This is a genomic window from Pseudodesulfovibrio thermohalotolerans (assembly GCF_021353295.2).
Taxonomy (GTDB): Bacteria; Desulfobacterota; Desulfovibrionia; order Desulfovibrionales; family Desulfovibrionaceae; genus Pseudodesulfovibrio; species Pseudodesulfovibrio thermohalotolerans.
The window spans coordinates 910001-1025343 of record NZ_CP120635.1; the positions used below are offsets into that span (position 1 = coordinate 910001).

Sequence of the window (115343 nt, forward strand, 5' to 3'; positions counted from 1 at the left end):
GGGAGGACCATCTCCCAAGCCTAAATACTCCCTAGTGACCGATAGCGAACCAGTACCGTGAGGGAAAGGTGAAAAGAACCCCTGTTAGGGGAGTGAAATAGAACCTGAAACCATGTGCCTACAAGCTGTGGGAGCGGACTTGATCCGTGACCGCGTGCTTTTTGCATAACGGGCCAGCGAGTTAATCTGTAATGCGAGGTTAAGTCTTGAGACGTAGCCGTAGCGAAAGCGAGTCTGAATAGGGCGACAAGTATTGCGGATTAGACCCGAAGCCGGGTGATCTATCCATGAGCAGGCTGAAACTTGAGTAAAATCAAGTGGAGGGCCGAACCAGTATCGGTTGAAAACGATTTGGATGACTTGTGGATAGGGGTGAAAGGCCAATCAAACCCGGTGATAGCTGGTTCTCTCCGAAATATATTGAGGTATAGCGTCACATTAGTTTGCCGGAGGTAGAGCACTGACAGGGCTAGGGGCCCCACCAGGTTACCAACCCCTTTCAAACTCCGAATGCCGGTAAATGATGTGTGGCAGTCAGGCTATGGGTGCGAAGGCCCGTGGCCGAAAGGGAAACAGCCCAGACCAACAGCTAAGGTCTCCAAATCAATGCTAAGTGGGAAAGGTGGTGGAGTTGCTGATACATCCAGGAGGTTGGCTTAGAAGCAGCCATCCTTTAAAGAAAGCGTAATAGCTCACTGGCCTAGCGATTCTGCGCCGAAAATGTAACGGGGCTAAGCATTGTACCGAAGCTTTGGGTTCACAGCTTGCTGTGAGCGGTAGGAGAGCGTTCTCAGATGGGATGAAGGTATACCGTGAGGTGTGCTGGACTAATGAGAAGTGAATATGCTGGCATGAGTAACGATAAAATAAGTGAGAAACTTATTCGCCGTAAACCTAAGGTTTCCTGGGTAAAGCTAATCTTCCCAGGGTAAGTCGGCCCCTAAGGCGAGGCAGAAATGCGTAGTCGATGGGAAACAGGTTAATATTCCTGTACATGTATACGTGTGCGAAGGAGGGACGCAGGAGGATAGACGGTCCGGGTGTTGGATATCCCGGTGCAAGCGTGTAGGGTTGAGTTGCAGGCAAATCCGCAGCTCTGTGAGCCTGAGACGTGATGCCGTGTCATTAAACTGACTGAAGCCGTTAATTCCATGCTGCCAAGAAAATCTTCTAAGTTTAGCGTATGCATACCGTACCGCAAACCAACACAGGTAGGTGGGTCGAGCAGACCAAGGCGCTTGAGAGAACTCTGGTTAAGGAACTCGGCAAAATGACCCCGTAAGTTCGCGATAAGGGGTGCTCGATTCCGTGACCATTTAGCTATGTGAGCGGATTTGAGACGCAGGAATCGGGGGGGGCGACTGTTTACTAAAAACATAGGTCTCTGCTAAGTCGTAAGACGATGTATAGGGACTGACGCCTGCCCGGTGCTGGAAGGTTAAGAGGTGGGGTTAGCGTAAGCGAAGCTCTAAATCGAAGCCCCAGTAAACGGCGGCCGTAACTATAACGGTCCTAAGGTAGCGAAATTCCTTGTCGGGTAAGTTCCGACCTGCACGAATGGCGTAACGATCTCCCCGCTGTCTCAACCAGAGACTCAGTGAAATTGAATTACCGGTGAAAATGCCGGTTACCCGCGGAAGGACGGAAAGACCCTGTGCACCTTTACTGCAGCTTGACATTGGTATTTGATTAATAACGTGTAGGATAGGTGGGAGACTTTGAAGCGTGTACGCCAGTATGCGTGGAGTCGCCCTTGAAATACCACCCTTTATTACTTAGGTATCTAATCCATGACCGTGATCCGGTGTGGAGACAGTGTCTGGTGGGTAGTTTGACTGGGGCGGTCGCCTCCCAAATAGTAACGGAGGCTTGCAAAGGTTCCCTCAGGCTGATTGGAAACCAGCCGTTGAGTGCAAAGGCATAAGGGAGCTTGACTGTGAGAGAGACATCTCGAGCAGGAACGAAAGTTGGTCTTAGTGATCCGGTGGTTCCGAATGGAAGGGCCATCGCTCATAGGATAAAAGGTACGCCGGGGATAACAGGCTGATCGCGTCCAAGAGTTCACATCGACGACGCGGTTTGGCACCTCGATGTCGGCTCATCACATCCTGGGGCTGAAGCAGGTCCCAAGGGTACGGCTGTTCGCCGTTTAAAGTGGTACGCGAGCTGGGTTTAAAACGTCGTGAGACAGTTTGGTCCCTATCCTCCGTGGGCGTAGGAGAATTGAAAAGGGTCTGCCCCTAGTACGAGAGGACCGGGGTGGACGAACCTATGGTGTTCCTGTTGTCGCGCCAGCGGCATTGCAGGGTAGCTAAGTTCGGAAAGGATAACCGCTGAAAGCATCTAAGCGGGAAGCCCGCCTTAAGATAAGTTCTCCCTGGACGCAAGTCCCTAAAGATCCCTTGAAGACTACAAGGTAGATAGGCCGGAGGTGTAAGCAACGCGAGTTGTTCAGCTGACCGGTACTAATAGATCGTGCGGCTTATTTAACAAAATTAGGAATTCTCTCTTCCCCTATTGACTATATATTTGAACACCAAGTTCGCCAAATTTTCTTGGTGGCCAAGGAGGAGGGGGTACACCCGGTCCCATTCCGAACCCGGAAGTTAAGCCCTCCATCGCCGATGATACTGCATGGTAGCGTGTGGGAAAGTAGGTCGCCGCCAAGGAATATTTCAGCCCCCGGTCTTTTTGACCGGGGGCTTTTCTTATGCGGCCCCATGTCAAGGACTCCCTATTTACTCGATTTCCCTATTTCTTAGGCCAGACTCCACCCTCACCATAACGGCTATTAGTTTGTATTCCTTTTCTTATTCGTGCTCTACGGCACCAAGTACCTATTCGGTACGTAAATCAGTTTAAGATCGCCATTTCTATTTTCGTGGTCTACGCCACCAAAGCCCCGCCGCGATCTTTGTTCACGACTGCGTTACAGGTAAGCTGAGCTTCCACAAAAGCGCGGCCAATTTACGAGCAAGCGCAGCTATTGCTTTTTGTGCCACACCATGTCGGCTATAAATTCGGTTGTAGAACTCCCTGGCCCACTCATCTCGCTGCTTCCACACCCAAGCTGCTTCAATCAGTAAACTTCGTAATCGCTTTTGACCGACCGGGCGAAGTGTTGCCTTACCCTTGCTGCCTCCACTTTGCCGCATCACTGGCGCAAGGCCCAGGTAAGCTGTCACCTCTTCGCTGCGATTGAAACGTTCCGGGCGGTAAACCTCTGCCGCAAAAGTCGTGGCCACGACTTCGCCAACGCCGGGAACGGACCTCATGGCGGCAATACGTCTTGCCTCGTCTTGTTCCCGGATGCTTATTCGCAAACGCTGATCCACTTTGCGTTGTGCACAAGCGAAGTACTCCAGTTCATCGAGCAAGCTTTCAAGAGTCTCTTTTGCCCCCGAAGGAAGTTCCACCTGATGAAGTGTGAGTATGGCAGCCTTGCTCCAATGGTCCAGATCGGCAGGCTCCTGCGCTCCAAGATAAAGAAGAAGTGAACGAATCCGTTGTTTAGCTCGACGAAGAGAGTCGGTGAGCTGATGCCTTCGACGCTCAAGAGCACGGAAGGCTTCAGCTTCAACGGAAGGAATGGCGATTGGTCTGATCAGGCCGGAGGCTGCCAGCTCTGCCAGTTTGCGGCAGTCCAGGCTGTCGGTCTTGTTGGTAGCGGTAATGGGGCGCGGGATTCGGCTTGGCGCAGCAACGACAACCGTAACACCTTCTGCTTCGAGGCTCCTGGCCAACTCAAAGCCAGTCGGTCCAGATTCATAGCAAACCGCGCCAACCTCAACAGGTAATGACATGACAAGCCGGGTGAGTGCTGTTGCATCAGCCGGACAAGTCCAGTCCTTCACGGCACCATCAGGTCTGAGCAAAGCCACGCTGAAACTCAGCTTATGGACGTCCACTCCTATCCATACCTTCTCGCCGGAAAACGCTTCAACAAACCGATGAACAGATGATACTTTGAGCTTTGCCATGTCGGCCTCCCTTGGTTTTGGGGTTCACTGGTACTGTTACCAGCAAAACTTGGGAGTGCCGACATGGTATTTTTTATGGTTCATCCAGTTCAAGCGTACTTTTGACAAAATGAAAGGACATGGCGTCCAACCGTTGGAAGCATCACCAACCAGCGGAGGGAGTAATCGCCATGTCCACGAGTTTCATCTACCACGCGTTCGGCCTGCGAGGCTACGACTACGTTCGGCAGGATTTCATCGCAGGCAACATCATCCTGAAAGTGCAGCCCCAGGATGAGTTGATTCGTTGCCCTTGCTGCCATTCCAGAAACATCATTCGCCACGGCTTTGCCGAAAGATGGGTTCAGACTGTGCCCATCGGTTTCAAGCCCGTCTGGCTGGTCATTCCCGTCCAACGGGTAGGATGTCGCAATTGCGGCGTCATTCGCTTGATCGACATTCAGATCGCCGAGCCCAGGCGCTGGTATACGAAAGCGTTTGAACGATATGCTCTCGCCCTGGCAAAAAAGATGACGATTCAGGATGTTGCCGACCTGCTGGGCGTTGGTTGGGACACCATCAAATCGATCTTCAAGCGTTATCTGTTTCGCCGTTTTTCAAGACCCAGCCTGAGAAAGATCAAGTATATCGCCATCGACGAAATCAGCGTCCGCAAAGGGCAAAAGTACCTCACGCTGGTCATGGACCTCGAAAGTGGCGCTGTCGTCTTTGTTGGCGAAGGACGAAGCCGAGAAACGCTGATCCCGTTTTGGGGACGTCTTAAGAAGACAAAAGCCAAGATTGCGGCTGTGGCGACGGACATGAATGCCGGCTACATCCGCGCTGTCATGGAGAACCTGCCGAATGCGGCTATCGTGTTTGACCGGTTTCATGTGGTCAAGCTGATGAATGAAAAGATCACACAGATACGCCGCCAGATCTTTCGGGAACTCACCTCTCCACTTGAAAGAAAGGCGGTCAAAGGGACTCGGTGGATTCTGCTGAAAAACTCGGAAAATTTGGATGAAAGCCGCGATGAAAAGGAGCGCTTGGGTGAAGCGTTGCGGCTGAACAAACCTTTGGCGACAGCCTACTATCTGAAAGAGGATTTGCGACAACTCTGGTCCCAGCCGAACAAGGCGACGGCAGAGAAGGTCGCCAACGACTGGATCGCCAGGGCCGAAGCCTCGGAGATACGCCCTTTGCGGGTCATGGCGAGGACGCTTGCCACAAACCGAATCCCCAATTGCGCTGGTTGTGCGTCAAACGCAACAGCCAATCAGCGATCCGCTCATTCTCAGCCGAGAGCTTCGGTTCATAGCGATAACAGGTCTGGCTGATGCTGAATGCTTCGCAGGCTTGCCGGATAGTTGCGGCTGTTTCCTGCACGGCTCTTTTGGCCATCTCGCGGCGACGAGACGGCCTTACCAATTTTTTGCAAGAGCTTCGGCAACGATTTCGGCTTTGATTTTTTCGTCGGCATACATGCGTTTGACCATTTGGTTTTCTTTCTCCAGCTCTTTCATGCGTGCCATTAGCGAGGCATCCATGCCGCCGTATTTGGAGCACCATTTGTAAACGTGGCACTACTCATGCCGTGCTCACGGCAGAGTTGGGCTACGGGCACACCATTCGCGGCTTGCTTCAAAATATTCAGAATCTGACTGTCAGAATAACGGGACTTCTTCATGTAAAATCTCCTGCGTTGTCTTTACGAGAAAATTCTACTTTTCAGAACCACTAATTTTCGGGGGATTACCTCCGCTGCGGCGAATGCCGAACCGTCTGCCCCGTTTTCGACGATACCCCTTCGGAGCGGTATACGGCACGAGGCAAGATCGCCATTGCCGAAAGTCTGGCGCGCGGCGATCTGGAGTTCAACGGGCATACCCGCGAACTTTTCGATAACTGTCTGCTCTGCACCGGCTGCGCCAGCCAGTGTTCCAGCGGCGCGCGGGCGGATAAAGTGGTTATCGCCGTGCGCGAGGCGTTTGCCAACGAGATGGGCGTCCCGCCTCTCAAGAAGGCCGTGGCCGAGACTCTGTCCCTGCCCCGTTCGGTCCTCGATGCGGGTGCCAGGATCGGCTCCATGGCACAGCGGCTGGCCTTCAAGGGGGTTCCCGGCACGAGCGGCCTCTACCGCCGTTTTGCCATGCCCGGCGTGGACAAGGAGCAGTACGTTCCCCAATTGGCCGCCAAGTCCTTTCGGAACGAAGTGCGGTTCTCCGGCAAGCCCGGGCAGCCCCGCGTCGTCTTTTTCACCGGCTGCATGACCAACTACAGCATGACCGAAATCGGTCATAGCCTGGTCAAGGTCCTCAACGGGCTCGGCGTTTCGGTGGAAGTCCCGTCGGAGCAGGCGTGCTGCGGTATGCCCATGCTGGCCTCGGGAGAGGCCGACGTGGTCCGCAAGCAGGCCGGGCGGAATATGAAGGCCCTGGCGAACGACGACGTGCCCATCGTGACGGCCTGCGCGTCGTGCGGCCACATGCTCAAGCACGGCTACCTGGACCGTTTCGGAGACGATGAAGAACTCGCGGCCGGTCTGCGGAACATCGCCGAACGTACCCTGGACATCTCGGAATATCTGATGACCCGCGTGGATCGGGAGCGGCTTGAAGGGTTGCTGGAAAAGACGGCTCCAGTCAGCGCCACCTATCATGATCCGTGTCATCTGCGCAAAGCGCAGAAGATCGTCGAGGAACCTCGCGCGGTGCTGGAAATGGCCACCGGCGGCCCGGTCAACGAGATGCGTCGTCCGGAAGCCTGCTGCGGCCTCGGCGGCACATACTGCCTGGCCAACATGGAGCGGTCCAAGCGGATTCAGGCCAAAAAGATAGACGACGCGGCGGCAACCCATGCCGACGTCATGGCCACTGCGTGTCCCGGCTGCATCCTTCAGTTGCGCGACGGGATTCGCCGGAACGCGGCCACAGACATGCCTGTCAAGCACGTCATCCAACTGCTTGCCGAAGCCATGAAGAAATAGATAGAGACCTCGTCCGGGCCGCTGGGTGACAGGGGACGCCCCATCCTTCCGTCATCCACGGCCCGGGCCGAGAAGAAAAGCCCGCGGCGGCGAAGCCGGACCTATTGTGTCCCGGACTTCGCCGCCGCGTCTTTTGGGGGAAAGGAAGGGATCAGTTGTTCATCGCTCGGAGTTTGTGCGAGCAAATCGCACAGTAGCCGTTTTCGTCCAGGGCGGTGGTTTGGGCACGGCATCGTTTGCAGGTGCCGATCTCGCCCTGAAAAAGCGTCTGTGGGGAAAGGGTGAAGGATTCGAGATTCGTGGGAGAGGGATGGAGAAAGCGCGGCAGGCAGACGTTGACGCAGGCCCCGCAGTCAACGCACAGGGCGGGGATGAATTCCAGTGTGCGGCGTGAACCTTCCTTGGTCAATCGCAGCGCGCCGGTGGTGCAGACGTTGGCGCATGCCCCGCAGGCGGTGCAATGGCCGTCGCCCCGGATCATCCCGAAAGCCAGACCCTCGGGGGTGGCCCCTTTGGCGTTCAGCGCCTTGAGGTGTTCCGCCAATTGGACCCGTCTGTCGGTTTTGCCGGGTTTTGTGGATGAGCCGTTGTCGATGGAAGGCGTCACACTGTGTGCGAGAAATCCAAGAAAGCCCCTCCTGGAGAGGGAAACGTCGCTTTCCCGGCGTGATGGGGAATCCTTTTTCGACCATGTCCGCACGACGAACGGGTTCGCCGGGGCATCGGCCGAGCGGGCCAGGATGGCTCGGGCCTGCTTGAGGACGGTCTCGAAATTTTTTCCGCCGTCGCCGGATCGGCAGGCGGCGCAATTTCCGGTGAAGAAGGTGACGGTGCCCTTTTGCCTGCGCCAGAGGGCGAGCAGGGTTTCAAGGCCGAGGCTGGAAAGGCAGCCGGAGACCGGGAGTTCGTCATGGGCGCATCGTCCTGCCTTGGGGCAGCGCAGGGCGTGTGGCGCAACGTCGCGCTCCGCAAGGGTGCGGAGCAGGGAGGCGGGAGCGTCGTGAACCAGCGCGCCCGTGGGGCACACGGAGGCGCAGGCTCCGCAATTTTTGCACGATTCGATTTGGATGGCCGGTCCGTCGCGCAGGTCCATGGCGTTCGATGGGCACACCGCCATGCACCTCGCACACCGGCCGCCCAGGCGCAGTGGACAGAGCGAGGTGTTGACGGCGGGGGCGTTGAGCATGGCGGCTGCCCGTTGGTAATCAGGCTTGCTCAGGTTGCAGGAGGTCGGCAGCCTGGGCAAGGGTGTCGGTGGAAATGGTGGAAACGGCTCTGTAGAAAGAGGAGGACTCGTGCCCGGCGACTGCTTCCAGAAAACGGTCCGACCAGCGGGCGAGGTGGGCGTTCAGGAATTTGCCCGCCATGGCAAGATGCCGGTCCGCCGCCTTCATGTCGCCATTGTCGACGGCTTCGGCCGCGCATCCCATCACGCCGCCGAGAAACGACATCTCCAGACCTATGTGGTCGTCGGGTTCGTTTTCGGGGTTGGGCGACACGAGGCCGTATTGGGCATAGGCTTCGCGCACGTCGAACATGGGACCGTCGAACAGCAGGTGGTCCTTGGTGGTCCACACGGATTCCCAAAGGGGAATGGAGCCGTCGGGGCCGATGAAGAGGACGGTGTACTCCGCCATGAGAGCCGCCTGGGCGAGTTCGTCATGGGTTTCGACGCCTGTTTTCAGGAATCGCAGCGCCTCGCGCGTCTCCTCGGAGAGAGGTGCAAGGGGCCACTCCCCGAATACGTTGTTTTCCTTTACTTGGGAGAGGAAAGCCGTATCAGGCGGTTCGATGAAGAGCCGGGCGATAAAATTCAGGCTGAGGGCGCAGGCGCCAAGTTGTTCTGAGTTCATAATTTTATGACGGCCCGGAGGCGAACCTCCGGGCCATTGTTGACGTTATATGCCGATACGCATGTAGGTGCCGTAGAACATGAGCCGGTCGATGATCTCTCCGGCCATGACCAGGACCAGGGCGCAGAGGGCGGGGTTCACGGCGAGGCGGAACTGTTTGGCGCCGATGGCCTTGAAACCGAACCAGGTGAATATGCCGACACCGGCGCAGATCATGGCGATGCGGACCACCAGCACCGAGACGCCTTCACCGGCGACGAGGTCGAGACCGCTGGTCCCGAGGCTGCCGACGTTGCTCAGGGCGATCATGCCCAGGGCCACGGCGATGAACTTGAGGGCGAGACCGACTTGCGCGGAGGCGCAGAGCAGGCCGGTGACGGCCGTGCAGTCCTCGTCGCAATCCTTGCCGCTGTTTTCGATGCTGCCGATCACGCCGCTCGCGACCGCTCCGGCCAGGAGCGTGGTGCCGTAGAAGCTGAACGCCGTGGAAACGGTGTTCCAGCCGGGCACGGTCTCAAGCAGGTAAACCTTGGTCATGACGAACACCGCGAGGAGCCCGAGAGCCATGGAAAGCGCGGACAGGGCCGTGGCCTTGGCTTCGTCGTTGCGAATTCTCACGAAGGAAAGCACGCAGATTGCGGCGAAGAAGGCGGATACGGACAGAATCTCGCGGCTGAGCCACGAGTCGCCCAGGTTCATGATGGTGAAGACGCTGTGCAGCGGGGTGCCCAGGTGGGTCAGGGACAAGACCAGACCCAGGGCGGTCATGACGCACGCAACCGGGGTCTGCCAGCGCAGGGTCGAACCGGACGCTCCGGAAAAGAGCCGGGCGGCTTCGGTAATAACCACGATTCCCACTGCGCTCTGAACGAGGATGGTGAACAGGACGAGGCTCCAATCACTGGAAAACATGGCTACACCTCCTCGGGGTTGCTGATTTTACCCATTTTCGAACCGCCGGGCTTGGCGTTCATGGCGGGCGTGACGATCAGGTTGGGCTGGGTGATGTTCGGATCGGGCAGGGGCGCCACGATGTTGAGTTTGCCGTACTTGGCGACAAGCTCGTCATACTCCCCGAAGTCCAGGGCGCGACAGGGGCAGGCGGCGACGCAGGCGGGCTCCTTGCCCTCCTTGAGGTAGTCGCGGCAGAAGTCGCACTTGGTCATCTTGCCCAGTTCCGGGTTGTATTGCGGGGCGGAGTAAGGACAGCCCCATTCGCAATAGCGGCAGCCGACGCACTTGTCGGGATCGACGGTGACGATGCCGTCCTCGTTCTTGTGCATGGCCGTGGTGGGACACGAGCGGACGCAGATCGGGTTTTCGCAGTGGTTGCAGGAAACGGACAGATAGTAGCTGAACACGTTTTGCGTGTAGGTGCCATCCGGGCGTTCAACCCATTCTCCGCCGACGTATTCCGTTACCCGCCTCCACAGGACGCCAAGAGGCAGATCGTGCTTGTCGATGCAGGCGATCATGCATGTCTTGCACCCCGTGCAGCGGGAGTTGTCTATATGGAAAGCTGGACGCTTCAACATGAATTTCTCCTTAAGCCTTGACGACTTCGACGAGGTTGGTGTGCTGGGGGTTGCCTTTCGACAGCGGGCTGGGGCGTTGCGACGTCAGAACGTTAACGCAGCCGCCGTGGTCCGCTCCATCCTTGTCGGGGGTGAACCAGGCTCCCTGGGGCAGGCTGAGGACGCCGGGCATGATGCGCTTCGTCACTTTCGCCGTGGTGAAGACCGTTCCCCGGTCGTTGAACACCTTGACCTTGTCGCCGTGCTTGATGCCGCGCTTCTCGGCGTCCAGCGAGTTGATCCACAGTTCCTGCGGAGCGACCTGCTTGAGCCAGTCGACGTTGCCGTAGGTGGAGTGGGTGCGTTGCTTGTAATGGTGGCCGATCATCTGCAGGGGGTAATCCTTGCGCTTGGGATCGGTCGGGCCTTCCCACGCGGCCTGGTATTCCGGCAACGCCGAAATGCGGTCGCCCTGGTGCAGTTCCCAGGTGTGGCCGATGTCCCACAACCGCTTGCTGAAGATCTCGATCTTGCCGGACGGAGTGGACAGGGGATTCGCGGCGGGGTCTTCGCGAAATTCCTTGTAGGGAACGGGCGTGGGACCCTCGATTTTCTCCTTGTACACACCCATCTCGAACGCTTCCTCCAGGGTCGGGGGCAGGCTCGGCAGGTAGGTCCTGGATTCCTCGTAGATCTTGCGTACCCACTGTTCGCGGGTTCTGCCTTCGGTGAAGGCCTGGCCCGCGCCCATGCGCTCGGCCACTCCGGCACAGATGTCGTATATGGAACGCGATTCGAAGAAGGGCTCCACGGCCTTTTGGGCGAAGATGACATACTTGAGGAGCGCGCTTTTCCCGTTGTTGGCGAAGTCGTCTTCCTCAAGGTTGAAGGTGCCGGGAAGCAGGATGTCCGCGAACTTGGCGCTGGCGGTCATGAAGTTGTCGATGACCACGATGGTTTCACACTTGCTGTCGTCTTTCAGGATACGCGAGGTCTTGGTGGCGTCGGAATGTTGGTTGACTATGCAGTTGCCCGCGAAGTTCCAGATGAACTTGATGGGCACTTCAAGCTTGTCGCGTCCCTGGACACCGTCGGCGAGAGCCGTCATCTCGGGGCCGCGCTCGATGGCGTCAGTCCACATGAAAACCGAGATGGACGTGGATACGGGGTTCTTCAACGTGGGGAACACGCCGAACTTCAGGCCCATGTCGCCTTCGCGGGCGCCGGTGTTGCCGCCCTGGATGCCCACGTTGCCGGTGATGACGGCCAGCGCGCAGACGGCCAGGGAATTGTGCTCGCCGTTCGCCTGACGCTGCACACCCCATCCCTGGGCGATGTAGCACGGCTTGGCTCCGGCGATTTCGCGGGCAAGCCTTACGATGCGTTCCTTGGGGATGCCGGTGATGCCGGCCGCCCACTCGGGGGTCTTGGGCGTGCCGTCGGGGCCTGCGCCCATGATGTAGGATTTGTACGAGTTCCCGGCGGGGATGCCTTCCGGCATGGATTCCTCGGTGAATCCCACGGTGCAGCGGGAAAGGAACTCATGGTCCACCAGGTCTTCGCTAATCATGACGTAGGCGAGGCCGCTGATAAGGGCGGCGTCGGTGCCGGGGCGAATGGGAATCCATTCGTCGGCCACGGCGGCCGCAGTGTCGGTGTGCCTGGGGTCGATGACGATGATGCGGGTGTTCCCTTTCTTCTTGGCCTCGATCAGATCATAGGAAGTGCCGCCGCCGCTCATGCGGGTGCCTGCCGGGTTGTTGCCGAACAGAACGGTCAGCTCGGCGTTGGCCACGTCGCTGATGTGGTTGCCCCGCACCCACGAGCTTCCGAACATGTAGGGCAGGGACGCGGATATCTGGGACGTGCTGTAGTCGCCGTAGTGGTTGAGGTATCCGCCCAGACAGTTCATGAGCCGCGCGACCGGAGTGGCGCGCGGGGGCCAGGACTTGGACAGCACCGCGCCCAGGTTGCCGGTGGCGTAGTTCAGGTACACCGCCTCGTTGCCGTATTCGTCGAGGGTCTTTTTCAGCCGATTGGAGATTTCGTCCAGGGCTTCGTCCCACGAGATGCGTTCAAATTTGCCTTCCCCGCGTTCGCCGACGCGCCGCATGGGGTATTTCAGACGTTCGGGGGCGTACATGCGCCGCCGCATGGACCGTCCGCGCAGGCAGGCGCGGATTTCGTGCAGGCCGTATGTCTCGTCGCCGCCGTTGTCCGTTTCGATGCGGGTAACGACGCCGTCCGTGACATGGGCGCGCAGCAGGCAGCGGCCGCCGCAGTTCACGTTACAGGATGTCCAGACGACTTTTTCGTCCGTGGTCGACTTGCCGTCGGCCTTTTTCAGTCCGTAGAAAAGGCCGCCGCCGGATACGGCGGCCACACTGCCCAGCATGGCGCTCCATTTGAGAACGCTCCGTCTTTTGACGTTGCCGAAGGCAGGGGAGTCGGTTGTCTTCTTTTGGGTCATACGCACTCTCTACTTCGTTCAGGGTAACAACAATTACAAACTGCCCGGCATGTAACAACTATCATGCCAATAACGTTACCTTGAAAAAACAGTTGGTTATGCGTCCGGCTCGCAGAGTCCCACCGCTTATTACACTTGCCGCGGAAGGATTCCGTGCACTTGCAGTGGAATTTCCAGAAAATCTGGAATCGATCAGTCCTTTTCCAGGCCGTATTTCTTCAGTTGCGAATACAGGCGGCTTTTGCCCAGGCCGGAGACCTGCGAGGCGCGCTTGATGTCCCCGTCGCAGACCTCGAACAGCCTGGCGAAATACCGTTGCTCCGCCTTGGCGATGACTTCCTGCCTGAACGATTTGTAGGGGAGCATCTCCCCGTCGGTCTGGATGGCGGCGTCGATTTCGGCGGCACTGGGCTCGTCCCGGCAACATGCATGGGCGTTGCCGTCCTTGGATATGGACTTCTTGAGCATACGGATACGCAATTGTTCCGGCAGGCTGTGGACATAGAGTTCGGGCATTTCGTAAGCGGCCGCTATGGAGCTTTCCAATACGTTGCCCAGTTCACGGACGTTGCCCGGCCATTCGTATGCGCGGAAGGCGTCGATAACTTCACAGTTGAGCTTTTTCGGGGGGATGCCGTATTTCTTGCAGATGCGGCTGGTGATGCTTTCGGCCAGTTTCGCGATGTCTTCCTGCCGGTCGCGCAGGGGCGGCAGTTCGATAACCATTGCGCCCAAGCGGTAGAGGAGGTCCTGACGGAAGTTCCCCTCGTCGACCATCTTGCCGAGATTCCGGTGGGTGGCGGCCACCAGACGGAAGTCGCTCTGTTCCTCATACCCCGCGCCGACGGGTCGGTAGCGGCGTTCCTGGAGAACCCGCAAAAGCCGTTTTTGCAGGTCGAGCGACATTTCGCCTATCTCGTCCAGGAAGAGCGTTCCCTTGTTGGCCTTGAGGACCAGGCCCTCGCTGGCCCTGTCCGCGCCCGTGAACGCGCCCTTGACGTGGCCGAACAGGGTGCTTTCCAGCAGGGTGGCCGGGATGGCCGCGCAATCGACCACGATGAACGGCCCGGATGAGCGGTGGCTGTTGTTGTGCAGCGCCTTGGCGAACAGCTCCTTGCCTGTGCCGGTTTCGCCGGAGATGAGGACGCCCGCATCGCTTCTCGCGGCCGAGGCGACTTTCTCCAGAGCCTTGGTTATGACCGCGCTGGTCCCGGCGATGCCGCACCTGTCGAAGGTGTCGGGCAGCTTGGCGTGGTGGCGCAGGGTGTCCCTGTACTTCAGGACCCGTTGCAGCGGGAGCAGGATTTCCTTTGGAGAAAGGGGTTTCTGGAGATAGTCCCAGGCGCCGTTGCGGATGGCGAGTTCCGCCCCGTCGGGATCGCCCAACCCGGTCAGGATGATGACTTCGGGTGGGAGTTGACGCTGTCGCAGGGTGGGGAGAATGCTCAGTCCGTTGGCGTCGGGAAGGCGCACGTCCAGGAAAACCACATCGAAGTCGCCGTGTTCGGCCTTGGTGACGCCATCCCCGGCGGTCAGCGCGAAATCGGCAGTGTGGCCTATGTTCCTGACGAGTTCCATCAGGGCGTCGCAGGTCGGTTGGTCGTCGTCTATTATCAATACGTTTGCCATATGCGCCTCTATTGGTTCCGGTTGCTGTTGAACAGGCCGTCGCCCGGCCCGAGGAACTTGCTGACGGCCGTGGCCAGGCTACGCAGCTCGACCGGCTTGTTCAGGAACGTTTCGATGCCTATGCTCTTCGCGTCCGGCTCGCCGAAGCTGTGGCTGTAGCCGGTGCAAAGAATGATCGGGATGTCGGGCCGGATCGCGAGAATGCTCTTTGCGAGCTTGTCCCCCCGCAGGCCGGGCATGTTGTAGTCGGTGATGATGAGATCAAAGGCGTCCGGGGACGCTTCGAACATGGAGAGCGCCCTTTTGCTGTCGGTGGCGGTGTGGACGTTGTACCCGAGGCTCGCGAGCAGTTCGCTGTAGGATTCGGCCAGCTCCTTCTCGTCGTCGACGAAGAGGATGGTTCCGGTTCCGCCGGGAAGCTTGCGCCGCGATACCGGGCTGGGCTGGTCGAACTGTTCGTCGGTGCACGAGGGGATGTAGATGCGGAATGTGGTGCCGATGTTTTCCGTCGATTCCACCCTGACGAAACCGCCCCATCCCTTGACGATGCCCTGCACCACGGCCAATCCCAGGCCCGTCCCCTTTCCCAGGGTTTTGGTGGTGAAGAACGGGTCGAAAATCCGCTCCTGAAGGTCTTGGGGGATGCCCTTGCCAGTGTCGCTCACCGAGAGGCAAAGGTAGTCGCAGGCACGGACTGTTGTGGCGGCGTCGGCCTGGATGGGGCGCGCGGCCATGCGCAGGCTGATGGAGAGGGTGCCGCCGTTTCCTTCCATGGCGTGCGCGGAGTTGGTGCACAGGTTCATGATGACCTGGTGAACCTGGGTCGGGTCCGCCAGTATGGACGGTTCCGGTTTGCCTATTTCATATTTGATGCTGATAAGGGCCGGGAGGGAAGCCTTCAGGAATTTCACCGCTTCCTTGATGATCGGGCTGATGTTGATGAGCCGCGCTTCCTCATTGCCTTTGCTGGTGAAGCTCAGAATTTGGCTGACCAGATCCCGGCCTCTGTATGCGGCGGCCAGGATGGCCCGCGTCTTGGACTCCAGCGCCTGGCTTCCGTCGATATGGAACAGCTCGATCATCTCGCCGTTGGCGACGATGACGCCGAGCAGGTTGTTGAAGTCGTGCGCGATGCCGCCCGCGAGCGTGCCGAGGGCTTCCATCCGCTGGACCCGTTGGAGCTGGCGTTCCTTGTCATGCAGCGATATCTCGGTGCGCTTTCGTTGCAGGGCCTCGTTAAAGACGAAAAGCACCTCGGTCAGCAGGGATATTTCATCGTCCGTGTAATTTCTGTCCGAGCGAAGGACGCTGATGACGGGTTGGGCGGTGCCGGACCCGGTCTTGATGGGGACGGCCACGATATGCCGGCCCTCGTCAGCGATGGACAGCCGGATGTGGCGTCCGGCTTCCAGCTCGACGATCTGCTCCTGCATCAGGCAGGGGGATTCCATTTTCTTCATCCCGGCGTCTTCGATGAAATCGTCACCCGACACGGACAGAACGCGCGTCATGCCGCCGCCCCTGGCGACAAGGCACAGGGCCGCGCGTTCGCTCCCGGACATGGTCTTGGCCTCGGCAAGGCAGCGGAACATGACCTCCTGCTCAGTTCGGCAGTCCAGCGATCCGAGCAGGACCTTGTTGATGGAACTCAATGTCCGGGTCCGCTGGTTGACCTGTCGTTTAAGGCTCCGGTTCCAGAACAGGATCAACACGATGCTTCCCATGATTACGCCGAAGACCGCGAAGACCGAGAACCAGAAGGTCCGGCTGACCCAGAAGGGGCGGTATTGGAGCGACAGCCATTCTTCCTCGGTGCTCTGGCGCTCATGGGGCAGGATGAGGCTCAGCCCTTTGCGCAGGACGTTGCCGAGCATGGGCGTTTCCTTGCGCGACGCGATCCGCAATTCGATGGAATAGTTGGTGATGCCCGCAATGCGGAGGTTGCTGATGCGGGCGTTGGCAATGTAGCGCGACGCAAGGGCCATGTCGCAGATCAGGGCGTCCACATCGCCGACAGCCAGCGATCTGAGGCCGCCGATGTAGCCGCCCGCCATGGGAACGATGGTGTAGCCGCCGTCCGGATACCGTTCGTGCAGGTATTTGGTGAAGTGGTCGGAAACGGTGACGCCGATGCGCATCCCGGAGAGTTTGTCGAGGGTCAGGTCTTCCGTGTATTCCTTGCGGCAGATGATGGCGGCGGGCACGCTGATGTATGGCTGGGTGAAATCCAGGTCCTCGCGGAGCTGGGGCGTCATCTCCAGCGCCGCCATCATTTGGACTTCGCCCGTCAGGAGGGCCTTGAGCGTCTCCTGGCGGTTGCGGAACCGGACCGGCAAAATCTTGAGCCCCGTCTTTTCGCTGATGAGCCGGATGAAGTCGGCGCTCAATCCCTGGTATTCGCCATTGAGGTCGAAAGTCTCATAGGGCGGATAATGCAGCCCGACGCCGACCTTTACCCCGTCCGGGTGGTCCTCGATCCATTGCCGCTCATCGGGCGTGAGAGGGCTTTCGCCTTCAAGGTAATGACATCCGGCTATGACCGCGAATGCCAGAAAAATGAGAAGGATGATGGTAGGGCGTCGCACGTGTTCTCCGCAGGGTGCCGTTTATTCGCAGAAGGGGATTGATGGGAGGGGGGCGTCGGCGCGCTCCGAGCCCATGCCGGTTTTCCACATGGTTGTAGGCAGACCTCGGCCGACCGACCGAGCATCCTTGCCCGACGCAAGCCACGGCCTAGCCGATCGCCATGGGGTGGCGCAAAGCGGGCTTTCAACCAGGCAGTCGGTCTCGATCCGGCACTCGTCGATAAACGTCCGGGCAGCGTTATTGCATCCCATGACAGTTCCGGCAGGTGCGGACATATGTGATTGTGTCGAATGCATTATGCTCAGAGATATACAATAATCGTACCATGCTGTAATTTTAAAACATAAGCTATTCCGATGTGTTGCAAAGCATTGCAACAGAATGGGAAACGACATTCCAAATTTTTTGGAAAAAACGGTGCGGCAAGAAGCAGCTATTCCACTTATTTTGGAAAAAGACAAGGCCGTGAATAGCCTAATGATTAGAAGGGGTCGGACGCTAGAAAAAGCCAATGCCCAGACGGAAAGGACTAAAGGAGCGCCGCCCAAAATATTCCGATCCCGATACCGCCGCCCCTAGCCAGGTGCAAATTGGATGGGGCAGGAGACAACGGCAAGGTGTAGCGGCGTAGCCCCTTTGCTTTCGGTCGTTCGCGTCCGCCATGTGTCCGTTGTAGCCTCGACGTCATGCAAAATGATCGACATTCCGCCCCCTCCGCACATCATGCCGCAGCGTGTTTCGAACAAGCCTGGCGGCTTTTCACTCCAGGCTATCCTCTCGCCAGTATATGTGACAGGGCGTATGCCATGACATAAAAAAGCGCTTATGGGGTGCATAAGCGCTTGGTGGCACGTGAGCCGGGGGCGGGTTTTATTCCGGCCAGTCGAAAGGGACAACCCCGACATGGGGGGCTCTGCCCGCAGCGCGCGGAAAGCGGCGTCGTGGTCATTCCCCGCGAAAGGGTTAGACGGCTTCGTCGCGGTGGCAGTCCTTGGAATAGATGTATTCCATGCGTTCCAGGCCGGTTCCGTAGCAGGCCTGTTTGCAGAAGGGGGCTATCCATATGAAGTCCCCGGACTCGACCGGCAGCCACTTTTCATCCAGCAGGTAAAGCCCCTGGCCCTGATATATGTACATGCCGTGTTCCTGTACGTGAGTCTCCACGAAGGGGTGGCATCCGCCGGGAAGGAAGGCGAGCGTGTGGAAGTTCATGTCAAAGGCCTCGTCCACCGGCAGCAGGTCGCGGACAAAGACGTTTTCCATCTGGTCGTAGAGACTTTCCCTGATGTCGCGAATGGACCCGCTGACCATCCAGGGACGTCTCATTTCGGGGTCGGGGTGGGGGATGAAGCGTTGCTTGTAGAGAAGGATAGTGACCGGGGCGTCGCCCTTGGACGTGAAACCGATTCCCTTGCCGGGCGGGGAGTAGGTGTAGCCCCCGGCGGCCAAGGTTTCCGTGTGACCGTCCACAGTGACGTCCAGGGAGCCTTCGCCGTCCATCACGAAGAGGAACGTTTCGATGTTTTCGGCCTGCCCGTATGGGACGGTTGTTTTCCCTTCGGTGGAGACGGTGCCGACCATCTGTACGAAATTGGCTCCGAGTTTGGGCGAGGCCAGGATGGACAGCGCACAGCCCGATATGCCCGGGACCACGTTGATGACCCGGCCCTCGGTGGTGATGACCGCATATTTGCCGGGTTCGTAGGAAGACCGGTTCTTCAGGAATCCTTCCGGATAAGGCATGATGAATCTCGTTTTTTCGGCCTGCTTTGAGAGGATCGGGGGCAGGGGGGAGGTCGTTTCCCCCTGCCCGCCGGAGTGTTGCTACTTGCCGAACTTTTCGCGCCAGATTTTTCCGGTGCGTTCCATGTCGGAGTCGGCCCAGGTGCGGCGCATACGATTCAGGGTAGGCATACCGAGGGAAAACTCCTGGAGCCAGTTCCGGGCGAACATGCCGCGCTCGGTTTCCTCGAAGATTTCTTCCATGGCTTCTTCGTTGATGACGCGGGGGCCGCTGTGGCGCACCGCGAATTCGCAGGTGCGGCTGGCCCGGGAGGTCAGGTATTCCTCGATGCCCACGGCGTCGATGTCGTCGATGATGGAGCGGATGGAGCGGATCGCCTTGGCATAGGCAAAGGACCGGGGATATCCGTTTTTGACCATGATGTTGTACATGGTCCGCATCAGGTGGATGGTTCCGCCGTAGAGCACCTGCTCTTCGTAGTTGTCGCCTTCGGTTTCATGCTGGAAGGTCATGTCCACCACGCCGACGCGCGTGGAACCCACGGCCTTGGAGATGGCCAGGGCGGTTTCCCGGGCGTGGCCGCTGACGTCCTGGTCCACGCTGACGCAGCCCCAGATGCCTGAACCGTCCTTGAATTTCTGGCGGGTGACCGGGCCGGGACCGTTGGGTACGAACAGGACCACGTCCACGTCCTTGGGCGGCTTGATGGTGCCGTAGAGCACGGCGAATCCGTGGGCGAAGCTCAGGGTCTGCCCGGCCCTGAGGTGGGCGTGGATGGAATCGTAATAGACCGAGGGCTGGGCCGGGTCCTGGAGCAGGATATGGACGATGTCCGCCTTTTCCACGGCTTCCTCGATGGAGAAGACCTCGAATCCGTCGGCCTCGGCCTTGTTCCAACTGGAGTGGCGGGTGCGATCGCCCGCTCCGACGATGATCTTCATGCCGCTCTCGCGCATGTTCATGGATTGGGCGTGGCCCTGGCTGCCGTATCCGATGACGGCGATGGTCTTGTCTTCCAGAACGCTCAGGTCAACGTCTTCATCCCGGTAGATTTTTTCGAATGCGATCTCGTTCATTTTGGTTTCCTTGTTGGTGTTTGTGCGGATCAGTCCGCCATGGCGTAGGTCACGCCCTCGGGGTCGTTGCACGTTTTGAGTATGCAATGGAGGAGAACATCGGTTCCGGCGGAGCAGTCGGGCCAGGAAGTTTCCTCGACTTCGGCATGGCTGCGGCCGCCGATGCTGGGCACGAAAATCATGGCGCTGGGCGCAAACTGGTTGATGTACACGGTGTCGTGGGAAGCTCCGGAGACCATATCCAGGGCGGGCAGCTCCAGTTTCCCGGCGGTTTCATGAATCAGGGCCACAAGCTCCGGATGGAACGGGGCGCGTTCCACGGCCCATGTCTGCCGGATGTTCACGGTGCAGCCTGTGGCCTCGGCATTTTCCCTGATGGCCGTTTCGATATCGGCGCACACGCGGTCGGTCTCGGTTTCGTCCCAACCGCGAATGTCGATGGTGAAGTGGACATGCCCCGCGATGACGTTGCGCGAGTTGGGGGAGGGGTGCACCTCGCCAACAGTGGCGACCACGCCGTCGGAAGCCAGGCCGATGTCGAAGATGCGGCCCGCCATGCGGGAAAAGGCGTAGATGGCGTCTTGTCTCTCGTCCATGGGCGTTGGGCCGGCGTGGTTCGGAACTCCCTGGATTTCCACGTCATACCAGCGCAGGCAGACGATGCCCTTGGGGACGCCGATGGTCTTGTCCTGGCGTTCCAGCACCGGTCCCTGCTCGATGTGGTATTCGAAATTGGCATGTAGCGGTCTCGGGTCGAAGTCGGATTCGCCCTTGTAGCCGATACGCTCCAACTCACCTTCGAAGGTCAAGCCTTTGCGGTCGGTCAGTCCGTACATGGCCTCGCGGTCGAGTTTGCCCGCGAACACGCCCGAACCCGTGGTGCCGGGAGTAAACCGGCTGCCTTCCTCGTTGGTCCAGTTGACCACGATGAAGTCGCGCTCAAGGGCGATGTCCGCATCATTGAGGGCGCAGATCACTTCCAGCCCGGCCACGATGCCGAGGATGCCGTCGAAACGTCCGCCCTGAGGCTGGGAGTCGCAGTGGGAGCCGGTCAGCACCGGCGGCAGCGCACGATTCTTGCCCGGCCGGACAAAGAACATGTTGCCCATGCGGTCCACGTGCGTTTCGCACCCCGCTTCCTCGAACCAGGACTTGAGCTGATCGCGCGCGTCGCGGTCTTCGTCGCTCAGGGCCAGGCGGGTGACGCCGCCATTCTCCGTGGCCCCGAACACGGCTATTTCCGTGAGAAAACGGCGCAGCCGCTCCGGATTGGTTTTCAATATGCTCATCTTGCCTTTCCTTTGTTGTTTACAGGGGTGACGAGTTCTCCGGCGCCCGCCCGGCCCGTCAACCGAAATCTCTTTTTATCGAAGTCGTAAATGCAGACGGGTTCGCCTCGAAGCCAGGTCTGTTCGATGCGGCCTGTGCAGCGCATACCGTCATAGGGCGTCTGGCAATGCTTGGTGAGTTGCCTGTCCGCCCGGATGGTCCATTCCGCGCCGGGATCGAAGAGGACGAAGGAGGCCTCGCTTCCCGGTTCCAGGGTCCCCCGCTCAGGATAGTGTCCGATGAATCGGGCGGGTTGGGCGCTGTAGAGCCGGACCAATTGCCGGATGTCCATTCCGCGTCTGACCACCCCTTCGGTATGCAGCAGGGAGAACAGGTATTGGACGCCATTGATGCCGCCCCAGCACGCATCGAAGGAGGCGTTGGTCTTTTCTCCCGTCTCAGCGGGGGAGTGGTCGGTGCCCAGAAAGTCCAACGCGCCGTCGAATACCCTTTGCCACATGCCGTCCACCGCATCCCGATTGCGCACGGGCGGGGTGCATTTGAGGGGGCCGCGTATCCTGCGCAGGTCCTCGTCAGTGCAAAGCAGGTATTGGGGGCAGGTCTCCACAGTGGCGGTCACGCCGCGCTTCCGGGCTTCGGTCACCATGTCCACGCTTTCCGGCAGGCTTGCGTGGCAGATGTGGACGTGTGCGCCGGTGCGCTCGGCCAGTTCGAGCACGGTTCGGACGGCGGACAATTCAGTGTCGGGCGAGTGGATGGTCAGGAAACGGTCGATCTCTTCCATGCCGGAGGGGCAGCCCTGTGCGTTGCGGTCCATGGCCGCCTGATCCTCACCGTGTACGCCGATGAACGCGCCCAGCCTGCGGGCTTCGGCAAAGCCGCGTTCCATGGTATTCCGGCGGGGTTTGGGAAATCCGTCTCCGGCTCCGCAGGTGAACATCTTGAATCCGTAGGCCCCGGCTTCGGCCATGGGCTCCATTTGCGCCGTGTTGTCCTCGACGAAACCGGCCCATATGGCGAAATCCACCACCGACTTCCGCGACGCGCGGTCGATCTTGTCCCGCACGTCCGAGGCCGTGAGCGTATACGGGGCGTTGGTCAGGGGCATGTCCGCGAACAGGGTGACTCCGCCCGCCGCCGCGGCGGATGAGCCGGTGAAGTAATCCTCGCGCCGCGTCATGCCCGGCTCGTTGAAGTGAACGTGCAGGTCGATCAGGCCCGGCAGGACGAGTTTTCCCGAACAGTCCAAGGTGCGCGTCCCTTCCAGCGGCGCTCCCGGCGCGGCGATTTCGGCGATGCGGCCCGCGGTGACGCCCACGGTGGTGTCGCGGACGGCATCTTCGGTCACCAGCCGGGCGTTTTTCAATACGAGGTCAAACATGCTCTTTTCCGGTTTGCGGGGGCGTTTTCGAAAGGGGAAAGGCGTATCCGCCCGTCTTGCCGGTCTTGAGGCCCAGGCCGACCAGGGCTTCCACGAATTTGACGGCGGTGGACACGCCGTCCACGACCGGAATGCCGAGCGTATCGCCGAGCCGCCTTGCGAAATGGGTCATGCCGCCGCAGCCGAGGACCAGGGCGTCGCTGCCGTCTTTTTCGAGGACGGCGGCAGCGGCTTCGCGGATCACTGAGAATGCATGGTCGTCGTTCTCGTTTTCCAACGCCAGGACCGGGATATTCGCTGCATGGACCCCTTTGCACCGCGCGCCCAGACCATAACGGGACGCGTTGTCTTCTATGATGGGAATGGATCGTTTCAGCGTGGTCAGGATGGAAAAGCGGCAGGCGAGCATGGTGGCCGCGTGCATAGCCGCCTCGCCGATGCCGAGCACCGGCCCGGACACCCGCTCCCGCAGTCCGTCAACGCCCGTGTCGTCGAAGCAGGCGACCACAAAGCCGTCGGCGGGACCGCTTTCTTCAACGAGTTTGAGCATGTGGTGCGCGGCCAGAACGCCGTCCGAATGCCCTTCTATGGAGAGGGGGCTTCCGGGAGGGCAACAGGCTTCTATGACGGTCCCGTCGGCGCAGATTTCGCGTGCGGTGGCCTCGATGGCGCGGGTCATGGGCAGGCTGGAGTTGGGATTGATGACTCGAATGCGCATTCTACTTCTCCATGGCCGTCCGTGCGCGGTGGCGTTTGAGGAGGTGAAGGATGGCCAGGGTGCCGACAATGGCCGCGAAGGAGATGAACGTGGTCAGGGTCCCCAGGGCGTAGAGCACCGGGGTGGTCACGTTCGTCGTCATTCCGAAGATTTCCAGCGGCAGGGTGTTTTTGGAACCCGCGGTCATGATGGTCCTGGCGAATTCGTCATAGGACAGGGTGAACCCGAACAGCCCCACGCCCACGAGGCTGGGCAGGATGAGCGGCACCACCACGTATCGCAGGGTCTGAAACGGGGTGGCGCACATGTCCCTGGCCGCCGCTTCGTAGGATTTGTCGAATCGGTTGAAGACCGCGAACATGATCAGCAGCCCGAAGGGAAGGGTCCAGGTTAAGTGGGAGCCGAGGGCCGAGCCGTACCAGGTGGGTTCGATCCCGACCTGGTTGAAAAGCAGCCCGATGCCGAGGCTGATGAGGATGGAAGGTATGATCAGGCTGACGATGGTCAGGTAGAACAGGACGCCGCTGCCCTTGAATTTTTTTCGGAAAGCCATGCCCGCCGACAGGGATATGACCACGGTGACGACCATGACCGCCAGGGCGAGGAGGAGCGACCGGGTCAGCGATCCGCCGAAGTCGCCCACCGCCTGCTGTTCAAACAGTTGGAAATACCAGTGCAGCGACCATCCGTTCATGGGGAAGGTCAGGCCGCCGGACGGCCCCTGAAACGAGAGGATGCCGATGGTCAGCGTCGGCCCGTATAAAAAAAGTATGAACAGGGCGAAAAAAGCGGTCAGAAAGTAAAAGCTCTTGGGTCGGCTGGTGGATATCGGCATGGCGGCTCCCTAAAGGTCCTTGCGGATGTTGGCGAATCTGAAGAGGATGGCAAGCATGATCAGGACAGTACCCAGCAGGGTGACTGCGCCAGCGGCAGCCGCAGGATACTGCAACAAGCTGATCTCGTTGTAGATGAGCAGGCCGACGGAAGCGCTGAGGCCGCCGCTCATCAGGCGAACCGTGATGAAGTCCCCCATGACCAGGGTGAAGACGAAGATGGTTCCGATGGTGATGCCGGACTTGGAAAGAGGGATGATTACCTGCGTGATGACCTGCCAGGGGCTTGCTCCCGCGTCGATGGCCGCCTCCACCAGCTTGCGGTCGATGCGCATCATGGAATTGAAGATGGGGACGACCATGAACAGGGTGTAGAGATGGACAAAGGCCAGTATCACGGAAAAGTCGCTGTAAAGCAGGAACTCCAGGGGATGGCTTGTAATGCCGAGGGTCTGGAGCGTCTGGTTGACCAGCCCGTTGCGGCCCAGCAGGGGAATCCACGAAATCATGCGGATGATGTTCGACGTCAGGAAGGGGACGGTGGCCAGCAGGAAGCAGATGGTCTGGGATTTGGTGGTCCTCAGGTGGAAGGCCATGTAGTAGGCTGCCGTGAATCCTATGAGCAGGGTTATCGCCCAGGAGGTGACGGCATAGAACAGGGTGTTGGCGTAGGCCTGCCATGTCACGGACGAGGTCAGCAGAAAATTGTAGTTGTCCCAGATGAAGTCGGGAATGATGGAAAAGGCGTTGTAGTCCCAGAAGCTGACGATCACGATCATGATGGTCGGGATGACCAGGAAGATCACCATGATCGTGAAAAGCGGCAGGGCCTGGAGATATGCGCTTCGTTCGTTCGACATGCGGCTGTTCCTTTTTGGGGGGAGAGGCTCCGGCAACCCGGAAAGCCTCTCCCCGCTATATTAGGAGGCTATGAATTCATTCCACTTGCGGATCATGTACTTGTTCTCGTCCATGACCGAGTTCCAGCAGGCCACGTGGCCCATGCGTTCATTGTAGGAGCCGCCGTCGCGGATCGCGCCGGCCTTTTCCATGATGACGCCCTCGGGGCTGAGGATGTCGGACTGGGCGGGTTTACCTTCGATCCAGTATCCCCACTCGTCGTCGGTCATGTGCTGCTTCGAGGTGGCCGGGGCCGCGCTGTAGTAGCCCTGGCGGTTCAGGTACGCGCCTGCCCAGCCGGAGATGTACCAGTTGAAGTACTCGTAGGCCGCGTCGAGTTCGAGGCCGGACAGGTGGCGGGCGATGCCGAGACCGCCGCCCCATGCGCGATAGCCCTCTTCCAGCGGCTGGTACTTGCAGGGGATGCCCTTGGAGCGGACAGCGGCGACGGCCGGGGACCACATGGACTGGATAACGACTTCGCCGGAAGCCATAAGGTTCACTGATTCGTCGAAGGACTTCCAGAAAGCCCGGAACTGGCCTTCTTTCTTTGCCTTCTTGAGGATCTCAATGGTCTTGTCGATCTCGTCGCGGGTCATGTTGCCCTTGTCGCCGTACTTGATGACGCCCATGGATTCGCAAATCATGGCCGCGTCCATGATGCCGATGGCCGGAATGTTCAGGATGGAGGTCTTGCCCTTGAACGCGGGGTCCATGATGTCGCGCCAGTTCTTGATTTCCCGGCCGACGAGGTCGGGACGAATGCCGAGGGTGTCGGCGTTGTAGATGGTCGGGATGAGGGTCATCCACTTGGTTTCGCGTTTGGCGAACTGGCGGTCGTCCTTGTTTTCGACGAAACCCACGGTGTGCGGCGCGGTGCCTTGTGCGATCTTGGTGTCGGGAGTGAGCTTGCCGTTTTTGAAAAGGGACGAAATCTTGTCGTAGAATTTGATCCGCGAGGTGTCCATGGGCTGGATCACTCCGCTGGGGTACACCTTCTTGCAGACCCAGTACTCGATGTCGGCTATATCGTAGGACTTGGGCTGCGTCACCGCGCGCTGAACAACGGCGTCGGAGTCCAGCGCGGTCATCTCGACGGTGAAGCCCAGGTCCTGTTTGACCTTGTCGGCAATGGCATTGACGCTGGCCGTGCCGGTGCCGAACTGGCGCAGTTTGATGTTTTTGATGTTCTGCGCCCAAACGGTGGGAAATCCGGTGATGACCGGCGCGGCCGCGACAGCGGCGGTGGCCGCGGCTGCGGCGCCCAGGAACTTCCTCCGGCTCATCTTGCCAGTCTTTGTTTCCTTCTCTTTGACCATGACTCTCTCCTCTCAATTAGTAGTTGTCTTGGCGTTATCCCTTGTAAGGGGGGAAAATATTCATATCCCGGCACGACCAGCCCAAAACGACTTCCTGCCCCGGTTCGGGACCGAGTTCGTTGTACCGGTCGTCGGGAATGTGTGCCTGGATGTCTTCGCCCGTCGCGGAAACGCAATGCACCACTATGTGGGCACCCTGATATTCCACCAGCGTCACGGTGGCTTCGACGGCTATGTCCATGTCCTGGTCAGCTTCCTTGCCTAGGCGAATGCGGTCGGCCCGGACGGAGAACCCATACGTCCCGGAACCTTTCAGGTTGGAGTTTGCACCGCATCCCTTGGCGCAAGCGCCTTCCATGACCACTTCGAAGCCGTTGTCCGGCCGGAGCTCGAAGTGGGCGCTGAAGATATTGTGCCCGCCGATGAAGCCCGCGACGAAAGGCGTGTTGGGCGTTTCAAAGACCTGGCGGGGCGTGGCTATCTGCTGGATGGTTCCCTTGGACATGACGACCACCTTGTCGGCCAGGGCAAAGGCCTCCTCCTGGGAGTGGGTGACATGGATGAAGGTCATGTTCAGTTCCTTCTGGATCTTGCGAAGTTCCTTGCGCATTTGGACCCGGAGGAAAGGGTCCAGAGCGGAAAGCGGCTCGTCGAGAAGAATGACCGAAGGTTTGGTGATGAGCGCGCGCGCCAATGCCACCCGCTGCTGCTGCCCTCCCGACAGTTGGTCGGGTAACGCGGCCGCGTATTCGCTCATGTGCACCAGCTCCAGAAACTCCATGGCCTGGCTGGTGCGGTCTTTTTTGGGAACGCCCGCAATCTTGAGGCTGAAAGCCACGTTGTTTACGCAGGACAGGTGAGGGAAGAGCGCGTAATTCTGAAACATCAGCGCGGTCTTCCGTTTGGCCGGAGGCGCGTCGGTGATGTTGCGGCCATCCAACAGGATGTCGCCGTGCGTGACGTCCTCATGTCCGGAAATCATCCGCACCGCCGTGCTTTTGCCGCACCCGCTCGGGCCGAGCAGGCAGCAGTATTCGCCCGCCTCGACGGTCAGCTCCATGTCCCGCAATGCTTCGACCGGGCCGTAATATTTGCCTACTGCCGACAATTCCACTTTTCCGATGCTGTTCATGTCTGTCCGCCGCTCGTAGCTGGTTTGCGTCTTGTCCGTTGGGGGGGGGGATGGAACAATCGGTTCCTTTGCACGCCGTTTGATGTGGCCTTTGCCTGCTTGCGTTTCCAATCTGGCTCGGCTCTCATCGGATTCCCCAATCGTTTTCGGCCCGCCGGAGATGACCGGTATGGCTGTCCGGTATGACCAGTTTCTGAATGTCGTCTTTTGCTCTAATTGTCAATTGCAAAAAAAATGTTTTTAAAAAAAAGATCAAAAATAACAAATTTAGTAAAAAATGAAAAATAACCTACAAAAATGTTGATTAAATTTTCTTCTGGCAAACATGGAAAAGATGTGCATATATGTTCTATCTACCTGGTAAGACCAGTTGTGGCTGCGCTAACCCCTAACATAACGAGTGGAAACCCATGCCTTTTAAGAACCGTGAGGAGTATGGCGGGACGTCCGGACACAGACAGTCCAGAACCGAAACAGCGGTCCATAAGATTGAGTCGTTGATTCTGCAAAACGAATGGGGCGATGGCGAAAGGCTGCCGTCCCAACGGGCTTTGGCCGAGGAGTTGGGAGTCAGTCGCCCGACCATCCGGGAGGCGTTGGTCTCTATGGAGGCGAGAGGGCGTCTTGTCATTCAGCCCGCCAAGGGAGTCTTTCTGTCCGGTCCCGGAACGGCTTCCGGGAAGGAGTCGGCAACGGGGGTGAAGGTGCAGGCTTCGGCGAATCTCTCGGGGCGCGAGTCTCAGATGTACCAGTTCCGCTATGCGATCGAGCCCGCTATAGCCGGGCTGGTGGCGGTAAATGCGACCGCTGCCCAGGTTGAAGACATGCGCGTGGTGGTGGCGTCCATGCGCCGGGCGCTTGAGAGCCGGGACATTGTCGAGTTTTCCCGGCTGGATTTCACATTTCATTCACAGATGATAGAGGCTGCGAACAATAGGTTCTTCACAGAAGCCATTACCCCTTTTCTCGGGTTGTTTTTCGAGAGCCAAACCCTTCCGCTTACTTTCGACGAAAGCGTACAGGAGACCGTGCGAGAGCATGAGGAGATCATGGAGCACATCCGGGAAGGGCGTTCCGCCGAGGCTCGTAAGTCCATGGAATGGCATGTGCGCTGCGTGGCCAGGCGAGCCGGGGTCAATCTGATCGAATAAAATCGACCATTGATTGCATCCTTCGACGAGTTTCAAGGGACGAACCGGATAACTCCCGGGCCTTTTCGATACAAAAAATATGAAAAGGTCGTTTGGGCTTGGACAGGCAATTTGGCTTGATGGGATTTCGCCGAACGAAAGCGGCCCCCGCACTCAGGTGCGGGGGCCGCTTTCGTGATTCCATCTTTGACAAGATTCTCTGCGGGGCGAACATCTCATGCGCCGCCCCGGAGGCTACCTTCGTCATTTTTCTGGTGCAGCTTCTTGATGCCGCGAGCAGCGGGGCGCTGAACTGGGACGGACTTTCGTAGGCCACTTGCCGGGCGGCGGTTGTGGCGTCCCGGTTTTCGTCGGCACAAGCCGACGGCTTCGTGCAACCGGAGTCATTTCTGGAACTGGAGCGGGTTCATGACCGTCGTGGCTTGGGAATGGTGATGAAAGGTTGAAACGGTCATGCCGGTTTCCTGCCAGTCCCTCCGCCTTGGGTTGCTTGACGTAGTTCCCCTTGAGCCGGTCAACGGCCCGGGCGACCTGTTGCCCGTGTGTGGACGCTCACACGAGATGAGAAAACGGGAAGATTCGGGAGCACCCGAGATGCTCGGGAATACTGTGGGTTGCGTGAAGATACTTAGTTTGAGATGAAATGAGAAAAACACGGCCCCGTGGAGGCCGTGTTTCATTTGGAAGGAGAAAATTTCTGATGCACTAGGGTAACTCTCGCCCGCCCCATACTACGTGACCGATGATACGAACTCCATCGGCCTGGCCTCCCTTCACACCTACCTCTATTGGGGGGGATGCTGGGTTGTAGCTTTTCAGAAGCATCTTGAGGTAAACCATATCTTCCACACCAACGGCGTAGACTTGCCCTGGGCGCGGTTCTCTTTGGCTCTGGTCAATCAGCACCGTGTCGTCGTTCTCGATTTTGGGCTCCATACTGTCGCCGGCGACTCGCATCAAAACCATCCGTGCAGGATTTCCCTGCCTGCTCAGGAACTCAGGGCGAAATGCATAGCGTCCATTGACCTCACCGCTAGTCTCGAATGAGCCGGACCCCGCGGCCAGACGGGCCTGGACCAATGGGACTATGATCAGTTCGGTTTCATCTACGCAGACGCGAGTATAATCGGTTGGGGCTCCCCGTTTCATTGGGCCTTCCCCAACCAATAACCACGACTATGAAATCCCATATTTGGTGCGCAACGCCGCAATGAATTCAGAATCGGGCTTATTGGCGTTGCGTTCGTAACGGCTCAACGAATTTTTATGCACACCGATTCGCTCAGCAAATTCCGCCTGCGTTAATTCCCCACGCGCAACCTTGATTCTTTCACCCAGAGAGGTGTCCAAGTTCAACCTCCGAAGAAGGACAAGAAGTTCGACAGCTCAATCGACCAGATATCTATTTGTATTTCCAAATAAAAATACAAATTGCGTTTTTCAACTTGGACACCAAAAATGGTTAACCAATCATCAAAAACGAGACTAGGACAGAAGCCGTGGGCAGTCATAAAAAAGACCATTTAGCAAATGCACTTTAAATGACGCCGCCCACGGGGCAACATCCGGCCCCGCATTCGTATCGGACAGAAACTTGAACCTCAGCGGACAAGATCAACATGCGGCAGTTATCCCTTTTCGACCCAGACCCGAGCGCCGAGCTGGCTATGCTCATGGCCAGCCTGAAAAGCTCCATGAACCGCGCCGCCTCGTGGTGCGGCCTATCGCGGGAGGAGATTGCGGACCGCATGAACGAGATTGCCAGGAGCGCCGGAGTGAACGTGAGCCGCGGGATGCCCGGCGCACGCTCTGGCCCTGCCCAAAGATTTGCAGGAATCGAAGACATGCGCATCGAACTGACGCCCGGGGAAAACACAGCCACCTTGGCGACTGGCCCACGTCCAGCTCACCCCGCACATCAACGCCGCCAAGCTGCGCAACCTGCTGAAAGCGAAATTCGGTCAGGGCGTTCCGTCCACGGTCACGGTCTGGCGCTGGCTGACCAAATGGAAAGACGAGCATGAGGAGCTGTTCGCCATGATGGGGAATCCCAAGCGGTGAAAAAATAGCTACATACCCGCCTTCGACAGTGCCAATGTCTCCTGATATTACGGACACGTGTGGGAAATGGACTCCACCCCCTCGGACGAGTATGTCAAGAGCGTGGAGGTCGGCCTCAAGCTGGCTGCCAAGCAATCGGTCACCACGGCGATTCGCACACTGGCGCAGACGCCGGAGAACGTGACCTCCGGGGAGGGAGGCATCGGGGCTCAGGCGGCTTCCGCAGCGAGCGGCGCACTTCAGGCGGTTTCCGCAGCCCAGCAGATCAGCAACCCGAGCGCCTCGGTGTCGGCGACGGTCGGACTGTCCATGTCCGAGAGCAGCTTCTCCAGCGACTCGGCCACCTCGGTCCCGTCGACCATAACCGCCGGGCGGGACGTCGCGCTCGATGCCGGGCAGGACCTGACCGTCGAGGGTGGCCGGGTTCAGGCCGCAGAGGACGTTTCCCTGACCGCCGGTGAGGATGTCACCGTGGCCTCTGCCGCCAACAGCAGGCAGACCTTGTCGAGCTCCAGCTCCGTGTCCGCCGGTGTAGGCATCGGGGCCACGGTCAGCGCGGTTAACGGTACGGCGGCGGGCTTGCAGGTGTCCGGGTCGGCGTCCGGCAGCGATGCCGACTACCGCGCGGATTCCAACACCAACGCGCAGGTCGCGGCCGGGCAGGACCTGACTGTGCAATCCGGCCAGGACACCACCGTCGCCGGGGCGAACCTTGAGGGCAATACGGTTAACATGGATGTCGGCGGCGACCTGGTCGTGGCCAGCAGGCAGGACACCAGCGAGTCCAAGAGCTCCAACTGGAACGTCGGCGGCAGCGCCACCCTCGGCATGGGGGCGTCCATGGCCGCGGACGCCGCGGACACGGTGGGCCTGAACCCGACCGACTCGACCGGCGATTCCGCCAGTGTCGGCATGGGCAAGGGCACCGGTTCCTCGGCCTGGGTGCACAACCAGACCTCGATCATCGGCAAGGAGCAGGTGGACATCCGCGTGGAGGACAACACCCACGTGGAGGGCGCGGTCATCGCCGCTGAAAACGGCAACCTGAAGCTCGACACCGACACGCTCACCTACAACGATATCTACGACCACGACAAGGCCTCGAACTACCAGGCCAGCCTGTCCGTCTCCAAGAGCGCGGAGAACGCCAAGAACAGCGCAAACCGCCAGGGCTCGGATGACGCGCAGGCCTCCGCCGACTCGTCCCAAGAAGGCGCTTCCAACGACGCCAACCAGGAGGGCAACCCCTATTCCGGCACCCTGGAAGGTGATTATTCCTCCCATGACCGCCGCCAGATCAACCGCGCCACCATCGGCGAAGGCGAAATCATCATCCGCTCCGACCCCGACGCCGGGCTGGAGGGCTTGAACCGGGATTTGGCGAAGGCGCAGGAGATCACCAAGGACGAGAAGACCTCGGTTACGGTGTATATTGATAGTGCCGCGATTGAGGAGATTATGAGCGGTGGTGAAGGAATCAAAAACAACTTCAATAAAGTTGCAGAGAAGATCAAAGAGCTATTGCCTGAAGATGCGGAGAGCATGCGTGAAGTCATTCAATCTCAACAAGACTTTCGGGATCAATTGGAAAAAGAGGGAATAGATCCGAATGAAGCAGACAAAATTCTTGGCGAGAATGCTGTGGCTGCTGTTTTGAAAGAAAAGCTGGATAAATATCTAACAGAAAGCGGGGAATTGAATCTAACTGAGGAGCAAGCGGAAGATTTATTGCAGGAACTTCAAATGGATCCAACAGTAGTGCTTCAGGTGGCAAGCACCTGGGACTACGATTTGCAAACTGAGCGAGCCAGATTGCAACGTCAGTTATTTTCTATTGTGGGAATTGCTAAGAGTGCTGGCGCAACGGCTAAAGGCGCTTTGATGTTTCTCAATGAATATTCTGGTGAGATATTTTATTCCGCGACAGGAGGTGCTTTATTCAAAGCCGAACATGAAAGCTTCCATGAAACCGTCAATGAAGTTGTTGCCGCTATTGGAAAGCTGGCTACTACTGATCCCGGTGAGAGCCTGAAGGCTCTCTGCCAAGTATACAACGGCCGACTCGATCAGTATTATAAATTAGTTGAGGAAGGAAAGCATGATGAGGCGGGCTTAGTCATGGGCTCACTCATGTATGATGTTGCAGAGGCTTTGGCTTTTGCTGGCAAAGGTATCTTGAAGGGAACGACGAAACTTGCTGGGTTGATGAAAAGGTTTGGCAAGGGAGCAGGTGCGATAAAAGTCGTTGACTCGTTAGTTAAAGATATAAAAATTACCAATGCCAGCGTGATAACTAAGCTGGATAATTATCTTCTTGAATCAAACCACCCTAAAGGTGGAGCGAAAGCCAAATGGTTCTGGGAAGCTTTAGGATTTGATAAAAAAAATATAAATATACTAGCGCAGCAGATTGTATTTGACAGCAAGCAAGCATATCAAACGGGAGTCACTCAGTATGGTACAAAATATAATCAGGTTATTAAAATAATTGGGGAAAATGGGAAAAAAATTGATGTTAATTTTGCATGGATTAAGAATCTGGATGGGAACATGAGGCTTGTTACGGCAATTCCTACAAAAAAGAGGTAGTAAAAATGTTTAATGAATTGGATTGCGTAAAATTAATACGTAGAATTAATAATATACCAATTGATTCTGGAGGAGTCGTGCTAATTGTATATGAAGGCGGGAGGCACTGTGAGGTTGAATTCTTCAATGAAAAGTTGGAAAGCTTAGGTACAGAAACTGTCGACGTGAATGATATCGTTTTGGAAGATAGGCATATAAAAAGTTAGAGGAAATTAAGGACGTCAAACCTGTTTGTTGGTAATTAGGGGTAATTAGGGGGACACCTCCCTAATTGTTGACGTTGAATAAGTGGCGTAGATATGAAGTGGCAAGCCAAGAATTGCACGGATAGTAGTTGCAGGAGAACCCCACCACATTATTCAGCGTGGGAACCGACGCCTTCCGACTTTTTTCAAGGATGATGATTGGGAGGTTTTTTTGGCAGAGGATGCCAGTGATCGCGACCTTGACTTGTTAAGAGGACACGGGCGTACAGGCCGTCCTCTGGGAGGCAATGGGTTCTTCGACAAATTGCAGTCGATATTGGGGAAGGATGTAAGACCCAAAAAGCCTGGCCCAAGAAAGAGAATTAGGGAGGTGTCCCCCTAATCAAAAGAAGGCATCTTCATAGACACTACCATTGGTGGGAATTCTGTTGGCTCCTCTTTCTTTGAAGGGAGTTCATATACGAAAAAAGTAAAGAATCAAATGGCACTTGGAGATTATCATTCATTCCCGGAAAGCGTAACTGCCTTTGGAGAAAACGGTGTTGTAACGCAAATCACCGGAGGAGATGGCATCGTGAGGAGTAAGCTCCAAATAGCCGGTGAATATATGGGGAAGAAAGGTGTCTTTGAATTTATCAAAGAACCTGATGGGATTATCAACCATAGACTCTTTGTTCCTGGGCGGGAGTAGTGTATGACTTTTGATAAAGATGTTATAAAATTACTGAGTGCTGGGACATCTTTGCACGAATATGGAATATGTAATTGGGCTTTTAATAGAAGAGATGCAATTGTTGTGCTCGATGGCTTTAAAAAATTAAAAATACCCGTTTTAGGGGGTGATGTTTATAAATTTGAAAATGGAAATCCTGTATCAACATATGAAAATTGGTATTGCGAGCAATTCGAAGATGAGAGTCATGAAGAGTTCATTTCAAGAAGCATTCTTATCGCCACAGAATTTATTAATAGAATCGATAGTAAGGATAATTCGTCGTTCTTTGTTATTGTTCCGGATAGGGCATTAATTGACACAGATGAGGCTCTTGTAGAACTCAAAAGGCATTGGCAAGTTCAAAAACATTGAGAAATTAGGGGGACACCTCCCTAATTGTTGACGTTGAATAAGTGGCGTTGATACGAAGTGGCATGCCAAGAATTGCACGGATAGTAGTTCCAGGAGAACCCCACCACATTATTCAACGTGGGAACCTACGCCTTCCGACTTTTTTCAAGGAAGATGATTGGGAGGTTTTTTGGCAGAGGATACCAGTGATCGCGACCTTGACTTGTTAAGAGGACACGGGCGTGAAGGCCGTCCTCTGGGAGGCAATCCGTTCTTCGACAAATTGCAGTCGATATTGGGGAAGGATGTAAGACCCAAAAAGCCTGGCCCAAGAAAGAGAATTAGGGAGGTGTCCCCCTAATCACCCTAATCACCCTCCCCCCTAATTACCCAAAAATGAAAATTGGTTTGATTGGTTGTGGGAGATTTGGAAAGCGTCTTGAAAATAGGGTTTGTAGAGAGTTCAAGAATATTGAGGACTATTTGGGGCGCAAGCTGAATGTAAAAATTTGTAGGGGTGAGGTTGAGGATAATTCTGAGGGCTTTGATCAACTTATCATTGTTGCTAACTGTGCCGACTACGACGGGTGCTCGGAAGCGGCACAACTGTCTATTGCTATTGATAGAAATAGAGTCATAGCGGACATCCTTGGCTTGGTTTATCCAAGCAATAGTGTTGATCTTGAGGCCGCCGAACTTAACTCAATCGCATTGAGGCAAGGGCCAATACCAATGTCAACCATCTCTCCAGAATTACCAATAATTAGCGATCAAGATGTAATGCACATGGCGGTGCTTGATCTTATTTTCCATAGGCTTGCATTTTTGAAGATGTGTAACCCTGGGGAAAGAAAGTGGTTAGAGGATATCTTCGCTATTAGTGCTGCGGTAGAGGCTTTGGGTTACGCTTAGCCAAGCGAGTGCGTACAAAATGCGTACAGTTGCCAAGTTAGTCAAATGAAGAAAAGCCCCGCAATGGTATAACTCATTGCGGGGCTTAGCTTTTCCTGGAGCCAGGAATCGGAATTGAACCGACGACCTACTGATTACGAATATGTCGGCAAGGCTATTGACTGTCAGGCAACATGTGGCCGAAAATGTTCTTTTTTCTTGAGTTCAACGAGTTGCGGTGTCTTTGGGATACTTCCAAAAACCGCCTGAAACTGTCTGCAATTGTCCGCATCTGACAGACAGCTTGCGGATAGCAAAGCCTCGTATCGGCAGTTGTCATGAAGGACTCGTCGTGGTGGATTCATCGTCGAATCCTGTAGGGAGGTCAATCGGGTATTGTCTGGCCAGCTCAACAGTGTCTTAGAGGAGTTGCTGCAATGAAAAAAGCCGCCCATCCCGGCGGGAGGGCGGCCTGAACAGCCTGAGCAGGTTCGAAGTCAACTACCAGCGGGGGCGTTCTTCGCGGGGCCTGGCCACGTTGACCTTGATGTTGCGACCGCCGAATTCACGGCCGTCAAACTCGGCGACGGCGGCGTCAGCACCTGCGTCATCCATTTCCACGAAGCCAAAACCGCGCGGGCGGCCGGTTTCACGGTCTTCGATGAGTTTGACGGACATGACTTCACCATGCACCTCGAAGGCGTTGCGGATTTCCTGTTCGGTCGTGGACCATGCGAGATTACCGATGTATAAGTTCTTGGACATGTGTTTCTCCTTGAGAAGGATGTTGTTTCCCTACTGCCTTGCCGAAATGGGGGCGTCGGGTTGATTGATTTATCGTGTCTAACTTGATGGACAATGGCGTCGCCCCGGCCGCGAAAAGACGGTCGGGAGCGGGCGAGTGAATACGTTAAGCCGCAGGGCGCTTGGCGCGTCTGGAGCGGTGTTTGCGGCCACGGGAATTCTTGGTTTCCTGGGGGACAGAGCGGGAGCCCCGCATGGTGTCATTCATGGTGTTGCGGGGCGCGGCGTCCCGGTCGATCTGCCGTTCAAAGGAGATATTCATCACCCGTTCGATCGCTCGAATCTGGAGTTTGTCCTCGTTGGTCACGAAGCTGACGGCATTTCCGGATCTGCCAGCCCTGCCTGTGCGGCCAATGCGATGCGTGTAGGTTTCCACGGTGTCCGGCATGTCATAATTTATGACGTGGGTGATCCGGTCGCAGTCGATACCCCGTGCGGCGATATCAGTTGCCACCATAATGGTGAACTTTCCTTCGCGGAATCCGACCAAGGCCCGCTGGCGTTGTCCCTGGCTCATGTTGCCCTGGAGAAAGGTGCTGTTATGACCGTTGTTGGTCAGTTCCCGTGACAGGTTCTTGGCCTTGTGCTTGGTTCGGGTGAAAATGAGCACGCTTTCATGTGCACTCTTTGCGAGCAGGCTTTCCAAGATGTCGCTCTTGCGGTTGTTCTGTGTCTTGTGGAAAGAATGCTCCACGGTCGCCACAGGCTCCGTGTTGGCGATTTTGACCGTCTTCGGGGTGACCAGAATCCGGTCGGCGAACTTGCGAATATCCTTGGGCATGGTGGCCGAGAAAAGAAGGTTTTGCCTTTGTTTCGGCAATTGGGCGGTGATTCGTTTGATATCCGGCATGAAGCCCAGGTCCAGCATGCGGTCCGCTTCGTCGAGAACCAGGGTGTCTATGGCATTCAGACGAACTGAGCCGTTGCTGAGAAGTCTGACGAGCCGGCCGGGACAGGCGACAATAATCTGGGAAGATCTGAATGCCTTGATCTGCGGAGCCATGCCGACGCCGCCAATGACAGCCGAGCAACGGATACCGGTTCGTTTCCCCAGCGATGCAAAGTTGTCCTGGATTTGCAGAGCCAACTCGCGGGTCGGAGCCAGAATCAGAACGCGTGGAATGCCTTGGGTCGATTTCGAATCCAGTAAGCGTTGGAGGATGGGCAGTGCGAAGGCCGCAGTCTTGCCGGTCCCGGTCTGGGCCAGTCCGAGGACGTCGTAGCCTTGGAGAACTTGCGGAATGGCCTGTTTTTGAATGGGGGTAGGGGATTCATACCCACAGGACTTGATGCCAGCGACGATGCGCTGGTCAAAGGGAAAAGTGGTAAATGTCATAAAAACCTATGGTAAGAAGAAAAATAGCGACGGCGCGCGACAGCGGTCGTGTCCGGAATTACCGGGAATAGGGGTTGACTCTGGTACGTGGAGTAAATCTATCGACTGACGTGGAACGTTAGTTGCCCAAATGGGGCCAAGAAGTATTCGTGTGTCCAGTCACGCTGAGTTGACAACTTATCAAACATTAATCTGGTAAAGTAAAGCGATATTATTTTTTGCGGTTAACTGCTCAAAATAATAATACAAAATTCCTGGCGTACATCTTGGCCGCGCGGGGTTGTGAGAAAGCGTATACGGTCTTGTGCTGTGCTGATGCCAACTGATCTGTAATTAGTTGGCGACGATGAGTACTGTGTTGAAATCACGATCGCTGAAACTCTGTGTCCGCCGATTGCCCGCACAAAACAAGCAGTTTTGACCTTCTAAGCATGAAATAGAAATACCATGTCGGCACTCCCAAGTTTTGCTGGTAACAGTACCAGCGAAACCCAAAACCAAGGGAGGCCGACATGGCAAAGCTCAAAATATCATCTGTTCATCGGTTTGTTGAAGCGTTTTCCGCTGTAGGGGTCAATGAACTGGACGGACTGAACCCTGAGAGGCTTGTGCATCATTCCGTGATCAATGCCGTAGAGGGGGACGAGCAGGTTGTGCTGTCAACCCGGAGCGGACCTGCGCCGATGACCCCTTTGCCAAACATGTAGTGGTGGTCATCAACCATGGTGGACGCATTGTCGATGAGCCGTTGCGCCTGGAGGCTTGCCCGGTCGTATCCCTTTTCCCGTTCTTTCTTGATTTCGGCGAGAGCTTTTTCCTGTTCCCTGATTTCTTTCTGGGGCATGGGTTCATCCGAGTCAGCCTGCCAGCGACAGCTTTTCCCGTTGGCCCAGTTCCACCCATAACCGAAGGGGACGCGAGCATTGTGAATGACGTATGCGCCATCCTTGCCGTTTTCCTTGCCCTTGGTGCCGCACCTTTGAATAGTGCCGTCGGTAATCGCCTGTCTGACTTCAAGTTCCAGATTTGCGTTCATCATCGCGATGAACTGCCTTTCTTGATCACTACGCATGCGCACCCCCCGCAAGCCAAGCGTCGACCCAATCCAGGAAGGGGTCGCGGACGACGAGAATACGCCGCCCAGGCTGTTTGAAGCATTCCGCAGGGATTTTCCCCTTGCGTCGCATATCGCGGATAGTGACCCAGGAAAGGGTGCCGTAGGTGCATGCTTCCGCGACTTTCCCCGGAAATAGTTCCGGGAGGGTGGCGCGGTTGGCCTTGGTCTTTTTCGCCATGGTTTTTCTCCTTGGTTTGGCGTTGAACATGGCGAAATGATGCACGTAACCTATTGGTTTAAATCCGCATTTGATTTGATCAAAAAGTTGCGCACATACACCTTTAGATGCCCCCATGACGGCAGAGGATATGCTTGAACAAACTGACACTGAAACTGGCACTGGATTGGACAAAATAAAAGGTGGCCACAGATTTTATATCTGTAACCACCTGATATTGCTGGAGCCAGGAATCGGAGTTGAACCGACGACCTACTGATTACGAAGAAAATGTCTGGGAAATAAGTGTTGAAATAATTGAACTTATTTTGCTAGTTTTTGTATACCGGGGCCAAGAGGCATATCCTGGTATACACTCGGTATGCCAAGGGAAAATGCATTATTTTTGGGCGTTTACTTTTGGTTTTCTGATTTGCTATACTGGATGGTTTTGCAATAAATATGTCATATTAACGTGTTGTGGGGGGGGCGCTACTGACTTCCGTCAGTAGGGCGGCAGGGAGGTTTTCGCGAAGGAAAGAGCGGTCTTCCTCCTAATCTTCATAAATTACGATATCTTGAGCGACAAAGTCAGACATAGGGCGATGCCGTCCATAGCTCCCGGTGTGAGTGCCGTCAAAGTAGCCTCTCGACATCCATCCTCGCGTGCAGCACGCCGATGATGTCCACAAAATCTCCGTTGGGCGTGATGGTGTAAAATACAACATGGCGCTTCATCGGGATGGATCGGTAGCCGTCTCGGATTTCAGGCCGAACTTTGCCGATCTTAGGGGTGCCGCCAAGCTGCTGAAAAAGAGATTCGATCTCCATGAGATACGCGTCAGCCTTGGCTTCGCCCCATGTAGCTTCGGTGTAAGATCAAATGTCGAGCAGGTGTTCCCGCGCTGCTGGCGTGATCCGAACTTCAGCCACGTCGCGCCCTTGCTTCGGCAAGGATGGACTGCATGCTGCCTTCCACAAATTCGCCCGTCTCGGCCTGGGCCGCGCCCACGCTGAGATCCTTGCGCAACGCGTCAAGCTTCATCTGGTAGACGAGTTGCTCGTGCGTTTCCATGAAGCGCAGAGCTTCGCGAACTACTTCACTGGCATTATTGTATAATCCGCTCTCAACCTTGCGCTTGATCTGGGACTCCAACTCTGGGGTCAATGAGATGTGCATGGCGTATCCTCCGTAGAGTTGACATGCTGACCCTACAAAGATTGTCAATCTTTGTAAAATCAAAAATGGCACCAAGTTTCCGCTCGCTCTCCTGGCATAAATATCTCCGACGGGCACCGGCACGCTGCAACGAATGTATGCCGAGTGTGAATGGAGGGAAAATTTCCAAATATCGTAACCATCCCATTGCCAGGGAGATCCTCAGAAGACTCACCGAGCTGATCCTGCCCAACATTTCCTGGCCCAAGATGGCCGCGAAGTCTCCGAATATCGTGCGTTACTGAGCGCACCCTTTTGGGGCTGAAAAGGGCGATTGCAAAAAAACTGTCAAGCGCTAATCTCATGCTTTTTTTATCCTCTCGCATGCTTATTTTCCCCATTTTGCCTTGGAGCCGAAAACCGGGGGTATACTGGTTCGGACTCCCGGGAATGGTCCTCGGGGACGAGACCCGTGAGGAGGATAATCATGATGAAACCGTATTTTTACCAACTGCGACGCGACCAGGACGGCCGCATCGTGGAGAAAACCGAAACCGTGGCTGGCAGGCGCACCGTCTGGAAGTACGCCTACGACCGGGCGTGACCGGTTGACGGCAGCCCACCTGGACGGGCGGCTGATCTGCCAATGCGGCTACGACCGGGAGGGACGGCGTGACCGGGATTACTTCCCGGTCACCGTCGGGCTCCACTACCGCGACTACCGGTACACGCTCGACAACCGGCTGCCTCGCGCGGGCAACAACGACTTTACGCACGACGGGAGTGGGTTCCGTTCCATCTGGGCGAAAGGCGGCACGTGCCACCTCTACGAGTACGCGCCGGACTATCGGCTGCTCAAGATGGAGGTCGAAGACAAAGACCGCGTTTACACCTTCGACCACGACGATGACGGGCAGCGGGTGGCCAAGCAGTACAACGGTCGGATCGTCGAAGCGTACTGTTGGCTTGATTTCGTACGGCTCGGCGGTTTCCACGACGGCCAACACGGTTTCGAGTTCGCCTACCGCGACGGCGAGCGGGTTCCGTTCGCCATGCGCAGGGACGACGGCACGGTGTTCGGCCTGTTCAGCGATCAGGTGGGGTCGCTCCGTGTGGTTGTGGGCATCAACGACAATGTGGTAAAGGAGATTGTGTACGATCCCTTCGGCGGGATCATCGAGGACACCAACCCGGACTTCCGCATCCCGCTGGGCTTTGCGGGCGGCCTACACGACCGCGACCTGGGCTTCGTTCGTTTCGGCTGGCGGGATTACGACACCTTCACCAGCCGCTGGACCGCGCCCGACCCCATAGGCGACAAGGGCGGCGACCCGGATTGGTATGGTTATTGTTTGGATGATCCGGTGAATGGGGTGGACCCACTGGGGTTGATGGGGAGTAAGCCCGGTTGATTGATGAAATTCTTAGTCGGGAATCTGTTTTGATATGGCGAGCCAATGATGGTGCATGTGACGCCTGCGCCAATATGGACGGAACGAAGGTCCCTGATACCACAGACATTGATTCGATACGTCCACACCCTAATTGTAAATGCATCGTCGAAGTCTGTCATGATGGCCTTGAGTTTGGCGATTGGGAATTTGTTGGAGAAAAAAACTACAGGGTATTCTGTCGTTTTCGTATTAAGCGGAATAGCAGGGCCCATAGTCACTGCTATTTGGAATCGACACTATGAAATTGAAGAGAAAAGGAATGAGAAACAAGTGCGGGATTGCCCATCAACCGGCAAAACAACACTGGCCGAGAAAACTAAATATCGAAGACGTAAGGACAGTGAAAGAAAAGTCACAAGAGCTATTTGCTGGAATGGTGGGAACAGTATTTCCGCTTGTGACGTGTGGCTTGCAACAAATCCCTGGACTGGTGAAACAGAGGCTGGGCGGGTGGATCCTGGTCCTTAGCAGCTTGCTGCTATTAGTATATCCGATAGCCGCTGCGTCGGAAGGGAATATCGATGCAGCGGTTTATCTCGGGCCACTCCCGGGCATCAGGTTTTTCTACGAAACAGATGGCGGACAAAAAATGGAGCTCCGTGGGTTGACGTATGATCAGGAGGGCGCACTCCTCATTGAGGAAAAGTCCTTGTTTCCGACACGGTGGGCGGCATTCAATGCTGGATGCACAACCGAACTTTCGACAATATATGGGGTTTTAAGCAATGGCAGCAAGCTACTCAAAAAAGGGTTCCCGCTCAATGGCATGACCGGATACGAGACGGACTTGGACTTGGAAGAACCTGCGTGGGGAATAGAGATAACCTTGGCAGAACTTGGGACGAAATATTCTGGCGCAGGTAAAAAAACTACGAGTCGATGCAGCATCACCAAACGTAGTAAGCAGAAACTATTTGGAAAAGAGCGGACGATAATTGAAGTGTCAGGCGCATATTGCATTCCCAGGAAATACGCTTCAGGAATTGGGCTCATTGAGTATGCAGGATTCAAGTTGGTTCGCATCGAAGACCATGGGAATTTGGTATACGAATCGCGGTAAGACGATACAATTGAATAAACACTGCTTGCATCTACAACAAATTGGAACACTTTTACCAAAGTCAATGAATTCGGTATCCGTCGAAGTCGGCTCGATTTGGCGAAGTACCCTAACACCGTGCGTTACCGCCCATCCGCCAAAAGCCGTCCTGTAAAGTCCCCGTATAGTAGGTCCATTGCAAAGTAGAGACTTCTGGCCCAAACTGCGCCCAGGAGTTTCACATGCGCAAATCAAGATTCACTGAGCACCAGATCGTGCGGATTTTGAAATCCGTGGAAAGTGGACGGACGGTCAAGGACGTCTGCCGAGAGCACGGCGTGAGCAACGCTACGTACTACAAATGGAAGTCCAAGTACGGCGGCATGGAGGCGTCCGACATAGAGCGGATGAAAGACCTTGAGGCAGAAAACCGTAAGCTCAAGCAGATGTTTGCGGATCTGAGCCTGGAAAACATGGCTCTCAAGGATGTCATCGAAAAAAAACTCTGAGGCCGGTTCAGCGAAAACAGCTCGTCACGCACATGATCTGTGAGTTCGAGATGAGTGTCCGCAAGGCTTGTACAGCTCTTGGCGTCAGCCGGAGCTACTACGCGTACAAGCCTCATCCGCGCGACGATAGTACCGTCATCGCCGCTTTGACTGAACTGGCCGAGAAAAAGCCCACATGGGGCTTCAGTAAGCTTTTTGCTGTGCTTCGCAAGCAGGGGACCCCTTGGAATCACAAACGCGTCTGGCGGGTTTATTGCTTGTTGAAAATGAATTTGAAACGCAAGGCAAAGAAACGTCGCCCCCAAAGGACAAGGAAAGCCGTGGCCCAGCCGCTGCTGGCGAACCATTGTTGGTCGATTGATTTCATGCGTGACACTCTCTACAGCGGGCGGGCTTTCAGAACATTTAATGCTGTTGACGATTTCAATCGAGAGGTGCTTGCCGTGGAAGTAGACACCAACCTGCCAGCCGGAAGAGTGCTCAGGGTACTTGACCGGGTAGCCGAAGAAAGAGGTCGTTACCCGGAAAAGCTGAGGATGGACAACGGACCTGAATTTGCCAGTTCGGCCATGGCAGCCTGGGCTGATCAGCACGGTGTTGGGCTGGAGTTCATACAGCCAGGCAAGCCGACGCAAAACTCATATATTGAGCGTTTCAACCGGACCTATCGGGAAGAGGTTTTGGACTTGTATATCTTCGATAGCTTGAGCGAAGTGCGTGAATGCACGGAGAGATTTATCAGGGAGTACAACGAAGATCGGCCTCATGAATCGCTAGGCGACATGACGCCAGTGGAATTTGCAGCCCAGAGGGCAGGGGGTACCCCCTGCCCTCTGGGCTCTCACCAAAAAACGGCGGGAAGCCTCTACTACTAGCTGGCCCTAAGATGGGGGACTTTACAGCCCCTTTCCTATTTCGTCAGGCAGTTTACGCATCATATTATATGATTGGAGATGATCCCTATAAAAATCATGCGGAGATTATTCTCGTTAAGCACCGTTGCGGACCTACTGGCAGGTGCGAGTTGTTTTTTGACCATGAGTGCGGAAGATTTGACAATATTACTGCGGACCCATTTGTTGAATAGGCAATCGATTAAGCCATGAAAGCGCAGAGTGAGGAGGTTGACTCCGTCCCGACTGCACTGTCGTTCATGGCCTGGAGCAAGAAACAGACTCTTCGTTTGCAAAAGAAGGCTACATGCTGATTAATTTTTCCCAATGCAGAAAGATCCCCTTTGAATACGGAGGCCTTGCCTGCCAGAAGCAGTGTATACTATATACTGGATAACTCACTCAAATCTGTACATTAAAAAACTATGTATATGCAGAAAAAAAATGAGTATATGAAAACACATAAGAAAAAAATACATTCAATCCAAGCCAACACCAGCACGACAGATGGCAGCAGGGACGACGTATCCACAACGATGATAAGGATCAACTCCCTCGACCTACGCGGTTCAGTTTGCGATGGTCCTGGCTTGAGAACCGTTCTTTTCCTTCAAGGGTGTCAACGCAGATGCCCAAACTGCCACAACCCGGAAACGTGGGATTCTGAATCAGGACGCCTCATTCCAATACTGGATCTTGCCGCTCGGATTCGAATAGAGGCCCCCACTCGGCGTCTGACGATTTCTGGCGGTGAACCACTGGAACAAACGGTTGGTGTACTCGCCCTGCTAAATGAGCTATCCGACTTCGACTTAGCCCTCTACACTGGATATGAACTGGAGGAGGTACCTCCTTCCATCTTGCGCCGCCTTGACTGGATCAAGGTAGGCAGTTTTGACATCCACCACCGAACAACTACCACACCATTTATAGGGTCTGGTAATCAGCGATTTCTCAGCACCCGCGACGAACTGGTACTCCTAGATGACTGAAAACAAAACGACTGTCTCCGCCAAGACAATGGATAATGCCGCACGGCGAATAAGCTACCAAGGCCTCATCAGCCTTGCAGGCATGGATGAGCTGAAAAACACAGCATTGACCAACCTCCCCAAAAGACTAGCGACCCATCATTACAATGGAAGCTATCACATTCATGACTTGGAAGCATTCGGCGTAGCGCCAAACTGCCTTACTATTGACTTTCAACGTAGCTTTCCCACGGACAAACTGCGTTCAAAAAACACCCTTCAACGCCTTTTAGGGATTTTTGATTACATTCGGCAGGCCATAGTAGCTATAGGGGGAGACCAATCGGGTGGCATAGGTTTCGCAAATTTCGATGAGGATATCGCTTGGGCATGCGACCAACTCGCTATAAGCGACTCAAGACGCACCCGTCAGATTTTGCGAGCCTGCATCGATAACTTTATCGAATGGATCAATACGACCCGCTCTCGATATGGACTGGAATGCTACTATGTCACTCTCAACATCGGATTATCACAATCTCCGCTTGGTAAATATTCAGCGGTTTGCCTTCTCGATTGTCTCCAAAATGCTCCTGCAGGCTACATACGGCCTAATATAGTATTCAAAACAAAGGCAGAACTGCATTTCGAGAAAGACGCCCGAAATCGAGAGCTATTTGATTCAGCTCTTACAACCACAGCCGTACGCATGATTCCGACGTACCTCCTCTGTGACGCAACCCCTAATATTGACATCCCGCCAGAGCAATTGGCCATCATGGGATGTCGCACACGGGTCGCCGCGAACCTGCACGGCCACACAACTGCGATCGGACGTGGCAACTTGGCTTATGTCTCCATCAACTTGGTACAAATCGCGTGGAAGGCGACACAGAACCACCCTCAAACTAAGCGCATAGCAGACTTCCTCTCAAGGTGGCGGACGCTTGCCAAAGACGCCGCCGAAATCCTGCTCCGTAGAAAGCAGTTGCTGGAGAAGCTTCCTGCACAAAACTTTCCGGGATATTGCGCAATTGATCCATGGATGGTGCCATTTGCAGACTCCGAGCGCATTGACGCATGGAAACATGGCACACTGTCTATCGGCTTTGTGGGCTTGGCAGAGTCAGTTGATATAATGACTCAGAAAAAAATTGGCGTAGATAATGATGCAAACATATTGGCCCGCAGGCTTGTCACTGCAATGAGAGATGAAGTTGACCAGCTTCGTTCAGAGCACAACTGTAATTTCACCTTGCTGGCAACGTCTGCCGAGTCCACATCTGGCCGTTTCGCTCGTATTGATTGGGCCAACCACCGGATTCCTGCTGCACATAAAGGGTTTTATACAAATTCATTCCATATCCCTGTTGATGTGCCTCTAAACCCTATTCATAAGATGCAGACGGAAGGTCCTTTTCATACCATGTGCAACGGAGGAGGCATCAGCTATGTCGAACTTGGAGGTCCGCCTTTAGGCAATCTTTTGGCACTTGAGGATATGATTCAAGCAGCCTCGTCTGCAGGCGTGAGTTATTTCGGAGTGAATTTTCCGAAAGACATCTGCAACAACTGCGGCAACCAAGGAGTTTTCGACATGTGCCATTCTTGTGACTCTACGGATGTAACTCATATTCGGCGTGTCTCAGGCTACCTGGAGGCAACCACCTCTTTCACCTCGGGCAAACTGGCTGAAATTGCCAAACGGACTGCACACGCACGGGGGGGAGCGTGATGCCGATAATCGCAGTCGAAGGGCTTGATGCCTCCGGAAAAACAACAATTGCGGCACTCCTTGCAAAAAGTATAGGCTGTGATTTGGTTGAAAAGCCCTTGCGTTGGGTTCTTCAACACAGCAAGGAGAAAGATTTAGATAGCTACTACGCGGTTGTGAACAGGGTAAACACGCTCGACAGTGCTGTCGCTCGGCAATGGTTTCACTGCTTTGGATGGCTGCTGATCGCAAATCGTTATCGCGATTCTATAGTTGTCGTCGATCGCTATGTTCTATCAAATTTGAGCTACAACAATCACAGTAGATTCGATGACATTTGCAACCTCGCCCTCAGTGTAACTGAGCCACCGACATTCACAGTTTTACTTAATGTTTCCACAGCAGAACGTCGCCGTCGTTTGAGCCTGCGTTCCCCCTCCGAATTGAAGTCAACTAGTTTTGACAAAGACAAAGCACGCTTCGCGCTAATGAAAAACTATCTTATCAAACAAGGGTGGCTACACGCTGTAATTACGACCGATGGCCGGCCCCCTCAAGAAATCGTGGACGTAATCACACCGTCCCTTAAGTCCATCGTTTAACAAGTTTCCAAACAAGGCGAAGCCGCGAAAAATTCGGCATAACAGTGAAGCAATCATGACCATGATCCTAGCTATGAAAAAGAAAGAGCGACCGCTTTGTAGAAGAGGCTATACGCTTCTACGCTTTTGCTCCCAAATAGGCGACATATTCAACTGCGCGCAAAAAAGCATACACTTTCGGAGTTCTGGGTAGCTTTCGACAGTTTCCAGAAGAAACCAGAGCGCTCCACTCTCAATATAATCAATTTTTCGGCAAATACAGCCCACAGCCCACAGCCCACAGCCCACATTACTCGCAACAGATCGGCAATCAGTAAGTCGCGGCTTTAACCGCCTGGAAACACGCAAATTCTGGATAAACCATCAAGCATAACAAATCAGAAAATCAAAAGTAAACGCCCAAAAATCATGTATTTTTCCTTGGTATACTGAGTGTATACCAGGATACGCCTTTTTTTGGGTTCATCCGGTTCAAGCGTACTTTTGACAAAATGAAAGGACATGGCGTCCAACCGTTGGAAGCATCACCAACCAGCGGAGGGAGTAATCGCCATGTCCACGAGTTTCATCTACCACGCGTTCGGCCTGCGAGGCTACGACTACGTTCGGCAGGATTTCATCGCAGGCAACATCATCCTGAAAGTGCAGCCCCAGGATGAGTTGATTCGTTGCCCTTGCTGCCATTCCAGAAACATCATTCGCCACGGCTTTGCCGAAAGATGGGTTCAGACTGTGCCCATCGGTTTCAAGCCCGTCTGGCTGGTCATTCCCGTCCAACGGGTAGGATGTCGCAATTGCGGCGTCATTCGCTTGATCGACATTCAGATCGCCGAGCCCAGGCGCTGGTATACGAAAGCGTTTGAACGATATGCTCTCGCCCTGGCAAAAAAGATGACGATTCAGGATGTTGCCGACCTGCTGGGCGTTGGTTGGGACACCATCAAATCGATCTTCAAGCGTTATCTGTTTCGCCGTTTTTCAAGACCCAGCCTGAGAAAGATCAAGTATATCGCCATCGACGAAATCAGCGTCCGCAAAGGGCAAAAGTACCTCACGCTGGTCATGGACCTCGAAAGTGGTGCTGTCGTCTTTGTTGGCGAAGGACGAAGCCGAGAAACGCTGATCCCGTTTTGGGGACGTCTCAAGAAGACAAAAGCCAAGATTGCGGCTGTGGCGACGGATATGAATGCTGGCTACATCCGCGCTGTCATGGAGAACCTGCCGAATGCGGCTATCGTGTTTGACCGGTTTCATGTGGTCAAGCTGATGAATGAAAAGATCACACAGATACGCCGCCAGATCTTTCGGGAACTCACCTCTCCACTTGAAAGAAAGGCGGTCAAAGGGACTCGGTGGATTCTGCTGAAAAACCCGGAAAATTTGGATGAAAGCCGCGATGAAAAGGAGCGCTTGGGTGAAGCGTTGCGGCTGAACAAACCTTTGGCGACAGCCTACTATCTGAAAGAGGATTTGCGACAACTCTGGTCCCAGCCGAACAAGGCGACGGCAGAGAAGGTCATCAACGACTGGATCGCCAGGGCCGAAGCCTCGGAGATACGCCCTTTGCGGGTCATGGCGAGGACGCTTGCCACATATCGTTTCGGCATCCTCGCTTACTACGATCACCCCATCTCATCAGGCCCAATCGAAGGGACGAACAACAAGATCAAGACGCTAAAACGGCAAGCCTACAGCTATCGGGATACCGAGTTCTTCAAGCTTAGGATCATGGGGATTCACGAAGCAAAGTACGCTTTAGCCGGATGAACCCTTTTTGCTTCGATATACAAAAATTTGCAAAATAAGTTCAATTATTTCAACACTTATTTTCCAGACATTTTCTTCGTAATCAGTAGGTCGTCGGTTCAATTCCGATTCCTGGACCTGCCCTATCCGTTTGTACCACCCGCGATGTTAGTGCTCCCCCCTTGGCGTTTGGAGGGCTGGCTCCACTCTCCCCCCGGGGGGAGAGTGGCCTTGGGCGCGGGTGGCTTGTATCCCAGAGCGCTGTGAGGCCTGAATGTGTTGTACTCCCAACGCCACTCGTCGATCAAGTAGCGAGCTTCCCTGAGCGTTGTGAAGATTTCTCCATTGAGGAGTTCATCACGTAATTTACCGTTGAAACTCTCGTTGTATCCGTTCTCCCAAGGGCTTCCCGGTTCAATAAACAAAGTCTTCACTCCGACTCGTCCCAGCCATTTTCTGACGGCTTTTGCCGTGAACTCCGGTCCGTTATCCGATCTGATGTGATCCGGTGCTCCCCGTTCAACAAACAGCCTGCTCAAGCGGTAAAGCACATCTTCCGATTTGAGGCTTCTCGCTACGTCGATTGCCAGACACTCACGAGTATATTCATCGATCACAGTGAGCATCCGAAAGGCTTTGCCGTCATGGGTTCTGTCCATGACGAAATCATACGACCAAACATGACCTGGCCAGCATGGACGAAGGCGAATGCAGGAGCCATCTGCCAGCCATAGTCGTTTACGTTTCGGTTGTTTTTTCGGGACTTGTAGCCCCTCACGTCGCCAAATGCGTTCCAGCCTCGTGTGGCTGACCTTCCAACCATCTCTGTGCAGCAGTTCCAATATCCGACGGTATCCATATCGTCCGTATTGGGTGGCCAATTCAATCACTGCGGCGGTTAGTGCAGCTTCATCTGCACGAGGATTGGACGCATATCGTTGCGTAGAACGGACTTGTCCAAGTACTCGGCAAGCTTTCCGTTCTGATACCTGCATCTTTTCTCGAACCCGGTATACACAACGACGGCGGCGCGAAGGGCTCAGAAGTTTCCCTTTGCCGCTTCTTCCAGAATCATTTTGTCCAGATTGAGGTCAGCGACCAACCGCTTCAGACGAGAGTTCTCTTTCTCCAGTTCCTTAAGCTTTTGGGCCTGACTGACACGCATTCCGCCATATTCTTTGCGCCATCGATAATAGGTTTGCTCAGTTACGCCGAGCTTGCGGCTGACCTTGGGGACCGTTTCTCCCCGGGCCAAAAGGACTTCTGCTTCACGCAGCTTGGCGATAATCTGTTCCGGTGTGTGCTTTCTGATGCCCATTGAAACCTCCTGCTGTCCACATAACCCTAACATTGGGCCTGGACCAGTTTTTCATGGGCGGGTCACAAGCTGGTCATGCTTATGCTTGAATGCCCCAGCTGCTTCTGGACGAAGCGGAGGTTGTTGGTCTTGGCGAGCAAGTGAGTGGCGTAGGTGTGTCGGGCGCAGTGGATGGAGTAGTGGTTAGGCAGCCCAGCGGCTTTAATAGCAGTCTTGAATGAAATGCTGAGCGCGGTCGGAGTGTAGTGCCGTCCGTTTCGCCCGGTGAGGAGCGGGGCAGCGTTGGCTGTGTCCTGCCCCCAAACCAATTTGAGCCGAATAAATCGGCTGAGGCTCTCAGCAAGCTCCGAATCGAAATAGACGACCCTTGACCTGCCTCCCTTCCCTTTCTTCACGTACAGGGCTCTTTCCGCGCGATTTAAGCAGATGTCTTCGATCTGGAGGGCAGCTATTTCGTGCACACGCAACCCAGTTCTGAGAGCCAGGTGGACAAGCATGTACCGGACGGGCCATGTCGTCCGCCCGAACGCATTGTCCGCGTCAGCGTGTGACTCGCAATAACGGAGTAATTGGTCGATTTCAGCATGCGAAAGAAATTTTTGCCGGTTGACTAAATATCCTGATGTTTTCATGTAAAAACATAGCAAATTTTTATGAAAATGTCAATTTTCATAAAAATATTGATGAGTTGGGAGATGGTGATGGCGGGCTCAGTGCTGAAAATGAGTCTATGTGGAGGTGTCGAACTTATTTATGGTTCGAGAGGGGATTGTACAGCTTAAATATTCATAAAACTAAAAAAAACAATATATTATAACATCTCTGCTTGCTCCTCCCTTTCCCGCCCGCGTTGCCCCGGAAATGGTCTTGAAAACTTGTGGCATCCAGACTATGCTTTTTGTTTAAAATAAAATGCTATATTTCAGCATGTTGCCATAATTTAAAATAACGAGGTTTACGTTGTTGATAAGCCCCCAGCTTCATAAAGAAATTGAAGCTATAAAAGAAAATATAAAAGATGAGTACCGACAACCCCACGATAAGGAATGGATCGTCGGGTTCTCAGGCGGTAAAGACTCAACTCTGATGCTCCATTTGGTTGTTGAGAGTATTTTAGAAATTCCCTGGTCCCAAAGAAAGAGGCCAATACATGTTGTAGCTAACGATACACTAGTGGAGTCACCAATTGTCCAGGGGTATGTAAATCGAATATTAGCCCAGCTAAAAGTGTCCTTAAATGATTTGGATTTGCCTTTCATCGTACAAAAAACAGTTCCAGGGAAGGACCAAACCTTTTGGGTTAATCTAATCGGAAGGGGATATCCTGCGCCTACTAGAATGTTTCGATGGTGCACTGACCGATTAAAGATTAGGCCAACAACAAGTTATATCAGAGATAAAATCAGCCAAGAGGGTGAAGTTATTTTGCTTTTAGGGGTTCGGCGTTCTGAGTCCGCTGCCCGTGCAAAATCAGCAAGTAGATACGACAATGGAGGTCGCCTCAATAGGCATAATGACATCCAAGGCTGCTGGGTTTTTCGTCCGATTCTTGAATTGGATACCGAAGATGTTTGGGAATTTGTTTTGGGGGTGGACTCCCCGTGGGGGGATTCACATGCGGAACTTGTTAGGCTATACAAGGACGCCGCTGGCGGAGAGTGCCCCCTTGTCATTGACCCGGATTCTGCTCCGTCCTGCGGCAGCAGTTCCATTCGTTTTGGTTGTTGGACATGCACTGTGGTGAAGAAAGATAAGTCTTTCAGAAACGCCATGGAAAAAGAGCAGTATGCCTCACTGGAACCAATGGCCGATTTTAGAGACTGGCTGCGAGAGTATTGTTATGAACCGGAACATCGTATGCCGATGCGAAGGAATGGACAGGATGGTCCAGGCCCTTTGACTTTTGATGCAAGAAAAGAAGTCTTATCAAGTTTGCTCGAGTTACAAGAGAAAGTTGAGGAAGATCTTATCTCCGATGTTGAGATGGAACTTATTGAAAAAATTTGGCTTGAAGACAAATCGCAAATGGCAGTTCACCAAGCTAATCGCCTGCTAAACCTGATGGAGAGTATATGAGTAGCCGCAGAGAACTCCCCCTCTTAAAAGACAAAAAAGCCAAAAGGATTTTTGAGGAACTGTGTCAACAGCACGGGGTGACCGTTGAGTTGATTGAAGGACTGATAGATATCCAGCGAGACAACTTGGGAAGAGGAAGGCAGATCGGTATTACTCAGGAGTTTAGCGCCCTTTTTAGTGAATTTATTGATGAAATGAAGGGGGCTGAGAATGTTTCTAACTGAAGTCCACCTTCGCAATTGGCGTAGTTACCGGAATGCGACGTTCTCTTTCCCCCGCCCTGAGGTGGACAAGTCTAACAAGGCAAAAACCAAAAAAGTAATTCTTGTTGGCGCGCAAAACGGTACTGGCAAGACGTCACTTCTAATCGCATTATATCTCGGGCTGTTTGGTCGGGAGGCAATGCATTTGATTGAGGGTGTAAGAATTTCAGGGGCTGAAGATGAACGCTGGTTCACATATCGCAATTTGATCCAAAGAACATTACATCGACCAGCACAACGCAAAGAGGACTCGCATGCCCTTGTGAGGTTAAAGTTTGAGTCTGAAGATGGTGAGCAAATCGTAATCAGACGTAAATGGGGCTTTACTCGTGCTGGCAAAATTCGAGACTTGAACACCCGGGATGGCGAAGAGGTGATCGTCGAGATGAACGGGCAAACAAAGTTATTTCCAAGCTGGCAGGATGCAAATGACCGAATCTCAGAAATCCTGTTTCCTTCGAATGTCATGCCTTGCTTTTTCTTCGATGGCGAACAGGCTCAAGAGAGGGTAGAAGCGGCCAGTAAAGGAGCGTTGCTTGACGCGGTAAACACTTTGTATGGTACTGGAATATTGGGTCAACTTCGTCAGAGCCTTGGATCTTTTATTCGGAACGAGAGAAGCGCCCTTAAGCGCGACGTTGGTAACGTTAAGCTTGATGAGCTTGAAATTAAACGTGAGGAGTTGGACAAAGCAAAATTAGCACGGGATCAAATTAGGAAGTCTTTGACTGACAAAAAACGTGAACAAGATGATCTGGAAAATGAACGGCAGCAATTGGCCTCGGACTTATATCAACTTGTCGGGGATAGTGGCGCTGACATAAATGAATATGCAGAGTCAATTAAAGCATATCAGACGGAACAAATTCGTCTTCGAAGCGAACTAACGAATGGGCTTGCCTCACTTGCCTTGCCGTTGGCTTTGGCCAAAAACGATCAATTGCTTATTGATACACTCACCGCAGAGCAGATTAGGGATAGATGGCTGTTGCTGAAAGAAGAGGCGACAGGAAAGGCTAGTCGCATTGTTGACAAAGTCCTCCCCCAAAGTGGCTCAAGTGATATTCAACCGCCTTTGCAAAAAGTTCAAGCGGATCGTTTGCGAGGCAAGCTTGAACAAGCATTGGAAACCCTCTGGAGCCCTCCTCCAACAGGTTGCGCTGAAGAATATCGTTTTACCTTTCTTCATGAATCTGACCGCACAGCAGTTATTAGCAAGGTGTCCTCGAAGCAGGCGCTTGCTGGGATAAATCTTCAAGATGTTGCTCTGGAGTGGAATTCTATCAACGCCCAACTTCGGGAGACAGAAAGAAAATTTAATAACATCAGAGACATACAGCCAAAGCTTCTGGAGCTGAAAAAAGCAATTGAGGGGGTGGGAAAGAAGATTGCCGATATAAGCGGAGAAGTGAACAAGTTTGAACTTCAAGAAGAAGGGGTTTCAAGGAGAATTAACGATCTTCTTGGCTCAATTGGACAGATGGAGACAAAGCGTCGAATTGTAAATCCTGTTCAAGAAAAACTTGATCTTGCTTATAAGGTAAACACAGTAGTTGACGAAGCACAGGAAAAGCTGATTCCCTTATGTCAAAATGCTCTTGAGAAAAGGTGTACTTATCACTTCACTAGAATGATCTCTGATGAGTATAAAAAATTCAAAGTTCGTTTTGATCCGGATACTGAGCCTCGTTTAGAAAATGGTTCTCGTGTTGTGTATGTTACGGGATTGTCTGGAGCACAAAAAAGGGCTTTTGGCCTAGCCTTTACTCTCGCAGTTGCAGATGTTTCAAACCAAAATGCTCCTATTATAGTAGATACGCCAGTTGGTAACATGGACTCCAAGTATAGAGACCGAGTACTGAAGCATGTTGCTGAAGCCGCACCGGGCCAAGTTGTTTTCCTTTCGCATGACGAAGAAATATCGGAAGAGTACAAGAGCAAACTTTCCCAATATGTCCGCAAGACATATTTGCTTGATTTCAAACAAGTCGATGAAGGCTGTGGGGAAACCACTATTATCGATGACAAATACTTCGGGGACAACTGATCATGGCTGAGTTCAATTTAACCCGTGTTGACCGCCTACGGTATCGTGCGACTAAAGTTGCTGAAGATTTCCTCGAAGACCTGCGAATCACCCTTATGCCGGGAGATAGGGCCGCCGTTGCTCGGCTTGCTATAGCGCGCTCTTTATACGAACCAATCATTGATGGTGAGCCTAGTGTGCTCAACGAAGAAATGAGCAAGCGCTCTCCTATTGAAGGGGTGCATCTCTTCGGAGAAGATGGCGATATATGGTCGTGCCTAGTTGCTTCCTCTGTTGCAGATGCGGTTTTGGATGAAAAAGAATTCAAAGCGTTGGTTGAATTGCATTGGCATCGAGGTGCTCAATTCCTTAAAGGGGATTATAATGATGTCAAACAGGTAGATACAGATTTTATTGTCCGATTGGCGGGGATGGTCCCGTTGGTAGGAGGCAGTCGAAAGACGCAAGGAACTCACCAACTAACGGACAAAGAAGGCCCGCTTGTCGTTCCTTTTGGCGAAGCAAGCAGAGAGCCACAAACGGAAGATCCGATCAGGATTACATTAAATGGCAAAGGAACTTCCCCCCATATTGCAATCATGGGGCGGACTAGAACAGGCAAAAGCCGTGTTGGGCTTGAGGTTGGAAAGTCAATTGCCCAGCAGACCGACCTCCCTCTAATTATCATCGACCCAAAAGGTGAGTTTGTTAAAGATAATAAGCTGGTAGGGAAACCAGAGTGGAATGGAGAGACCCTTGATCGTTTCTTTCCTGGGATACAGCCTATTGATATCCCCCTCTCACCAATGCCTTTGGATTTCTTATGGAGGCCCACCAACGCACAGGGCCATGATCTTGCCCAATTGGCGATCACATTCAAAGATTCATTTCAAAAGTGCATTAAGGCAAGAGGGGATGTTGCGCTAGACACTTTGCGGGAAGCGGTCTTGGATTTGCTTACTTTCCAAAGTCGCCCAGTATCCTTAGAAGATGTTTTATTGAGATTTAACGAGTTTTGCGATGAGGCCGGGAAAAAACCTGGTGGTATCACTGCCAAATTAAGCGAAATCAACTCGCTAAATATGATTCGCCCTACCATGGCACCCGGAGACTTCTTTTCAAAACGGTGGGTCATCAGCTTCGGTAGCTGTTCGGAAGAGCCTAAGCGACTCGTTATTTTTTTACTATTAGATGCATTAAACACCTATCTTATGTCGCTACCCGACAGCGGAGTCGATCCTCAAGGGCATCGCTCCATGAGGCATATGTTAATTATTGATGAGGCCAAGGAAGTCCTATCGTATAAGCATGGTGCCCTTAGTTCTTTGATTAGAAAGTCAGCCTCTAAAGGGGGCTTAACCATGTTGTTGTCTCAAGGGCCGGATGATTTTGATCAAGAGGAAGATGACTTTCTTGAACAAATGGGAACAATTGGAGCGTTTGCCCTAGGGTCCTCAAATGTTCGCAATTTAGCTGGTGCGTATGGCCGAAAAATGCGGATTGAGGATTTTTCAGATCACAACCTTCCACCAGGCGTCGCTCTTGTAAAAATGCCTGGCCTTTCACCCAAGAAAGTAATCGGTTGGGAGTAAACCCGAGTGGGGTATTCCCCGTTCCGCCCGCCGTTTCCCATATTTTGATGGACAGATGATGGACACGGTGTCTTGAAAATGAAAAGTGGCTTACAGTGCAATATGCTGTAAGCCACTTATTTTACTGTGGAGCCAGGAATCGGAATTGAACCGACGACCTACTGATTACGAAGAAAATGTCTGGGAAATAAGTGTTGAAATAATTGAACTTATTTTGCTAGTTTTTGTATACCGGGGCCAAGAGGCATATCCTGGTATACACTCGGTATGCCAAGGGAAAATGCATTATTTTTGGGCGTTTACTTTTGGTTTTCTGATTTGCTATACTGGATGGTTTTGCAATAAATATGTCATATCAACGTGTTGTGGGGGGGCGCTACTGACTTCCGTCAGTAGGGCGGCAGAGAGGCTTCTGCGGAGGAAAGAACGGCTTGCTCTCTAATCTTCATAAATTACAAGTGCTTGAGCGATAAAGTCGGACATAGGGGCTGTCTCGCCCGCAACTCCCCGGATACATGCGTCCAGCCAGCCGTTTTCCAGCCTCTCACCATCAAGACCATGTTCGGAATTTTGGGCCATCAGGACCAATAGTGGCTGCCAAGACCCTGGCCCAAGATGGCCGCGAAGTCTCCGAATATCGTGCGTTACTGAGCGCACCCATTTGGGGCTGAAAAGGGCGATTGCAAAAACCCTGTCAAGCGCTAATCTCATGCTTTTTTTATCCTCTCGCATGCTTTTTCCCCCATTTTGCCTTGGAGCCGAAAACCGGGGGTATACTGTTTCGGATTCCCGGGAATGGTCCTCGGGGACGAAACCAGCGAGGTGACTAATCATGACGAAATCGTATTCTTACCAACTGCGACGCGACCGGGATGGCCGCATCGTGGAAAAGACCGAAACCGTGGCGGGCAGGCGCACCGCCTGGAAGTACGCCTACGACCGGGCGGGCCGGTTGACGGAAGCCCACCTGGACGGGCGGCTGATCTGCCAATGCGGCTACGACCGGGAAGGACGGCGTAACCAGGACTATTTCCCCGCCACCGTCGGGCTCCACTACCGTGACTACCGGTACACGCTGGACAACCGGCTGCTTCGCGCGGGCAACAATGACTTTACGCACGATGTGAACGGGTTCCGCTCCATCTGGGCCAAAGGCGGTACCTACCACCTCTACGAGTACGCGCCGGACTATAGGCTGCTCAAGATGGAGGTCGAAGACAAAGACCGCGTCTACACCTTCGACCACGACGAGGACGGGCAGCGGGTGGCCAAGCAGTACAACGGCCAGCTCATCGAGGCGTATCGATGGCTCGATTTCGTGCGGCTCGGCGGTTTCCACGACGGCCAACACGGTTTCGAGTTCGCTTACCGAGACGGCGAACGGGTTCCCTTCGCCATGCGCAGGGACGACGGCACGGTGTTCGGCCTGTTCAGCGATCAGGTGGGGTCGCTCCGCGTGGTTGTGGACATCAACGACAATGTGGTAAAGGAGATCGTGTACGACCCCTTCGGCGGGATCATCGAGGACACCAACCCGGACTTCCGCATTCCCATCGGCTTCGCGGGCGGTCTGCACGACCGCGACTTGGGCTTCGTCCGTTTCGGCTGGCGGGATTACGACACCTTCACCAGCCGCTGGACCGCGCCCGACCCCATAGGCGATAAGGGCGGCGACCCGGACTGGTATGGTTATTGTTTGGATGATCCGGTGAATGGCGTGGACCCGTTGGGGTTGTTCCGGTTTGGCAAACGTCCTTTGAGTTTCCTGCCCGACGATTGGCATGGCATTAGTAAGGACGGCTCCATTGCGGACAAATACAACCTTGAACCAAAGCATGAACAGGGATTTTACGAAGATGGAACTGGCAAAAATATCGGATTTGGAAGTGAGGGCAAGATGACAAGCGAAGACATTTCCAAATATCGGCTTAATGACAAGCAATATGATGATAAACGGATGCTACGAGCTTACAAGAGTACAACTCCTGGAAAATATAATGCCTTTGGAATTGGTGGTGATAAGAATAATTGCCAAGATTATGCTGACAAATTGCGCAAGAGATATGATCTATTTGATCGTGGAGATAAAATGCGATAGCTAAGTAAGGGATGAGAAGCGCATCTTCTCAGCCCTTTAAAGGAGATGGCATGAAGAAGTTGGCAGCCATTGTAATCATAGTATTTTCTGGATGTTTGTATTTGTATAACACTATTTGGTTTCAATCCATGTTTGATGACGCATTTTACACAAACATAGTCGATATTCCATTTAATATTACGCGAAAAGGTGAAAAAATAACTGTACCATTAAAATTTAAATCCACCGTGTGCTATAGCTTGGCGGTCAAAGTTCCTTGGCGAGAAGAATTGAATTGGGACTCGGAAGGAAAAGGCCTGCTGAAATATCGGTTCTTTTCTGGGAAGAATCTGATTACCGAAGGTGTTACGTTGCCGGTCTCCCGTCATGCTTGGGGCGGTAACGACATATTCTCTTGGTGCAAACTCATGGTTTTTGACCTGCCTTTCCCACATAATCCAAAAAATCTCACCTTAAATGTTGAGGTAATAGAGCCGTTTTCTTTTCTGGAAAGATACAACGGGCATACATCGCTTATCATTAGGCCTAATTATGAGCCAAAAATTGGTGCATGCTATAATGAAAATTTGCGAATTCCGTATCAGCAGAAGTAGGTTGACTCGGGCGAAGTACCCTAACACCGTGCGTTACCGCCCATCCGCCAAAAGCCGCCTCAGGACCTCCGCCTGGACGTTCCTCTCAATCCTTCCGGCATGCCCGGCGGCGGCAGCGTAGGCCGTCTGCTCCAAGCATAGCCCTCTCCTGGCGTCCAGGGCGACGCTCCTGGCTATCGCATCTGCCTTCGGATTGATCGGATGGACCTTGTAGAAGCTCCCCTCGTGGAGGTAGTGCAGGGCGTGGCAGACGGCAAAGGTCGCCTGGTCGTCGAAATCGTGGCAGGCTGCGGCGATGGCCGTCCTGCCGATGGCCAGCTGCTCGTACATGTCTGGATCGGAGCAGGCATCCCTGAAGACTCCCTGGGCGGCGTTGTGCGCCAGTTCCTTCGCTTCCTCGAACGATCCGGCAGCCGTGGCCGCGCCGATCACGCGCCTTGCGCTCTTGTGCAGGGCTTCGTGCGCGATGTCCTTGCCCGCTGAGGCCAGGGCTTCCAGGAGGAGGCTTTGCATCTCCTTTTCGGCGATAACGACGTTCTCGTACCCGGCGAATCCGAGCAACTCGTCGGCGATGGTGTAGGCGACGTGCCAAATCTCGGCCTCGACAGCTGCCAATACGTGCTTGGACGTGACGCCGAACGTCGCACCGAAGGAGATCGGCCCACCTTGCTCCCAGGCGTAGCGCAGGGCGTGCTCCTGGTCCGCCTTGTAGCTGTAGGCGCAGCCCCGTGCGGTGTCTCCGTGGTACGCCTGCACGGCCTCGACGGCTCTATCCAGGGCCGGGACGAGGCTGTGAGAGGCCGCGAAGAGGGCGCAGTCCCTTGCGGCGTACGCTGCGGCCAGCCTCCTGTCCGACCTGTCATCGCCTATGATCGGCTGGGCGGCCTCCCACATGCGCTCCTGGTACTCCTCGTGCTCGATCTCGCCGTGGGCGTAGAGGTGCGCCAGCCGCAGCAGGTCCTTGAGCCCGTCCTGGCTGACTTCCGCGTTCTCCCACAGCGGCATGACGCGGTAGGCCGCGTCGATGGCGAGCAGACGGAGCGTCTTCTCTATGAAATTTTCGTGCTGGTAAGGCACAGCGTCCATGGCATCCAGGCAGGCGTGAAGGCCGAGGCTTTCGAGTATGAACGGGAACGTGGGTAGGGCGTCTTCGGAGTCCGTCAGAAAGTCGAGCTTGGCCTTGGCGGTCGGCTGCATCCCGTCGTTGACGAGCTTGCCTTCCGCGATGGAAAGAAATTTTTTCATGGTCGTGTCCAGGCTTGGAAGGATGGAGCTCGGGGCAACAAAACAGCACCCAAGCTGTTGGTGGGCTTAGATGTCAGACAGCTTTTCGATGGCTTCTTTCTCGCCGTCGCCGATCAGGTGGTAGTACACCTTGAACAGCATCGCCGGGCCGGAGTGGCCCATGAGGGAGGCGACCGCCTTGATGTCGGCCTTGTTGGCGATCAGGCTGGAGGCGAAGAAGTGACGGAGCTGGTAAGGGACAACTTTTTTGCCGATGCCGGAGTTATTCACGGCGGTCCTGAACGCCTTGATGTAGCTCTGGACGGGCTTGCCCTTGTACTCGACGATGTGGTCACACTCTGCCGTGGCCTGCCACCCCTTGATCTCCTCAAGGAACTCGTCGCGCAGGGGGACGTATCTGTCGCTCCTGGCCGTCTTGGAGCCGCGAATCCTGATGCGCTTGTTGTGGAAGTCCACGTCGCTGTACTTGATCTTGAGCAGCTCTGTCTTGCCGGGGCGACAGCCTGTGTTCAGGATCAGCTTGATCGCTTTGTAGACGTGCAGCGGCGAGTGGTCGAGGATGGCCTTGATGTCTTCCGCGTCGACGTTCAGCTCTCGGTGATTCTCGCGCTTAAGCACACGCTTTCGCCAGGCCGCCATCGGGTTTTTCTCGATGTACTCGAACTCGACGCCGAAGTTGAATATGACGTTGAGGTAGGTGATGTAGCGGTTGAACGAGTTGGGCGAAAGGTCGGCGTATTCCAGGGCCAGCACGTTGAAGTCATCGGCCTTCAGCTTGTGGATCGGCACGTGGTTCAGGGCAGGCAAGTATGAGCTGTTCAGTCTGTTCGCCACTTCCCTGAGGAACTTCCGTTCGCGGCCACGGGCTTTCTCGTGGTCGAGATAAATCTGACCGAGCTCGTCGAGGTAGATGTGTCCCGCCCTGATCTCCTCGCCGCGTTTCTTCATCAGGTTGATCTCGGCGTTACGCTCGTGGGCCGCCTTCTTGGCCTCTGTCCCTTTGCCGAAGTATTTCTTCTTCGGGCTCTTGCGGTGGACGACGCGGTACTGGACGAACCAGCGTCCGTCCTTGGTGACTCCTACCGCCATCCCTACACCTCCACCGGGACGAACCCGGCCTTGCGGACGCGCAGGGGATTGAAGAAGTCGCCGGGGCAGGCCATGAAGCTGTCCAGGTCCACCTTGCGGTACCTGTCCCTGTTCGGGCCGCACTTGGGGATGTCGTAATCCTTGGCGAACTGCCTGAATTTTGCAGTGCTGTAGCCGCAGTACTCGGCTGCCTCGCGCTGGTTGAAGAAGTGCCTCTCGACACGGAGCGGTCTGCTCATTGCTGATAACCTCCGGTTTAATGGTTCATGAAAAACGGGGAGAGTCGCTCTCTCCATTATCTAAACTCTAGATCGAGACCCCATAAGTAAACGCGCCTCTTGAAATTAGATCGAATTTTTCAGGATGCTGACCACTTCCGTGTCGCTGATGCCGAGGTAGCGCATGGTGACGGCTGGCGAGGCATGGTTGAATCTTTTGCACAGCACCTCGAAGCCGACGCCGAAGTGAACGCGCTGCACGTAGCCAAACGTCTTGCGCAGGCTGTGGGCTCCATAGTTGCCGTCGAGGCCAGCCTCGCGGCACCACGACTTGACCATGCGGTTGACGGACTGGATCGTCAGAGGCTTGTTGTCTCCCTTCTGTGAACGGAACAGGTAGTCGTCGTCGTTGAACGAGCCTGACGCGAGGAACCGCGTCAGTACCGCTTGGACTGAGTCGTTGACGGCGAGGACGTTGGCCTTGCCGGTCTTGGACTCCTTTACGGCGATGGTGTCGTCGACGTTCTTGCCGCGCAGGTCGCCGACCTTGAGCCGCAGGAGGTCTCCGCAACGGATGCCGTTGTTGGTCGCGATCACGAAGAGCAACAGGTCACGCGGCTTGTCGTGGAGCATGTCCTTGATGGCCGAGATCGCTTCCAGGGAGCGGATGGGCTCGACGGTGATGGAACTTCCCTTGGGGGGATGATTGTCGTTTCTAGGGCTCATTTCGTAATGTTAAGTATCTACTTGGTTTTGCGTGCTTTTTTAACATTCTCAGGATGGACGATTTCGAGACGTACATAAGTCTTCAAAATCACAGTCGCTTTTCGGAGAATGTTAACTTTTGTCAAAAACTTAACATTGTCGATGGGTTATCGTGAACGTTTGATCGAGAAGAAAAATGCGGGAATGCGAAACTTTTTTTGGGAAAAGTGCGGAAAAGCACTCCTGCGAACACAGTGTTCCGATAAATAGTAGCAAGCAGAAGGTGAAGCGGCGGGAGCGATTCAGCCTGGTGGATTTCTTTCTAGAAATGCAGCAATGAGCATCGCTCATCGGTTGGGTGGGCGTTGCCCACCTCTTCCGGTGAGCGTGGTCATGCGCGAAGCGCACAATGCTTCTTTCAACGAATTCTGATTTGGAGTTTGGTTTTTTCTGAATGAGATTTTGAACAATCAAGCCCATGCTCATCACGTGTGACCCAAGCTGTGCTCCAATCATGGGCTTTACCGTCCATAACGCAAGAAGGGCGTTAGCTGTCATGCTAACGCCCATTCTCGATTCGTTGTCCCTAAAACCTAGCTACCTGAATTTGTCCACGCTTTCCCTCAGCAGAGCTTTGTCTTTGATGTTCTCCCTCCAATACTGCGAGCCCATCATCATGTCCTTCCTGAGCTGGCCGACGTTGATCGCCTTTCTCAAGAACGCCACGATCTCTTTCCACGACTTCGCCGAGACCTTGTCGAAATTCCCGTTGAGGACCTTCGTGAAGTGGGATCGGCTGTAGCCGGACTGCTGCTGGTAGTACGGTGCGCTCATGCGGTCTGACTTGTAGAAGGCGAAGTAGGCGCGGACCTGGGCAAGGAAGTCGAGGTCCTTGGCGAGCTTGCGGAACGCCTCGTTCCAAGAGTCTTGCTTGCTGTGTTCGATGTCGCTGAGGTGCATGCGCGTCGTGAGAATCTTGATCTCGTCTACGCCTTCCACTTGGTCGACGAGGTTGATGGCGTTGCCTGCCCACTTGCAGGCGTGGCAACGGGCGACGCCGTTGTCGCGGTACTCCCTGAACGCGTGCTTGCCGCAGAACGGGCAGACGAGGTTACCGCCCTTGATGGTCGAGTCGAGGCCGAGATCGGCGAAAAGTTCCTTGAAGTCGATGCTTTCTAACATTGCATCCTCCCTTATTACATATAGTTATAGAGCCAGAGCCGGGCTTGCGGGCGGTCCGCAAGCCTCTCTAGTTCTATTTATGTAGGCAGACAGGATGTTCAGTTCACGATGTCAGAAGCAAAGCCGTAGACGGCGCAGAGGTCCTCATCAGACGCTGATTCGATGATTTTGTGGAGCTTCTGGACGAGCTCCTTACGGTCTATTTCGTAATCGTGGGAGGTGTCGAGCAGCTTAAAGGTCTCGACCTCAAGTGCTGTCGCGATCTGGCCGAGGTTCTTGATCGAGATGTTGTTCGATCCCCTCTCGACCTCGCCGAGGTACTTGTCGTTCAGGCCAGCCAACTCTGCGAGCTGGCTCTGCGATAAGCCCTTCTCCTTACGAAATTCCCGAATGCGTTTGCCGAGCTTGAGCAGGATATCGTCCATAATCTTCCTCCAAATTATGGATATATCCGGCTTACTCGAATGTGGACCTGATATATATTTACTTTTCTAAATAGGGTGGATATATCGGTGTCTGGTCTTGATAGTTGCAACTTTCGAACAGAAGACAAGGAGAACTCGACATGACGCAAGACACCACGGAGCAGGCAGCAGGCCAGGGACAGCAGAATATCAACGTCAACGTGAACGCAGGCGGCGGGAGTCGTTACATGACCGTGGCTTCCGAGAAGAGTCGGAAGACCGCGCTGATCGCATGCCTGATCGGCGGCATAATTGGTGCGCACCACTTTTACGTAGGCAGGATCGGCAAGGGCATCCTCTACGCCCTTACCGGAGGGCTGTTCTTCGTCGGCGTAGTCCTGGACGCCATCGCCATCTGGAGCGGGAGTTTCAAGGACAACGCGGGCGCGGCACTCAGGGAGTGGTAGTGGCAAATATGTTGGCTGATGACGATGGGCCGAGGGCGTCGCCCTCGGCTTTTTCGTGTAACGAAGGTGGGCACATAGCGTCTGCCTGGACAATAGGAGACAGAAATCTATGCGGAAATTCGTGATGGCGTTGGCTATGGTGTTGATGATGAGCGGAGTAGCTGCTGCGAAGACGTTCACAGGGCCGATATCTTCTGAGTTCAAGGGCGGCGACAACTTTCAGCAGATCGAGATCGACGGGAAATGGCACATCGTAGGCTGCGGCCCGGACTCTGGCTTGAGCGACGAGCTTAGAGCGTACCTCGACGACCACTGGGACAAGACGGGCAGCGTCAAGGGTGACGCAGTAGATCACCCTCAGTGGGGCTTGTGCATCGACAATGCCGCTCTGGCTGGTGTCGAGCCGGAGCCTGCGCAGCCTTCGGCGGCGTCCAAATTGGCCGAGTACGATTGGATCAAGCTGCCCGACGGGCTTTCTGCCGATGACTTGGAGATCATCGAGACATCGTTGACCGACATATTCTGGGACCCCGTTTACCAAGTGCCTGCGCGTGATTTCATCGGGGTCTGCCGATATTTCCATGAAAGGGGCTTCACCGTGGACGTCGATTTCAGGTTCGACAGGTTCAAGAAGCCTGAGCCGGACGGGACCGAGGGGATACACAAGGTCGGCGTCACGGTGGTGAACCGGGAGAGCGACATGGCTTTGAAGCTGACGCTTGCGGTAATGTACAATTGTCCCGCGTTGCAGAGGGCTATGGTCAGCAAGAACGGCGAGACGGGAGCGAAAGCGTTTCTGTTGCTTGGCAACGACACCATCCAGACTGAACGATACTCGCAAGGTGAATGGCTGAGGATTAGCGGCGAGGACTGGTTCGTGATAATGAAGGCGATCATTGAAGGCGGGTACGTTGACGAAGTGTAAGTTGTTAGTCCTTGGGAAGGAAAAGGGCTCCAGGGTGCACCCTGGAGCCCCGCATATGTGACTAACCTTTCCAGTAGAACATTTCGATCAGCTGAAACGGTGCAGGTTCGTCTCCGTCCCAAGCCGGAGATCGGGGCACTTGGAACGCTGCCAACAGGGTGTCTTCCTGGACCACCCGTTCAGGGGAGCCGACGATCACCCCGGCGCTTCGGTATGCCTGCTTCCTTTCTTTGAAGAAACGCTCCAGTTTTTTGCTCACGCGCTCTTCACGGATCGCGGCCTCTTCGCCCTGGACGAATCCGTCCATGATGTCGCCTCCCACTTCGGCAGCTGTGGGCTTATCCAGCACAAAATCGTCCCAGATGACTTTTGAGTTGACATTCTTCTCAAACATTTGCCTCGCAGTCTCACGCGGGGGCAGGAACAGCGCACGGTCGTTGCCGATCCTGGTTCGGTCGAATTTGAGCAACTTGCGGATTTCCTTGGTGAGAGAGCCCGGATCAGCGATCCTATTTGCACTGGTGCGCACATCGCAGGCTTTCAGGTTGTCGCGCCATTCCTTGAAGTGGTCGTACAGGTCAGCCGTTTTGACCCTCTGGTTCCACTTGATGGAGGAGTGATCGTCGCCGATGTGGAGCAGCCCTTCATATGCCCAGCGCTGGAGCGGGGTGAAGCTGTTGACCATCTGCTTGAACAGGCCTTCTGTTCTTGGCGGCGTCCTGAGTTTGTCCATGTCGATTTTCCACTCCAGCAGGTCATGGAGAAACGCTTCGATTCCGCCGTGGCTGATCTCATGTCGAAGGGCCTTGAAATAGTCGTGGTCCTGAGCCTTGTCTGACGAGATTTCCAAGACCAGGAAGCGACGTTCGTCAGGAGATGCCGAGACGACGTGTTCGTTGTTCGAGACGAACACTACGCGCATGAAGGTTTCGAGCTCCCGGATGTCCACCCCCTTCGGCTCGACTCCCATCAGCTCTTCGGTGATCATCGATTTGACGACCTCGCTTGCTTCGTGGTCGCCATGAAAGAACGCTTCCTCGTTCACGACCAGCAGCTTGTTTGCCAAGTGGGCATTAAAATTCCCTGTCAAATGGGAACGATGGGACACCTTGCAGTACAGGCTACCGAGAATCGGCTTAAAAACGCACTCAAAGATCGTTGATTTCCCCGTCCCCTTGCCGCCGGTGACCACCAAAGCCACACCGGGTTTTTCCCACGGCTTCTGGACGAGGTGAGCAAACCAGCCCATGACGGATTCGAACAGTTCTTCGTCGCCGTTGCACCAGATGTTGCGCAGGTGGAACATCAAGCGGGACCAGTCGCCTTTCTTCGGCTGCTTGGAGAGGCCTGGGTACGTGTTGAAGAACCTATCGGCCACTTTCTTGGACAAGGGGCGGGGGCTGAATATGGTCTTGAGTTTCTGGTTCTTGTACTTCCACTTACACCAGTATTTAGCGATCGGCATCGGCTTCCATGACTCGCCGTTCTGGGTCATATGCTTGACCAGGATCGTGTCTGCCTCATGCCTGTCGTACAGATCGCGCTTCTTCATCGCGTTGATTTCTTTGGCTCCGCGATGGTCGTGGGTGCGCTCCATGATCATCATGGCCCCGTCGTGCATGGCCTGGCAGTACATCTCGTTCATGCACAGGAGGGCTTGTAATCCCTCTGGCCTGACATTGTCGTCTGTGATCATCCCCAGGTCGTAGCTTGGGTTCAAGATTTTCTGGATCATTTCCTTAGACGTTTCACTCATGCAGGTTTCCGTCCTACAATCTCATTGGTGCCGGGTGCTGTCCGCCGACCCGGTGTCAGCGGCGCGTTTCAGCATGGTTCGACTATTTAGTTGAGTGCGTCATGTTGGAGAGCCGATTTTGGTATTTTTTTTAAAAAAAGTTGCCAAGATGGTGACGGGTGTCTCTCACACGGTTGGTTTGATTTTTTGAATTTTGTTTTTGGATGATTTTGGTGGTGTACATGGTTTTTGCGGCTAATTGTTTGATTTTAAATGCTAAAAAATAGTGCTGAGGTGGTAGAGAGGCGACTTGGGGCAGCGATGAGAAGGTGATCGGGATGTACGAAGTCCAAAGGGCGAGATAAAGGTGTCTCCTTGGATCTCAAGCTAAAACAAGGAGATGAGCATGAGTCACATGGAGAATGCCCTCAAGATCGTGGAGGCGCAGGCCGGGGTCAGGCCGATGACGGTCGACGAGGCTTGCGAGATGGTCAAGAGCCTGAGCGATGGGCTTCAGAAGATCGCCGATGGGGATGCTGAGCCGCCCAAGCAGGAGCCGCCTTGCGATCCCAAGCGGGCGATCAGGAACAAGTCCATCGTGTGCCTGGAGTGCGGTCGGACGTTTAAGACCCTTTCGAAGAAGCACCTAGAGTCGCACGGGCTGACGCCGGACGAGTACCGCGCCAAGTGGGGCTACAAGAAACGGGCTCCGCTCTCGTGCCGGGAGACGGCCAAGGCGCGGTCCGAGCGCATGAAGGAGATGAAGCTCTGGACGCGGACGGGAAAGAAGCCCGAAGACAAGGAGAAGCCCGCCAAGGGCAAAGCCAAGGATGCTCCCAAAGATGCCTAAGCAGGAAGGCCCGACGCGATCGCGTCGGGCCTTTCCGTTTCCTAAGGGCCGGGCAGGGGCGCGGACGATCCTCGCTCGGCATGATTTACCAACTCGCGAAGCAGCCGCGCCCTGGCGGCGCGGCAGGAGCACTACATGACGAGCAAGAGCAAAGGCTTGGTGCCAAGGATGCCCAGGCTGTACGAGACCGAGGACACGCCCGCCGACGAGAAGCTGATCTGGGCTCACTTCTTCCTCGGCGACTCCCACTGGTATGCCGCCGAGTTCGACGGCAAGGACACGTTTTTCGGCTACGCGATCCTGAACGGCGACATGATGAACTCGGAGTGGGGATACTTTTCGCTGGCCGAGCTGACCGAGCTCAGGGTGGGGCCGTTCGTTGTCTGCGTCGAGGACGGGTGGCGGGTGCGCGAGTTCAAGGAGGTCATGTCGGAACGGCACGGAGGGGGATGGTGTGGCTGACGGGTGGAGGGAGCACGAGGCAGAGATGCCGAGGATCGGCGAGACCGATGGCGTCCCCTTCGAAGACAAGGAGATATGGCTGCATTTCTTCCGACTAGACTTGGACTCTCACTGGATGGCGGCAGAGTCCAACGGCAGGGGGCTCTACTTCGGCTGCGTCGTCCTAGACGGCGACTTCGGTAAAGCCGAGTGGGGTTACTTCACCCATGCGGAGATGGGAATTGCACCGGGGCTGATGGTTTTGTGCCGGGAGGCGGTGAAGCGGTTCGAGGACGTTTTTGCAGAGGTCGTAGCTGAATAAGTTCAGTCTTTATTCAGACTGGGGTTAACTTTTAAACAAAAAAAGCTGCTCTGCTTGACTTTCGGTTTGCACCGTAATATTTACGCAACACCACACACAAAAAGTACAGGTGCAATAATGACCGAATCGTTTCTTGATGATTTCCGAGTTGAACTCCCTCAGAGCACGATTGACTTGATTGGAAAGCACGTCCTTCCTCTCATTCATGAATCCGTTGACGTTACCCTTGAAGCTTATTTTTTGGACGAGCAATACAACGATGGGTATACGATTGGCGCATATGGTTGGCGTAATAATTTCAACCGGCTGCTCTCTATTCCTAGCGATTGCGGTATTGAAGTGCGGGAAGAGTCTCCCAATGACCTCGTCCTTTGTGTGGATAAATTTAAGCTCAGGGTTCATAAGGTTAATCCCGAAGATTTGCTTCCTAGGGGAGGGAAGGCTGCAAAACAGGCTGCGAAGGATTTGAAATTGCCCCTTCCTTTCCTTCAGTCTCCGCCTGACAACCAGGTGAACCTTTACGTGGGGTATGTTGTCGATCCAGATTTCGGAATCAGGAAGGCATTCATTGGAAATATGATTTCCGTTGAGCACGATTCTGATAAGGTTTACTGTGTGCCGTTGCACACGTTCTTTGACCACGAGAACGAACAAATCGTTGACAGCGGAGCAAATGTCAGAATACCTGAGTCCGAACCTGAGACGAAGCAACTCGTTGGTAGGCGGATACGAATAGAAGAGGGGCAGGAAGGTGAGTCAAGCTAGGACAAGCAAATTTTATTTGGATAATTTTAGTCCGAGTAAAATTACCCTTGCACGTGAATTGCGAGGGCTCTCAAAAAAAGCGTTGGCAGAGAAAATTCAAAAGACGCCAAGCGCGGTTACACAAATCGAAAACGGCACCCTTAAGCCTGATGTCGATACCTTCACATCAATCGCGATGGCCTTATCTGTAAGGCCGTCTTTTTTTTCGGATGTAAGCGTTACGCCTGATGCAAGCTTGACGGAGTGTAACTTTCGATCCAAACGCGCAGCTACACAGGGGCTAAAAAAGCAAAGCATTGCTTACGGCAGAATTGTCGTGCAACTATTTGAATTCTTGGAAGGGCTAGGTGTTAGTTTCCCTACGGCCAACATACCAAAGTATAATGATGTTCCTCTTACTAAATTGGACCGTATTGCTGGTTCTGTTCGAGATCACTGGAATCTGGGGGTATCCCCCCTTCCGGGCCTAATGAATTTGCTGGAGGAGCACGGTGTCTTTATCATTCTGCTTGATGCGAATAGTAGCAATCTGGATGCATACTCTACGTACATTGATGGTCGGCCATGTATTATGGTTGACTACAATAAGTCGGCAAGTAGGCAGCAATTTGATTTAGCCCATGAGTTAGGTCATTTAGTTCTTCATGAAGACTCCGAAGCCAATCTTGTGAACAAGGAACGGGAGGCTAATTGGTTTGGTGGCTCATTTCTTGCGCCAGCAGAACTGTTTAGACAAGAATGCCCTAGGCGATGGCATTATAGCGCTTATCTTGAACTCAAGCAGAGATGGCATATGTCTATCCAAGCCTGTATGTATAGGGCTAAGCAGCTGAACATCATGACGGACTCCAGTTACAGATGGGGAATGAAACAAATCAGTATGAGAAATGAGCGAATAAATGAGGGTGGAGAGTTTGAAAAAACTAAACCAGTACTTCTTGCTCAGGCACTAGATCTCGTGAAAGATGAAGTCTCTATTCCCCAACTATCAGAAGAGCTTGGCTTAAATTCTGCGGAGCTAATCTCTCTGCTTGAGGTTCAGCAAGTCCCGGCAAGTGTTGTTGAAGCTCTGTCCCCAAAGCTTAAGCAACAATCAAAAATTGTATCCATTAGGCGACAGTAGCTTCCGTTGCCGTAGTGTCTCCAAGTAGAAGTACAATTGGCTGGGAAAAAGAAAACCCCTGGACTTATCCAGGGGTTAGTTGCTTCCTTGTGCGGATGAGTCCCCAAGACCATCTCTGGGCTTGAGTACATAGTTTGGATTCCTGAACTGTGCAGTCGGTAGTCAGCCTTGTAATGGATGACAAGCACTGAGCCTACTTTTTTACGGTAGCTCCGGGCCCACTTTACGGCTTCTGCTTTGAGCCGGAAGTCATTGACCTGCTTCTTTTCCCAACTGTTGATCACAATCCATCGTTTTAGCCAATTGTCCCACATTACATGGGTTTCATTATGGTTTTTCATCATTATTTCCTTTTCACTTAGGCTTGTGGCCTTTTATTAGATATGAGAGCCAAGCCTTTTCGTGAAAAATCTAGGAAATCGCGACGGGAAGCTTCTAACCAATATCCTGTTTTTTGTGGAAGTCCAAGTCCTTTGAGTTTTTACCAAGCTTATTTTTCGATGGAGCAGATAGTGTAAATGGGAATCTCTTTTGGCAGATGTAACTTGTTTAAATTACTACTAACTACAAGCCCATTATCCCGTTTATGCGGTCAAGCAATTCTTTAAAACCACTAAAGTCATCAATCTCAAAGCCAGGAGCCCTCGATAATATGTTCGATGCGTAGGCATCTTTTGAAAGAGCTATGCTGAAGATGTCTTTGCCATCATATTTGACGATATTTTGATCAAGGATTTTTACGGGGTCTTTTAGTTTGTTCGTCCATCCCTTAACCTTTGAACCATCCTTCGGATTAATCCCGTATTCGATGCTTTTGTCGTCCTTGTGGAAGCCATGTTCGTCGAATTCTGAATTCAAAAAGAGGCGTCGCCCAGATTCGTTAGGTCGCAGTAAGTCATTATCCTTATATAAGAACTCGATCGAGATAGCTTCTAGATCTCGGAAATCAGGCACAGGTAGGATGGTAGAAAAAACATTGTTTCCCCAATGCTTGTAGTAGCTCCCGTTTTCAACAGCCTGCTTGACGATTCTGGGGTCATCATTGTCAAAAACAAAAAGACGTTTTTCAGCGCTGTTCGTTTGAGCCAGTGTCTTGCAGCGCTGGAGCATTGCGTCACCGCCAGCAGGTTCTCCCTCTTCATACTCGTACAGTAGCGAATCAAATTGGGCGATCATCCCACTGCCGCGCAATGCAATTGCGGCCGCTCTGATGTGCTTCCAGTCTGTTTTGCCTTCTGTGATCACATACTTGTGGTTAGCATCCAAGGGAATTCGAAAACGAGCCTCGCTTCCACGGGGGATTCTTCCTTGTGATATGTGAAAGTAGTTTTTTAATAGCTTTAAATAAATTGGATTTGTCTTGCCTTTGATCATCCCAATGTACTCAATACGTCCTCTTACAATGCTTTGCAAAGGAGGTAGTTCACCTTGTCCATTCCATGTGTAGCCACTCTTAAAGAAGCGTTCGGATGCAACCTCCAACCCTTGGGTTCTCCATGAGTGAAGTATAGCCCTTGTACGTCGAATGTACTCACGCTTTACATTGGGGAATCGATTTACGACTAAACCAGTAACTTCTTGTCGCTCTCTGCTGCTAGCCAACCTGACTTTATTTGTGTTTACGGTAAATCCATTCTCTTCAATCAACTCGTTGAGTTCTTTACCAACAGTTGCATCTTTATAGGTAGGTGGTTTGGATTCTCCGTAGAAGAGTCTTCTGACGATTCTACGTACATTGAACTGAGAATCGTCTAGCTGCCAAATTTTTTCAATATCGATAGGATTGTTCGTAGAAAAAGTGATGTCGTCGGCGTAGCGCGTATAATGACAGCGGCATGATTGTGCCAGTTTTTGTAGATCTCGATCTAACTTCGTGCAGACCATGTTGGAAACAATTGGTGATGTCGATGCGCCTTGGGGGAGTCGCCCATCGTAGCAACAAATTTGAGCTATTATTGTTGCAATGTTGATTGGCAACGAAATAGGAGGGGCTGCGAATAAGCCACGGACTCGACCGAAATGAATGGAATGAAAAAAGTTTTCAAGGTCGAGGTTGAAAACAAATCTCTTTTTACAATGCCTAGCTGCATTGTGTTTGACCGAAAAGCCCTTAACGAAGCCAAAGGCTGACGGCCTACGCCAGTACACATCTTGTAAAATAATACCAAGACGTCTTTGAATAGTCTTCAAAGCCGTTGTGGGAGTCTCGATCAGCCTCTCGCCACCATTTTTTTTTGAAATGGTGAATTGTTTGTACTGGGAATCTCGATCTATGCCGTAGAGAATGTAGGCCAGCGTGCCTTTTTTTATTCCAAGCAGGCTTGCTACGTCTCCGAGGCTTTCAAGTGACGTGAATTGGTCGAATACTAATTGGTCCATAAGAAGTAAGCCTCTTGCAGAGGGGATTCAATCCTTCGCATATTCAAGAAGCGCAGGGTACACGTAGCAACACTGGGGTCGCGCACAGGCCAATAAGGTACCTTTAGGTACATTGCCGCGGAACTACAGCAATCATCAATCCCACCTCTGCAAGAGGCGTATATATGAACGTCTATTTCATTATTCGTTTGATATATCAAGCTGAATTGGGATTTTTGTTTTGGGTTTGGGATATTCCACCCGTGGACGTTAGGTATACCCCCCGACCACCCCAGGATCTCCCCATGCACCCAAATGTATACCAGGGTGTATGCCAAGGCACAAAAAAAGCACTTACGAGTTATCGTAAGCGCTTGATTTTGCTGGAGCCAGGAATCGGAGTTGAACCGACGACCTACTGATTACGAATCAGTTGCTCTACCAACTGAGCTATCCTGGCGAAACGGGAGATGATTTTTAAACCAGGTGATGGGGAGTGGTCAAGATAAAAGAAGGAGGTTGGGGCGGGGGGGATGGAAAACAATGGGGTGGCTTTTCCTGGGGAGGTTGGTATTGTGGTCTATTCGGTAGAGTTTGTTCATCAAATCAACGGGCAGTCGTTGCGCGATCAGGACAGGGGAGGCTTGTCGGGTGAGGAAGGGGCGGACCATCGGCGGAGCCGGACTGTTGGGCATGGTGGCCGTGTCCTGGATATCCATCCTCTTGATCGGAGGCGTGTGGCTGTATTCCATGTACGCTGATTTCAAGGCGGATGCCGACCGGATTCGCGAGGAGCACTACCAGGAACGGCGGAACGAGGTCCGCGAGGAAGTCGAGGAAGTCGTGGAGTTGGTGGCCGACCTCAGGCGGTCGGCGGCCGACGCTCTGGCCCGTGATCTCGATTCAAGGGTGCGTGATGTCAGGGCGTTCACTGAGACGTTGGCCCGTGATATGGGCGTTGAAGCTGTGGAGGGACGCAACGCCGCAGTGCGCCTGATGGCCGCTCTGGATCGCGACGGGGCCCGGCTTTACGCCATCCGCGGCAATACCATCTACCTCCTTTCCCCTTTCCCCAAGTGGGTTGATCGCGAGGACGCGCTATCCAAGGTGAGCGCGGAGCTCAATGGCGTGAACAGCGGCCAGCGCAGGCTGGTGCTCAAGGCCGCCCATGGCATGAATCCCTACACGCTGCTCGTCAAGGTCGGCTCTTTCAATACCATGGGGCTGCGCGTGGTGGCCGGGGCCTGTCTTGAAATGGCCGAGGAATCGGTCAGGGGAGAGGCTCTTCGGCGGCTGGCCTCCATCCATTACGCCAAGAACGGTTCCCTGTTCGCCGGGACTTTGGACGGCGAGTCGCTGCTCGGCCCGGCGCGAGGCCGGAACATGTGGCATATAGCCGATGCCGACGGCGTGAAAATCGTTCAGGAGCTGATCGCGGCAGCGAAGCGGGGAGGCGACTTCGTGGCCTATGTCATGCCGCCCCTGGACGGCCAGCGCAACGAGGCCAAGGTCAGCTACGTCAAGCTTGTCCCGGATTGGGGCTGGTACGTGGGCACCGGGGCCTTTGTCGGCGACGTCGAGCGGGTTATCGAACTCAAACGCAAGCTGCTCGAACGGCATATCCTGGACCGCGCCCTGCTCATCTTGTCCGGTATGGCCGTTCTCAGTCTTCTGGCCCTGTATTTTTCCCGTCGGCTGTCCCACAACATAGAGAACAACGTCGCTTCGTTTACCAAGGTCTGGGAGCGGGCCACCTCCGGCCGTGGCGAGATCGACGTCGATTCCTTGGATTACAGCGAGTTCAAGTCCCTGGCCGAGGCCGCCAATCGCATGGTCGGCGAACGGCAGGCCGTTCAGGAGGCCTTTTCCGAGAGCCTGGAGCGGTTCAGCTCGCTGGTGTCGAACATCCCCGGCATCATTTATCACAGCGACTTCAAGGACGGTTGGGTGAACAGTTTCGTCAGCGACACCGTTTTCGACGTGACCGGGTATCCAGCCAGCGATTTTGTTCAAGGCGGAGGGCGGACATTCCAGTCCATCATTCATCCCGAGGATCGGGAATGGGTGTCCCGTTCCCGACGTGAAAGGCTGGGACAAGGGCTGACCTACATGACGGACTATCGGATCATCCGCCGCGATGGCGAGGTCCGGTGGCTTTCCGAGCGCGGTAGGATTCTTCACGATGAACAGGGCGAGCCCGCCCGCATGGACGGCGTGATTTTCGACGTAACCGTTCGGAAACACGCCGAGGAGGAATATTACAACTATCTGCATTTCCTCGAAACCCTGGAGCGGATAGATCGCGCCATGCACACGGGGACCGGCACCATGGACATGCTCGGGGCCACGGTGGAGGCCATACTCCATGCATTCGGAGCGGACCGCGCCTGGCTGGTGCATCCCTGCGATCCCAATGCTGATTTCATCCGCGTAAAGGTTGTGCGGGCCGCGCCGGAGTATGTTTGCGAAGAGATGGAAGGCAGGGATATTCCGGCGGGCGAGAAGGCGAAGGAGGATTTTCGGGCGCTTCTCGACAGCCGCAAGGCCCTGGCCTTTTATGCGCCGGACGGGGCGGACATGCCGGACGAGGTGTTGAAGGAGTGCGGCGTCCGTTCTCAACTCATGTTCGCCATCCGTCCGAGAGTGGGCAAGCCGTGGGTTCTCGGGCTGCATTGCTGCCGCGACGCACGGGTCTGGACCGACGACGAGATCAGGCTGTTCACGGAAGTGGGACGCCGTCTGTCCGACGGGCTGAACGCGACCCTGATTTTCGACAAGTTGACCGAGAGCGAGGGGCGGTTCAGGACTTTTTCCGAGCAGACCATGCTCGGGCTGTGCGTCCTGCAGGACGACCGGGTCATTTTTGTCAACAAGGCCGCGGCGGATATTCTCGAAACGTCCGTGGACGAGCTTATGGCCTTGCCTCCGGCCGGTTTCAGCCGGTTCCTGCATCCCGACGACAGCGAGTTCGTCATGGCCCAGGCCCGCCTCAAACAGGCCGGGGAGTCCGGTGTGGTCGAGTCCTACTCCTGGCGGGCGGTGACGTCGACAGGCCGGGTCAAGTGGGTGGAAATTCATTCGCGAACCACAAAAGTCGACGGCAAACCGGCCGACCTCGTCTCGCTGGTGGACATTACCGCCCTGAAGCGCGCCGAGGAGGACCTTGAGGGGATCATCGCGGAGCGCACCTCGGCTCTGGCCCTCAAGGCCAAGGAGTTGAAGCGGGCCAACGCTGAGTTGACCCGCCTCGACGATCTCAAGTCGTCCTTCCTGACCACCGTGTCACACGCCATGCGCACGCCGCTGACTTCGGTTCTCGGCTTCGCCGCCCTGGTCCGCAAGGACCTGGCCCGGGCTGGAAAACGTTCGGGCAACGAAGGCGGGCTGGAGCGGACGTTCCACAATCTGGACGTTATGGAGCAGGAGGGCAGGCGTCTCAACCTGCTGGTCAATCAATTCATGGAATTGGCCGACATGGAGGCGGGGGGCGATCTGCGCACTGAAGAGACCTATTCCGTGGCCGACGCCGTGTCCCGGGCCGTGGAGGACGCTCGCGCCGAATGCTGCGACAGAAGCAATCTGTCCGTGAGCCTGGAGATGGAGGAGGGGTTGCCCGAGATCAACGTGCTGCCGGAGAACCTTGAGCGGGTGCTCGGCCATCTGCTCAGCAACGCCTGCAATTTTACTCGCGACGGAAGCATTGTCGTGCGCGTGTCCAGTCCTGACGGCAGCGGGCTGGAAGTTACCGTGGCCGACACGGGCAAGGGCATTCCCGAAGAGGAGCTCGAAGCGATTTTCAAGCCGTTCCACCAGGTGGAGACCGGCGATACCCTGGTGAACGAAAGCAAGGGCGCGGGACTTGGCCTGGCCCTGTGCCGCATGGTCGTGGAAAAGCTGGGCGGCCGCGTCTGGGCCAGTTCCGGCAGAGGCGGCGCGGTCTTTCACATCATCCTGCCCGGCGGCCGGGGCTGATCCGTCAGCCGAGGTCCAGAACCAGGTTGCCCAGCAGGTCCACGCGCGCTTCGACGTTGGGCGGGACCACGATGGTCGAGGTGTACTCCGTGACGATGGCCGGCCCGGAGAACCGGTTGCCCGGCTTGAGCTTCGTCCGGTCGAGGATGTCGGCGTCCAGCGCCGCGCCTTGAAAGATTGCCTTCTGTTTGCCGAGACGCGCTTCGTGCGGGACATCCTCCCCACCCATTTCGCCCGGTTCCGGGGGCTTGCGTTCCGAACGCCCCAGGCTGCGCAGGCGGACGTTGACCACCTCCACCGGCTTGTCCTCGTTGCGGTAGCCGTACCGCTGTTCGTGCATGGTCTGGAATGCCTCGATCATGTCCGGGCCGAAGGGGACCACGATCTCGAATGATTGGCCCTTGTACCGCATATCCAGAAAACGCTCGTGGACGGCCTGTTCCGGGGGCACGCCTTCGGCGGCGAGTTCGTCCAGCCCGTCCCGCTCCAGCTCGGCGAAAGCGGCTTCCGTTTCGCCACCGGAGAATTCCTCGGCCGGGCGCATGACCGTGCGCGAGTAATCCTTGACCACGTTGGCCAGGAGCATTCCCGTGGCAGAGAGAATGCCGGGATCGACCGGGATCAGAACACGGGTCATGCCGAGCAGTCCGGCCAGCTCGGCGCAGTGCATACCACCCGCGCCGCCGAAGGAGAAAAGAGTGAACTCCCGGGGATCGAATCCCTTTTCCACGGAGATGACCCGGATGGCCCGCTCCATGTTGGCGTTGGCCACGGCCAGGACGCCTTCGGCCAGTTCCGTGGGCGGCAGCCCCAGCTCCCGGGCCAGATCCTCGATGCCGAGCCGCGCGTTTTCGGCGTCCAGCGACATGGCTCCGCCCAGGAACCGTTCGGGAACGATGCGCCCCAGGTAGAGGTTGGCATCGGTCACGGTCACGCTTGTTCCGCCCCGGCCGTAGCAGATGGGGCCGGGGGCCGCGCCCGCGCTTTCGGGGCCCACGGCCAGCGAACCGCCGGGGTCGCGCGAGGCTATGGAACCGCCGCCCGCGCCAACGGTGTGGATGTCGATCATGGGCACCTTCACCGGGTAGCCGGAGATGGAGGAGGCCATGGTCATGGGCAGGTCGCCGTCCATGAGGCTGACGTCGGTGCTGGTGCCGCCCATGTCGAACGTTATCAGTCGGTCGAATCCGGCGGCGCGCCCCAGGGAGAGCGCGCCCACCGCGCCGCCGGCCGGGCCGGACAGGATGGTCCGCACCGACTCGCGCATGGCCGTGTCCGCCGAGATGGAGCCGCCGTTGGATTGCATGATCCGCAGCCCCGGACCGCGTTCGCCGTTTTGCCCGAGCCCGTTCTTCAGGGCGGTCAGGTAGCGGGTCATGATCGGCGAGACGTAGGCGTTGACCACGGTGGTCGAGGTCCGTTCGAACTCGCGGAATTCGGCCAGTATCTCGTGGGACAGGGAGACGGGCAGGCCGAGCTTGCGGAGCGTCTCGCCCATGCTTTTTTCGTGGGACGGGTCGAGAAAGGAGAACAGAAAGCAGACGGCCACGGATTCCGCCCCGGACGCCTTGATTTCTTCCACGGCGCGGGCGGCCGCTTCCTCGTCCCACGGCTCAAGGATATCGCCCTCCGAAGTGACCCTGCCCGGCACGCCGAAACGCATGTGCGCGGGCACGATGTGCGGCTGCCGCCGGTAGTGCAGATCGTAGAGGGCGGCGCGGTTTTGGCGGCCGATCTCGATGACGTCGGTGAAGCCCTCGTTGGTCACCAGGGCCGTGGGCACGCCTTTGCGTTCGAGGATGGCATTGGTGGCCACGGTTGAGCCGTGCACCACGGCCATGGGCGTGTCACCGAGGGTCGCGCCCGGGATTTGCTCGGCCAGGATGCGGCGCAGTCCGGAAAGGACAGCCTCCGCCGGATTGTGCGGCGTGGACAGGGTCTTGTACGTGCCGGTCTTCCGGCCGTTGACGAAGGTGAAGTCGGTGAATGTGCCGCCGGTGTCGACGCCGATGGTGAGCATGAAGCCTCCTGCTTTGCGTTCTGCGGCGACGATACAGGATTCGGGCGCGGTCCGCCAGAACCGGGGCTTCCCGTCCGTTGACGGTAATGGGGACACTGAGTGCGCTTTGTGTTAGGTGGGGGAAAATACAGGGGGCGTCCCATGCAGTGCGAAATCATCTACATCCATCACAACGCCTTTGTCCTGCGCACGGACCGGCGCACCTTCCTGTTCGATTATCCCGAGGACGAGCATCTGCCCGAGGGCGCGGGAGATTTGGTCCGCAGGGCCGTGGCTGGCGACGATCTCGTTGTGTTCATCTCCCACGGTCACGGGGACCATTGCAACGGGAACCTCGCCTCGGTGACGAGTTCCGCCTCGCGGGTCCGCTACGTGATTTCGGACGACGTGGACGAACTCAGACCCGAGGCCGTGCCCGGGAACGGCGAAACGCTTCTGGTCGAGCCGGACCAGGTTTATGAATTCGGAGGCATGTCCGTGGAGACCCTGATGTCCAATGATTTGGGCGTGGCCTTCCTGGTGGAGGACGGGGGCTTCCGTTTCTTCCACGGCGGCGACCTGGCCGAGTGGATATGGCCGGGCGCGTCGTCCGTCGAGGCGGCGTTCACAGAACGGTTTTTCCGGGAGGCCATGGAGCGGGCGCGCGACTTCAAGCCGCATGTGGCCTTTGCCGATGTCGATCCGAGGCTTCCCAATCTGGCCGGGGGCGTGAAGGCGTGCCGGATCATCGGCGCGCCCGTGTTCGTGCCCATGCATACCTTCGGCGACGTTTCGGCGTTGTCCGTCCTGGCGGGGGAGTCGGGGCAGGGGCGCTCGCGAGTGTTTTCCTACTCCGGGATGGGGGATTCGAAGCAATTCCATTTTTAGTTTACAACTATTTGGAACGCTAGCTAAAAGTGCGGGTGTAACTGTTCAGTCAACTGTTTCGGGGGACGTCATGCATCAACGAACCATGTATCTTGTCGTGGTCCTGTGCCTGTTCTGCCATCTGGCCGTACCCGGCTTCGCTTCCGGCGCTTCGCCGGAGGCCATGCTTTACGCCGGTTCCGGCACGGCCGCCGGGGAAGACTCTCCCGAGGCGGGTATCCCCCCTGACGCCACTGCGGACCAGCTCAACGCCATTCTGGCTTCCATGAGCGACGAGCAGGTGCGCCGATTGCTCATCGAGGAATTGCGCAAGAACGCGACCCCGCCTGCGCCCGATCCGGGACCTGGCGGCGTGGCCGGAGTTATCATCGAGACGAGACAGTTCGTCCAGAAGGTCCGCGAGCGGTTCGCCTATCTTTTTTCCGGCGTGACACAGGCCCCCAGGCTGTTGCCCGAAACCTTCCGCGAGTCCCTGCTCGGCGGGGATGCCCGCCAGCCCGGGGAACTTGGAATCGGGCTGCTGGCGGTCACGGTTCTGTGGTTTCTCGCGCGTTGGTTCGTATTCCGCCGCACGGCCGGATTGCGCGCCCGTATTGAGGATGTGGAGGACCGCGCTCCCCTGTCGGTCAAGTTCGGGCGGTTGCTGCTGAGGGGAATCTTCGGCCTGGTCGCCGTGTCCGGCGTGGCCCTGATTACCCTGATTCCCTACCTCATGATTTTCAATGAGCCGGACAAGGGACGTCCGGTCATCTTCGTCTGGCTCGCGGCCATGCTCGTGGTGGAGATAGTCCGGCTGGCCGCCCGGTTCGTTTTGGCTCCGGGCATGGGGTCCATCCGTCTTCTGCCCTTTGGCGACGACGTTGCCCTGTACCTCTACAAGTGGACCATGCGCATCGCCTGGGTGGTGGCCGTGGGCATTCTTTGCAGCTCCCTGGTGAACATGGCCCGCGGCAGCGAACTGGTCTATCTGCTTATCGTGGCGGGCACCGGGTTCGTGGTGGCCGTCATGACCAGCCTGCTCGCCCTGTGGAACAAGCCGCGGGTGGCCGAGGCCATCCGCAGGGCCGTGCCGCCCCATACCCTGCGCCATCAACTGGCCGGATCGTGGCATGTGGGCGTTATCGTCTACGCCATGGGCTTCTGGTTCTTCTGGGTTGTGGCGCTGCTCGTCTTCGGCGAGAACGCGATGCTTACCGGCGTGTATACCCTGCTTCTGGTGCCGACCTACCTGCTGGTGGACTGGGCCTGCCGGCGGCTGGTCGGTTTCGCCGTCGGGCTGGCGGACGTCCCGGTCGACGACGAGGACGGGAAATCCCCGGAGGATGGCATGGTCCGCATCGGGAAGTTCCAGCAATTTCTTTCCCTGGGATTTCGTATCCTGGTACTGGCCGGAGCCGCCTTCCTGCTGCTCAAGATATGGGGCGTGAATCTGGCCTTCGGGCGGGCCACGGTGGGAGCTGGCTTGGATATCCTGCTCACCCTGGTGCTGGCCTACATTTTTTGGGTCTTCATTTCCGGCTACATCGAGAAGCGGCTCAAGGCCAAGGAAGGACAGGAAGAGGACCATGGCGAGGGAGAAGGAGGCGGCGGCCCGGGCGGCGACCGTTTCGCCACCCTGCTGCAACTGGTCAAGAAGTTCATCTTCGTGGCCATCTCCGTGGTCTCCGTGCTGATAATCCTTTCCTCGCTCGGCGTGGACATAGGGCCGCTCATCGCGGGCGCGTCGATCTTCGGCATCGCCATCGGCTTCGGCGCTCAAACCCTGGTCAAGGACATTATCTCGGGCATCTTCTTCCTCATGGACGACGCCTTCCGGGTGGGGGACTACATTATCGTGGGCAATGCCACGGGCACGGTGGAGGAGATCTCGGTCCGTTCCTTCAAGCTGCGGCATCATCTCGGACCGCTGTACACCATCCCGTTCGGCTCCATCAAAGAGGTCCAGAACATGACCCGCGACTGGGCGGTGATGAAGTTGCAGTATCTGGTTCCGTTCGACACGGACCTGGGCGAGATCAAGAAGATCATCAAGAAGATCAACAAGGAAATTCGGGCCATCCCCGAGCTCAACGAGTTCATGCTTTCGGACATCAAGAGCCAGGGCGTCAAGGCCATGGAAGAATACGGTATGCGTATGCGGGTCAAGTTCATGACCAAGCCCGGCGGGCAGTTCACCCTGCGCAAGCTGGTCCTGGCCAAGATGCGCAAGTACTTTGCCGAGGCGGGTATCGAGTTCGCCAAGCCGAGGGTTTCCGTGCACATCCCCGATCGGGAGCGGTTGACCCCGGAGGAAGAGGCTCATGTGGCGGCCGCCGCCTCACAGATTCTGGCCGACGAAAAGGCGGCCAAGAAGAAAAAGAAATAGAAGGGCGGGCCGGGGCGCGCGCCCCGGCCCGGTCAGGGAATAATAATGTCGTTCGACCTGTTGTTCGAGACGCGCAACGGATATGTGGCAGGGACGGTCGTCGGGAGGATCGACACGCCGGAGGAGCTGTTGCGCAAGGTACGCGCCATGGTGCACAAGGCGCTGGATTCAAACGTCACCCGTTTTCTCATGGATGAGCGCAATCTTGATTTCCGTTTGGAGCCGCATGATATCATTCAAGTGGCCAACCACCTTGAAAAACATGATGTCCAGATACTCGGCGGCCGGTCGGCCTGTCTGTGCGATCCCCGCCGGAGAGCGCGTTACCGGGCCTGCGAGACAGTCTATCGGAACCGTTCCCTGAGTTGTCAGGTGTTCGAGAAGGAAGAAGCCGCCGTGGCCTGGCTCATGCGTTGATCGCGGCTTTTCTTGCGCCCTCTTTCAGGTTAGGGTGGCCCATCGCATTGACCACACCGACCAGGAGCCCAGCCTTTGACCCCCAAGGACAATCTTCAAGCGTTCTTCTACCCCGATGCCGTGGCCGTCATCGGGGCGTCCGCCACACCCGGCAAGGTGGGGCATACCATCGTGACCAACATGCTTTCGGCCGGGTACACCGGCAAGCTCCTGCCCGTGAATCCCAAGGGCGGGACGATTGAGGGACTGCCGGTCGTCACCGATATCAACGACCTGCCGCGCGGCCTCGATCTGGCGGTTATTTCGGTGCCGCCCGCAGCCGTGGTGGAGGCCGTCCGCAGCCTAGGCGCCATCGGGACCAAGTCGGCCATCGTCATCACCGCCGGTTTCAAGGAGGCGGGCAAGGAAGGGTACGACCTGGAGCAGGCGCTCAAGGCGGCGTGCGAAGAGTACGGCATCAGCCTGCTCGGGCCAAACTGCCTGGGCATGATAAACGGCGCGGCCGGGGTCAACGCGTCCTTTGCGGCCAGTCTGCCCGGCCTGGGCTCCATCGCGTTCTTTTCCCAATCCGGGGCCTTGTGCGTGGCCATCCTGGACTGGGCCCTGGGCGCGAACATCGGTTTTTCCAAGTTCATCTCCCTGGGCAACAAGGCGGTCCTGGACGAGGCGGACATGCTCGAATATCTCAACCGGGACGAGGCCACCAAGGTCATCCTCGGCTACATCGAGAATGTCGAGCACGGCGAGGCGTTTCTCAAGCAGGCCCGGCGGGCCAGCCTGAACAAGCCGGTAATCATGATAAAGGCGGGCACCACTGCGGCCGGGGCCAAGGCGGCCTCTTCCCATACCGGAGCCATTGCCGGATCGGACCAGAGCTACACGGCGGCCTTTCATCAGTCCGGAGTCATCCGCGTGGGGGATGTCGCCAGCCTGTTCAATCTGGCCCAGGCGTTTTCCAACCAGCCCCTGCCCAAGGGGCCGAATCTCGCCGTGGTCACCAACGCGGGCGGACCGGGCATCCTTGCCGCCGACGCCGCCGACCGTTCCAGGCTATCCATGGCCGAGCTGTCGCCCAGGACCATCGAGAAGCTACAGGAATTTCTCCCCAGTTACGCCGCCTTCTACAACCCGGTGGACATCGTGGCCGATGCCGACGCCAAGCGGTATCGCCAGACTCTGGACGTGATCGGCGAGGACCCCATGGTCCACTCCATTCTGGTCCTGCTCACGCCCACCGCCTCGGTGGAGATAGAAAAAGCGGCCGAAGCGGTCATCCGCACGGCCAGAAAGTGGTCCAAGCCGGTCTTCGCCTGTTTCATGGGCAAGATTCGTGTGGCCGGTGCGCGGCGGATGCTCATGGAGGCGGGCGTTCCGTGCTACGCCTTCCCTGAACCGGCGGTCCGCTCCATCGAGACCATGTACCAGTACTATCTGTGGAAGAACCGCCCGGAACCGGAATATGCCGAGGTCGAACGGGACATGGAGGCCGTGCGCCGGGTCATCGACGACCATTTGCGCCGCAGGCAGGCCGAGGTGGTCGAGTTCGAAGCCAGGCATGTCCTTGAAGCCTACAACCTGCCCACCCCGAAGACCCGGCTGGCCCGCACTTCCGAGGAAGCCGTGGCCGCCGCCGAGGAGATCGGCTATCCCGTGGTCCTCAAGATCGCCTCGCCGAACATCTCGCACAAGACCGACGTGGGCGGGGTCAAGATCAACCTGTACAACGCGGCCGAGGTCGAAGACTCCTTCAAGGAGATCACGGCCCGGGCGCAGCGTATGCGCCGCGACGCCTACATCGCGGGCTGCCTGGTCCAGGAGATGGCGCCTCCCGGCGTGCGCGAGGTCATCATCGGATTCAAGCGGGACGAGCAGTTTGGCCCCATGCTCATGTTCGGATTGGGCGGGGTGTACGTGGAGATCATGAAGGACATTTCCTTCAAGCTCGCGCCCCTGTCCAGGCAGGACGCCTTCGAGATCGTGCGGGAGATCAAGTCCTATATGCTGCTCAAGGGGCTCAAGGGCGAAAAGCCCGTGAACTTCGCCGCGCTGGAGCGCATCATCATGGTCATGTCCCGGCTGGCCCAGGATTTGCCCGAGGTGCTGGAGGCCGAGTTCAATCCGGTCCTGGTCAACCACGAGCGAGCCATGGTGGCCGATGTGCGCATGACCCTGAGCGTCTAGCTCCCGTCCGTTGTCAACGTTTCCTGAGCTCGGTGACGCTTTCGCCCCCGATGCCCCAGTTGTCCGTGTCCACCTCGTCGATGATGACGAAGGTGGTCTTCGGGTTTTTGCCGAGCACATCGGCCAGAAGGTCGGTCACCCCCTGGATGAGCCGCTTTTTCTGATCGGCCGTGGCGCCTTCCTTGGTGATGCGGATGTTGACGAACGGCATGATTACCTCGCTTGTCGGAGTCGGGATCAAAGGGGAAGGGCGACGGCCACGGTGGTGCCGTCCTCCTCGGAAGAATGCATGTGGATGCGGCCGCCCATGACTTCGACCATGAGCCGGGCGGAGTAGGTGCCGAGGCCCGTGCCGGTTCGTTTCCCGGCGGTGGCGAACTTGTCGAAGAAATTGGCGCGCACGGCCTCGGGCACCGGAGCGGGATTGTGCACGGCCACGGTGAACTCCTTGTCGGCCCGTATGCGCAGGTCCACGGTTTCGCCGGACTGCGACGCCTCTATGGCGTTTTTCACCAGATTGGCCAGCACCGAATAGAAGAGGTTCTCCTCCGTGGACAGGGACAGGACGTCCTCGGGGGCGAGCGGTTTTTCCCCGTAGACAGTCCGCACGGGCACTCCCTTTGCGCGGGCCAGCTCGGACAGGTCGTGCACCACTCTGCGGCACACGGACAGGATGTCCACGTCCGCGGGAGCGTAGTCGTAGTTGCCCGCTTCCATCTTGTAGAGGTCGAGTGACCTGTTTATCAGGTCCATGCCGGTGTTGGCGGCGTGGCGCATGTCGTTGAGCATTTCCTGCTGCTCCTGGTCCACATTGGTGAAGCTTTCCAGGTAGGTGATGCCGTTGAGCATCCCCAGGAGCGGGGACTTGATGTCGTGCCGGGTGATCTGGTCCACGTCCTCGCGCAGTTTTTCGGCCTGAAGCCGACTGTGTTCCTTGGCCGCTTCCTGGCGGACCAGGAAGAGGACAGCGGCCAGCAGGCAGAAGCTGATGGCAAAAGTCCCCGCCGTGGCGTAGGCGTTGAATCTATCCAGATTGTGTTTTGGCCTGGTCACGTCGAAAACGAGTTCGAAGGCCCCGAGAAAGGCTCCGCCTCGCATGAGGGGGACGAAGGCCGCCACCGTGTCGATGGTCACGGCCTGGCCGCGAATGGGCTCGCTTCGCAAAACGCCGAGATGGGCGTATCGCCTGCCCTTGGACACCAGGTCGGTGAAGATCGGCCCGGATTCCACGCTGTCGATCTCCTGCGTGTCGGTGGAGTAGAGGATCGTGCCGCCCGGGGAGAACACCCTGACCTTGAGCAGCCCGAAGTCCGTTTCCAGCCGATAGACGTCGGCCAGGAACCGGGGAGTGTCCAGGACCGTTGCGTTGAGGCGGGTGTGCTTGATGGACGGAGGAATGGTCAGCACGGCCAGCCGCCGGGCGGAGTCCTCGAAGGTCCCGACCAATATCTTGGTGTACGCCGGGTAGATGACGAGCGAATTGAGCAGGGGAAGGGCCACGGCCCCCAGGACGGCCAGGAGCAGAATGCCGAGCAGGGGAAAGTTTCGCCTGCTCCGGTTCTGTTTGGTGAAAATCAGCCAGCGCAGCCCTCCGGGAGGGATGCGGGCAGTGTGTTTCTTGCGGCCGCGTGCGGGCATGTGCTCAAGCTCCCCAGGCCGGTTGCGGCCTCTTCCAGCAGAACATAGCAGACGGGTTGGATTCGGCAAAGGGGATTAGAACGGGGAGACCGCGCGGTCTGAATCGGCGGATAGCATCATTCCGGCGATCTCCTTCAGAATCTTCGCGCCGGTCATGGCCGTGACACCGTTGAGGTCCCTGTCCGGGTTGAGCTCAACGATGTCCGCCCCGATCACGGGCGTGTCCAGGGCGTGGAGCACGTCCAGCAGGTCCCGGGTGGAGAGCCCGCCCGGTTCGTGGTGCGAGACCCCGGGCGCAAAGGCCGGGTCCAGCGCATCCAGGTCCACGCTGACGTAGACCGGGGTGTCGAAGGCGAGCTTCGGCCAGGACGCCCGGTCGCGCATCTCCAGCCACTCGATGCCGAACTTTTCCTTTTGTTCCCTCTGGTGGCCGTTGGCCGTGCGGATGCCCACCGAGACGAGCCGGGCGCACAGCCCTTCCTCCATGATCCGCGCAAACGGGCAGGCGTGGGAATGCGGGTTGCCCTCGAATTCGTGGTAGCAGTCCGGATGGGCGTCGAAATGCAGAATGGCGAAATCGCCCAATGTCCGCCCGAGGCCCTTGACCAGGGGATAGGTCACGGAGTGATCTCCGCCCAGGAAGATGGGCGTGGAGCCGTTTTTTGCCGCTTCGGCCGCGGTCTTCTCGATTATCGCGAAGGCCGCGGCCGGATCGTCGCCCAGCCCCGTCGCGCCCCTGTGTTCCAGCAGACCGTCCAGGCAATGGCCGGTCTCGGACCATAGGTTGGCCGAATCGCAGTGCAACGCCTCCACCAGGGCGAACGGTCCTTTTGCCGGGCCGCGCAGGTAGGAGGAGTTTCGGTCCAGCGGGACGCCGATGACGGGGATACGCTTCATGGCGGTTTAGAACCTACAGGATGTAGCGCGACAGGTCGCGGTCTTCGACCACGTGGTCGAGCTGCTCCACCACGTAGTCGCGGTCGATGACGACTTTGCTGCCGGATTTGTCCGGGGCCTCGTAGGAGAGGACGGCCAGGATTTTTTCCATGATGGTGTAGAGCCTGCGCGCGCCGATGTTTTCGGTCTCCTCGTTGATCTTTTCGGCCATGGCCGAGATCTCCTCAAGCGCTTCCCTGGTGTAGTCCACCTCCACGCCTTCGGTCTTGAGCAGGGCCTTGTACTGCACGGTCAGCGCGTTTTTCGGCTCGGTCAGAATTTTGTAGAACTCGGCCTTGTGCAGGGAGGCGAGTTCCTCGCGCAGGGGGAAGCGGCCCTGAAGCTCGGGGATGAGGTCGGACGGCTTGGCGAAGTGGAACGCTCCGGCCGCGATGAAGAGGATGTGGTCGGTCTTGACCATGCCGTATTTGGTGTTGACCACGCTGCCTTCCACGATGGGCAGCAGGTCGCGCTGCACGCCTTCGCGGGACACGTCGGCCGAGCCGCCCCCGCTCTGGTCGTGGCGCGAGGCGATCTTGTCCATCTCGTCGATGAACAGGATGCCCTGCTGTTCCACGCGCTCGCGGGCCAACTCGTTGACGGCGTCGGGGTCGATGAGCTTGTCGGCCTCCTCGTCGATGAGCAGTTGGAAGGCGTCCTTGATCTTCATCTTGCGGGCCTTGCGCTTGCCGGGGAACATGTTGGAGAAGGCGTTTTGCAGGTTGGAGCCCATCTCCTCCATGCCGGGGATGGCCATGATCTCCACGCTCGCTCCGCTCTGGACCGTGACCTCCATCTCGACCTCGCGTTCGTCGAGCTGGCCCGAGCGGAACATCTGCCGGAATTTTTCGCGGGTGTTGTCCTCCTTGGGCGGTTCGATCTTCTCCACCTCGCCGTTCTGGCCGCCCGAGAAGAATCCCATGGGGCCAGCGGACTGCGGTTTCTTGCCCGGCAGGAGCAGGTCGAGGAGCCGTTCCTCGGCGTTCTTTTCGGCCTTGATGCGGACCTTTGCGGTCTCTTCCTTGCGGACCATGTTCACACCGATTTCCATGAGGTCGCGGATCATGGACTCCACGTCGCGGCCCACATAGCCCACCTCGGTGAACTTGGTGGCCTCGACTTTGAAGAACGGGCAGTTGGTCAGCCGGGCCAGCCTGCGGGCGATTTCGGTCTTGCCCACGCCCGTGGGGCCCATCAGGATGATGTTCTTGGGCGCGATTTCGTCGCGCAACTCAGGGTCGAGCTGCTGTCTGCGCCAGCGGTTGCGCATGGCGATGGCGACCATCCGCTTGGCCGCTTCCTGGCCGATGATGTATTTGTCCAGTTCCGATACTATTTCACGCGGTGTCAGATTGCTCATGTGGATGCCTCCGGCGGCTTAAGCACCTTTTGGAAAAGGGTCTTAAGAATCTCCTAAACTTTTTTATCGCACGCCTGTCGGCGTGGGAGTGTTCTCGATTATATGGCACGTCTTTTCGAGGACGTACCCTCCACGCCGCTCTGTCGTCTGTTCAAGTTTCTCGTCCCTTCCAGGCGGCGTGACCCAAAAAGCTTTGAAGGGAGAGCGCGAGAGGCAAACTTTTTCGAAAGTTTCCCTCTCACATATTGGTCTCGAACTACTTCGCCTGCGTCTCGATGGTGATGTGGTTGTTGGTGTAGACGCAGATGTCGGCCGCGATCTCCATGGCCTTGCGGGCGATGGCCTCGGCCGGGAGGTCGGTGTTCTGTTGCAGGGCGCGGGCCGCCGACAGGGCGTAGGAGCCGCCCGAGCCGATGGCGGCCACGCCGTCGTCGGGTTCGATGACGTCGCCGGTGCCGGAGATTATCAGGATGTGTTCGCCGTCGGCGGCGAGCAGCATGGCTTCGAGCTTGCGTAGGTACTTGTCCGTGCGCCAGTCCTTGGCCAACTCCACGGCGGCGCGGAGCAGGTTCCCGGAGTAGGTTTCGAGTTTGGTCTCGAACCGCTCGGACAGGGTGAAGGCGTCTGCGGTGGCCCCGGCGAAGCCGATGGTGACCTTGTCCTTGTAGATGCGCCGCACCTTGCGGGCGGTGTGCTTCATGGCCACGCTCTGGCCCAAGGTCACCTGGCCGTCTCCGGCCACGGCGGTGCCGTTGTCGTCCTTGACCGCAACGATGGTGGTTCCTCTGAGTTCCATGGATTCTCCTTACAGAATGTCTTCGGCGACGCGCGACCAAATGCGGAAGGCCGTCTCGCCGTGCAGGACCATGACCGCCTCGTTCACCAGCTCCGTTTCAAGCCCTTCCTTGAGGGTCTTGAGCGCGATGCGCGCCGCGTCCTCGACAGGGTAGCCGTAGACGCCGCAGGAGATGGCCGGGAAGGCCATGGTTCGGATGTCGTGTTGATGGGCGAGCCGCAGGCAGTTCCGGTAGGCGTTGCGGAGGAGCCCCGGCTCGTTGTTGACGCCGCCGCGCCAGATGGGGCCGACGGTGTGGATGATGTGAGGCGCAGGCAGATCGAAACCGGGGGTGATGACCGCCTCGCCGGGCGGCAGGGAGCCTCTTTCGCGGATGATCTCCCGGCAGGCAGTCTGGAGTCGGCGGATGCCCGAGGCGCGGTGGATGGCTCCGTCCACGCCGCCGCCCCCGGCCAGCTCGGAATTGGCCGCGTTGACGATGGCGTCCACGGTGAGCCGGGTGATGTCGCCTTCGCGGACGGAGAGCCGTCCGGGGCCTGCGCTCCATGTGTTCTGCATGACGGTAGGAAAGGTAAGGCCTCTGTGCGAAATGGCAAGAGGGCCCCGGCCGGAAAACCTTTCTGCCGCTTTTGGATCGTGCTATGCTGGGAACAATGAACAAGACTGAAACCATACTCCTTGTGGACGACCAGCCCGAGAATATCACCATAATGATCGAGGCGCTGCATTCGCAGTACACCCTGCTGGCGGCAACGGACGGAGCCTTCGCTCTGGAGCGGGCCGCGAGCGAGCCGAGGCCCGATCTGATTTTGCTGGATGTGATGATGCCCGGCATGAGCGGCCACGATGTTTGCAGCCGTCTCAAGTCCAACCCGGCGACGCAGGACATCCCGGTTATCTTCGTGACCTCCCTGGACGCCCCGGATGACGAGGCCAGGGGGCTGCGTCTGGGGGCCTCGGACTACATCACCAAGCCCATCAGCCCGCCGGTGGTCCAGGCCAGGGTCAGGACCCACCTCGACCTCAAGCGCGCCAGGGAGCAACTCCAGCGTCAGAACACGGCCCTGGAGGAACTGGTCCGTGAACGGACCGTTGAGGTGGTCGAGGCCCAGCGCGAGCGGGTGGAAAGCCTCAAGCATTTCGCGGCGGCCATGGCTCATCAGATTCGCAACCCGGTCATGTCCATTGGCGGCATGGCGGGGCTGTTGCTGCGCAGGGCTCCTGAGGGCAGCAGGCTGGCCGATTACGCCGAGGCCGTGCGCGAGGACAGCCTGCGGCTGGAGAGTTTGGTGGGCGATGTCAGCGAGTACGTGTCCCTGTCGGCCGGGGCTTTTCACGAAGTTCGGGTCGAGGGGCTCGTGGAGGCGGCTTTGGCCCGTGCGCGGGAAGCCGTCGGTGAGCCTGAAAGGCTGCGTGTGGAGAGCGCATTGCAACCCGCTTTGGTCCGTGTGGATGAGCGGATCGTGGTCATGGCCCTCGCCGAGATCGCGATCAACGCCCTTGAGTTTGGCGGGAACGGGGAAGTATGTTTGAGCATTCGCGGCGGCGCGGAGGCGGCGCCGGGCTGGGGCGGAGCTGACCGCGCCCGTTACGGCATACAGTTAAGCGACGACGGGCCAGGGATCGACGGCGCGATTCTGCCCTATGTGACCGATCCTTTCTTTACCACCAAGGCGCGGGGGGTGGGCATGGGGCTGACCAAGGTTAAGCGGGTCGTCTGCGACGAGCACGGCGGAACCCTGCGGGTCGAATCCCCTGCAACGACTTCGGAAAAGGACGGCGGGCAGGGCACGTCGGTCCTGCTCGATCTGCCTTTGGCCTGAGAAAGTCCTATCCCTTGGCGGGCGACTGCAATTCCGCGCTCAGACCGGCCTCGGCCTGTCCTTCGCTCTTTACCTGGGCGATGGCCTCGGCATAGGCCAGGAAAACGTCGTCGCGGTTGATGAGACCGAGGATGTCCGACGTGTCGGTCTTGGAGACCACCGGAATCTGGCCGTAGTCCGTGTTCACGAAGCGAAGCAGTGCCTGATAGAGGTCGTAGTCCGGTCGGACGTAAACCGGCCGCGACATGAGATCGCGTACCACCACCAGGTCGTGCAGGTCCTCCTCGAACATCCAGTTGCGCACGTTGTGGATGGAGACCATGCCCACGTAGCTGCCGTCCTCCCCGCGAACCGGGAAGTAGAACTGGTCCGAGTTGGCGATGATGTCGGTCAGGGCCTTGAGAGTGGTGCCTTCCTCCAGGACGATGACGTCGCCCGGGGTGTAGAAGTCCGAGACCTGCATCTGTTCCAGGATGTTGATGGTCGCGTCCTCGGTGTGGGCCGGGGAGTCGAACTTGTTTTCGGCCTGGTGCTCGTAAAGCGAGTAGTTGCGGCCGAGCACGATGCACAGGGCCGAGGCGAGCATGAGGGGCGCGAGCAGGCCGTAGCCCTGGGTCAGCTCGGTGACCATGATGAGCGGGCCGATGGGGGCGTTGGCGACTCCGGCGAAGAAGGCGGCCATGCCCACGAGGATGTACGCGCCGGGCTGGGTGACGATGTTCGGGAAGAAGTGATGGCCGATCTTGCCGACCAGGCCGCCGGACATGCCGCCCACGAACAGGGCGGGCGCGAACATGCCGCCGGACATGCCCGAACCGATGGTCACGGAGGTGGCCAGGGTCTTGCCGATGATGATGTAGCACATGCCGAGCGCGGGAATCTGGCCGAGGATGGCCAGTTCGAGCCAGCCGTAGCCGCCGGACAGGATGCCGCCGGTGACCAGACCGTGGGTGGCGGTGTAGGGGTACAGGATGCCCAAAAGTCCCATGGCCAAGCCGCCGAGGCCCATGGACCAGACCAGTCCGATCTTCTCCTTGAGGGGGAAGAAGACATGGTATTTAATGGTGTAGAAGGTCTTGACGTAGAGCCAGCCGACGCCCGCGCAGACAAAGGCGAGCAGGGCGTAGAAGATCAGCTCGCGCGGGTCATGGAAGGTGAAGCGCGGGATGGCGAAGATGGGATCGGTGCCGTAGAAGAAGGTGAAAATGGAGTAGGAGACTACCGAACTCATGACCGAGGGCAGGATGGCCTCGGATTCGAAGTCTTCGCGGTAGATGACCTCCACGGCGGTCAATGCGCCGCCCAACGGCGCGCGGAAAATGGCTCCCAGGCCGCCCGCTGCGCCCGAGAGCAGGAGCATCCGGCGTTCCTTGGCGGACATGTCCAGGATTTTTGCCATCCAGGAGCCCACGCCCGCGCCCATCTGCGTGATGGGGCCCTCGCGTCCGGCGGAGCCGCCCGATGCGATGGTCAGGACCGAGCACAGTCCCTTGATGATGGCGACGCGGGCTTTGATGATGCCGCCCTGGTTGTGGAAGGCATTGATGGTCGCGTCCGTGCCGTCGGTGCCGCCGTTGATGGTCTCGGGGATGAAGGTCTTGACCAGCCAGCCGGTAAGCAGGGCCGTGCCCGTGGTGAATGCCGGGATGACCCAGGGCCGGTACTGTCCGGCCGGGCCTTCGAAGATGCCTTCGCCTGCCGGTTCCGGGGAGACGATGCCCGCCAGGTTGTGCTGGATGAAGAACTTGCCCGCCTCCACTAGCCAGAAGAAGCCCACGGCCACGAGGCCCGACAGGGCGCCAACGACCACGCCGATGACCAGCCAGCGAAAGGAGGTCACCGTGCGGTAGGATTTGACGAATTCTTTCCAGTAGTTAATCAGGCGGTGGAAAGGCATGAGGCTTACCTGACCTCCGGGGCGCGGCCGAAAACCGGCTGGGTCAGTTTGATGGCCGCTTCGGGCTGGGCCAGAATCTGGCGGCCCAGCTCGACATCCCTGGCGATGCGGTCCTTGAGTTCTTCCAGGCTGCCGAACTTTTTCTCATCGCGGATTCGCTGCACGAAATGGACCCGGATATCGGTCCCGTAGATGTCGCCGGAAAAGTCGAGCAGGTGCGCTTCCACGGAGATGGCGTCGTTGCCGAAGGTCGGGTTCCGGCCGATGTTGGCCACGCCCTCGTACACTGCGCCGTCCACTTCGGCCCAGACGGCGTAGACGCCGAGCTTGGGGAAGAGTTCGTCAACCAGCTTGAGGTTGGCCGTGGGGAAGCCGAGGAGCTTGCCGCCGCGGTTCATGCCGTGCACCACCTCGCCCTTGACCTGGTAGAACCGGCCGAGCAGGGGCCGCACGGCCCAGACGTGGCCCGCCTGGACCAGGTCGCGGATGCGGGTGGAGGAAACGATGGCGTTGTCGATGGTCACGGGGTCGAGTCTGTCCACGGTAAATCCGTATTTGTCGCCGAGGCCGCACAGGGTCTCGAAGTTTCCGGCCCGTCCCTTGCCCAGGTGGTAGTCGTAGCCGATAATCATGTCCCGCACGCTCAGCCCGTCCACAAGGTAGGTCTTGACGAATTCCTCGGGAGAGAGCCGCGCCATGTCCATATTGAATTCGAGCAGCAGGCAGACCTGCGGTCCGTGCTGGGAGATGAGCGCCAGCTTCTGTTCGGTCAGGGTGATGAATGGGGGGGTGCGGTCATTGCGAAGCACCCGCAGCGGGTGCGGATCGAAAGTGACGACGACACTGGTGAGATCACGGGCCTTGGCGCGCTCGCAGGTCAACGCGATGAGCTTTTGGTGGCCTTTGTGGACTCCGTCGAAATTGCCGATGGTCACGCATGACCCGGCGATGACGTCCCGGATGTCCTGAATGGTCCTTGCGACGATCATGTTATGGGCGTTCCTGTGTAAAAAAAGTGCAACCTACGCCAAAACACCCCGGGGCACAAGGGCAGGTTATTTGCCCAGGTCGGTGCGGGCCTTGATGGCCTCGTCCAGTTCCTTGATCCGGTCCTTTTGCCCCTGGTCTTGCGCCAGCGAATCGGCTCGATTCATGAATTCCTTGGCCCGTTTGAGGTTCATGGAGTAGAGGGCGGCGTAAGCCAGATGCAGGTTTCCGCCGAAAGGGTCTCCGGATTCGCCGAGGATCATGCCCAGGTGGTGATGGACTTCCCAATCCTCGGGCACCAGTTCGTTGACCTTGCGCATATTCTTTTCGGCCTGGGCATACTGCTTGGCCTCGGCCTGGAGACGCGCCAGGTAGAACAGGGCCATGGCATCCCCCTTGTCGAGGATGACCGCCTTTTGCAGCAGAGCCGCGGCGCGGTCGGGCCGCCCCGTCTTGAAGAAGAATATGCCCGCCTCGCGAACCACCAGGGGATCGTTATTGTCCAGGGAAAGGGCCTTTGAAAATGCCTTCTCGGCCTCATCGATTTTTTTCAGCCGTTCGAGGGTGATCCCCCGGCCCACGTAGTCCATGGGCGTGTAGTCGCTTTCCTTTTTGTCGTCCCAGTAGGCGAGGGCGGTGTTTGCCGGGGACATGCGCGACCGGATCAGTACCTGGACCCGCATCAGCCGGGTGTTGTCGTCCTTGCGTTCGAGAAATTCCTTGGGCATTCGCGCAATGCGGTCGTGCAGGTAGGTGATTCGTTCCTCTGTCCCGGGGTGGGTGGACAGGTAGCTCGGCATGGCCGAGCTGTTGTCGTACCATTTGTTCTTGAGCATGATCTGGAATGTTCCGGGCATCCCCTCGGGGTTGTATCCCGCCTTGACCAGGGAGTTCAGGCCCACATGGTCCGCCTCGCGCTCGTCCTCCTGGGAGTAGTGGAGCATGGCCGCCGTGGCCGCGCCCTGGGAGCCGAGCACGAGGGCCTGGCCAGCCTGGGCTGCGTCCTCTCCTCCGGCGGCGACGCCGAGCAGCAGACCGGCCAACATGCCGGCCGTGGAGAGCAGGGCTATTTTTTTCTGTTTTTCTATGCGGTTGACCACATGCCGCTGGGAGACGTGCGCCAACTCGTGAGCTATGACCCCCGCCAGTTGCGATTCGGTTTCGACCGACTGGATCAACCCCGTAAAGATATAGATGTATCCGCCGGGAATGGCGAAGGCGTTGATGAGCGGGTTGGCGATGACCGCGCTCTTGACGCGGAAGGGCATGGGCCTGGTGCCCGTGACCACTCTGGCCACCACGTCGCCCACGTAGTCGGTGATGTACGTGTCGCCCACCATGTTTTGTTGGGCGCGGATTATCTTGTCGAAGTCGCGGCCCATCTTGTTCTCGTCGCGAAGGGTCAGCTTGTTGCCCAGCAGGTTGGCGCGGGCGGTCGCGGCGGGTGTCAGCACGAGCAACAGGGCGGCCAGCAGGGCCGGATATATGCCGAAGGGAATACGCATGTCGCCATAGTAATCATTTGTCGGCTCAAGGCAACCATGGGCCGTTTGCTGCACAATGTGCGAACAATGCGTTCATCCGCCCGGGAAGACGGAGAGTATGTATTTCTTTCTTGCGGGCGGGGGAGCGCCGTGAAAAAAGGCCCCGCCGAAAAAACGGCGGGGCCTTTGCATTGTTCTCTTTGAGCGGAATGGCCGCGCATTTTCCCGGGGGCATTTTGCAGCCGAGCTGGCCGCGCAAGGATGACGCCCCGGAAGAATGTCCGGACGGACCGCTGTGGGAAGTTTTCCTACTTGGACATGGAGTCGAGGAATTCCCTGTTGTTCTTGGTGCCCTTCATCTTGCCGCGCAGGAATTCCATGGAGTCGATGGAGTTCATGGGGGAGAGAAGCTTGCGCAGAATCCAGACCCGGTTGAGGACGTCGTCCTCGAGGAGCAGTTCCTCCTTGCGGGTGCCGGAGCGATTGATGTCGATGGCGGGGTAGACGCGTTTGTCGGAGAGATGGCGGTCAAGGTAGAGTTCCATGTTGCCGGTGCCCTTGAACTCTTCGAAGATGACTTCGTCCATGCGGGAGCCGGTGTCGATGAGCGCGGTGGAGATGATGGTCAGGGAACCGCCCTCCTCGATGTTGCGGGCCGCGCCGAAGAACCGTTTGGGCCGCTGGAGGGCGTTGGCGTCGATACCGCCGGAAAGCACGCGCCCGGAGGACGGGGTCACGGCGTTGTAGGCCCGGCCGAGACGGGTGATGGAGTCGAGCAGGATGACCACGTCGCGCTTGCGTTCCACCAGGCGTTTGGCCTTTTCAATGACCATTTCTGCCACCTGCACGTGCCGGGTCGGCGGCTCGTCGAAGGTGGAGGACACCACCTCGGCCTTGACCGTGCGCTGCATGTCGGTCACTTCCTCGGGCCGCTCGTCGATGAGCAGAACGATGAGGTCCACCTCGGGGTGGTTGGCGTTGATGGAGTTGGCGATGGTCTGGAGCATGATGGTCTTTCCGGTCCTGGGCGGGGCGACGATGACGCCGCGCTGGCCTTTGCCGATGGGAGCGAGAAGATCAATGATCCTGGCGGAGTAATTGGAGGAGCCGTTTTCGAGCTTGAGTTGCTCTTCGGGATAAAGCGGGGTGAGGTTGTCGAACAGGACCAGGTTTTTGGAATGCTGCGGGTCTTCGAATCCTATCTCGGAGACCCGGAGCAGAGCGAAATATCGTTCCCCTTCCTTGGGCGGCCGGATCTGGCCCGAAACCACATCGCCTTTTCTCAGGCCGAAGCGGCGAATCTGCGAGGGGGAGACGTAGATGTCATCCGGGCCGGCCATGTAGCTGTACATGGGGGAGCGCAGGAAGCCGAAGCCGTCGGGCAGGATTTCCAGAACGCCCTCGCCGAATATCTGGCCGTTCTGTGAAGCGCATTGCTGCAGGAGGGCGAAGATAAGCTCCTGCTTGCGCATGGTGCTCGGGTTTTCGACCTCGAAGGACATGGCAAGATCGGTCAGATCCTGCATGGATTTTTGCTTGAGTTCGGTGAGGTTCAGGCTTCCGCCATTGCCGTTAGGTTCAGGGGCTGTCTTGACGGGCTTTTTGCGGGTGTTTTTTTTGGCGGCGCCTTTGCCTTTGCCTTCAGTGTCAGTCTTTTTAGTGACCATGTCGGAAATTCTTGTTGAGGTTTTCGAAATTAAATCAAAAGGAACGAAGGAAAACGGTATTGTGGTGCGGCGTGAGCGCCGCGCTTGACGTCGTACTCGGGATGTCGCGTATGAACCGGTCCGGTCGGATGGTTCGGGTGTGAGGAAACGGGAGCATACCTCTCGTTAGAAGTTGCGCTAACAGCCTCGGGGACGACTCAAAAACCAAATGGGAGTGGGATAAACTGAACGCCGCGATGCGGCACAAGGAGCCAGTTACCTTAAACAAAGGACCTTGACAAGTCCTGCTAGTCGTTTTTCTCCTGCGCGGCGATGACATCGGCAAACATTTCGTTGATGTCGTCCTTGATTGCCTCCTGATCGCGGTCCAGGGAGTAGGCAAGCTCCATCGAGACAAGGCCCATGGCCTGTTCGAGCAGGCGGCGTTCGCCGAAGGACAGTTCCTTGTCCTTGCCGATGAGGAAAAGCTCCTTGAGAACGTAGGCAACGTCGGCCAGATCGCCGCTCTTGAGCTTTTCGGAATATTCGCGGTAACGCCGGTTCCAGTTCTGGCCGGTGTAGCCGGTGAATCCGGTGCGGTCATTGAGGGATTCGAATATCTCCTGGCCCACTTCGGCGGGACAGACGCAGCGCAAGCCCACGTTTTCGGCGTTGGCAACGGGTACCATGAGAGTCACGTTGTTGCTCAAGATCCGGACTATGTAAAAATCGGCTCTGACGCCGCCGATCTCCTGGGATTCGACGCGTTCGACACGTCCCACGCCCTGGGAGGGATACACAACCAATTCATTGACCTTGAACACTTGGACCTCAGTTCTTGAAAAGACTACTAAAAAATATTCGACAGACAGACATCATACCGAAAAGAGCGGGAAGAGTCCACGATTACCCCGATTCATCTTTCGGAAGCGAAAAGGAGTTGAAGTGCTGCTGGGCGAAGCCCATGCCGCGACGGAAAAAAATATCCAGACCTTTTGTCGCGTGACCGATGATTTCCGGCAGGGCCACGCGGGATTGTTCGTCAAAGGGCTCAAGGACCCAATCGGTAATGGGCTTGTATCGGTCGTCGGGGCGGCCGATGCCGAGGCGCAGACGGTTGTAATCCGCAGTGCCGAGACGTTCCTGGATGGACTTGAGCCCGTTGTGTCCGTTGTCGCCTCCGCCCCGCTTGAATTTCATTCGTCCCACGGGCAAGTCCAGTTCATCGTGGACCACCACGAGGTCGGCGGGGGCGATTGCGTGTCGGCCACATATCCTGGACACGGCCTTGCCCGACAGGTTCATGTAGGTAAGGGGTTTGACCAGGAGACGGAAAGCCCCGGCGAACTTGCACCGCCATAGGTCGTAGTCGCCGGATTCCGCAATTTTTTCCAGCCGCATGGACTGGCGTTCCCCGGCCAGTTGGAGGATATGGTCCACCAGCATGAACCCGATGTTGTGCCGGGTGTCTTTGTATTCGGGGCCGGGATTGCCCAGCCCCACTATGGCGCCTTTGAAATCCATGAGTCGGGTCCGTTGTCCGTGCGGCGATCTCGCGCTGCGGAATACAGTGTATCAGTCTCTTCGACAGGAAGCAAAAAAAATCCCGGAGCACGATTGCGCGCTCCGGGAGGTCTTGTCATTAACGGAGCCGGGCGATTAGGCCTCGGTCCCTTCTGCGGCTTCCGCGGGTTCTGCGGCCTCGGCACCCTCTTCGCCTTCTTCTTCCTCTTCTTCCTGCATGGCGAGGACGGCGAGTACGGCGTAGTTCTCTTCGAAGATCGGGGTCACACCTTCGGGGAAGGTGACGTCTTCAATGTGGACGTGATCCATGATGTCCAGGTCGGTGATGTCGATGACGATGGACTCGGGGATATCCATGGGCTTGCAGATCACCTCGATGTGCTCGCGGTACTGCTCCAGCATACCGCCGAGCTTGATTCCCTTGGATTCGCCGACGACCTCGAAGGGGACGGCAACCTTGATTTCCTTGCTCAGGTCCACGCCGAAGAAGTCGACGTGCTCGGGAACGCCCTTGACGGGTTCGTTGCGGAGCCGCCACATCATGGCGGGCATGGATTCGACCTTGCCGCCGCGTTCCAGGACCAGTTCAAAGACCTGGGAGTTGCCGACGGCAGCGAAGGCCTTCTGCAGGGGAACCATCTGGACTTTGACCGGGATGTTGGCGCCCTTGGCGTCGTAGTAGATGCCCGGAACCATGCCGGTGGCACGGAGGCGGCGGTTGGGGCCTTTGCCCAGCTCAGTCCGTTCCTGGACGTTGAGTTTCAGCAGATCTGCCATAAGAGTTTCTCCTTTTTACGCCCTGGCCGTCCACTATGGACGGACGCTCGCGCTTTAAATGGTTTCGGCCGGAGGGCCTTGGAATACCTTATACGAACAGTACGGACACGGAAGATTCCGTGTGCACGTTGTTGATGGCTTTTGCCAGCAGGGAGGCCACGGAGCGGGTCTTGATCTTGCTGCACTGGTCCTGCTTGCCGCCCAGCGGGATGGTGTCGGTGACGACCACCTCGGAGAAGGCGGATTCTTCCAGACGCTGACAGGCCGGGCCGGACAGCACCGGGTGGGTGGCGCAGGCCAGGACGTCCTTGGCGCCGTTTTCCATGATGACGTTGGCCGCGGCGCACATGGTGCCGGCGGTGTCGATCATGTCGTCGATGACCACGGCAACCTTGTCCTTGACGTCGCCGATGATGTGCATGGCCTTGGCCTGGTTGGGAGCGTCGCGGCGCTTGTCCACGATGGCCAGGGTCGCGCCGAGGCGCTTGGCGTAGGAACGGGCGCGCTCAACGCCGCCCGCGTCGGGGGAGATGATGACGAAGTCGTCGTCCCGGTCGCGCAGTTGCTCGATGAGCACGGGCGCGGCGAAAAGGTTGTCCACGGGGCAGTTGAAGAAGCCCTGGATCTGACCGGCGTGCAGGTCGATGGTCACCAGCCGCTGCATACCGGCGGTGGACAGCAGGTCGGCCACCAGCTTGGCGGAGATGGGCGCGCGGGGCACGACCTTGCGGTCCTGGCGGGCGTAACCGAAGTAGGGAACCACGGCAGTCACGCGGGACGCGCTGGCGCGCTTGAGCGCGTCGAGCATCAGGCACAGCTCCATGAGGTGGAAGTTGACCGGGGAGCAGGTGGGTTGGACGACGAAGACGTCGTCGCCCCGGACGTTCTCACCGATCTCAATGCGGATTTCGCCGTCGGAAAAACGCTCACGCAGGACCGGCGACGCTTTGGTGCCGAGATGCTCGCAAATGGCTTCGGCCAGTTTCGGACTTGCGGACCCGCTGATGATCTTCAGTTCGCCATGCATGACTATCCTCTATGCAATCGAGTTTAAATACTGGCTGGGGCGGGAGGACTCGAACCCCCGAATGTCAGGACCAAAACCTGATGTCTTACCACTTGACGACGCCCCAACGAAAATTGTCCATACGCGGCCGCCGGCCGCATTGGGGAGATCGGCTTCGCGCGCAACCTGTGCGCTCCGGTTCCGATGTCAGGCCTGGAGTGCGCCCTTCCGCTCCCGGACACTTGTCGTCCATGCTCCTCTTCGGAAGCGCCGTCTCGTCCGCCCGCCTTGCGGGGATCGGTCGTCGGCTTCGGACGTGTCCGTCGGCGGCCATTCGCGTTCGCTACGACCAGTTCGACGTTGGGCCCCGGTGGGGCTGTCGCTTTAGGATAGTGTGCCCTCAGCGCCTTGCGCGGGGGGCGGCGACGTCGTTTTGGTCCCGGCCTGGTTCGGCTTTCCGCCCTTAAAGGCAGTCCGCCTGGAAAATTTCAATTCCCTTTTTTTCGAGAGCCAGTACTGCGGACGCGGCGGAATCCCTGTCGCGGTAAATCCCGAACAGGGAGGCCCCCGATCCGCTCATGGCGGCGTGCTCGGCCCCGTGATGGAGGAGGGTTTCTTTGATATCCCTGAGGGATGGGTGCTCCTCGAAGACGATCGACTCAAAGTCGTTCGCCATTTCCCGGGCCGAAACGGGAGATGGATTCTTAGTATCACGCCTCGCGGATGTCAAGGATTCATGGGGATTGACCGCGCCGTATTTTTCATCCCAGGCGCGGAAGGCCCAGGCCGTGTTCACATGGATGTCCGGGCAGGCCAGGATCAGCGTCGCCCCGGACAGATCCACTTCGGCGGGTTCGAGCTTTTCGCCGATGCCGCCCGCCCAGGCGGGACCATCAAGGAGGAAGAAGGGCACGTCCGCGCCGAGTCGCGCGGCCAGTTCGATCATGGCCCCCATGGGCAACCCCTTTTCCCCGGCCTCGGCGTTGAGCCATCGGAGCAGGGCCGCCGCGTCGGAGCTGCCGCCGCCGAGTCCGCCCCCCATGGGGATGCGCTTGGTCAGCGTGACGAAGATGCCGGGACGGAATCCCGTGGCCTCGGCGTAAAGCTTCCACGCCTTGTAGAGGAGGTTGGAGGTGGTCTCCAGCTCCGGCCGTTCAGGGCAGCGGATGTAAAAGTCGCTGTCGGGGCCGGGCACGACCTCGATGCTGTCGCTCAGCGCGGGCACCGGGTAGAAGAGGGTTCGCAACTCGTGATAGCCGTCGTCCCGGAGGCCGAGGATTTCAAGGTGCAGATTGATCTTTGCCGGGGCGGTGAGAATGGCTGCTTGCATGGGAGTGTGGGGAAAAAGGAAAGGGGGACTCCCTGCGGAGCCCCCCGTTGATGGATTACTTGTCCAAGGGCAGTGCAACGAAGCTGCTTCGTCCCTGCCGCTTGACCAGGAGCATGATCGCGCCGCGCTTTTCCGCGCTCTTGATGACGGTCTCAAGGTCGGCCACAGAGTTCACGTCCTGCTGGTTGGCCTGGAGGATGACGTCGCCCTGGCGGATTCCTTCCTGCCCGGCGGCCGTTTCGGGGTCGACGTTGACCACGAGCAGGCCCTGGGTCTTGTCCAGTCCGAGGGCCTGGGCTTCCTGGTCGCCAATCGGCTTCAGGGCCATGCCCAGCACGGTGGCGGCTTCACCATGGCCCTGGCGATCGGGCGACATGGCGGCCATGGCCTTTTCATTGCGCTGGCCGAGAACGACGGTCCGGGTGACCTTCTCGCCGTTGCGCCACAGCACGAGGCGGGCCTTGTCGCCGGGGGCGAGCCCCGCGATCGTCTTGAGCAGCGCGTTGTTGTCCTCGATCTTCTGGCCGTTGACCTCAAGGATAACGTCGCCCTGCCGGACGCCGCCCTTGTCGGCCGGGGCGCCCTTGCCCACGGAGGCGATCAGCGCGCCGACAGGTTCGGGCAGGCCGAGCGCCTTGGCCTGGGTCTCGCTGACCTGCTGGATGGTTACGCCGAGCCAGCCGCGCTGCGGGGACTTGCCTTCCTTGAGCAGGGCGATGACCTTGGCGGCCTGCGTAGACGGGATGGCGAAGCCAATGTTCTCCGCGGCCGCGTTGATGGCGGTGTTGATGCCGACGACCTCGCCGTCCATGTTCAGCAGCGGGCCGCCGGAGTTGCCGGGGTTGATGGACGCGTCGGTCTGCAGGAAATTGTCAAAAGGCCCCGCGCCGATGATCCGGTGCTTGGCCGAGATGATGCCCGCAGTGACCGTGTTGTCCAGGCCGAAGGGGTTGCCGATGGCCAGGACCCATTCGCCCACCTGGATGTCGTCGGAATCGCCGAATTTCAGGGTGGGCAGGGGATGGTCGGCCTTGATGCGGATGACGGCCAGGTCGGTTTCCTGGTCGGCTCCGACGACGTCGGCCGGGTATTCCTTCTTGTCGTCCTGGAAGCGCACGGTCACCTTGTCCGCGCCGTTGATGACGTGGTTGTTGGTGACGATGAGCCCGTCGGCGGAAATGACGAAGCCTGATCCCTGACCGAGCATCTTGCGCGGCGGCTGTCCCTGCTGGGGGCCGAAGAATTGGTCGAACCGCTTGAAGAACTCGTAGAACGGGTGTCCTTCGGGAATCTGCTGCTGGAACTGCTCCATGGAGCCGCCCCGGGCGGTCTTTTCCGTGGAGATGAAGACCACGGCCTTGCCCGCCTGGGCGGCCAGCTCCGTGAATACAGGCAGGTCGCGCGCCTGGGCGGCCATCGGCACGGCCAGCGCAAGGGTCAGGAAGAGAATGAGAAAATAAGCCTTTCGATGCATTTTGCCTCCATACAAGGATGCGGAAAACAGGATGGCGGCCTGTACCGCCTTCCTAGCTATATAGCCCTTTTTTTTCTGTTGTAAATAGTGTGCGTGCATTTGCACACGCATTTGCCGGGGGTGGCCGACGGCAATTCCGCCCGCGAAGGTTTCAATATTTCGTAAGCCGGTGTATGAGAGGGGTAACCGTGAAAATCCGTCCAAACCGTTCAAGGAGGTTCCGTATGCGTATACGCAAGAAAACCGTTTCCCTGATGCTCTTCGTCCTGGCCGTTCTGGTCATGCCCCGCGCATCCCTGGCGCACTGCCAGATTCCGTGCGGCATTTACGACGACCACGCCCGGGTGATGTCCATGCTTGAAGATGTGGAAACCGTCAAGAAATCCGTGACCGAGATGATGGCCCTGGTCGACAAGACCGACCTGCAGTCAAAACAGCAGTTCGTCCGCTGGGTGAACAACAAGGAAATGCACGCCCAGAAAATCATCGCCACCATTTCGGACTACTTCCTGACCCAGCGGGTCAAGCCGTCGCAGAAGGATTACGCCGAGCGGCTCGCCAAGCACCACGCGGTCATCCTGCTGTCCATGAAGGCCAAGCAGACCGCCGATCTTAACGTGGTCGAGCAGCTCGGGGCGGCGGTCCAGGCGCTGGAGGCCTATTATCCCGAGCACGAACACGAGCATTAAGCCTTCAGGCATAACGAAAGGCTTGCCTTTTCAATCGTCGTCGGCTAGGAACGATTCCCCGGCACCCGCCGGAACGTGCCCCCTTAGCTCAGGTGGATAGAGCACAGGATTCCTAATCCTGGTGCCGCGTGTTCGAATCGCGCAGGGGGCACCAATCTTTTCAGGGGTTTGTGTTGCTTGTCAACGCAGGCCCCTATTCTTTTTTCTCCCTTATTTCTCCCCACAGTGTGTAGATGGACCACCCCGCAAGGTGGGAATTAGCTCGTGCAAGCTAATCTTTCATCTTTTTAGCAGCATCTGGGAATCATGCCCCACGCTTCAGCGGGGGGCTACCGCATCCATAGTCCCTCCCTTTTCCCCTCCTCCTCCCCCCTTACCTAAAGATACGGTCAAAAGGTCCAAAGGGCCTCTCGATGCGCTCGGGTATCCTTTTGGGTCCTCCCGTAGGCCTTTCGGATACGGGGGCTATCGAGCGCGTTTCTTCTGCGTGTTTAGGTTGGTAATTTTCTTACAATTTTACAATGCGTGCTTGGGGGGATGCCTCTGTGATTAGGACGGGCGAAGACATCCGGAAAGAGGTTGAGGCCGAGCGTGCGCGTGAAGGTGAGATCAACGAACAGGAAGTCCAGGCCGAGAAAGCGAAGCAGCAGGAACAGCGTCTCAAGGGCGGCCGGTTGGTCGAACGGCGTATTCTCTATCGTTGTTTTCGTCGAGCCGAGGTCGGCGATGGAGAGCTGGCCGCGCTTTTGCTTTCTGGGCAGTTCTTTCACGACAATTTCCAAAAGGGGGGGCAATGGTATCAGTTCAACTGCACTTGCTGGACGAAGGACATCAACCGGAACGTCGAGCAGGCCGTTGATATAGTCGCTTGCGAGTATGAAAAAGAGTCAAGATATCTTCGCCTTCTCATTGGTTCGTTACCCAATGACAATTCTTTTGACGCCTCGACTCCTGAAGGCAAGGAGGCTTTGAGAAAAAATCAGAAAAAGCGCACCAAATGGACCAAACTGGCTCAAGGATTTTCCAAGCGGGCCAGAGCACTGCGTACCCACAAAGCCATCAACAACACGCTGAAGGGAGCGAGTGCCGGAGATGGTTCACTTGGCATGAACGGTTCCGATCTCAATGAGCCGCCGACTTTGTTGCCGTGCGCCAACACGATAATCGATCTGGCCACGGGCAAGGAGTACAACGCCTTGCCCTGGAGCCAGCTATATTTCCGGCGGAAAAGTCCGGTTGAATACAAGGGGCTGAACGAAGAGGCCACGCTGTGGGACCTGACTCTCGACCAGGTCACCTGCTACCGGAAGAATCTGAGGGAATACCTGGAGTATGCGATCGGTTTTATGGTCACGGGCCTCCAGACAAAAGATTTGTTCTGCTTCTATGGCAAGCATGGAGATAATGGAAAGACGGTCATCACGGAGATGATCTCGTATTGTTTGGGGGAGTTTGCGGCGACCGTCCCGGTCGAGATCCTTTTGGAGGAGAAGTACGCTAAATCGTCCGGTCCCCGTGAGGATCTGCTCCTTTTACAGGACAAGCGCCTGGCCATAACTTCGGAAGCCGAGGCCAAGCAGTATTTCTCGTTGGGGAAGATCAAACAGCTCACCTCCGGCGGAGACAGAATTCGCGCCCGCGGGGTGAACGAAAAACATTCCGTCCAGTTCAAGCAGACGCAGTCTTTCGTTCTGCATTCCAACAACATTCCGCAGGTGCGGACCGGCGACAACGCGTTTTTCAATCGATTGCGATTGATTCCCTTTGACGCCCGGTATGTGGCCGATCCGGACGAGGTGGATGAAGACAAGTTCATCTACCCCATGATCCAGAAGGAAGAGCTGATGCAACGGTTGGAGGCCGAGGCTTCCGGTATTCTCGCCCACTTGGTCCGGTGCGCCATGAAGGCCATTGCGCTTGGGCACATGCCCAAGCCGCCTGAATGCGTGGTCATGGAACTGGATGACTACAAGGATGACAATGATCCCTATGGACCGTTTTTCGGTCAATGCTGTGAGCCTGACCCCAATCATCGGGAACAGGCGAAGTGGCTCTATTTGGCATGGAAACAGTGGTACATGGCGGAAAATGAGCTCACTGATGACAGCCATGTGAAAAAGCAAAGGACCATGGGGACGGAGTTGAAGACCCGTACCGACATCACACGCATTCCCAAAGACCAGTCCGGCACAGGCACCGTTATGTACCTGGGCTATCGGATCAAAAACGAGCATCGAGCCGAGGGCGATCCCTCGATTCAGTTGGATTTTTGACCATTTTGAACATTCTGGACAATGCTATGAACGAAAGTCAAAACGAAAAATGTGCACGTTTTCAGGTGGATATCCGTAGTTCCTCTCTCTTCTTGACCTTTTTGACCTTTATTAACCTAACAGCAAAAATAATAAGGAGGAGAGAAAATAAGGGGTTCTTTTGTGTATGCACACAGGCGTCTGGTCAAATAGCCCTGATTTTGGTCAAGAAGGTCAAATCTTGCGGCAACATTCTTAATTTGCAGGACTTGACTATCTTTGACGTCTCGTTTCCGATAGTCAAAATAGTCCAGCTTGATTCAAAATCCATTTTTTTTGTCTTCGGGGCGGATTCGGGGCAGAGGGGGCGCTATGGGATTTGCGCTTGATCGCCTCGGCCCTGCCGAATGCCGCAGGATTTTCGAAGCGCTCACCGGACCCGTGCGCGAGCAAGGTTCCCGGCTCTGGTCTGATTGCCCGTATGGACACGAAACATCGAAGAATAAGACCGCCTCTTGCTACAAGTATGAAGAGGACCAATGGAAATGCTATTCGTGCGGCGAGTATGGGGACATCATTACAGTCTATGCCGTCGCCAATGGATTGGAGCCCGGATCGCCTGACGCATTCCGAGCTTTCGCCACCGAATACGTTCCTGGCTGGGAGGCTGATGGGGCGATCCCGGCAAAACGCAAGACAGTCCCCCGGATTGCCCAGGAATGGCACGGCGCTCCGCCTGACATGCCTCCGCCGTTGTGGTCAAGCAAGGCCGGAGAGTTCGTTGATTCTTGCGTGGCCGTCTTGCCTGATTCTCCGAAAGCCAAGGTCCATCTGTCCGATCATGGCATAGACCTCGCGACAGCTCAAAAATATGGGTTGGGATGGAATGACCACGACCGATACTACCCGGTGACTGCCTGGGGGCTTCCCTACCAGGAGGGGGCGAAGGGCGAGCGGAAGATCTGGTTGCCGAAAGGACTTGTCCTCCCGACCTATTTCAAGGGGCATGTCGCCAAGCTTAAAATCCGGAGAGATGACCATGAGACCGGTCCGGAAAAGCTGCGCGACCGGAAATATTGGGAAGGCTTCGGCGGCAGCAAGTCGGCCTACGTCGTCCTGGGAGAGCCGGAAAAGGTCCGCGTGTGGATTTTGGTGGAGACAGAGCGCGATGCGTTCACCGTGATGCGGGCCGTGTCGGTCTTCCCTTGGGCGGAGTCTTTCGGCGTCATGGCCAATTGCGGTACCGGCAAGCGGCCCGATGCCGAGACTGAACGGTATTTGCGTGGCGCTTCATTGATTCTCAATGCCCTGGACACAGACAATGCGGGGCGGGACGCCTCTTTCAAGTTCTGGTCGCGGGAGTTCCCCAACTCGGTTCGCTGGCCTGTGCCGCGTCGGTACGGGAAGGACGTCGGCGATGCCGTCATGCCCCTGCGCTTCCGGCGTTTGTACAGCTCCACCTCACTGGACCGCTTCGACTGGATGGTCGTGGACAGCATGTACCTGGACCTCGCGGTCTGGATCGATGCCGGTCTGCCCAACCATGTCCGGCGTGAATTGGGCGCGTTGGTCGCCAGGCCAAAGCCGGTTGCGGCACAGGTCGCCCCCGTCGGCGCCGCGCAGCCGCAAAGCCATTGGGAGCAGGTGTTGGCGTGGATGGCCCCTTGGCCTCTCTGGCGGAGGGAGCTGATCGGTTTTCAGACGGCTGTGCGGGAAAACGGTTTCCGGGTGTTCAGGAAACAGGATGGTTCGCTGTGGTTGGGGCTGAATGACGATGATTGGCCCCGTCTCCATGCGAACGAATTGCGCCGCGTTTTGTTCGTTGATCTTCGTCAGTCTTTTTACAGCCTACGGGAATTGGACGCCGAAATGGGAAAGAATTCGTTGGAGAATATAATCGGTCATTATTTCAAGGAGCAATTGGAGGTTCGCGGATGAGTATGGGAAAAGCTCCGAGGATTTGGTTCAGGACGGCCAGGCAGGTGCATCAGTATTTGACGTGCCCCATCGGCGATGCCTTTGCCTGGGGAGATCCGAAGCAGCCGGAATCGGCGATCAAGGAGAGCGGTGCGGTCTACGTGGTGTCGGAGAAGACCGTCTACAATCACACTGACGACAAGGACGGCAAGGAGAAGCTCCGCAGAAACCGGGCGAACGCCTTTGCCCGCCGTACCGTCGATCTGTACGCCAAGACGCATCTGGGCAAAGTGGTTGCGGGAGACGCTGATCCGTCCGAGCCTGTGGACGAGTCCGAACTCACCGGCAGCCAGGCCAGCGCGGTCCGGAGAGTAGAGGCCGACGCGAAGAATAAGGAAATCGAGGCCAAGCTCAAGGAGCTGCGCTTCCAGCGAGAATTGGGCAAGACCGTCCCCACTGCGCAAGTTGAACGCGAACTCGGTGAGCGAGCCCAGAGTATCAAGCTCAACATGACTTCATTCATGCGGGACTTTGCGCCGGAGCTGCTCTCTTGCGTTGGGGGCGATCTGGAAACCGCGCGGGAGATGATCCGCATTGTTGACGGCGATGAGGAAAAGGCGGAGCTGTTGTCCGCTTTTGTCTTTGGCCGGCGGCCGTTGGTCCTGGAGGCGTGGAAGCGGCGAATCACCGGGGCCATCAACGCCTACGCCAAGGGCGAGTGGTTCACGGACGACATGCGCGAGGCTTGGGAGCGGTACGAAACGGCCGTGGGCGAAGAGGCGGCCGAGGCTGTCTTGCGGCTCATCGAGCTTGTCGGCGGCGATTCGGGAAAACTCGGCGCGGCCATGGAGCGGTTCGACGTTCGGATGCAGGAGGGCACGTTGTGAATAACCATCCGCCCTTTGATCTTTACCCCGGTGAGCGGCAAGTGCTGGAGTCCCGGCCCTGGATTTCGACCGCTGATTTTGCCGAACGGCATTTTCGGTTGGCGACCGGGCCTTACAAGGGGCAGACCTACCGGCATGATCGGAACCCCATCGCTCGCTGGATTATGGACCTGTGGGACAGGCCCATGTTGCGGACGCTGTTTATTGTCGGGCCGTCGCAGGTGTCGGGCAAAACAACATTGGCATACTGCTGTATGGCCTCCGAGCTGTACCGCGATCCGTGTTCCGTCGCCGTGGGTATGCCGGACAAGGATACCAGAAACCGTATTTTCGAAGAAAAAATCGGGCCGCATTTCAAACAGACACGCCCGCTCCGGGAGATGTTGTCCGAGGACGCCCAAGCCGTGCAGCGGGGGTTGATCCTGACCAAGTTCGGCGCGGTCTACGGTATGCACGCCGGGTCGGACGCCTCGGCTTCGTCCATTTCTCCGCGAGTGGTCCTGGTGGATGAGGAGGATGCCTACCTTGATCCCCAGGCTGCCGCGCGCATGGTCGAGCGCAACATGAGCTACGACGACGAGGCCAAGACCTTGCGCTATTCCAAAATCAGGGGGAACGAGCGATCTTCCTGCATCTGGAAGGCCATTCGAGAGGAGGCTCAGGTCATCTATCAGGTGAGGGCCTGCTGCCCGAATTGCGGGGGGTTCCAGATCATGGACCTCAAACGGATCAAGGTGCCGGGCAAGATGCGCGACCCCAAGCAGATCAAGCAGCAGAAGGCTGCGTGGTATGAATGTGTCCACTGCGGCATGAAGTGGAACGACCACTATCGCAACCTGGCCGTAGCCAGGGGAGACCTGTGGGCCGAGCACGACCTGACGGATGCGACCGCCGTGGCCGTGCTCATGCCGTCATGGGTGTTCGCCGGGATGAGCCTGTCCACGGTAATGGCCGATTGGTTTACGGCCGCGCGGAAGGGGACGCCTTCGGCCATGGAGTGGTTCGACAATTCACACGCGTCCAAGCCCTACCAGGTTGTCACCATCAAGACGCCGGAGGATCAGGTCAAGGCCATGATTCGGCATGACCGCCCGGCTCGCGAGGTTCCTGCCGGGGCCGTGGCCTTGACCATGGGCGTCGATTCACAGAAGGCGAGCTGGTTCTTCACGGTCAGGGCCTGGGCCAAGTCCGGCGAGTCCTGGCTGGTGGACTATGGAGAGCTGGCGAGCAAGGCGGATGTGTATGCCCAGCTCGATGCGGTCTATCCCGTGGCCGGGCGTAACGATGTGGTCATGCCCATTTGGCGCTCGGCTGTTGACTTCGGGGGTACGCGCGACGAGAGCCGCACCGAGGGGTGGTCCCGATCCGAGGAGGTCAAGCTGATGGTCCTTGAGGCCGACCGCGACGATTTCCACGCGGTCAAGGGCGCGAGCCGCCGGCAGGATTCGGTTGTCCGGCGGTCGGAAACCGGGGTGCATCGTGATGTGCCCAGGGAGTACCGGGAGAATATCACCATCTACACGCTGGACACCCATGATCTCAAGGACCTGATCTTTCTGGTGCGTATGCACCCGGATTCGATTCAGCCCATGTGGCTGCATCGAGAGGTCGGCGACGACTATTTGCGGCAGCTCGCCAGTGAGGAGCGCGACATGGATAGGAACGGCAATCCCGTGTGGGTACAGCGCAAGGCGGCAAACCATTATTTGGACTGCGAGGTCTATGCCGCGGCCTGCGCGCATCCGGATTGGACACCGGCCCTGCAACTGTTGCCGGAGCCGAATTACAGGAAGGTGGTGGCGTCGAGTCCGCCCCGGTCTTCGCGATCCGGCGGCTATGGGGCGTCCGGCGGCGGTCTTGTCACCAATCCGTTTTTCGGGAGGTAGCTCCGATGTTGACCGATAGATATCCCGTGGAAACGATCAAGGAAATCCTCTCCGAGAGCAAAGAGCGTTCGGCCGTTGATTTCAGCCCCAGAAACGGCGGCGTGTGTCCGCTGTGCGGCCGGAAGAAATGCTCGGTCCGGTGCGTTGGCCGTTGGTCAGGCCCGGTCAGGGAGCGCTATCACAACTGCCAGCGTTGCGGTCACTCGTTCAAGAGCGTGGAGGTGGATGAGTGACAGGCGCTGTCCTAATAAAGCTGTCTGCACAGGGTGGGCGACCTTTTACCGTCTTCCTGACAGTAGGCAATAAAAGATTGTTCTCCTATGGGCGAGATTTCGAGAATCGTGGCGAAATTGCTTAGCATGTACAAGTCGGAGTTGGCCCAATTGATTCTTTGCAGGTCGGCTTGGTCGAAGCTCAGCGTATATATTTTTTGGCTGCTCTCGTTTCCGTAGGCGTCTACGGTGTGAACGCTTACCTTGAACCATATGCTTTTGATCCCGTGGTTGCCCTTTGCTTGGAAAAGGCTCTTGCAGATTTTTTCCATGAGGATAAGGGGATATGTTATCGCGGACGCATCGTCCCACAGCGCTTCTTCAAGGGTGGCAATCTCGATGCGCACTCTATTGTTGCCCAGGCTGATGATGTCAACTGCCGTGATTTCCTTGTCTATACCAATTATCGCCGTAGCGAGTTGATCTTTGTTCAAGTCGGAAATGTCATCGGGGAAATCAGACCCGCCACAGCCAAGGAGAAGGAACAAAGCGAGCAACGGCAAGATGGTTTTGAACATGGATACTCCCTTGGTTTTTTTTATTCGCCTATATCTTGTGCGCGGTTGTGTTGCAACCCCGGTCCTGGAAAGCCCGTCGCTCAAGCTCAAGGCGAACCTGCGGTCCCAGGCCCTGCACTGCGCGGTTCAGGTGGTCAAGATGCAGGAGGTGGACGACGTGGAAACCGAGGTGGACCGGCTGTACGAAAAGTATTGCGTGAAGTTCGCGGCCAAGCCGGAGAAGCGGGAAGAGGACCCGGACTGCCCGGATTTGGTGCACCGTTTCCTGGACGAGGCCATGGTCTTTACGGACGTGTCCCTCCACGGCACCCATCCCCGTCATCTCAAGACGCAGATGAAGGACGTCTACAAACTCTTCCGGGATTTTTGCCGCGAACAGGACATGAAGGAGTATGAAATTCCGTCCATGCGCTGGCTCGGCGGCTGCTTCAAGCACCGCAAGGACGTGATCCGCGTCTCCCCGAGGGACCGGGTCTTCTACAACATCGTTCCCCGCTATGAGTGAATGGCGCGGATGTTGCTATCATATATAGTTCGATCGACGAAAAGGGCGGCTTTGGGCCGCCTTTTTTTGTGGCTGAGAAATAGAGGATTTCTATTTTAGAAATTTTCTACCCATAGAAATCTTCTACGTACAGCGGCCTCCATCCTCGGGTAAACGGGAATCACTTTTACCGAGAAAACCGGATGGAGACGAGGATGAGCGACAAACTCAATCAGGATGTCAGGGACGAGACTCTCGCCAACGCCATGGAGGCGGAAGAGTACGAGCAGGACGGGCGCACCGTGAAACGCGACCCCGAAAAACTGCTGCGCGTCCGTGACGAGCTCGTCTCGGAAGAGCGTGCCCGGACCAGGGGCCATGTCTTTCAACGCGGCGGCATCTTCGCGTCCAGGCGGTAGTCATGGCCAGCCCACGCGCCCTTTTCCCATACAGCCGGTCTCGCGGGCGTCACCCCGTACGCGCGGCCGCGTCCCAGGCCGGTCCGCTCTCGGGGTGGACCAGCTCGCTGGTGCCCCGGTATCTTTCGGAGCGGCAGCGTATGGAAGTCTCCAACCGCGCGCTTGATCTCTACACCAACGATTCCATCGCCCACGGCGTTCTGGAGGCGTTGGTGGTGGAGACCATCGGCACCGGCATTACCGCTTCCCCGGCCACCCGGTACGAGCGCGTCGGCCGGGATGCGGAGTGGGGCGACCTCTACAAGGGGGCGGCCTTCCGTTGCTGGGAAGGGCACGGCCTGGACTTCCGGAATTTCTGCGATGCGACCCGCCGCCTGAATATTTACGGGCTTCAGGCCCTGGCCTTTTTCTCCTGGAAGCTGTCCGGGATCGGGCTTTTCCAGAAGGTGTTCGTCAAAGGCCCGGGCCGGAAACTCGGACAGGCTACCCTCCCCATCGACCCGGAACGCCTCGCCACGCCGAGCAACCGCCAGTCGGCGGAAATTTACGACGGAATCGAAGTCGACTCCAACGGCGCTCCCGTGGCCATCCACCTGCGCAAGCCCGGCGTGACCAGCGCGCAGCCGTCGATTCATCTGACGGACCGTTTTGAACTGTACGACAGGGAAACCGGGCTGCCGCGCATCTATCTGGTCTGCGACGTCCGGAATATCGCCGAGTACAGGCAGGACTCCATTCTCGGAACCATCGCTCCGGAAATCTACTTCCGCAAGGACATGCAGCTCGCCTTCCTCATCGGCCAGGCGGTGCGCAACAATTTCGTCGCCTTCGTGCAGGACTACGGCGGCAGCACCATATCCAAGGACACCCCGTGGCGCGAGCGCGTCCAGGAGACGTCCAAGGGCACGTTCCTGCTCGGCGGCAAAAACGAGAAGCCGCATTTCTTCAATCACGGCAACAGCGCGGTCGGCCTCAAGGAGGTCAACGACGCCGTTACCACCGACATCGGCATCGGCACCGGGCGCGGCGCGGAAAACGTCAAGCGCCAGTACCAGCAATCCTACTCGGCCTCCAAGGCGAACATGGAGAAGTCGGACCAGTTCTGCGACTACGAGCGCGAGATCGTCATGGTCAATCGGTTCTGCCAGCCGGAATACGCCTGGATGACTTACGAGTCGTGCCTTCGCGGCGAACTCCCCGGAGTCGTGAAAAAGGACTTCCTCCCCAATCTTTACGAGTACACCCGCTGCCGCCATCTGCCGCAGCCCACACGCCATCTGGACAAGGACAAGCAGTCCAAGGCCAACGAACGCGATCGCCGAAACGGCTTTCTCCTGTTGGAAGAGGTCTGGGGCGAAAAGGGGCTTTCCTCCAAGGAGGCCATGCGCCGCTTCGCGGACGAGATCATGGACCTCAAGCGGCTCAGCCGGGAGACCGGCGTGGATTTGGTGTCCCTGTTCCTGGGCGGCGAGCGAGAGGAAGGCGATTCAACCATCAACGATGGAGACAAGGACGATGACTAAACGCGCAGCGAATCTGTTGGCAGGCCAGTTCTGGGCCATCCATCCGGACAAGCTCGAAGCCATCGCCGCCCTGACCGAGCGTCTGCTCGTGGGCGAGCGTGGAGATTTTTCCGTTTTTCGGAAGACGGCAGGTGATGAAAAAAGGATCAGCTCCTACCAGGAAGTCGATGGCGTCGCGGTGATTCCCGTCAACGGGGTCATCGCCTTCCGCATGAACATGTTCGATCTGTTTTCCGGCGGCACCAGCACCGAGATCATCGGCAAGGCCGTGCGCCGCGCCGCCGGAGACCCCGACATCAGGGCCATCGTGCTGGACATCGATTCCCCTGGCGGCACTGTCGGCGGATTGTGCGATCTCACCGCCGAGATACGCGAGGCGGCCAAGGCCAAGCCGGTCATTTCCTGGGCCGGAGCCCAGATGTGTTCCGGGGCCTATTGGCTCGGCTCCGCGGCCACGGAAGTCATCTGCTCTCCGGACGCCACCATCGGGTCCGTGGGGGGCGCCTATGTCCATCACGACCTGTCCGGCAAGGACGAGAAGGAAGGCGTCAAGCGCACGATCCTGTCCGCCGGAAAGTACAAGCGCATCGTCAATGACGCCGAACCACTCAGCGAGGAGGGCGAGGCGTATCTCCAGACCCAGATCGACGACTACTACACCCTTTTCGTGAACGATGTCGCGGCCAACATGGGGTTGGACGCCAAGGACGTCCTGGACCAGTTGGCCGACGGGTCGGTCCATGTCGGAGAAAAGGCCCTCAAGCGGGGCTTTGTCCATTTCGTCGGCAGCAAGGCGTTCGCCTTCGAGCGTGCGCTGAAGCTCGCCGCAACATTCAACCAGGAGGCAACACGTATGCCCGCCGGGAAAAATACCGCTGGTGACACCAACGCCCGTGGAGGCGGTTCCGGTGTCCTGGACGTCTCGGCTCTCACTGCCGAGTCGTTGGCAAATGAACGTCCCGATCTGTACGCCGCGATCAAGGCGGAAGGGTTGGCCGAGGGAGTGAACCAGGAGCGTCAGCGCGTCCTTTCTCTTCTCGCGGTCAAGGGGGACCATGAAGCGACCGTTACGGCCATCCAGGACGGCATCGCGACCGAGGCCTTTCTCCAGACCGTGCTGGAAGCCACGCGCTCCGGCCAGGTTCAGGACCTGAAGGATTTCGAGCAGAGCCTTTCCGCCTCGGCAGGCAGCTCCGCGTCCGGCGTCGGCGCGGATACCGATCCGGTCGCGGCCGCCGGTGAACGGATGAAAGCTTACGCCCAGGCCAAAAAGTAAGGAGAAACGATCATGACCAGATCTTATTCCGGGTATGTCCAGGATGAGCAGCTCCGCTTCGTCGGCG

Annotated in this window: 96 protein-coding genes, 3 tRNA genes, 2 rRNA genes and 3 pseudogenes (2 of these 104 running past the window's edge); 48 read left to right on the plus strand and 56 right to left on the minus strand. The window is 56.8% G+C overall.

Annotated elements, in window-relative coordinates; all coding sequences use genetic code 11:
- Positions 1 to 2490: ribosomal RNA gene (locus LF599_RS04110) — 23S ribosomal RNA — on the plus strand; it begins 448 nt to the left of the window's first position.
- A gap of 64 nt (positions 2491 to 2554) precedes the next feature.
- Positions 2555 to 2669 (plus strand): 5S ribosomal RNA (gene rrf, locus LF599_RS04115).
- Between the two features lie 249 nt (positions 2670 to 2918).
- Here rrf and LF599_RS04120 read toward each other — a convergent pair.
- The gene (locus LF599_RS04120) at positions 2919 to 3980 is read right to left on the minus strand and encodes an IS110 family RNA-guided transposase (protein ID WP_269942321.1); all 1062 of its coding nucleotides are present in this window, start codon (positions 3978 to 3980) and stop codon (positions 2919 to 2921) included.
- A gap of 170 nt (positions 3981 to 4150) precedes the next feature.
- Between LF599_RS04120 and LF599_RS04125 the strand changes: the two genes are divergently transcribed.
- On the plus strand, positions 4151 to 5299 hold the full coding sequence (locus tag LF599_RS04125) for an ISL3 family transposase (RefSeq protein ID WP_279522395.1): 1149 nt from the start codon (positions 4151 to 4153) through the stop codon (positions 5297 to 5299).
- Here the strand turns inward: LF599_RS04125 and LF599_RS04130 are convergent.
- A pseudogene (locus LF599_RS04130) lies at positions 5190 to 5649 on the minus strand (transposase); the annotation flags it as partial. The gene LF599_RS04125 and the pseudogene LF599_RS04130 overlap by 110 nt on opposite strands.
- A gap of 84 nt (positions 5650 to 5733) precedes the next feature.
- On the opposite strand from LF599_RS04130, the pseudogene LF599_RS18265 reads away from it, so the two are divergent.
- Together LF599_RS18265 and LF599_RS04135 are read left to right on the plus strand one after the other, a co-directional pair.
- Positions 5734 to 5898, plus strand: a pseudogene (locus LF599_RS18265) (4Fe-4S dicluster domain-containing protein); the annotation flags it as partial.
- A gap of 27 nt (positions 5899 to 5925) precedes the next feature.
- Positions 5926 to 6948 carry a (Fe-S)-binding protein gene (locus LF599_RS04135; RefSeq protein ID WP_279522396.1) on the plus strand — a complete coding sequence of 341 codons (1023 nt, stop codon included), beginning with the start codon at positions 5926 to 5928 and terminating at the stop codon, positions 6946 to 6948.
- Between the two features lie 151 nt (positions 6949 to 7099).
- Here the strand turns inward: LF599_RS04135 and LF599_RS04140 are convergent, their stop codons facing one another.
- From LF599_RS04140 to LF599_RS04215, 16 genes are all read right to left on the minus strand, one after another.
- A complete protein-coding gene (locus LF599_RS04140; protein WP_279522397.1) occupies positions 7100 to 8194 on the minus strand; it encodes a 4Fe-4S dicluster domain-containing protein in 1095 nt (364 codons plus the stop codon).
- Positions 8154 to 8801, minus strand: coding sequence for a TorD/DmsD family molecular chaperone (locus tag LF599_RS04145; RefSeq protein ID WP_279522398.1), 648 nt, complete (start codon positions 8799 to 8801; stop codon positions 8154 to 8156). The genes LF599_RS04140 and LF599_RS04145 overlap by 41 nt, the downstream gene beginning before the upstream one ends.
- Positions 8802 to 8846: 45 nt before the next feature.
- Complete coding sequence (locus tag LF599_RS04150) at positions 8847 to 9713, minus strand: dimethyl sulfoxide reductase anchor subunit family protein (protein ID WP_279522399.1); 867 nt, start codon at positions 9711 to 9713, stop codon at positions 8847 to 8849.
- 2 nt (positions 9714 to 9715) lie between these two features.
- Entirely contained in the window at positions 9716 to 10336 is a 621-nt protein-coding gene (locus LF599_RS04155; protein WP_269941673.1) for a DMSO/selenate family reductase complex B subunit, read from the minus strand.
- Between the two features lie 10 nt (positions 10337 to 10346).
- Positions 10347 to 12785, minus strand: coding sequence for a DMSO/selenate family reductase complex A subunit (locus tag LF599_RS04160; protein ID WP_279522400.1), 2439 nt, complete (start codon positions 12783 to 12785; stop codon positions 10347 to 10349).
- A 192-nt stretch (positions 12786 to 12977) separates the two neighbouring features.
- Positions 12978 to 14414 carry a sigma-54-dependent transcriptional regulator gene (locus LF599_RS04165; protein WP_279522401.1) on the minus strand — a complete coding sequence of 479 codons (1437 nt, stop codon included), beginning with the start codon at positions 14412 to 14414 and terminating at the stop codon, positions 12978 to 12980.
- Between the two features lie 8 nt (positions 14415 to 14422).
- Positions 14423 to 16999, minus strand: a complete 2577-nt coding sequence (locus LF599_RS04170; protein WP_279522402.1) for an ATP-binding protein — start codon at positions 16997 to 16999, stop codon at positions 14423 to 14425.
- Positions 17000 to 17963: 964 nt separating this feature from the next.
- Positions 17964 to 18743 carry a (S)-ureidoglycine aminohydrolase gene (allE, locus tag LF599_RS04175; protein WP_279522403.1) on the minus strand — a complete coding sequence of 260 codons (780 nt, stop codon included), beginning with the start codon at positions 18741 to 18743 and terminating at the stop codon, positions 17964 to 17966.
- Between the two features lie 81 nt (positions 18744 to 18824).
- The gene (gene ilvC, locus LF599_RS04180) at positions 18825 to 19820 is read right to left on the minus strand and encodes a ketol-acid reductoisomerase (protein ID WP_279522404.1); all 996 of its coding nucleotides are present in this window, start codon (positions 19818 to 19820) and stop codon (positions 18825 to 18827) included.
- 29 nt (positions 19821 to 19849) lie between these two features.
- Positions 19850 to 21109, minus strand: a complete 1260-nt coding sequence (locus tag LF599_RS04185; protein WP_279522405.1) for a Zn-dependent hydrolase — start codon at positions 21107 to 21109, stop codon at positions 19850 to 19852.
- A complete protein-coding gene (allB, locus tag LF599_RS04190; RefSeq protein WP_279522406.1) occupies positions 21106 to 22491 on the minus strand; it encodes an allantoinase AllB in 1386 nt (461 codons plus the stop codon). The genes LF599_RS04185 and allB overlap by 4 nt, the downstream gene beginning before the upstream one ends.
- Entirely contained in the window at positions 22484 to 23209 is a 726-nt protein-coding gene (locus tag LF599_RS04195; protein ID WP_279522407.1) for an aspartate/glutamate racemase family protein, read from the minus strand. The genes allB and LF599_RS04195 overlap by 8 nt, the downstream gene beginning before the upstream one ends.
- Position 23210: 1 nt before the next feature.
- Positions 23211 to 24044, minus strand: a complete 834-nt coding sequence (locus LF599_RS04200) for an ABC transporter permease (protein WP_279522408.1) — start codon at positions 24042 to 24044, stop codon at positions 23211 to 23213.
- Between the two features lie 9 nt (positions 24045 to 24053).
- On the minus strand, positions 24054 to 24902 hold the full coding sequence (locus LF599_RS04205) for an ABC transporter permease (RefSeq protein WP_269941657.1): 849 nt from the start codon (positions 24900 to 24902) through the stop codon (positions 24054 to 24056).
- A 60-nt stretch (positions 24903 to 24962) separates the two neighbouring features.
- Entirely contained in the window at positions 24963 to 26261 is a 1299-nt protein-coding gene (locus tag LF599_RS04210) for an ABC transporter substrate-binding protein (protein ID WP_279522409.1), read from the minus strand.
- Positions 26262 to 26295: 34 nt separating this feature from the next.
- Positions 26296 to 27393 (minus strand): ABC transporter ATP-binding protein, encoded by a 1098-nt coding sequence (locus LF599_RS04215; RefSeq protein WP_279522410.1) that lies wholly within the window; start codon positions 27391 to 27393, stop codon positions 26296 to 26298.
- A 410-nt stretch (positions 27394 to 27803) separates the two neighbouring features.
- Here LF599_RS04215 and LF599_RS04220 point away from each other — a divergent pair, with 410 nt between their 5' ends.
- The gene (locus tag LF599_RS04220) at positions 27804 to 28544 is read left to right on the plus strand and encodes a FadR/GntR family transcriptional regulator (protein ID WP_279522411.1); all 741 of its coding nucleotides are present in this window, start codon (positions 27804 to 27806) and stop codon (positions 28542 to 28544) included.
- A 705-nt stretch (positions 28545 to 29249) separates the two neighbouring features.
- On the opposite strand, the gene LF599_RS04225 is transcribed toward LF599_RS04220, so the two are convergent.
- Both LF599_RS04225 and LF599_RS18255 read right to left on the minus strand, forming a co-directional pair.
- Positions 29250 to 29693: a S24 family peptidase gene (locus LF599_RS04225; RefSeq protein ID WP_319023431.1), complete on the minus strand. Its 444-nt coding sequence runs from the start codon at positions 29691 to 29693 to the stop codon at positions 29250 to 29252.
- Between the two features lie 27 nt (positions 29694 to 29720).
- Positions 29721 to 29894, minus strand: coding sequence for a helix-turn-helix domain-containing protein (locus LF599_RS18255; protein WP_319023432.1), 174 nt, complete (start codon positions 29892 to 29894; stop codon positions 29721 to 29723).
- 777 nt (positions 29895 to 30671) lie between these two features.
- On the opposite strand from LF599_RS18255, the gene LF599_RS04230 reads away from it, so the two are divergent.
- The 4 genes from LF599_RS04230 (at position 30672) to LF599_RS04245 (ending at position 35378) form a co-directional block, all read left to right on the plus strand.
- Positions 30672 to 33194, plus strand: coding sequence for a hemagglutinin repeat-containing protein (locus LF599_RS04230; protein WP_279522412.1), 2523 nt, complete (start codon positions 30672 to 30674; stop codon positions 33192 to 33194).
- A 687-nt stretch (positions 33195 to 33881) separates the two neighbouring features.
- Entirely contained in the window at positions 33882 to 34091 is a 210-nt protein-coding gene (locus tag LF599_RS04235; protein WP_269941650.1) for a hypothetical protein, read from the plus strand.
- Positions 34092 to 34094: 3 nt separating this feature from the next.
- On the plus strand, positions 34095 to 34487 hold the full coding sequence (imm40, locus tag LF599_RS04240) for an Imm40 family immunity protein (protein ID WP_279522413.1): 393 nt from the start codon (positions 34095 to 34097) through the stop codon (positions 34485 to 34487).
- 375 nt (positions 34488 to 34862) lie between these two features.
- On the plus strand, positions 34863 to 35378 hold the full coding sequence (locus LF599_RS04245) for a hypothetical protein (RefSeq protein ID WP_279522414.1): 516 nt from the start codon (positions 34863 to 34865) through the stop codon (positions 35376 to 35378).
- Between the two features lie 480 nt (positions 35379 to 35858).
- Here the strand turns inward: LF599_RS04245 and LF599_RS04250 are convergent, their stop codons facing one another.
- From LF599_RS04250 to LF599_RS04275, 6 genes and pseudogenes are all read right to left on the minus strand, one after another.
- Positions 35859 to 36122 (minus strand): RNA recognition motif domain-containing protein, encoded by a 264-nt coding sequence (locus tag LF599_RS04250; protein ID WP_279522415.1) that lies wholly within the window; start codon positions 36120 to 36122, stop codon positions 35859 to 35861.
- Positions 36123 to 36267: 145 nt separating this feature from the next.
- Entirely contained in the window at positions 36268 to 37497 is a 1230-nt protein-coding gene (locus tag LF599_RS04255) for a DEAD/DEAH box helicase (protein ID WP_269941646.1), read from the minus strand.
- Between the two features lie 613 nt (positions 37498 to 38110).
- On the minus strand, positions 38111 to 38569 hold the full coding sequence (locus LF599_RS04260; protein ID WP_279522416.1) for a hypothetical protein: 459 nt from the start codon (positions 38567 to 38569) through the stop codon (positions 38111 to 38113).
- Positions 38562 to 38792 carry a MerR family transcriptional regulator gene (locus LF599_RS04265; protein WP_279522417.1) on the minus strand — a complete coding sequence of 77 codons (231 nt, stop codon included), beginning with the start codon at positions 38790 to 38792 and terminating at the stop codon, positions 38562 to 38564. Before LF599_RS04265 ends, LF599_RS04260 begins: the two co-directional genes overlap by 8 nt.
- 615 nt (positions 38793 to 39407) lie before the next feature.
- A pseudogene (locus LF599_RS04270) lies at positions 39408 to 39635 on the minus strand (type II toxin-antitoxin system RelE/ParE family toxin); the annotation flags it as partial.
- A 61-nt stretch (positions 39636 to 39696) separates the two neighbouring features.
- Positions 39697 to 39951 carry a type II toxin-antitoxin system ParD family antitoxin gene (locus tag LF599_RS04275; protein WP_269941644.1) on the minus strand — a complete coding sequence of 85 codons (255 nt, stop codon included), beginning with the start codon at positions 39949 to 39951 and terminating at the stop codon, positions 39697 to 39699.
- Positions 39952 to 40538: 587 nt separating this feature from the next.
- On the opposite strand from LF599_RS04275, the gene LF599_RS04280 reads away from it, so the two are divergent.
- From LF599_RS04280 to LF599_RS04310, 7 genes are all read left to right on the plus strand, one after another.
- Positions 40539 to 41342 (plus strand): RHS repeat-associated core domain-containing protein, encoded by an 804-nt coding sequence (locus LF599_RS04280; RefSeq protein ID WP_279522418.1) that lies wholly within the window; start codon positions 40539 to 40541, stop codon positions 41340 to 41342.
- 280 nt (positions 41343 to 41622) lie between these two features.
- Positions 41623 to 42444: a hypothetical protein gene (locus tag LF599_RS04285; protein WP_279522419.1), complete on the plus strand. Its 822-nt coding sequence runs from the start codon at positions 41623 to 41625 to the stop codon at positions 42442 to 42444.
- 221 nt (positions 42445 to 42665) lie between these two features.
- Positions 42666 to 43807 (plus strand): IS3 family transposase gene (locus tag LF599_RS04290; RefSeq protein WP_404823700.1). Its coding sequence is split into 2 segments (ribosomal slippage): positions 42666 to 42918 and positions 42918 to 43807, totalling 1143 coding nucleotides; the frame shifts between segments, so codons are not numbered across the junction.
- 554 nt (positions 43808 to 44361) lie between these two features.
- Positions 44362 to 44817 carry a 4Fe-4S single cluster domain-containing protein gene (locus tag LF599_RS18270; protein ID WP_404823750.1) on the plus strand — a complete coding sequence of 152 codons (456 nt, stop codon included), beginning with the start codon at positions 44362 to 44364 and terminating at the stop codon, positions 44815 to 44817.
- Entirely contained in the window at positions 44810 to 46531 is a 1722-nt protein-coding gene (locus LF599_RS04300; RefSeq protein ID WP_279522420.1) for an anaerobic ribonucleoside-triphosphate reductase, read from the plus strand. Before LF599_RS18270 ends, LF599_RS04300 begins: the two co-directional genes overlap by 8 nt.
- Complete coding sequence (locus LF599_RS04305) at positions 46531 to 47112, plus strand: nucleoside/nucleotide kinase family protein (RefSeq protein WP_279523076.1); 582 nt, start codon at positions 46531 to 46533, stop codon at positions 47110 to 47112. Before LF599_RS04300 ends, LF599_RS04305 begins: the two co-directional genes overlap by 1 nt.
- A gap of 552 nt (positions 47113 to 47664) precedes the next feature.
- A complete protein-coding gene (locus tag LF599_RS04310; protein WP_279522421.1) occupies positions 47665 to 48879 on the plus strand; it encodes an ISL3 family transposase in 1215 nt (404 codons plus the stop codon).
- A 122-nt stretch (positions 48880 to 49001) separates the two neighbouring features.
- Here LF599_RS04310 and LF599_RS04315 read toward each other — a convergent pair.
- Positions 49002 to 50176 (minus strand): IS3 family transposase gene (locus LF599_RS04315; RefSeq protein ID WP_404823699.1). Its coding sequence is split into 2 segments (ribosomal slippage): positions 49002 to 49912 and positions 49912 to 50176, totalling 1176 coding nucleotides; the frame shifts between segments, so codons are not numbered across the junction.
- A gap of 62 nt (positions 50177 to 50238) precedes the next feature.
- On the minus strand, positions 50239 to 50808 hold the full coding sequence (locus LF599_RS18275) for a tyrosine-type recombinase/integrase (RefSeq protein ID WP_404823733.1): 570 nt from the start codon (positions 50806 to 50808) through the stop codon (positions 50239 to 50241).
- Positions 50809 to 51136: 328 nt separating this feature from the next.
- Between LF599_RS18275 and dndC the strand changes: the two genes are divergently transcribed.
- From dndC to LF599_RS04345, 6 genes are all read left to right on the plus strand, one after another.
- A complete protein-coding gene (gene dndC, locus LF599_RS04320; RefSeq protein WP_279522422.1) occupies positions 51137 to 52252 on the plus strand; it encodes a DNA phosphorothioation system sulfurtransferase DndC in 1116 nt (371 codons plus the stop codon).
- Positions 52249 to 52476 (plus strand): DNA modification system-associated small protein, encoded by a 228-nt coding sequence (locus LF599_RS04325; protein ID WP_279522423.1) that lies wholly within the window; start codon positions 52249 to 52251, stop codon positions 52474 to 52476. The genes dndC and LF599_RS04325 overlap by 4 nt, the downstream gene beginning before the upstream one ends.
- Entirely contained in the window at positions 52463 to 54562 is a 2100-nt protein-coding gene (locus LF599_RS04330) for an AAA family ATPase (RefSeq protein ID WP_279522424.1), read from the plus strand. Before LF599_RS04325 ends, LF599_RS04330 begins: the two co-directional genes overlap by 14 nt.
- 2 nt (positions 54563 to 54564) lie before the next feature.
- Positions 54565 to 56133, plus strand: coding sequence for a DndE family protein (locus tag LF599_RS04335; protein WP_279522425.1), 1569 nt, complete (start codon positions 54565 to 54567; stop codon positions 56131 to 56133).
- A gap of 832 nt (positions 56134 to 56965) precedes the next feature.
- A complete protein-coding gene (locus LF599_RS04340; protein WP_269941631.1) occupies positions 56966 to 58231 on the plus strand; it encodes an RHS repeat domain-containing protein in 1266 nt (421 codons plus the stop codon).
- A 50-nt stretch (positions 58232 to 58281) separates the two neighbouring features.
- A complete protein-coding gene (locus LF599_RS04345; protein WP_269941630.1) occupies positions 58282 to 58824 on the plus strand; it encodes a hypothetical protein in 543 nt (180 codons plus the stop codon).
- A 33-nt stretch (positions 58825 to 58857) separates the two neighbouring features.
- Here the strand turns inward: LF599_RS04345 and LF599_RS04350 are convergent, their stop codons facing one another.
- The 6 genes from LF599_RS04350 to LF599_RS04375 all read right to left on the minus strand — a co-directional run bounded on the left by LF599_RS04350 (position 58858) and on the right by LF599_RS04375 (position 63688).
- Positions 58858 to 60069: a hypothetical protein gene (locus tag LF599_RS04350; protein ID WP_279522426.1), complete on the minus strand. Its 1212-nt coding sequence runs from the start codon at positions 60067 to 60069 to the stop codon at positions 58858 to 58860.
- Between the two features lie 66 nt (positions 60070 to 60135).
- Positions 60136 to 61158, minus strand: coding sequence for a tyrosine-type recombinase/integrase (locus LF599_RS04355; RefSeq protein ID WP_279522427.1), 1023 nt, complete (start codon positions 61156 to 61158; stop codon positions 60136 to 60138).
- Between the two features lie 2 nt (positions 61159 to 61160).
- On the minus strand, positions 61161 to 61397 hold the full coding sequence (locus tag LF599_RS04360; protein ID WP_279522428.1) for a DNA-binding protein: 237 nt from the start codon (positions 61395 to 61397) through the stop codon (positions 61161 to 61163).
- A gap of 105 nt (positions 61398 to 61502) precedes the next feature.
- On the minus strand, positions 61503 to 62102 hold the full coding sequence (locus LF599_RS04365; RefSeq protein WP_279522429.1) for a tyrosine-type recombinase/integrase: 600 nt from the start codon (positions 62100 to 62102) through the stop codon (positions 61503 to 61505).
- A gap of 576 nt (positions 62103 to 62678) precedes the next feature.
- Entirely contained in the window at positions 62679 to 63263 is a 585-nt protein-coding gene (locus LF599_RS04370) for a hypothetical protein (protein ID WP_269941625.1), read from the minus strand.
- A gap of 98 nt (positions 63264 to 63361) precedes the next feature.
- Positions 63362 to 63688, minus strand: a complete 327-nt coding sequence (locus LF599_RS04375) for a helix-turn-helix domain-containing protein (protein WP_269941624.1) — start codon at positions 63686 to 63688, stop codon at positions 63362 to 63364.
- A gap of 140 nt (positions 63689 to 63828) precedes the next feature.
- Here LF599_RS04375 and LF599_RS04380 point away from each other — a divergent pair, with 140 nt between their 5' ends.
- Both LF599_RS04380 and LF599_RS04385 read left to right on the plus strand, forming a co-directional pair.
- A complete protein-coding gene (locus LF599_RS04380; RefSeq protein ID WP_269941623.1) occupies positions 63829 to 64134 on the plus strand; it encodes a TM2 domain-containing protein in 306 nt (101 codons plus the stop codon).
- A gap of 109 nt (positions 64135 to 64243) precedes the next feature.
- On the plus strand, positions 64244 to 65059 hold the full coding sequence (locus tag LF599_RS04385) for a hypothetical protein (protein ID WP_269941622.1): 816 nt from the start codon (positions 64244 to 64246) through the stop codon (positions 65057 to 65059).
- 61 nt (positions 65060 to 65120) lie between these two features.
- Here the strand turns inward: LF599_RS04385 and LF599_RS04390 are convergent, their stop codons facing one another.
- A complete protein-coding gene (locus LF599_RS04390; RefSeq protein ID WP_279522430.1) occupies positions 65121 to 66815 on the minus strand; it encodes a primase-helicase family protein in 1695 nt (564 codons plus the stop codon).
- A gap of 385 nt (positions 66816 to 67200) precedes the next feature.
- Between LF599_RS04390 and LF599_RS04395 the strand changes: the two genes are divergently transcribed.
- The 5 genes from LF599_RS04395 (at position 67201) to LF599_RS04415 (ending at position 70295) form a co-directional block, all read left to right on the plus strand.
- Entirely contained in the window at positions 67201 to 67644 is a 444-nt protein-coding gene (locus tag LF599_RS04395; protein ID WP_269941619.1) for a MucR family transcriptional regulator, read from the plus strand.
- A 135-nt stretch (positions 67645 to 67779) separates the two neighbouring features.
- Positions 67780 to 68106 (plus strand): DUF2958 domain-containing protein, encoded by a 327-nt coding sequence (locus tag LF599_RS04400; protein ID WP_269941618.1) that lies wholly within the window; start codon positions 67780 to 67782, stop codon positions 68104 to 68106.
- Positions 68099 to 68407: a hypothetical protein gene (locus tag LF599_RS04405; protein ID WP_279522431.1), complete on the plus strand. Its 309-nt coding sequence runs from the start codon at positions 68099 to 68101 to the stop codon at positions 68405 to 68407. The genes LF599_RS04400 and LF599_RS04405 overlap by 8 nt, the downstream gene beginning before the upstream one ends.
- A gap of 117 nt (positions 68408 to 68524) precedes the next feature.
- Positions 68525 to 69172 carry a hypothetical protein gene (locus LF599_RS04410; RefSeq protein WP_279522432.1) on the plus strand — a complete coding sequence of 216 codons (648 nt, stop codon included), beginning with the start codon at positions 68525 to 68527 and terminating at the stop codon, positions 69170 to 69172.
- A complete protein-coding gene (locus LF599_RS04415; RefSeq protein WP_279522433.1) occupies positions 69159 to 70295 on the plus strand; it encodes an ImmA/IrrE family metallo-endopeptidase in 1137 nt (378 codons plus the stop codon). The genes LF599_RS04410 and LF599_RS04415 overlap by 14 nt, the downstream gene beginning before the upstream one ends.
- Positions 70296 to 70859: 564 nt before the next feature.
- Here LF599_RS04415 and LF599_RS04420 read toward each other — a convergent pair.
- Both LF599_RS04420 and LF599_RS04425 read right to left on the minus strand, forming a co-directional pair.
- Positions 70860 to 72674 (minus strand): reverse transcriptase domain-containing protein, encoded by a 1815-nt coding sequence (locus LF599_RS04420; protein WP_279522434.1) that lies wholly within the window; start codon positions 72672 to 72674, stop codon positions 70860 to 70862.
- A gap of 363 nt (positions 72675 to 73037) precedes the next feature.
- Positions 73038 to 73113: transfer RNA gene (locus LF599_RS04425), tRNA-Thr, on the minus strand.
- Positions 73114 to 73304: 191 nt separating this feature from the next.
- On the opposite strand from LF599_RS04425, the gene LF599_RS04430 reads away from it, so the two are divergent.
- Positions 73305 to 76625 carry a cache domain-containing protein gene (locus LF599_RS04430; RefSeq protein WP_279522435.1) on the plus strand — a complete coding sequence of 1107 codons (3321 nt, stop codon included), beginning with the start codon at positions 73305 to 73307 and terminating at the stop codon, positions 76623 to 76625.
- Positions 76626 to 76629: 4 nt separating this feature from the next.
- Here LF599_RS04430 and LF599_RS04435 read toward each other — a convergent pair whose 3' ends face one another.
- Complete coding sequence (locus tag LF599_RS04435; protein WP_279522436.1) at positions 76630 to 78645, minus strand: hydantoinase/oxoprolinase family protein; 2016 nt, start codon at positions 78643 to 78645, stop codon at positions 76630 to 76632.
- 141 nt (positions 78646 to 78786) lie between these two features.
- Between LF599_RS04435 and LF599_RS04440 the strand changes: the two genes are divergently transcribed.
- From LF599_RS04440 to LF599_RS04455, 4 genes are all read left to right on the plus strand, one after another.
- Positions 78787 to 79512, plus strand: coding sequence for an MBL fold metallo-hydrolase (locus LF599_RS04440; RefSeq protein ID WP_279522437.1), 726 nt, complete (start codon positions 78787 to 78789; stop codon positions 79510 to 79512).
- A 70-nt stretch (positions 79513 to 79582) separates the two neighbouring features.
- Positions 79583 to 81877, plus strand: a complete 2295-nt coding sequence (locus LF599_RS04445) for a mechanosensitive ion channel domain-containing protein (RefSeq protein ID WP_279522438.1) — start codon at positions 79583 to 79585, stop codon at positions 81875 to 81877.
- 45 nt (positions 81878 to 81922) lie between these two features.
- Positions 81923 to 82294 (plus strand): hypothetical protein, encoded by a 372-nt coding sequence (locus tag LF599_RS04450; RefSeq protein ID WP_269941603.1) that lies wholly within the window; start codon positions 81923 to 81925, stop codon positions 82292 to 82294.
- 75 nt (positions 82295 to 82369) lie between these two features.
- Positions 82370 to 84475, plus strand: a complete 2106-nt coding sequence (locus LF599_RS04455) for an acetate--CoA ligase family protein (RefSeq protein ID WP_279522439.1) — start codon at positions 82370 to 82372, stop codon at positions 84473 to 84475.
- 13 nt (positions 84476 to 84488) lie between these two features.
- On the opposite strand, the gene LF599_RS04460 is transcribed toward LF599_RS04455, so the two are convergent.
- The 6 genes from LF599_RS04460 to LF599_RS04485 all read right to left on the minus strand — a co-directional run bounded on the left by LF599_RS04460 (position 84489) and on the right by LF599_RS04485 (position 89763).
- A complete protein-coding gene (locus LF599_RS04460; protein ID WP_279522440.1) occupies positions 84489 to 84686 on the minus strand; it encodes a 4-oxalocrotonate tautomerase family protein in 198 nt (65 codons plus the stop codon).
- A 26-nt stretch (positions 84687 to 84712) separates the two neighbouring features.
- Positions 84713 to 86113, minus strand: a complete 1401-nt coding sequence (locus LF599_RS04465; protein WP_279522441.1) for a sensor histidine kinase — start codon at positions 86111 to 86113, stop codon at positions 84713 to 84715.
- A 75-nt stretch (positions 86114 to 86188) separates the two neighbouring features.
- On the minus strand, positions 86189 to 87010 hold the full coding sequence (speB, locus tag LF599_RS04470) for an agmatinase (protein WP_279522442.1): 822 nt from the start codon (positions 87008 to 87010) through the stop codon (positions 86189 to 86191).
- Between the two features lie 13 nt (positions 87011 to 87023).
- On the minus strand, positions 87024 to 88409 hold the full coding sequence (gene hslU / locus LF599_RS04475; RefSeq protein WP_279522443.1) for an ATP-dependent protease ATPase subunit HslU: 1386 nt from the start codon (positions 88407 to 88409) through the stop codon (positions 87024 to 87026).
- A 256-nt stretch (positions 88410 to 88665) separates the two neighbouring features.
- On the minus strand, positions 88666 to 89205 hold the full coding sequence (hslV, locus tag LF599_RS04480) for an ATP-dependent protease subunit HslV (protein ID WP_269941600.1): 540 nt from the start codon (positions 89203 to 89205) through the stop codon (positions 88666 to 88668).
- 9 nt (positions 89206 to 89214) lie between these two features.
- Positions 89215 to 89763 (minus strand): O-acetyl-ADP-ribose deacetylase, encoded by a 549-nt coding sequence (locus tag LF599_RS04485; RefSeq protein WP_279522444.1) that lies wholly within the window; start codon positions 89761 to 89763, stop codon positions 89215 to 89217.
- 95 nt (positions 89764 to 89858) lie between these two features.
- Between LF599_RS04485 and LF599_RS04490 the strand changes: the two genes are divergently transcribed.
- Positions 89859 to 91028 (plus strand): hybrid sensor histidine kinase/response regulator, encoded by a 1170-nt coding sequence (locus tag LF599_RS04490; RefSeq protein ID WP_279522445.1) that lies wholly within the window; start codon positions 89859 to 89861, stop codon positions 91026 to 91028.
- Between the two features lie 7 nt (positions 91029 to 91035).
- Here the strand turns inward: LF599_RS04490 and LF599_RS04495 are convergent, their stop codons facing one another.
- From LF599_RS04495 to LF599_RS04545, 11 genes are all read right to left on the minus strand, one after another.
- Complete coding sequence (locus tag LF599_RS04495) at positions 91036 to 92925, minus strand: chloride channel protein (protein WP_279522446.1); 1890 nt, start codon at positions 92923 to 92925, stop codon at positions 91036 to 91038.
- Between the two features lie 5 nt (positions 92926 to 92930).
- On the minus strand, positions 92931 to 93914 hold the full coding sequence (locus LF599_RS04500; protein WP_279522447.1) for a bifunctional riboflavin kinase/FAD synthetase: 984 nt from the start codon (positions 93912 to 93914) through the stop codon (positions 92931 to 92933).
- Positions 93915 to 93980: 66 nt separating this feature from the next.
- Positions 93981 to 95417, minus strand: a complete 1437-nt coding sequence (locus LF599_RS04505; protein ID WP_279522448.1) for a M48 family metalloprotease — start codon at positions 95415 to 95417, stop codon at positions 93981 to 93983.
- 287 nt (positions 95418 to 95704) lie between these two features.
- A complete protein-coding gene (rho, locus tag LF599_RS04510) occupies positions 95705 to 97063 on the minus strand; it encodes a transcription termination factor Rho (RefSeq protein WP_279522449.1) in 1359 nt (452 codons plus the stop codon).
- Positions 97064 to 97350: 287 nt separating this feature from the next.
- The gene (locus LF599_RS04515; RefSeq protein ID WP_279522450.1) at positions 97351 to 97866 is read right to left on the minus strand and encodes a CarD family transcriptional regulator; all 516 of its coding nucleotides are present in this window, start codon (positions 97864 to 97866) and stop codon (positions 97351 to 97353) included.
- Between the two features lie 82 nt (positions 97867 to 97948).
- Positions 97949 to 98566: an aminoacyl-tRNA hydrolase gene (pth, locus tag LF599_RS04520; RefSeq protein ID WP_279522451.1), complete on the minus strand. Its 618-nt coding sequence runs from the start codon at positions 98564 to 98566 to the stop codon at positions 97949 to 97951.
- A gap of 135 nt (positions 98567 to 98701) precedes the next feature.
- On the minus strand, positions 98702 to 99343 hold the full coding sequence (locus tag LF599_RS04525) for a 50S ribosomal protein L25 (protein ID WP_279522452.1): 642 nt from the start codon (positions 99341 to 99343) through the stop codon (positions 98702 to 98704).
- 88 nt (positions 99344 to 99431) lie between these two features.
- The gene (locus tag LF599_RS04530) at positions 99432 to 100370 is read right to left on the minus strand and encodes a ribose-phosphate diphosphokinase (protein WP_272700854.1); all 939 of its coding nucleotides are present in this window, start codon (positions 100368 to 100370) and stop codon (positions 99432 to 99434) included.
- Positions 100371 to 100401: 31 nt separating this feature from the next.
- Positions 100402 to 100476: transfer RNA gene (locus LF599_RS04535), tRNA-Gln, on the minus strand.
- Between the two features lie 336 nt (positions 100477 to 100812).
- On the minus strand, positions 100813 to 101679 hold the full coding sequence (gene ispE / locus LF599_RS04540) for a 4-(cytidine 5'-diphospho)-2-C-methyl-D-erythritol kinase (protein ID WP_279522453.1): 867 nt from the start codon (positions 101677 to 101679) through the stop codon (positions 100813 to 100815).
- Between the two features lie 55 nt (positions 101680 to 101734).
- Positions 101735 to 103153 carry a Do family serine endopeptidase gene (locus tag LF599_RS04545; RefSeq protein ID WP_269941586.1) on the minus strand — a complete coding sequence of 473 codons (1419 nt, stop codon included), beginning with the start codon at positions 103151 to 103153 and terminating at the stop codon, positions 101735 to 101737.
- Between the two features lie 224 nt (positions 103154 to 103377).
- Here LF599_RS04545 and LF599_RS04550 point away from each other — a divergent pair, with 224 nt between their 5' ends.
- The 7 genes from LF599_RS04550 (at position 103378) to LF599_RS04580 (ending at position 111017) form a co-directional block, all read left to right on the plus strand.
- On the plus strand, positions 103378 to 103842 hold the full coding sequence (locus LF599_RS04550) for a superoxide dismutase [Ni] (RefSeq protein WP_269941585.1): 465 nt from the start codon (positions 103378 to 103380) through the stop codon (positions 103840 to 103842).
- 77 nt (positions 103843 to 103919) lie between these two features.
- Positions 103920 to 103996: transfer RNA gene (locus LF599_RS04555), tRNA-Arg, on the plus strand.
- Positions 103997 to 104363: 367 nt separating this feature from the next.
- Entirely contained in the window at positions 104364 to 106115 is a 1752-nt protein-coding gene (locus LF599_RS04560) for a DNA primase family protein (RefSeq protein WP_279522454.1), read from the plus strand.
- A 351-nt stretch (positions 106116 to 106466) separates the two neighbouring features.
- Positions 106467 to 108032, plus strand: coding sequence for a hypothetical protein (locus LF599_RS04565; RefSeq protein WP_279522455.1), 1566 nt, complete (start codon positions 106467 to 106469; stop codon positions 108030 to 108032).
- Positions 108029 to 108898 (plus strand): hypothetical protein, encoded by an 870-nt coding sequence (locus LF599_RS04570; protein ID WP_279522456.1) that lies wholly within the window; start codon positions 108029 to 108031, stop codon positions 108896 to 108898. The genes LF599_RS04565 and LF599_RS04570 overlap by 4 nt, the downstream gene beginning before the upstream one ends.
- On the plus strand, positions 108895 to 110784 hold the full coding sequence (locus tag LF599_RS04575; RefSeq protein ID WP_279522457.1) for a terminase gpA endonuclease subunit: 1890 nt from the start codon (positions 108895 to 108897) through the stop codon (positions 110782 to 110784). The genes LF599_RS04570 and LF599_RS04575 overlap by 4 nt, the downstream gene beginning before the upstream one ends.
- Before the next feature lie 5 nt (positions 110785 to 110789).
- Positions 110790 to 111017 (plus strand): hypothetical protein, encoded by a 228-nt coding sequence (locus tag LF599_RS04580; RefSeq protein WP_269941575.1) that lies wholly within the window; start codon positions 110790 to 110792, stop codon positions 111015 to 111017.
- Positions 111018 to 111028: 11 nt separating this feature from the next.
- Here LF599_RS04580 and LF599_RS04585 read toward each other — a convergent pair whose 3' ends face one another.
- A complete protein-coding gene (locus LF599_RS04585; RefSeq protein WP_279522458.1) occupies positions 111029 to 111574 on the minus strand; it encodes a hypothetical protein in 546 nt (181 codons plus the stop codon).
- A 10-nt stretch (positions 111575 to 111584) separates the two neighbouring features.
- Between LF599_RS04585 and LF599_RS04590 the strand changes: the two genes are divergently transcribed.
- From LF599_RS04590 to LF599_RS04610, 5 genes are all read left to right on the plus strand, one after another.
- Positions 111585 to 112079, plus strand: a complete 495-nt coding sequence (locus LF599_RS04590) for a hypothetical protein (RefSeq protein ID WP_279522459.1) — start codon at positions 111585 to 111587, stop codon at positions 112077 to 112079.
- Positions 112080 to 112273: 194 nt separating this feature from the next.
- Complete coding sequence (locus tag LF599_RS04595; protein WP_279522460.1) at positions 112274 to 112477, plus strand: hypothetical protein; 204 nt, start codon at positions 112274 to 112276, stop codon at positions 112475 to 112477.
- Positions 112478 to 112479: 2 nt separating this feature from the next.
- Positions 112480 to 114000 carry a phage portal protein gene (locus LF599_RS04600; RefSeq protein WP_279522461.1) on the plus strand — a complete coding sequence of 507 codons (1521 nt, stop codon included), beginning with the start codon at positions 112480 to 112482 and terminating at the stop codon, positions 113998 to 114000.
- Positions 113993 to 115276: a signal peptide peptidase SppA gene (sppA, locus tag LF599_RS04605; RefSeq protein ID WP_279522462.1), complete on the plus strand. Its 1284-nt coding sequence runs from the start codon at positions 113993 to 113995 to the stop codon at positions 115274 to 115276. Before LF599_RS04600 ends, sppA begins: the two co-directional genes overlap by 8 nt.
- Before the next feature lie 12 nt (positions 115277 to 115288).
- A protein-coding gene (locus LF599_RS04610; protein ID WP_269941568.1) for a head decoration protein crosses the window boundary here: on the plus strand, positions 115289 to 115343 show its 5' portion. It continues 320 nt past the right edge of the window; only the first 55 of its 375 coding nucleotides appear in the window; the start codon lies at positions 115289 to 115291; the stop codon falls past the right edge of the window.

Excerpts from the sequence above, each read along its gene's own strand:
- allE (WP_279522403.1), bottom strand. The coding sequence starts at position 18,743 with ATGCCTTATCCGGAAGGATTCCTGAAGAACCGGTCTTCCTACGAACCC.
- LF599_RS04420 (WP_279522434.1), bottom strand. The coding sequence starts at position 72,674 with ATGGACCAATTAGTATTCGACCAATTCACGTCACTTGAAAGCCTCGGA.
- ispE (WP_279522453.1), bottom strand. The coding sequence starts at position 101,679 with ATGCAAGCAGCCATTCTCACCGCCCCGGCAAAGATCAATCTGCACCTT.
- LF599_RS04245 (WP_279522414.1), top strand. The coding sequence starts at position 34,863 with ATGAAAATTGGTTTGATTGGTTGTGGGAGATTTGGAAAGCGTCTTGAA.
- LF599_RS04305 (WP_279523076.1), top strand. The coding sequence starts at position 46,531 with ATGCCGATAATCGCAGTCGAAGGGCTTGATGCCTCCGGAAAAACAACA.
- LF599_RS04155 (WP_269941673.1), bottom strand. The coding sequence starts at position 10,336 with ATGTTGAAGCGTCCAGCTTTCCATATAGACAACTCCCGCTGCACGGGG.
- LF599_RS04385 (WP_269941622.1), top strand. The coding sequence starts at position 64,244 with ATGCGGAAATTCGTGATGGCGTTGGCTATGGTGTTGATGATGAGCGGA.
- LF599_RS04365 (WP_279522429.1), bottom strand. The coding sequence starts at position 62,102 with ATGAGCCCTAGAAACGACAATCATCCCCCCAAGGGAAGTTCCATCACC.
- LF599_RS04340 (WP_269941631.1), top strand. The coding sequence starts at position 56,966 with ATGACGAAATCGTATTCTTACCAACTGCGACGCGACCGGGATGGCCGC.
- LF599_RS04335 (WP_279522425.1), top strand. The coding sequence starts at position 54,565 with ATGGCTGAGTTCAATTTAACCCGTGTTGACCGCCTACGGTATCGTGCG.
- LF599_RS04310 (WP_279522421.1), top strand. The coding sequence starts at position 47,665 with ATGTCCACGAGTTTCATCTACCACGCGTTCGGCCTGCGAGGCTACGAC.
- LF599_RS04460 (WP_279522440.1), bottom strand. The coding sequence starts at position 84,686 with ATGCCGTTCGTCAACATCCGCATCACCAAGGAAGGCGCCACGGCCGAT.
- LF599_RS04550 (WP_269941585.1), top strand. The coding sequence starts at position 103,378 with ATGCGTATACGCAAGAAAACCGTTTCCCTGATGCTCTTCGTCCTGGCC.
- LF599_RS04435 (WP_279522436.1), bottom strand. The coding sequence starts at position 78,645 with ATGCTCACCATCGGCGTCGACACCGGCGGCACATTCACCGACTTCACC.
- LF599_RS04565 (WP_279522455.1), top strand. The coding sequence starts at position 106,467 with ATGGGATTTGCGCTTGATCGCCTCGGCCCTGCCGAATGCCGCAGGATT.
- LF599_RS04160 (WP_279522400.1), bottom strand. The coding sequence starts at position 12,785 with ATGACCCAAAAGAAGACAACCGACTCCCCTGCCTTCGGCAACGTCAAA.
- LF599_RS04445 (WP_279522438.1), top strand. The coding sequence starts at position 79,583 with ATGCATCAACGAACCATGTATCTTGTCGTGGTCCTGTGCCTGTTCTGC.
- LF599_RS04370 (WP_269941625.1), bottom strand. The coding sequence starts at position 63,263 with ATGTTAGAAAGCATCGACTTCAAGGAACTTTTCGCCGATCTCGGCCTC.
- LF599_RS04275 (WP_269941644.1), bottom strand. The coding sequence starts at position 39,951 with ATGCACATCTCATTGACCCCAGAGTTGGAGTCCCAGATCAAGCGCAAG.
- LF599_RS04505 (WP_279522448.1), bottom strand. The coding sequence starts at position 95,417 with ATGCGTATTCCCTTCGGCATATATCCGGCCCTGCTGGCCGCCCTGTTG.
- LF599_RS04485 (WP_279522444.1), bottom strand. The coding sequence starts at position 89,763 with ATGCAGAACACATGGAGCGCAGGCCCCGGACGGCTCTCCGTCCGCGAA.
- LF599_RS04215 (WP_279522410.1), bottom strand. The coding sequence starts at position 27,393 with ATGAACAGCATCGGAAAAGTGGAATTGTCGGCAGTAGGCAAATATTAC.
- hslV (WP_269941600.1), bottom strand. The coding sequence starts at position 89,205 with ATGGAACTCAGAGGAACCACCATCGTTGCGGTCAAGGACGACAACGGC.
- speB (WP_279522442.1), bottom strand. The coding sequence starts at position 87,010 with ATGAAGCGTATCCCCGTCATCGGCGTCCCGCTGGACCGAAACTCCTCC.
- LF599_RS04500 (WP_279522447.1), bottom strand. The coding sequence starts at position 93,914 with ATGATCGTCGCAAGGACCATTCAGGACATCCGGGACGTCATCGCCGGG.
- LF599_RS04360 (WP_279522428.1), bottom strand. The coding sequence starts at position 61,397 with ATGAGCAGACCGCTCCGTGTCGAGAGGCACTTCTTCAACCAGCGCGAG.
- LF599_RS04595 (WP_279522460.1), top strand. The coding sequence starts at position 112,274 with ATGAGCGACAAACTCAATCAGGATGTCAGGGACGAGACTCTCGCCAAC.
- LF599_RS04525 (WP_279522452.1), bottom strand. The coding sequence starts at position 99,343 with ATGGCAGATCTGCTGAAACTCAACGTCCAGGAACGGACTGAGCTGGGC.
- LF599_RS04495 (WP_279522446.1), bottom strand. The coding sequence starts at position 92,925 with ATGCCTTTCCACCGCCTGATTAACTACTGGAAAGAATTCGTCAAATCC.
- LF599_RS04400 (WP_269941618.1), top strand. The coding sequence starts at position 67,780 with ATGACGAGCAAGAGCAAAGGCTTGGTGCCAAGGATGCCCAGGCTGTAC.
- LF599_RS04265 (WP_279522417.1), bottom strand. The coding sequence starts at position 38,792 with ATGGCGAAAAAGACCAAGGCCAACCGCGCCACCCTCCCGGAACTATTT.
- LF599_RS04250 (WP_279522415.1), bottom strand. The coding sequence starts at position 36,122 with ATGTCCAAGAACTTATACATCGGTAATCTCGCATGGTCCACGACCGAA.
- LF599_RS04125 (WP_279522395.1), top strand. The coding sequence starts at position 4,151 with ATGTCCACGAGTTTCATCTACCACGCGTTCGGCCTGCGAGGCTACGAC.
- LF599_RS04345 (WP_269941630.1), top strand. The coding sequence starts at position 58,282 with ATGAAGAAGTTGGCAGCCATTGTAATCATAGTATTTTCTGGATGTTTG.
- LF599_RS04545 (WP_269941586.1), bottom strand. The coding sequence starts at position 103,153 with ATGCATCGAAAGGCTTATTTTCTCATTCTCTTCCTGACCCTTGCGCTG.
- LF599_RS04390 (WP_279522430.1), bottom strand. The coding sequence starts at position 66,815 with ATGAGTGAAACGTCTAAGGAAATGATCCAGAAAATCTTGAACCCAAGC.
- LF599_RS04560 (WP_279522454.1), top strand. The coding sequence starts at position 104,364 with ATGCGTGCTTGGGGGGATGCCTCTGTGATTAGGACGGGCGAAGACATC.
- allB (WP_279522406.1), bottom strand. The coding sequence starts at position 22,491 with ATGTTTGACCTCGTATTGAAAAACGCCCGGCTGGTGACCGAAGATGCC.
- ilvC (WP_279522404.1), bottom strand. The coding sequence starts at position 19,820 with ATGAACGAGATCGCATTCGAAAAAATCTACCGGGATGAAGACGTTGAC.
- LF599_RS04490 (WP_279522445.1), top strand. The coding sequence starts at position 89,859 with ATGAACAAGACTGAAACCATACTCCTTGTGGACGACCAGCCCGAGAAT.
- LF599_RS04380 (WP_269941623.1), top strand. The coding sequence starts at position 63,829 with ATGACGCAAGACACCACGGAGCAGGCAGCAGGCCAGGGACAGCAGAAT.
- LF599_RS04440 (WP_279522437.1), top strand. The coding sequence starts at position 78,787 with ATGCAGTGCGAAATCATCTACATCCATCACAACGCCTTTGTCCTGCGC.
- imm40 (WP_279522413.1), top strand. The coding sequence starts at position 34,095 with ATGACTTTTGATAAAGATGTTATAAAATTACTGAGTGCTGGGACATCT.
- LF599_RS04225 (WP_319023431.1), bottom strand. The coding sequence starts at position 29,693 with ATGAAACGGGGAGCCCCAACCGATTATACTCGCGTCTGCGTAGATGAA.
- LF599_RS04120 (WP_269942321.1), bottom strand. The coding sequence starts at position 3,980 with ATGGCAAAGCTCAAAGTATCATCTGTTCATCGGTTTGTTGAAGCGTTT.
- hslU (WP_279522443.1), bottom strand. The coding sequence starts at position 88,409 with ATGAGCAATCTGACACCGCGTGAAATAGTATCGGAACTGGACAAATAC.
- LF599_RS04205 (WP_269941657.1), bottom strand. The coding sequence starts at position 24,902 with ATGTCGAACGAACGAAGCGCATATCTCCAGGCCCTGCCGCTTTTCACG.
- pth (WP_279522451.1), bottom strand. The coding sequence starts at position 98,566 with ATGGATTTCAAAGGCGCCATAGTGGGGCTGGGCAATCCCGGCCCCGAA.
- rho (WP_279522449.1), bottom strand. The coding sequence starts at position 97,063 with ATGGTCACTAAAAAGACTGACACTGAAGGCAAAGGCAAAGGCGCCGCC.
- LF599_RS04230 (WP_279522412.1), top strand. The coding sequence starts at position 30,672 with ATGGACTCCACCCCCTCGGACGAGTATGTCAAGAGCGTGGAGGTCGGC.
- LF599_RS04600 (WP_279522461.1), top strand. The coding sequence starts at position 112,480 with ATGGCCAGCCCACGCGCCCTTTTCCCATACAGCCGGTCTCGCGGGCGT.
- LF599_RS04330 (WP_279522424.1), top strand. The coding sequence starts at position 52,463 with ATGTTTCTAACTGAAGTCCACCTTCGCAATTGGCGTAGTTACCGGAAT.
- LF599_RS04375 (WP_269941624.1), bottom strand. The coding sequence starts at position 63,688 with ATGGACGATATCCTGCTCAAGCTCGGCAAACGCATTCGGGAATTTCGT.
- LF599_RS04210 (WP_279522409.1), bottom strand. The coding sequence starts at position 26,261 with ATGGTCAAAGAGAAGGAAACAAAGACTGGCAAGATGAGCCGGAGGAAG.
- LF599_RS04165 (WP_279522401.1), bottom strand. The coding sequence starts at position 14,414 with ATGGCAAACGTATTGATAATAGACGACGACCAACCGACCTGCGACGCC.
- sppA (WP_279522462.1), top strand. The coding sequence starts at position 113,993 with ATGACTAAACGCGCAGCGAATCTGTTGGCAGGCCAGTTCTGGGCCATC.
- LF599_RS04185 (WP_279522405.1), bottom strand. The coding sequence starts at position 21,109 with ATGAGCATATTGAAAACCAATCCGGAGCGGCTGCGCCGTTTTCTCACG.
- LF599_RS04260 (WP_279522416.1), bottom strand. The coding sequence starts at position 38,569 with ATGCGTAGTGATCAAGAAAGGCAGTTCATCGCGATGATGAACGCAAAT.
- LF599_RS04150 (WP_279522399.1), bottom strand. The coding sequence starts at position 9,713 with ATGTTTTCCAGTGATTGGAGCCTCGTCCTGTTCACCATCCTCGTTCAG.
- LF599_RS04450 (WP_269941603.1), top strand. The coding sequence starts at position 81,923 with ATGTCGTTCGACCTGTTGTTCGAGACGCGCAACGGATATGTGGCAGGG.
- LF599_RS04580 (WP_269941575.1), top strand. The coding sequence starts at position 110,790 with ATGTTGACCGATAGATATCCCGTGGAAACGATCAAGGAAATCCTCTCC.
- LF599_RS18275 (WP_404823733.1), bottom strand. The coding sequence starts at position 50,808 with ATGAAAACATCAGGATATTTAGTCAACCGGCAAAAATTTCTTTCGCAT.
- LF599_RS04350 (WP_279522426.1), bottom strand. The coding sequence starts at position 60,069 with ATGAAAAAATTTCTTTCCATCGCGGAAGGCAAGCTCGTCAACGACGGG.
- LF599_RS18270 (WP_404823750.1), top strand. The coding sequence starts at position 44,362 with ATGATAAGGATCAACTCCCTCGACCTACGCGGTTCAGTTTGCGATGGT.
- LF599_RS04300 (WP_279522420.1), top strand. The coding sequence starts at position 44,810 with ATGACTGAAAACAAAACGACTGTCTCCGCCAAGACAATGGATAATGCC.
- LF599_RS04465 (WP_279522441.1), bottom strand. The coding sequence starts at position 86,113 with ATGCCCGCACGCGGCCGCAAGAAACACACTGCCCGCATCCCTCCCGGA.
- LF599_RS04195 (WP_279522407.1), bottom strand. The coding sequence starts at position 23,209 with ATGCGCATTCGAGTCATCAATCCCAACTCCAGCCTGCCCATGACCCGC.
- LF599_RS04145 (WP_279522398.1), bottom strand. The coding sequence starts at position 8,801 with ATGAACTCAGAACAACTTGGCGCCTGCGCCCTCAGCCTGAATTTTATC.
- LF599_RS04410 (WP_279522432.1), top strand. The coding sequence starts at position 68,525 with ATGACCGAATCGTTTCTTGATGATTTCCGAGTTGAACTCCCTCAGAGC.
- LF599_RS04585 (WP_279522458.1), bottom strand. The coding sequence starts at position 111,574 with ATGTTCAAAACCATCTTGCCGTTGCTCGCTTTGTTCCTTCTCCTTGGC.
- LF599_RS04570 (WP_279522456.1), top strand. The coding sequence starts at position 108,029 with ATGAGTATGGGAAAAGCTCCGAGGATTTGGTTCAGGACGGCCAGGCAG.
- LF599_RS04200 (WP_279522408.1), bottom strand. The coding sequence starts at position 24,044 with ATGCCGATATCCACCAGCCGACCCAAGAGCTTTTACTTTCTGACCGCT.
- LF599_RS04285 (WP_279522419.1), top strand. The coding sequence starts at position 41,623 with ATGAAATTGAAGAGAAAAGGAATGAGAAACAAGTGCGGGATTGCCCAT.
- LF599_RS04325 (WP_279522423.1), top strand. The coding sequence starts at position 52,249 with ATGAGTAGCCGCAGAGAACTCCCCCTCTTAAAAGACAAAAAAGCCAAA.
- LF599_RS04530 (WP_272700854.1), bottom strand. The coding sequence starts at position 100,370 with ATGCATGGCGAACTGAAGATCATCAGCGGGTCCGCAAGTCCGAAACTG.
- LF599_RS04395 (WP_269941619.1), top strand. The coding sequence starts at position 67,201 with ATGAGTCACATGGAGAATGCCCTCAAGATCGTGGAGGCGCAGGCCGGG.
- LF599_RS04235 (WP_269941650.1), top strand. The coding sequence starts at position 33,882 with ATGGCACTTGGAGATTATCATTCATTCCCGGAAAGCGTAACTGCCTTT.
- LF599_RS04355 (WP_279522427.1), bottom strand. The coding sequence starts at position 61,158 with ATGGCGGTAGGAGTCACCAAGGACGGACGCTGGTTCGTCCAGTACCGC.
- LF599_RS04255 (WP_269941646.1), bottom strand. The coding sequence starts at position 37,497 with ATGACATTTACCACTTTTCCCTTTGACCAGCGCATCGTCGCTGGCATC.
- LF599_RS04220 (WP_279522411.1), top strand. The coding sequence starts at position 27,804 with ATGCCTTTTAAGAACCGTGAGGAGTATGGCGGGACGTCCGGACACAGA.